The organism is Rhodococcus sp. P4_B6, from assembly GCF_056402215.1.
Map to the genome: position 1 here is coordinate 57129 of NZ_JBFUHV010000006.1, position 97051 is coordinate 154179.

General features: G+C 68.2%; 95 protein-coding genes (1 of these 95 running past the window's edge). 42 read left to right on the plus strand and 53 right to left on the minus strand.

Annotation, left to right across the window (positions count from 1 at the left end):
• Nucleotides 1–29, plus strand: the final stretch of a protein-coding gene (locus AC1DWT_RS04305) for a cytochrome P450 (protein ID WP_477919844.1). 1147 nt of this gene lie to the left of the window's left edge; 29 of the gene's 1176 nt are visible here — the last part of the coding sequence; the start codon falls outside the window, past its left edge; it ends in the stop codon at nucleotides 27–29.
• A 66-nt stretch (nucleotides 30–95) separates the two neighbouring features.
• Here the strand turns inward: AC1DWT_RS04305 and AC1DWT_RS04310 are convergent, their stop codons facing one another.
• A complete protein-coding gene (locus AC1DWT_RS04310) occupies nucleotides 96–977 on the minus strand; it encodes an aldo/keto reductase (protein ID WP_072939013.1) in 882 nt (293 codons plus the stop codon).
• Between the two features lie 66 nt (nucleotides 978–1043).
• On the opposite strand from AC1DWT_RS04310, the gene AC1DWT_RS04315 reads away from it, so the two are divergent.
• The gene (locus AC1DWT_RS04315) at nucleotides 1044–1856 is read left to right on the plus strand and encodes an HAD family hydrolase (RefSeq protein WP_072939011.1); all 813 of its coding nucleotides are present in this window, start codon (nucleotides 1044–1046) and stop codon (nucleotides 1854–1856) included.
• Between the two features lie 51 nt (nucleotides 1857–1907).
• On the opposite strand, the gene AC1DWT_RS04320 is transcribed toward AC1DWT_RS04315, so the two are convergent.
• The 5 genes from AC1DWT_RS04320 to fadD3 are packed head-to-tail and all read right to left on the minus strand — an operon-like array spanning nucleotide 1908 to nucleotide 7496.
• On the minus strand, nucleotides 1908–2957 hold the full coding sequence (locus AC1DWT_RS04320) for an acyl-CoA dehydrogenase family protein (protein WP_095863165.1): 1050 nt from the start codon (nucleotides 2955–2957) through the stop codon (nucleotides 1908–1910).
• Nucleotides 2954–3922, minus strand: coding sequence for an acyl-CoA dehydrogenase family protein (locus AC1DWT_RS04325; protein WP_095863166.1), 969 nt, complete (start codon nucleotides 3920–3922; stop codon nucleotides 2954–2956). Before AC1DWT_RS04325 ends, AC1DWT_RS04320 begins: the two co-directional genes overlap by 4 nt.
• Complete coding sequence (locus tag AC1DWT_RS04330) at nucleotides 3919–5079, minus strand: acyl-CoA dehydrogenase family protein (protein WP_095863167.1); 1161 nt, start codon at nucleotides 5077–5079, stop codon at nucleotides 3919–3921. The genes AC1DWT_RS04325 and AC1DWT_RS04330 overlap by 4 nt, the downstream gene beginning before the upstream one ends.
• On the minus strand, nucleotides 5080–5952 hold the full coding sequence (locus tag AC1DWT_RS04335; protein ID WP_072939001.1) for an enoyl-CoA hydratase: 873 nt from the start codon (nucleotides 5950–5952) through the stop codon (nucleotides 5080–5082). It lies immediately after the preceding gene.
• A complete protein-coding gene (gene fadD3 / locus AC1DWT_RS04340) occupies nucleotides 5949–7496 on the minus strand; it encodes a 3-[(3aS,4S,7aS)-7a-methyl-1,5-dioxo-octahydro-1H-inden-4-yl]propanoyl:CoA ligase (RefSeq protein ID WP_095863168.1) in 1548 nt (515 codons plus the stop codon). The genes AC1DWT_RS04335 and fadD3 overlap by 4 nt, the downstream gene beginning before the upstream one ends.
• Before the next feature lie 48 nt (nucleotides 7497–7544).
• Here fadD3 and AC1DWT_RS04345 point away from each other — a divergent pair, with 48 nt between their 5' ends.
• From AC1DWT_RS04345 to AC1DWT_RS04415, 15 genes are all read left to right on the plus strand, one after another.
• Nucleotides 7545–8765 carry an acyl-CoA dehydrogenase family protein gene (locus tag AC1DWT_RS04345; RefSeq protein ID WP_095863169.1) on the plus strand — a complete coding sequence of 407 codons (1221 nt, stop codon included), beginning with the start codon at nucleotides 7545–7547 and terminating at the stop codon, nucleotides 8763–8765.
• Nucleotides 8762–9565 (plus strand): SDR family oxidoreductase, encoded by an 804-nt coding sequence (locus AC1DWT_RS04350; RefSeq protein ID WP_095863170.1) that lies wholly within the window; start codon nucleotides 8762–8764, stop codon nucleotides 9563–9565. Before AC1DWT_RS04345 ends, AC1DWT_RS04350 begins: the two co-directional genes overlap by 4 nt.
• Nucleotides 9566–9656: 91 nt before the next feature.
• The gene (locus AC1DWT_RS04355) at nucleotides 9657–10268 is read left to right on the plus strand and encodes a TetR/AcrR family transcriptional regulator (RefSeq protein WP_072938993.1); all 612 of its coding nucleotides are present in this window, start codon (nucleotides 9657–9659) and stop codon (nucleotides 10266–10268) included.
• A 13-nt stretch (nucleotides 10269–10281) separates the two neighbouring features.
• The gene (locus AC1DWT_RS04360; RefSeq protein ID WP_072938991.1) at nucleotides 10282–11430 is read left to right on the plus strand and encodes an acetyl-CoA C-acetyltransferase; all 1149 of its coding nucleotides are present in this window, start codon (nucleotides 10282–10284) and stop codon (nucleotides 11428–11430) included.
• A 91-nt stretch (nucleotides 11431–11521) separates the two neighbouring features.
• Nucleotides 11522–11851, plus strand: coding sequence for a hydrogenase maturation nickel metallochaperone HypA/HybF (locus tag AC1DWT_RS04365; protein ID WP_072938989.1), 330 nt, complete (start codon nucleotides 11522–11524; stop codon nucleotides 11849–11851).
• A gap of 5 nt (nucleotides 11852–11856) precedes the next feature.
• Complete coding sequence (hypB, locus tag AC1DWT_RS04370) at nucleotides 11857–12651, plus strand: hydrogenase nickel incorporation protein HypB (RefSeq protein ID WP_095863171.1); 795 nt, start codon at nucleotides 11857–11859, stop codon at nucleotides 12649–12651.
• A gap of 160 nt (nucleotides 12652–12811) precedes the next feature.
• Nucleotides 12812–13867: an NADH-quinone oxidoreductase subunit B family protein gene (locus AC1DWT_RS04375; protein ID WP_095863172.1), complete on the plus strand. Its 1056-nt coding sequence runs from the start codon at nucleotides 12812–12814 to the stop codon at nucleotides 13865–13867.
• A gap of 57 nt (nucleotides 13868–13924) precedes the next feature.
• Nucleotides 13925–15718 (plus strand): nickel-dependent hydrogenase large subunit, encoded by a 1794-nt coding sequence (locus AC1DWT_RS04380; RefSeq protein ID WP_072938983.1) that lies wholly within the window; start codon nucleotides 13925–13927, stop codon nucleotides 15716–15718.
• Nucleotides 15719–15728: 10 nt separating this feature from the next.
• Nucleotides 15729–16685 (plus strand): NifU family protein, encoded by a 957-nt coding sequence (locus AC1DWT_RS04385; RefSeq protein ID WP_072938981.1) that lies wholly within the window; start codon nucleotides 15729–15731, stop codon nucleotides 16683–16685.
• Nucleotides 16685–17329, plus strand: a complete 645-nt coding sequence (locus AC1DWT_RS04390) for a DUF5947 family protein (RefSeq protein WP_072938979.1) — start codon at nucleotides 16685–16687, stop codon at nucleotides 17327–17329. Before AC1DWT_RS04385 ends, AC1DWT_RS04390 begins: the two co-directional genes overlap by 1 nt.
• Nucleotides 17326–17973: a DUF6084 family protein gene (locus AC1DWT_RS04395; RefSeq protein ID WP_095863173.1), complete on the plus strand. Its 648-nt coding sequence runs from the start codon at nucleotides 17326–17328 to the stop codon at nucleotides 17971–17973. The genes AC1DWT_RS04390 and AC1DWT_RS04395 overlap by 4 nt, the downstream gene beginning before the upstream one ends.
• A complete protein-coding gene (locus AC1DWT_RS04400; RefSeq protein WP_095863174.1) occupies nucleotides 17970–19394 on the plus strand; it encodes a hypothetical protein in 1425 nt (474 codons plus the stop codon). Before AC1DWT_RS04395 ends, AC1DWT_RS04400 begins: the two co-directional genes overlap by 4 nt.
• A complete protein-coding gene (locus tag AC1DWT_RS04405) occupies nucleotides 19391–19510 on the plus strand; it encodes a DUF6893 family small protein (RefSeq protein ID WP_371851542.1) in 120 nt (39 codons plus the stop codon). Before AC1DWT_RS04400 ends, AC1DWT_RS04405 begins: the two co-directional genes overlap by 4 nt.
• 6 nt (nucleotides 19511–19516) lie before the next feature.
• Nucleotides 19517–20023, plus strand: a complete 507-nt coding sequence (locus tag AC1DWT_RS04410; RefSeq protein WP_095863175.1) for a hydrogenase maturation protease — start codon at nucleotides 19517–19519, stop codon at nucleotides 20021–20023.
• Nucleotides 20024–20026: 3 nt separating this feature from the next.
• The gene (locus AC1DWT_RS04415) at nucleotides 20027–20281 is read left to right on the plus strand and encodes a HypC/HybG/HupF family hydrogenase formation chaperone (RefSeq protein WP_072938967.1); all 255 of its coding nucleotides are present in this window, start codon (nucleotides 20027–20029) and stop codon (nucleotides 20279–20281) included.
• Here the strand turns inward: AC1DWT_RS04415 and AC1DWT_RS04420 are convergent.
• Together AC1DWT_RS04420 and AC1DWT_RS04425 are read right to left on the minus strand one after the other, a co-directional pair.
• The gene (locus tag AC1DWT_RS04420; protein WP_072938965.1) at nucleotides 20278–21072 is read right to left on the minus strand and encodes a hypothetical protein; all 795 of its coding nucleotides are present in this window, start codon (nucleotides 21070–21072) and stop codon (nucleotides 20278–20280) included. The genes AC1DWT_RS04415 and AC1DWT_RS04420 overlap by 4 nt on opposite strands.
• Nucleotides 21073–21175: 103 nt before the next feature.
• On the minus strand, nucleotides 21176–22153 hold the full coding sequence (locus tag AC1DWT_RS04425; RefSeq protein WP_095863176.1) for an NAD-dependent epimerase/dehydratase family protein: 978 nt from the start codon (nucleotides 22151–22153) through the stop codon (nucleotides 21176–21178).
• 35 nt (nucleotides 22154–22188) lie between these two features.
• Here AC1DWT_RS04425 and AC1DWT_RS04430 point away from each other — a divergent pair, with 35 nt between their 5' ends.
• Nucleotides 22189–22836, plus strand: coding sequence for a ScbR family autoregulator-binding transcription factor (locus AC1DWT_RS04430; RefSeq protein WP_095863606.1), 648 nt, complete (start codon nucleotides 22189–22191; stop codon nucleotides 22834–22836).
• Here the strand turns inward: AC1DWT_RS04430 and AC1DWT_RS04435 are convergent.
• From AC1DWT_RS04435 to AC1DWT_RS04470, 8 genes are all read right to left on the minus strand, one after another.
• Nucleotides 22833–23783, minus strand: coding sequence for a ScbA/BarX family gamma-butyrolactone biosynthesis protein (locus AC1DWT_RS04435; RefSeq protein ID WP_095863177.1), 951 nt, complete (start codon nucleotides 23781–23783; stop codon nucleotides 22833–22835). The genes AC1DWT_RS04430 and AC1DWT_RS04435 overlap by 4 nt on opposite strands.
• A gap of 96 nt (nucleotides 23784–23879) precedes the next feature.
• Nucleotides 23880–24455, minus strand: coding sequence for a hemerythrin domain-containing protein (locus tag AC1DWT_RS04440; RefSeq protein ID WP_378673579.1), 576 nt, complete (start codon nucleotides 24453–24455; stop codon nucleotides 23880–23882).
• Between the two features lie 98 nt (nucleotides 24456–24553).
• Nucleotides 24554–25318 carry an HpcH/HpaI aldolase family protein gene (locus tag AC1DWT_RS04445; protein ID WP_095863179.1) on the minus strand — a complete coding sequence of 255 codons (765 nt, stop codon included), beginning with the start codon at nucleotides 25316–25318 and terminating at the stop codon, nucleotides 24554–24556.
• A gap of 14 nt (nucleotides 25319–25332) precedes the next feature.
• A complete protein-coding gene (locus AC1DWT_RS04450; protein WP_095863180.1) occupies nucleotides 25333–26289 on the minus strand; it encodes an aldo/keto reductase in 957 nt (318 codons plus the stop codon).
• A complete protein-coding gene (locus AC1DWT_RS04455) occupies nucleotides 26289–27146 on the minus strand; it encodes an ATP-binding cassette domain-containing protein (RefSeq protein WP_095863181.1) in 858 nt (285 codons plus the stop codon). The genes AC1DWT_RS04450 and AC1DWT_RS04455 overlap by 1 nt, the downstream gene beginning before the upstream one ends.
• Nucleotides 27143–27958: an ABC transporter ATP-binding protein gene (locus tag AC1DWT_RS04460; protein ID WP_095863182.1), complete on the minus strand. Its 816-nt coding sequence runs from the start codon at nucleotides 27956–27958 to the stop codon at nucleotides 27143–27145. Before AC1DWT_RS04460 ends, AC1DWT_RS04455 begins: the two co-directional genes overlap by 4 nt.
• Before the next feature lies 1 nt (nucleotide 27959).
• On the minus strand, nucleotides 27960–28904 hold the full coding sequence (locus AC1DWT_RS04465) for an ABC transporter permease (RefSeq protein WP_072938942.1): 945 nt from the start codon (nucleotides 28902–28904) through the stop codon (nucleotides 27960–27962).
• The gene (locus AC1DWT_RS04470; RefSeq protein WP_072938939.1) at nucleotides 28901–29836 is read right to left on the minus strand and encodes an ABC transporter permease; all 936 of its coding nucleotides are present in this window, start codon (nucleotides 29834–29836) and stop codon (nucleotides 28901–28903) included. The genes AC1DWT_RS04465 and AC1DWT_RS04470 overlap by 4 nt, the downstream gene beginning before the upstream one ends.
• 400 nt (nucleotides 29837–30236) lie before the next feature.
• On the opposite strand from AC1DWT_RS04470, the gene AC1DWT_RS04475 reads away from it, so the two are divergent.
• The 5 genes from AC1DWT_RS04475 to AC1DWT_RS04495 all read left to right on the plus strand — a co-directional run bounded on the left by AC1DWT_RS04475 (nucleotide 30237) and on the right by AC1DWT_RS04495 (nucleotide 36866).
• Complete coding sequence (locus AC1DWT_RS04475; RefSeq protein WP_072938936.1) at nucleotides 30237–31811, plus strand: ABC transporter substrate-binding protein; 1575 nt, start codon at nucleotides 30237–30239, stop codon at nucleotides 31809–31811.
• Complete coding sequence (locus AC1DWT_RS04480) at nucleotides 31804–33099, plus strand: sialidase family protein (RefSeq protein WP_257015752.1); 1296 nt, start codon at nucleotides 31804–31806, stop codon at nucleotides 33097–33099. The genes AC1DWT_RS04475 and AC1DWT_RS04480 overlap by 8 nt, the downstream gene beginning before the upstream one ends.
• On the plus strand, nucleotides 33096–33782 hold the full coding sequence (locus AC1DWT_RS04485) for an SDR family NAD(P)-dependent oxidoreductase (protein ID WP_072938933.1): 687 nt from the start codon (nucleotides 33096–33098) through the stop codon (nucleotides 33780–33782). The genes AC1DWT_RS04480 and AC1DWT_RS04485 overlap by 4 nt, the downstream gene beginning before the upstream one ends.
• A gap of 76 nt (nucleotides 33783–33858) precedes the next feature.
• On the plus strand, nucleotides 33859–36087 hold the full coding sequence (gene pdxA / locus AC1DWT_RS04490; RefSeq protein ID WP_095863185.1) for a 4-hydroxythreonine-4-phosphate dehydrogenase PdxA: 2229 nt from the start codon (nucleotides 33859–33861) through the stop codon (nucleotides 36085–36087).
• 11 nt (nucleotides 36088–36098) lie between these two features.
• Entirely contained in the window at nucleotides 36099–36866 is a 768-nt protein-coding gene (locus AC1DWT_RS04495) for a DeoR/GlpR family DNA-binding transcription regulator (RefSeq protein WP_072938927.1), read from the plus strand.
• 7 nt (nucleotides 36867–36873) lie between these two features.
• Here AC1DWT_RS04495 and AC1DWT_RS04500 read toward each other — a convergent pair whose 3' ends face one another.
• The 10 genes from AC1DWT_RS04500 to AC1DWT_RS04545 form a co-directional block, all read right to left on the minus strand.
• Complete coding sequence (locus tag AC1DWT_RS04500; protein WP_095863186.1) at nucleotides 36874–37374, minus strand: hypothetical protein; 501 nt, start codon at nucleotides 37372–37374, stop codon at nucleotides 36874–36876.
• A gap of 36 nt (nucleotides 37375–37410) precedes the next feature.
• Complete coding sequence (locus tag AC1DWT_RS04505) at nucleotides 37411–38202, minus strand: DUF6390 family protein (protein ID WP_477919887.1); 792 nt, start codon at nucleotides 38200–38202, stop codon at nucleotides 37411–37413.
• Nucleotides 38203–38209: 7 nt separating this feature from the next.
• Complete coding sequence (hypD, locus tag AC1DWT_RS04510; RefSeq protein WP_095863187.1) at nucleotides 38210–39337, minus strand: hydrogenase formation protein HypD; 1128 nt, start codon at nucleotides 39335–39337, stop codon at nucleotides 38210–38212.
• Between the two features lie 25 nt (nucleotides 39338–39362).
• Nucleotides 39363–39635, minus strand: a complete 273-nt coding sequence (locus tag AC1DWT_RS04515; protein WP_005244643.1) for a HypC/HybG/HupF family hydrogenase formation chaperone — start codon at nucleotides 39633–39635, stop codon at nucleotides 39363–39365.
• A 26-nt stretch (nucleotides 39636–39661) separates the two neighbouring features.
• The gene (hypE, locus tag AC1DWT_RS04520) at nucleotides 39662–40762 is read right to left on the minus strand and encodes a hydrogenase expression/formation protein HypE (protein WP_095863188.1); all 1101 of its coding nucleotides are present in this window, start codon (nucleotides 40760–40762) and stop codon (nucleotides 39662–39664) included.
• Nucleotides 40759–41451 (minus strand): D-sedoheptulose-7-phosphate isomerase, encoded by a 693-nt coding sequence (locus tag AC1DWT_RS04525; RefSeq protein ID WP_095863189.1) that lies wholly within the window; start codon nucleotides 41449–41451, stop codon nucleotides 40759–40761. The genes hypE and AC1DWT_RS04525 overlap by 4 nt, the downstream gene beginning before the upstream one ends.
• On the minus strand, nucleotides 41448–42197 hold the full coding sequence (locus AC1DWT_RS04530) for a hydrogenase assembly protein HupF (protein ID WP_095863190.1): 750 nt from the start codon (nucleotides 42195–42197) through the stop codon (nucleotides 41448–41450). Before AC1DWT_RS04530 ends, AC1DWT_RS04525 begins: the two co-directional genes overlap by 4 nt.
• Before the next feature lie 44 nt (nucleotides 42198–42241).
• Nucleotides 42242–44548, minus strand: a complete 2307-nt coding sequence (hypF, locus tag AC1DWT_RS04535; RefSeq protein ID WP_095863191.1) for a carbamoyltransferase HypF — start codon at nucleotides 44546–44548, stop codon at nucleotides 42242–42244.
• 64 nt (nucleotides 44549–44612) lie between these two features.
• Nucleotides 44613–45185 (minus strand): ATP-dependent Clp protease proteolytic subunit, encoded by a 573-nt coding sequence (locus AC1DWT_RS04540; RefSeq protein ID WP_095863192.1) that lies wholly within the window; start codon nucleotides 45183–45185, stop codon nucleotides 44613–44615.
• An 80-nt stretch (nucleotides 45186–45265) separates the two neighbouring features.
• Complete coding sequence (locus AC1DWT_RS04545) at nucleotides 45266–45535, minus strand: helix-turn-helix domain-containing protein (RefSeq protein WP_072938908.1); 270 nt, start codon at nucleotides 45533–45535, stop codon at nucleotides 45266–45268.
• Nucleotides 45536–45577: 42 nt separating this feature from the next.
• Between AC1DWT_RS04545 and lhgO the strand changes: the two genes are divergently transcribed.
• Complete coding sequence (lhgO, locus tag AC1DWT_RS04550; protein ID WP_072938905.1) at nucleotides 45578–46783, plus strand: L-2-hydroxyglutarate oxidase; 1206 nt, start codon at nucleotides 45578–45580, stop codon at nucleotides 46781–46783.
• Between the two features lie 4 nt (nucleotides 46784–46787).
• Here lhgO and AC1DWT_RS04555 read toward each other — a convergent pair whose 3' ends face one another.
• The 3 genes from AC1DWT_RS04555 to AC1DWT_RS04565 all read right to left on the minus strand — a co-directional run bounded on the left by AC1DWT_RS04555 (nucleotide 46788) and on the right by AC1DWT_RS04565 (nucleotide 50371).
• Nucleotides 46788–47384, minus strand: a complete 597-nt coding sequence (locus AC1DWT_RS04555) for an acyl-CoA-like ligand-binding transcription factor (RefSeq protein ID WP_072938902.1) — start codon at nucleotides 47382–47384, stop codon at nucleotides 46788–46790.
• Nucleotides 47374–48897 carry an MFS transporter gene (locus tag AC1DWT_RS04560; protein ID WP_095863193.1) on the minus strand — a complete coding sequence of 508 codons (1524 nt, stop codon included), beginning with the start codon at nucleotides 48895–48897 and terminating at the stop codon, nucleotides 47374–47376. Before AC1DWT_RS04560 ends, AC1DWT_RS04555 begins: the two co-directional genes overlap by 11 nt.
• 76 nt (nucleotides 48898–48973) lie before the next feature.
• Nucleotides 48974–50371 carry a cytochrome P450 gene (locus AC1DWT_RS04565; protein WP_095863194.1) on the minus strand — a complete coding sequence of 466 codons (1398 nt, stop codon included), beginning with the start codon at nucleotides 50369–50371 and terminating at the stop codon, nucleotides 48974–48976.
• Nucleotides 50372–50469: 98 nt separating this feature from the next.
• On the opposite strand from AC1DWT_RS04565, the gene AC1DWT_RS04570 reads away from it, so the two are divergent.
• Nucleotides 50470–51054, plus strand: coding sequence for a TetR/AcrR family transcriptional regulator (locus AC1DWT_RS04570; RefSeq protein WP_072938894.1), 585 nt, complete (start codon nucleotides 50470–50472; stop codon nucleotides 51052–51054).
• Between the two features lie 115 nt (nucleotides 51055–51169).
• Nucleotides 51170–51952 carry a class II aldolase/adducin family protein gene (locus AC1DWT_RS04575; protein ID WP_072938892.1) on the plus strand — a complete coding sequence of 261 codons (783 nt, stop codon included), beginning with the start codon at nucleotides 51170–51172 and terminating at the stop codon, nucleotides 51950–51952.
• Between the two features lie 28 nt (nucleotides 51953–51980).
• Here AC1DWT_RS04575 and AC1DWT_RS04580 read toward each other — a convergent pair whose 3' ends face one another.
• The 3 genes from AC1DWT_RS04580 to AC1DWT_RS04590 are packed head-to-tail and all read right to left on the minus strand — an operon-like array spanning nucleotide 51981 to nucleotide 55138.
• Nucleotides 51981–52940 (minus strand): C-terminal binding protein, encoded by a 960-nt coding sequence (locus AC1DWT_RS04580; protein WP_095863195.1) that lies wholly within the window; start codon nucleotides 52938–52940, stop codon nucleotides 51981–51983.
• Complete coding sequence (locus AC1DWT_RS04585; protein WP_095863196.1) at nucleotides 52937–53572, minus strand: TetR/AcrR family transcriptional regulator; 636 nt, start codon at nucleotides 53570–53572, stop codon at nucleotides 52937–52939. The genes AC1DWT_RS04580 and AC1DWT_RS04585 overlap by 4 nt, the downstream gene beginning before the upstream one ends.
• A 42-nt stretch (nucleotides 53573–53614) precedes the next feature.
• Nucleotides 53615–55138 (minus strand): sodium:solute symporter family protein, encoded by a 1524-nt coding sequence (locus AC1DWT_RS04590; RefSeq protein WP_095863197.1) that lies wholly within the window; start codon nucleotides 55136–55138, stop codon nucleotides 53615–53617.
• A gap of 203 nt (nucleotides 55139–55341) precedes the next feature.
• On the opposite strand from AC1DWT_RS04590, the gene AC1DWT_RS04595 reads away from it, so the two are divergent.
• Complete coding sequence (locus AC1DWT_RS04595; protein WP_477919862.1) at nucleotides 55342–56232, plus strand: LysR family transcriptional regulator; 891 nt, start codon at nucleotides 55342–55344, stop codon at nucleotides 56230–56232.
• A 7-nt stretch (nucleotides 56233–56239) separates the two neighbouring features.
• Here AC1DWT_RS04595 and AC1DWT_RS04600 read toward each other — a convergent pair whose 3' ends face one another.
• From AC1DWT_RS04600 to AC1DWT_RS04610, 3 genes are read right to left on the minus strand one after another with little or no spacing between them, the layout of a single operon-like run.
• Nucleotides 56240–56902 carry an IclR family transcriptional regulator gene (locus AC1DWT_RS04600; protein WP_072938882.1) on the minus strand — a complete coding sequence of 221 codons (663 nt, stop codon included), beginning with the start codon at nucleotides 56900–56902 and terminating at the stop codon, nucleotides 56240–56242.
• Between the two features lie 37 nt (nucleotides 56903–56939).
• A complete protein-coding gene (locus AC1DWT_RS04605) occupies nucleotides 56940–58088 on the minus strand; it encodes a CaiB/BaiF CoA transferase family protein (RefSeq protein ID WP_072938879.1) in 1149 nt (382 codons plus the stop codon).
• A gap of 12 nt (nucleotides 58089–58100) precedes the next feature.
• Complete coding sequence (locus tag AC1DWT_RS04610; protein WP_095863198.1) at nucleotides 58101–59252, minus strand: acyl-CoA dehydrogenase family protein; 1152 nt, start codon at nucleotides 59250–59252, stop codon at nucleotides 58101–58103.
• A gap of 291 nt (nucleotides 59253–59543) precedes the next feature.
• Between AC1DWT_RS04610 and AC1DWT_RS04615 the strand changes: the two genes are divergently transcribed.
• A complete protein-coding gene (locus AC1DWT_RS04615) occupies nucleotides 59544–59906 on the plus strand; it encodes a type II toxin-antitoxin system HicB family antitoxin (protein WP_095863199.1) in 363 nt (120 codons plus the stop codon).
• A gap of 333 nt (nucleotides 59907–60239) precedes the next feature.
• On the opposite strand, the gene cspE is transcribed toward AC1DWT_RS04615, so the two are convergent.
• Nucleotides 60240–60443 carry a transcription antiterminator/RNA stability regulator CspE gene (gene cspE, locus AC1DWT_RS04620; RefSeq protein ID WP_005244612.1) on the minus strand — a complete coding sequence of 68 codons (204 nt, stop codon included), beginning with the start codon at nucleotides 60441–60443 and terminating at the stop codon, nucleotides 60240–60242.
• A 230-nt stretch (nucleotides 60444–60673) separates the two neighbouring features.
• Here cspE and AC1DWT_RS04625 point away from each other — a divergent pair, with 230 nt between their 5' ends.
• Complete coding sequence (locus AC1DWT_RS04625; RefSeq protein ID WP_095863609.1) at nucleotides 60674–61507, plus strand: alpha/beta fold hydrolase; 834 nt, start codon at nucleotides 60674–60676, stop codon at nucleotides 61505–61507.
• A 21-nt stretch (nucleotides 61508–61528) separates the two neighbouring features.
• Here AC1DWT_RS04625 and hutG read toward each other — a convergent pair whose 3' ends face one another.
• The 4 genes from hutG to AC1DWT_RS04645 are packed head-to-tail and all read right to left on the minus strand — an operon-like array spanning nucleotide 61529 to nucleotide 66931.
• Nucleotides 61529–62491 (minus strand): formimidoylglutamase, encoded by a 963-nt coding sequence (gene hutG / locus AC1DWT_RS04630; RefSeq protein ID WP_072938871.1) that lies wholly within the window; start codon nucleotides 62489–62491, stop codon nucleotides 61529–61531.
• Nucleotides 62488–63711: an imidazolonepropionase gene (gene hutI / locus AC1DWT_RS04635; RefSeq protein WP_095863610.1), complete on the minus strand. Its 1224-nt coding sequence runs from the start codon at nucleotides 63709–63711 to the stop codon at nucleotides 62488–62490. The genes hutG and hutI overlap by 4 nt, the downstream gene beginning before the upstream one ends.
• 47 nt (nucleotides 63712–63758) lie before the next feature.
• Entirely contained in the window at nucleotides 63759–65435 is a 1677-nt protein-coding gene (gene hutU / locus AC1DWT_RS04640; protein ID WP_095863201.1) for a urocanate hydratase, read from the minus strand.
• Nucleotides 65436–65494: 59 nt separating this feature from the next.
• Nucleotides 65495–66931 (minus strand): purine-cytosine permease family protein, encoded by a 1437-nt coding sequence (locus AC1DWT_RS04645; protein ID WP_095863202.1) that lies wholly within the window; start codon nucleotides 66929–66931, stop codon nucleotides 65495–65497.
• 227 nt (nucleotides 66932–67158) lie between these two features.
• On the opposite strand from AC1DWT_RS04645, the gene AC1DWT_RS04650 reads away from it, so the two are divergent.
• Nucleotides 67159–71853 carry an NAD-glutamate dehydrogenase gene (locus AC1DWT_RS04650; RefSeq protein WP_477919868.1) on the plus strand — a complete coding sequence of 1565 codons (4695 nt, stop codon included), beginning with the start codon at nucleotides 67159–67161 and terminating at the stop codon, nucleotides 71851–71853.
• Nucleotides 71854–71953: 100 nt separating this feature from the next.
• Nucleotides 71954–72721: a histidine utilization repressor gene (gene hutC / locus AC1DWT_RS04655; RefSeq protein WP_072938860.1), complete on the plus strand. Its 768-nt coding sequence runs from the start codon at nucleotides 71954–71956 to the stop codon at nucleotides 72719–72721.
• On the opposite strand, the gene AC1DWT_RS04660 is transcribed toward hutC, so the two are convergent.
• Entirely contained in the window at nucleotides 72654–73292 is a 639-nt protein-coding gene (locus AC1DWT_RS04660; RefSeq protein WP_095863204.1) for a PadR family transcriptional regulator, read from the minus strand. The genes hutC and AC1DWT_RS04660 overlap by 68 nt on opposite strands.
• 137 nt (nucleotides 73293–73429) lie before the next feature.
• Between AC1DWT_RS04660 and AC1DWT_RS04665 the strand changes: the two genes are divergently transcribed.
• Together AC1DWT_RS04665 and AC1DWT_RS04670 are read left to right on the plus strand one after the other, a co-directional pair.
• On the plus strand, nucleotides 73430–74656 hold the full coding sequence (locus AC1DWT_RS04665; RefSeq protein WP_072938854.1) for a glycosyltransferase family 87 protein: 1227 nt from the start codon (nucleotides 73430–73432) through the stop codon (nucleotides 74654–74656).
• Between the two features lie 56 nt (nucleotides 74657–74712).
• Entirely contained in the window at nucleotides 74713–74991 is a 279-nt protein-coding gene (locus tag AC1DWT_RS04670) for a DUF2277 domain-containing protein (RefSeq protein WP_477919872.1), read from the plus strand.
• A gap of 83 nt (nucleotides 74992–75074) precedes the next feature.
• On the opposite strand, the gene ipdC is transcribed toward AC1DWT_RS04670, so the two are convergent.
• From ipdC to echA20, 4 genes are read right to left on the minus strand one after another with little or no spacing between them, the layout of a single operon-like run.
• On the minus strand, nucleotides 75075–76136 hold the full coding sequence (gene ipdC / locus AC1DWT_RS04675) for a (3aS,4S,5R,7aS)-5-hydroxy-7a-methyl-1-oxo-octahydro-1H-indene-4-carboxyl-CoA dehydrogenase (protein ID WP_095863205.1): 1062 nt from the start codon (nucleotides 76134–76136) through the stop codon (nucleotides 75075–75077).
• Nucleotides 76133–76894, minus strand: a complete 762-nt coding sequence (gene ipdB / locus AC1DWT_RS04680; RefSeq protein ID WP_072938846.1) for a cholesterol ring-cleaving hydrolase subunit IpdB — start codon at nucleotides 76892–76894, stop codon at nucleotides 76133–76135. Before ipdB ends, ipdC begins: the two co-directional genes overlap by 4 nt.
• Entirely contained in the window at nucleotides 76891–77784 is an 894-nt protein-coding gene (ipdA, locus tag AC1DWT_RS04685; RefSeq protein ID WP_072938843.1) for a cholesterol ring-cleaving hydrolase subunit IpdA, read from the minus strand. Before ipdA ends, ipdB begins: the two co-directional genes overlap by 4 nt.
• Nucleotides 77785–77789: 5 nt before the next feature.
• Nucleotides 77790–78566: a (7aS)-7a-methyl-1,5-dioxo-2,3,5,6,7,7a-hexahydro-1H-indene-carboxyl-CoA hydrolase gene (echA20, locus tag AC1DWT_RS04690; RefSeq protein WP_072938840.1), complete on the minus strand. Its 777-nt coding sequence runs from the start codon at nucleotides 78564–78566 to the stop codon at nucleotides 77790–77792.
• A gap of 61 nt (nucleotides 78567–78627) precedes the next feature.
• Between echA20 and AC1DWT_RS04695 the strand changes: the two genes are divergently transcribed.
• From AC1DWT_RS04695 to AC1DWT_RS04720, 6 genes are all read left to right on the plus strand, one after another.
• Nucleotides 78628–79434, plus strand: coding sequence for an SDR family oxidoreductase (locus tag AC1DWT_RS04695; RefSeq protein ID WP_072938838.1), 807 nt, complete (start codon nucleotides 78628–78630; stop codon nucleotides 79432–79434).
• Nucleotides 79431–80345, plus strand: coding sequence for an SDR family oxidoreductase (locus AC1DWT_RS04700; RefSeq protein WP_072938835.1), 915 nt, complete (start codon nucleotides 79431–79433; stop codon nucleotides 80343–80345). The genes AC1DWT_RS04695 and AC1DWT_RS04700 overlap by 4 nt, the downstream gene beginning before the upstream one ends.
• Before the next feature lie 201 nt (nucleotides 80346–80546).
• Entirely contained in the window at nucleotides 80547–81410 is an 864-nt protein-coding gene (locus AC1DWT_RS04705) for a TIGR03619 family F420-dependent LLM class oxidoreductase (RefSeq protein WP_095863206.1), read from the plus strand.
• Between the two features lie 90 nt (nucleotides 81411–81500).
• Complete coding sequence (locus tag AC1DWT_RS04710) at nucleotides 81501–82748, plus strand: glycosyltransferase family 4 protein (RefSeq protein ID WP_477919876.1); 1248 nt, start codon at nucleotides 81501–81503, stop codon at nucleotides 82746–82748.
• Nucleotides 82742–83482: a class I SAM-dependent methyltransferase gene (locus AC1DWT_RS04715; RefSeq protein ID WP_095863207.1), complete on the plus strand. Its 741-nt coding sequence runs from the start codon at nucleotides 82742–82744 to the stop codon at nucleotides 83480–83482. Before AC1DWT_RS04710 ends, AC1DWT_RS04715 begins: the two co-directional genes overlap by 7 nt.
• Complete coding sequence (locus tag AC1DWT_RS04720) at nucleotides 83479–84567, plus strand: prenyltransferase (protein ID WP_095863208.1); 1089 nt, start codon at nucleotides 83479–83481, stop codon at nucleotides 84565–84567. Before AC1DWT_RS04715 ends, AC1DWT_RS04720 begins: the two co-directional genes overlap by 4 nt.
• Here the strand turns inward: AC1DWT_RS04720 and AC1DWT_RS04725 are convergent.
• Genes AC1DWT_RS04725 through AC1DWT_RS04745 form a run of 5 tightly spaced genes read right to left on the minus strand, consistent with a single transcriptional unit; the run spans nucleotide 84543 to nucleotide 88739 of the window.
• Nucleotides 84543–85205 carry a class I SAM-dependent methyltransferase gene (locus AC1DWT_RS04725; protein ID WP_095863209.1) on the minus strand — a complete coding sequence of 221 codons (663 nt, stop codon included), beginning with the start codon at nucleotides 85203–85205 and terminating at the stop codon, nucleotides 84543–84545. The two genes, AC1DWT_RS04720 and AC1DWT_RS04725, sit on opposite strands and share 25 nt — an antisense overlap.
• A complete protein-coding gene (locus tag AC1DWT_RS04730) occupies nucleotides 85202–85594 on the minus strand; it encodes a carboxymuconolactone decarboxylase family protein (protein ID WP_072938824.1) in 393 nt (130 codons plus the stop codon). The genes AC1DWT_RS04725 and AC1DWT_RS04730 overlap by 4 nt, the downstream gene beginning before the upstream one ends.
• A complete protein-coding gene (locus AC1DWT_RS04735) occupies nucleotides 85591–86478 on the minus strand; it encodes an NAD(P)-dependent oxidoreductase (protein WP_477919878.1) in 888 nt (295 codons plus the stop codon). Before AC1DWT_RS04735 ends, AC1DWT_RS04730 begins: the two co-directional genes overlap by 4 nt.
• Complete coding sequence (locus tag AC1DWT_RS04740) at nucleotides 86475–87227, minus strand: SDR family oxidoreductase (RefSeq protein ID WP_477919879.1); 753 nt, start codon at nucleotides 87225–87227, stop codon at nucleotides 86475–86477. The genes AC1DWT_RS04735 and AC1DWT_RS04740 overlap by 4 nt, the downstream gene beginning before the upstream one ends.
• A 42-nt stretch (nucleotides 87228–87269) precedes the next feature.
• Nucleotides 87270–88739: an aldehyde dehydrogenase gene (locus AC1DWT_RS04745; RefSeq protein ID WP_477919880.1), complete on the minus strand. Its 1470-nt coding sequence runs from the start codon at nucleotides 88737–88739 to the stop codon at nucleotides 87270–87272.
• Between the two features lie 431 nt (nucleotides 88740–89170).
• Here AC1DWT_RS04745 and AC1DWT_RS04750 point away from each other — a divergent pair, with 431 nt between their 5' ends.
• Nucleotides 89171–90361, plus strand: a complete 1191-nt coding sequence (locus tag AC1DWT_RS04750) for a Fic family protein (RefSeq protein WP_095863210.1) — start codon at nucleotides 89171–89173, stop codon at nucleotides 90359–90361.
• Between the two features lie 11 nt (nucleotides 90362–90372).
• Here the strand turns inward: AC1DWT_RS04750 and AC1DWT_RS04755 are convergent, their stop codons facing one another.
• The 3 genes from AC1DWT_RS04755 to AC1DWT_RS04765 form a co-directional block, all read right to left on the minus strand.
• On the minus strand, nucleotides 90373–90828 hold the full coding sequence (locus AC1DWT_RS04755) for an OsmC family protein (protein ID WP_072938803.1): 456 nt from the start codon (nucleotides 90826–90828) through the stop codon (nucleotides 90373–90375).
• Nucleotides 90825–91667: a substrate-binding domain-containing protein gene (locus AC1DWT_RS04760; RefSeq protein WP_387488073.1), complete on the minus strand. Its 843-nt coding sequence runs from the start codon at nucleotides 91665–91667 to the stop codon at nucleotides 90825–90827. Before AC1DWT_RS04760 ends, AC1DWT_RS04755 begins: the two co-directional genes overlap by 4 nt.
• Nucleotides 91668–91781: 114 nt before the next feature.
• The gene (locus tag AC1DWT_RS04765; RefSeq protein ID WP_095863211.1) at nucleotides 91782–92762 is read right to left on the minus strand and encodes an SLAC1 family transporter; all 981 of its coding nucleotides are present in this window, start codon (nucleotides 92760–92762) and stop codon (nucleotides 91782–91784) included.
• Between the two features lie 124 nt (nucleotides 92763–92886).
• On the opposite strand from AC1DWT_RS04765, the gene AC1DWT_RS04770 reads away from it, so the two are divergent.
• Entirely contained in the window at nucleotides 92887–93456 is a 570-nt protein-coding gene (locus AC1DWT_RS04770; RefSeq protein ID WP_072938795.1) for a TetR/AcrR family transcriptional regulator, read from the plus strand.
• 188 nt (nucleotides 93457–93644) lie between these two features.
• Nucleotides 93645–96920 (plus strand): protein kinase domain-containing protein, encoded by a 3276-nt coding sequence (locus AC1DWT_RS04775; RefSeq protein WP_477919884.1) that lies wholly within the window; start codon nucleotides 93645–93647, stop codon nucleotides 96918–96920.
• The last annotated feature ends 131 nt before the right edge of the window (nucleotides 96921–97051 follow it).

Sequence of the window (97051 nt, forward strand, 5' to 3'; positions counted from 1 at the left end):
GGCTCGAGGAGATGCCGGTCAAGCTGTAGGCGCTTCGCGCCCGTGCGTGGTTGAGGAGTCTCTGGACTCGCTAACCGCGCACGGGCGCGAAGCGCCTATTCCGGGGCGCCGATGTTCAACTCGTCCGGGTGGGCTCCGACGCGGGCGCCGTCGTCCATCGTCTCGATCTCGCTGAGGTCCTGCTCGCTGAGTTCGAAATCGAACACGTCGATGTTCTCGCGGATCCGCGACTCGTGGACCGACTTGGGGATGACGATCAGCCCGCTCTGCAGATGCCAGCGGATCAGCACCTGGGCAGGGCTCTTACTGTGCCGGTCGCCGATGCGCGTGATGATCGGATCGGTGAGCAGGACGTTCGGCTTCGAGTCGTCGCCCCACCCCGAGTTGCTGGTGCCGCCGAGCGGGCTCCACGATTCGACGGCGATGCCGTGCTCGACCGCGTACGTCCGGATCTCCTGCTGGGCCAGATGCGGGTGCAACTCCACCTGGTCGACCGCCGGGACGACGCCGCCCCGGTCGATCAGCAACTGCAGGTGGCGCGGTTCGAAATTGCACACACCGATCGCCTTCGCGCGCCCGGACTCGGCGATCTTCTCCAGCGCGTCCCACGTGCGGAGGATGCGGTCGTCGTCCTGCAGCGGCCAATGGATCAGGTACAGGTCGACGTAGTCGACACCGAGACGTCCGAGGCTGGCGTCGAACGCTTTCAGCGCTGGCTCGTAGCCCTGGTCCGAGTTCCACAACTTGGTGGTGAGGAAGATGTCCTCGCGCGGGACTCCCGAGTTCGCGATGCCGCGGCCGACCCCCTCCTCGTTGCCGTACGCGGCGGCCGTGTCGATGTGCCGGTAGCCCGCCTCGTCCAGGGCGAACCCGACGGCGTGTTCGGTCTCGTCGTTGTCGGCCTGCCAGACCCCCAAGCCGAGCTGGGGGACGATGGTTCCGGAATTCAGCACGATGCTGGGTACTCGAGGACTCATGCTGTCCAGGCTATCGACTGCGATGGGGTCGTGAGGGGTACATGCGCCGCCTGGCATCATGCGGAGGTGACCCGAATTCGGCTATTGGCGACGGACCTCGACGGCACCCTGCTGCGATCGGACCGCACGATCTCCCCGCGCACCGCGCAGGCGATGGAGGATGCCCGACGGTCGGGGGTCGAGGTGGTGTGGGCCACGGCCCGCGCCCGGCATTCGGTGCACGAACTCGCGCAGTCGTGCGGATTCCGCGGCAAGGCGATCTGCGCGAACGGTGCGGTCGTCCTCGACCTGGCCGACGGCACCCCGGTGATCACGGCGACGACGACCATCGCGATGGCGTCGGCCGCCGCGGCAATGGACCGGGTGCGGACGCTGATGCCCGGTGTCGTATTCGCGAACATCGGCCCGACGCGCTTCGTCGCCGAACCGGCGTACGCGGCACTGTGCGAGTTCGCCGACCACCACCGGCATCCGCACGAGATGATGCTGTCGGAACTGCTGCCCGATATCGACGAGCCGATGGTGAAGATCGTCGCCCGGCACCCCGAGGTTCCCAGCGCGGACCTGTACCGCGCGGCGGTGGCCGCCGGCGTCGACGGCGTCGAACTGACGCACTCCGGTGCGCCGTACGTCGAGATGGCGGCGTCCGGTGTGTCCAAGGCGAGTGCGCTCGCCGAACTGTGCGCCGTCGACGGGATCTCGACGGACGAGGTCGCCGTCGCCGGGGACGCCATCAACGACGTCCCGATGCTGACATGGGCGGGCACGGCGCTGTGCCCGTCCAACGCGCTGCCCGAAGTTCTCGCCCTCGCCGACCACGTCCTGCCCAGCAACGACGAGGACGGGGTCGCCAGCTACCTGGAGGGGCTGCGCCCGTGAGTGGTTGACGAGTGCAGAGACTCGTGAACCACGCACGGGCGGCGGAGCCGCCTACAGTCCGGCGGCGGTAGCGAGCTCGGCGAGGTAGTCGCGCGGCTGCCCGAAGAGCTGTGCGCTCCCGTGCGCGCGTTTGAAGTACAACTGCGCGTCGTGCTCCCAGGTGATGGCGATGCCGCCGTGCAGCTGGATGGCCTCGGCCGCGACGTTCTGAAGCGCCTCCGAGCAGTACACCTTCGCGACGACGGCATCGTCGTGCGTCCCCGACAGCGCCGCCGCGTACGACATCGACCGGGCCGTCTCGACGAGCGCGTACATGTCGGCCATGCGGTGTTTCAGTGCCTGGAAGGATCCGATGGCGCGCCCGAACTGCTTGCGCGACTTCGCATATTCGACCGTCTGTTCCAGCGCCGCGGACGCCGCGCCGACCTGTTCCGCCGACAGCGCGACCAGCGCGACGGTGCGCAACTGGTCGACGAGGTCGGTGGGGGAGACGAGCCTTCGCGCCGCGACGCCGTCGAACACGACCTCCGACAGCGCGCGCGTCGGGTCCATCGCCGGGACGCGACGTTGGGTGACGCCGTCCGCCGCCGGGTCGACCTCGAACATGCCTTCGGATGTGAGGACCAGCAGCACGTCCGCGACGTCACCGCCGAGGACGTACGACGCCGTCCCCGACAGCGTCTCGCCCGACGCGGTGACGCCGAAACCGGACCACCCGTCCGGGCCCGCCCAGCACAGCGCGGCCACCGAGCCTGCCGAGATGCCGGGAAGCAGCCGGGCGCACGCGTCGTCGTCCCCCGACAACACCAGCGCCTGCGCGGCCAGCACCGCGCTGCCGAGCATCGGCGACGGCGTCAGCGTGCGGCCCAGCTCTTCCTGCACCACATGGACTTCCAGCAGCGATGCCCCGACGCCGTCGTACTTCTCCGGGATGGCGAGCGCGGCGACACCGATCTGCTCGCACAACTTGGACCACAGCGCGTCGTCGTAGCCGTGCCCGGTGGTGATCGCCCGGCGGACGGCGGCGGAGTCGGAGTGCTTGCCGAGCAGGTCCCGGACCGACGACCGGAGCGCGGCGCGTTCCTCGTTGTCGAAACTCATGATGCCTCCACGAGCGAATCGACGACACGACCGCGGTGGAAGTCCGGTGTGCCCCAAGCGGACACGAGCGCGCGGACCTTCGTCAGCCATAACGACAGATCGTGCTCCTGCGTGTACCCGATGGCGCCGTGCACCTGGAGCGCCACCCGCGCCGCCCGGTACGCGGCATCTCCGCACGCCACCTTCGCGGCCGACACGTCCCGGGAACTGTCTGCGGAGCCGTCCCGCACGGCCAGCGCCGCACCGTGCAGAAGCGGCCGCGACATCTCCAGCCCGACAGCCACTTCCGCCAGGTGATGTTTGATGGCCTGAAACTGTCCGATCGGCTTGCCGAACTGCTTGCGCTGCTTGGCGTAGTCGGTGGTGACGTCGAGCAGGGTCTGGCCGAGTCCCTGCAGTTGGGCCGCGGTCGCGAGGGCGCCGAGGTCGAACGCGGGCCCGAAGTCCACGTCACCGAGGGTCTCGCCGGCGGTCAGCGGGAACAGCCGCCGAGACTGATCCACCGAGTTCTGCACCGCACCGGCCTGTCCGAGAGACAGGGTGGCACCGTCGACGAGCAGGACCAGATCGGCCGAGTCCGCGTCCACCGCGAACGGCACGTGCGGGCCGGCGGCGACTGTGGCGAGCAAACCGGAAGCCAACGCCGACAGCCGGTCCGATGACACCTGCGCGAGCAGGGCCGGCGCGACGGCGACGGTCTCGGCCACCGGGCCGGGGACCGCGTGGCGTCCGAGTTGTTCGACGGCCACCACGAGGTCGACGGCGTCGGCGCCGAGGCCGTCGTGTTCCTCGGACACCAGCAATCCGTTCACGCCCGTCTCGGCGAGGCGCTGCCACACCTTCAGACCGGGGCCGGTGTCGCCGGTGTTCCACGACCGGATCACCGCCGGCATGTCGGCCTTCGACAGCAGTGCGTCGATGCTGGACGCGAAGTCCTGATGGGAGGAGTCGAGTGTGAATCTCATCGATCCGCCTTCGGTAGGCCGAGCAGGCGCTCGGCGATCACGTTCTTCTGAATCTCGTTGGTGCCGGCGTAGATCGGGCCGGAAAGGGAGAACAGGTAGCCGTCCGTCCAGTTGTCGGCGAGCTCCGCCGAGGCGCCCTGCAGCTCGAGCGCAGTCTCGTGCGTGGTGATGTCCCACTCCGACCAGAACACCTTGTTGATCGACGACTCGGCCCCGAGTTGGCCGCCGTCCGCGAGCCGGGTGACGGTGCCGAATGTATTCAGCTGGTACGCGCGGGCACCGATCCAGGCGTCGGCGACCCGGTCGCGCAGCGCGGTGTCGTCGGTGCGTCCGGAGGTCTCGAACAGCGCGATCAGCCGGTCCACCGTGGCAAGGAACCGTCCCGGGCTGCGCAGCGACAGCCCACGTTCGTTGGACGCGGTGCTCATCGCGACCCGCCAGCCCTCGTTCACACCGCCGATCACTCCCGACTCGCCGGGGTTCGCGGCGTCGTCCGGCACGAAGACGTCCTCGAGGAAGATCTCCGCGAACCCGGGTTCGCCGTCCAGCTGATCGATCGGGCGGACGGTGACACCCTGTGACCGCAGGTCGAACATGAAGTACGTGATGCCCTTGTGCCGCTGGGCGTCCGGGTCGGACCGGAACAGCCCGAAACCCCAGTCAGCAAAGCTCGCGCGGGAGCTCCACGTCTTCTGCCCGTTCAGCACCCAGCCGCCGTCGACACGGCGGGCGGTGGAGCGGAGCGACGCGAGATCACTGCCCGACTCCGGTTCCGACCAGGCCTGCGCCCAGATGTCGTCGGCGCGGGCCATCCTCGGCATGATGCGGGCCAGCTGCTCGGCGTTCGCGTGCTCGAACAGCGTCGGGGCGAGCAGGAAGATGCCGTTCTGGCTGACGCGTCCGGGTGCACCGGAGCGGTAGTACTCCTCCTCGAACACCACCCATTCCAGCAGCGACGCGTCGCGTCCGCCCAGTTCCTCCGGCCACGACACCACGGACAGCCGGGCGTCGGCGAGAGTGCGTTCCCACTCGCGGTGCGCCTCGAAACCCTCCGCGGTGTCCATCGACGGTAGCGGCTCGGCGGGAACGTTGTCGCGCAGAAAGGTTCGCACCTCCTCGCGGAAGGCGACGGTGGCGTCGTCGAACTCGAGATCCACTTACTTGGCTCCTTCGTTCGAGTTGCGGGCGCTGGCGGCCATCGACTTGGCGTCCATGCCGCCGAGCGGATCGGTGTCGATCTCCGCATTGTGCGCGTGCGCGAAGTGGTGGAGGCCGAAGACGGAGTCCATGCCGTTCCGCATGCCCATCTGGTCTTCGCACTGGTTGACGGCCTTCTTGGTGAGCGCGAGACCGAACCGGGGCATCGCGGCGATGCGGCCGGCGATCGCCAGGGTCTCCGTCTCGAGGTCCTCGCGCGGCACGACGCGGTTGACCATGCCCACCTCGTACGCGCGCTGCGCGGTGAACCGGTCGCCGGTGAAGAGGATCTCCTTCGCGAACCGCGGTCCCAGCATCCACGGGTGCGCGAAGTACTCGACCCCGGGAATGCCCATACGTACGACCGGATCGGAGAAGAAGGCGTCGTCCGACGCGACGATCAGGTCGCACACCCACGCCAGCATCAGACCGCCGGCGATGCAGGCGCCCTGGATCATCGCGATGGTCGGCTTCGGGATCTCGCGCCAGCGACGGCACATCCCGAGATACACCTCCATCTCGCGGGCGTAGCGCTGGTCGCCGCCGGGCTTGTCGACGTGGTCCCACCACATCACGGCCTTGTTGTCGTAATGGACGTGATGGTCGCGGCCCGGGGTGCCGATGTCGTGCCCGGCGCTGAAGTGCTTGCCGTTGCCTGCGAGGACGATCACCTTCACGTCGTCGTCCTCGACGGCCCGCTCGAACGCGGCGTCGAGCGCGTACGTCATCACCGAGTTCTGGGCGTTGCGGTAATCGGGGCGGTTGAGCGTCACGAATGCGACACCGTCGCGCACGTCGTAGGTGACGACGTCACCCTCGTCCGGAACCGTCATTTCTTCTCCTCACGCAGAACGTTTTTCATGACCTTCCCGGAGGGGTTCCGGGGGAGGGAGTCGACGAAGCGCACCGAGCGGGGCACCTTGAAGTTGGCGAGGCGCTCCTTGCAGAACGCGATCACGTCGGCCTCGGCGAGCGCGGTACCCGCCTTCGCCACGACGAACGCGCGCCCGACCTCGCCCATCCGCTGGTCGGAAACACCGATGACGGCAGACTCCGCGACACCGTCGAGCCTGGCAAGGGCGTTCTCCACCTCAGCGGGATACACATTGAACCCGCCGGAGATGTACATGTCCTTGAGACGGTCGGTGATGTCGACGTATCCGCGGTCGTCGAGGGTGCCGACATCGCCGGTGTGCAGCCAGCCGTCCGCGTCGATGGTCTTGGCGGTGGCCTCCGGGTCGTCGAGGTAACCGAGCATCACGTTCTCACCGCGCACCAGGATCTCGCCGTGATCGCCGATCCGAACCTCCATCCCGGGGATCGCGCGACCGGACGTGGTCGAGACGGTCACCGGGTCGTCGTCGGTCCGGCACATCGTGACCACCACGGCCTCGGTCTGGCCGTAGGCGGTGAGGACGGCGTCGAAGCTGAGTTCCGACTGCATGCGTTCCACCAGGGCGACGGGCACCGCGGCCGCGCCGGTGATCGCGACCCGCAGGCTGGACAGGTCGTACTTCGGGCGGTCGGGGTGGTCGAGGATCGACTGGAAGATCGTGGGGGCGCCGGGCAGCACCGTGATCTGCTCGTCGTGCACGGTCGCCATCACCTTGGGGACGTCGAACACGGCCATCGGCACGACGGTGACCCCGTTCAGCAGGCATACCAGGAACCCGGCCTTGTAGCCGAAGGTGTGGAAGAACGGGTTGATGATGAGGTAGTTGTCGTCCGACGTCACCTCCGCGCACTCACCCCACGCCCGGGCGATCCCCACCGACTGCCGGTGCGCGCTCATCACCCCCTTGCTCCGGCCCGTGGTGCCCGACGTGAACATGACATCGGAGACGTCGTCGGGGGAGACGCCGACCGCGCGGGCGTCGGCCTCGGCGCGGGTGTCCTCGTCGGCGAGGGCGAGGAAGTCGTCGAAGTCGACGACACCCGGGGTCGGGGCGTCGCCGCCGTCGACGGGCACGCGGACGACCGTCGGCAGGTCGAGGGTGCTCGACTCGTTGCGCAGCGACGCGTACCGGTCGGTGCCGAGGAAGTTGCCCGCGACGACGAGTGCGGTCGTCTTGGTGCGCTCGAGGATGTCGAGGGTCTCCGGTGCGGTGTACCGGGTGTTGATCGGGACGAGCGTCGCGCCGGCGTAGTGGATGCCGAGCGCGGCGACCACCCAGTGATACGTGTTGGGCGACCACACCGCGACGTGGTCGCCGGGCCGCACGTCCTGCGAGCAGAGTGCGGCGGCGAAATCGCGGACACGGTCGTGCAGTTGTGTGAAGGTCAGACGGACGTCGCCGTCGGACACCGCCGGAAGCTCGCCGTATGCACGCGCGGCGTGGATGACGGCGGACGGGATGGTTCTCGGATGTTCGGTCACTGGGCTCCCTACCTACCTAGCAAGTGCTTGGTAGGTTATCTTACAGACGTGGACCAGAGCGAGAGCCCGGACGGGCTGATCACCGACGACGACTTCGCCGAGAGCGTCAGAACGTGGCTGAAAAACAATCTGACCGGCGACTTCGCCCGGCTGAAGGGCAAGGGCGGCCCCGGTAGCGAGCACGAGTTCTTCGAGGAACGGCTCGCCTGGGACCGGCACCTGGCGGCCGCCGGATGGACGTGCCTCGGCTGGCCGAAGGAATACGGCGGGCGCGGAGCGACGCTGGCTCAGCAGGTCGTGTTCCACGAGGAATACGCGAAGGCAGGGGCACCGGCACGCGTCAGTCACGTCGGCGAGGAATTGCTCGGACCGACGCTCATCGCGTTCGGCACCGAGGAGCAGAAACGACGCTTCCTGCCGGGGATCAACACCGTCACCGAACTGTGGGCGCAGGGCTACTCCGAGCCCGGTGCCGGCTCCGACCTCGCCAACGTCGCGACCACCGCACGACTCGACGGCGACAAGTGGGTGATCAACGGCCAGAAGGTGTGGACGTCGCTCGCGCACGTCGCGCAGTGGGCGTTCGTGCTGTGCCGCACGGAACCCGGGTCGAAGCGGCACCAGGGGCTGAGCTTCCTGCTCGTGCCTCTGGACCAGCCCGGCGTCACCGTCCGGCCCATCCAGCAACTCACCGGCACGTCCGAGTTCAACGAGGTGTTCTTCGACGACGCCGTCACCGACGCCGATCTGGTGGTCGGGGAACCCGGCGACGGCTGGCGGGTCGCGATGGGGCTGCTCACCTTCGAACGCGGCGTGTCCACGCTCGGGCAGCAGATCGGATTCGCCCGCGAACTGCAGGGCGTCGTCGACCTCGCGAAAACCACCGGCGCAGCGTCCGACCCGAACATTCGCGAGAAGATCGCCCGCGCCTGGGTGGGGCTGCGCGTGATGCGCGCCCACGCCCTGCGGACCCTCGAGGCCGTCGACGCCGGAACGTCCGGGCCCGAGGCGTCCGTCGCGAAACTGCTGTGGGCCAACTGGCACCGCGACCTCGGACAGCTGGCGATGGAGGTGCAGGGTGCGTCGTCGCTCCTCGCCCCCGTCGACCCGACGTCCGACATCACCGATCCCGAACATCTCGAACTCGGCGAATGGCAGCGGCTGTTCCTGTTCACCCGCGCCGACACCATCTATGGCGGATCCAACGAGATCCAGCGCAACATCATCTCCGAGCGCGTGCTCGGACTCCCCCGAGAGGCACGACCGTGACAAAACCCGCACCGCTCGCCACCGCACCCGTCGAGACGCCGGGCCACGACCTGCTGAAAGGAAAGAAGGTCGTCGTCACCGCCGCCGCGGGCACCGGCATCGGCTACGCGTCCGCGCGACGTGCCCTGCTCGAGGGCGCCGACGTGCTGGTGTCCGACTGGCACGAACGACGGCTCCGCGAGACCCAGGAGAAGCTCGCCGCCGAGTTTCCCGGGCAGGCCGTCGAGGCGCTGACGTGCGACGTGTCGAGTACCGAACAGGTGGACGCCCTGATTTCCGGGGCGGCCGACGCCCTCGGCCGGATCGACGTCCTCGTCAACAACGCCGGACTCGGCGGTGAGACGCCGCTCGTCGACATGACCGACGAGGAGTGGGACCGCGTCCTCGACATCACCCTGAACGGCACGTTCCGCGCCACCCGCGCGGCGCTGCGCTACTTCAAGGGCGTCGAGCACAACGGAGTGCTCGTCAACAACGCGTCCGTCCTCGGCTGGCGGGCGCAGCACTCGCAGGCCCACTACGCGGCGGCGAAGGCCGGCGTCATGGCGCTCACCCGTTGCAGCGCGATCGAGGCCGCCGAATACGGGGTCCGGATCAACGCCGTCGCACCGTCCATCGCCCGGCACGCCTTCCTCGCCAAGGTCACCAGCGAGGAACTCCTCGACAAACTGGCATCCGACGAGGCCTTCGGCCGCGCCGCCGAGGTGTGGGAAATCGCCGCCACCATCGCCATGCTCGCCAGCGACTACACCACCTACCTCACCGGCGAGGTCGTGTCGATCTCGTCGCAGAGGGCGTAGCCGCCCCGTGCGCCTTTTTGGTAGCTCCGACAACCAGAAAGGCGCACGGGGCCGGAGTACCTAGCAAGCGCTTGGTTGATAGGATGTGACGATGACTCCACCCCTCGACGACACGACCGGCAAGACCGGACGCAGGGCCGAACTCCTCGACATCGCGGCCACCCTCTTCGCCGAACGCGGCCTGCGGGCCACCACCGTGCGCGACATCGCCGACGCCGCGGGCATCCTGTCGGGCAGCCTGTACCACCACTTCGACTCCAAGGAGTCGATGGTCGACGAAATCCTACGGGGCTTCCTCGACGACCTGTTCGGCAAGTACCGCGAGATCGTCGCATCCGGACTCGACAGTCGCGCGACCCTCGAAGCGCTGGTCACTACGTCCTACGAGGCGATCGACGCGTCGCATTCGGCGGTCGCGATCTACCAGGACGAGGTGAAGCATCTCGTCGCCAACGAGCGCTTCACGTACCTGTCCGAACTGAACACCGAATTCCGCGACCTGTGGATGGGTGTGCTCGAGGCGGGGGTGAAGGACGGCAGCTTCCGGGCCGACATCGACGTCGAACTCGCCTTCCGTTTCCTCCGCGACACCGCCTGGGTCGCCGTCCGCTGGTACCGGCCCGGCGGTTCCGTCACGGTCGACACCGTGGCCAAGCAATACCTCTCGATCGTCCTGGACGGACTCGCGAGTCCCCAACACTGACTAGGAGTTTCACATGACCGAGGCCTACATCGTCGACGCCGTTCGCACCCCGATCGGCAAGAAGAACGGTGGCCTGTCCGGCGTGCATCCCGCCGACCTGGGTGCGCACGTCATCAAGGCCGTCGTCGAGCGCACGGGCATCGACCCGGCCGGTGTCGACGACGTCGTCTTCGGTTGTGTCGACGCGATCGGCGGACAGGCAGGCAACATCGCCCGCACCGCGTGGCTCGCCGCCGGCTACCCGGAAGAGGTCCCGGGGGTCACGGTCGACCGGCAGTGCGGGTCGAGCCAGCAGGCCGTCCACTTCGGTGCGCAGGCGATCCTCAGCGGCACCGCCGACCTGATCGTCGCGGGCGGTGTGCAGAACATGAGCCAGATCCCGATCGCGTCGGCGATGGTGGTCGGGCAGCAGTACGGATTCGACACCCCGTTCGGCGGATCGACGGGCTGGGCCGAGCGCTACGGCGACCAGGAGGTGTCGCAGTTCCACGGCGCCGAACTGATCGCGGACAAGTGGGACATAAGCCGCGAGGCACTCGAACGCTGGGCGCTGCAGAGCCACGAGCGGGCGCGGACCGCCATCGCCGAGGGTCGCTTCGACCGCGAGATCGTGCCGGTGGGCGACTTCACCACCGACGAGGGTCCGCGCGAGACCAGCCTCGAGAAGATGGCCGCCCTGAAGACCCTCACCGACGGCGGACGTCTCACGGCCGCGGTCGCGAGCCAGATCTCCGACGGTGCGAGCGCGGTGCTGCTGGCCTCACCGGAAGCGGTCGAGCGGTACGGCCTGACGCCCCGCGCCCGCATCCACCACCTCAGCGCCCGCGGCGCCGACCCGATCTTCATGCTCAGCGCGCCGATCCCCGCGACCCGCTACGCGCTGGAGAAGACCGGCCTGAGCATCGACGACATCGACCTGGTCGAGATCAACGAGGCCTTCGCGCCGGTGGTCCTCGCGTGGCTCGCGGAGATCGGCGCCGACCCGGCGAAGGTCAACGTCAACGGCGGCGCGATCGCCCTCGGCCACCCACTCGGCGCGACCGGCACCAAGCTGATGGCGACGCTCCTCAACGAACTCGAACGCACCGGCGGCCGCTACGGTCTGCAGACCATCTGCGAAGGCGGCGGCACCGCGAACGTCACCATCATCGAACGCCTGTGAGTACTTCTTAACCGCCGGCGGTTAACAAGTACTCACGGGTGCGAAGCGCTACGCTCGAACAGGATAGTGACGAGTCCTGAACGGGGCCGTGATGCACGAATTGGCAATCACCCAGAGCGTCGTCGACGCCGTCTGCGAGACCGCTGCGGGACGGACGGTCCACAGCGTGCGGGTGCAGGTGGGGGCGCTGACTGCGGTAGTCGCCGATTCGATGCAGTTCTGTTTCGAACTGGTCACCGAAGGGACCGTCGCGCACGGTGCCCGTCTCGACATCGACCACACGCCGGGCGGTGCGCACTGCCGTGAATGCGGCGACGACTTCGTGCTCACGGACCTGGTGTTGCTGTGCCCGTGCGGAAGTGCGGACGTAGAGGTCACGTCGGGTCGGGAACTACGAATCCTCTCGATGGAAGTGAGCTGACGCAAATGTGTGCCACCTGTGGATGCGGAGACGAGACGGGGACCAGGATCACGGTGCCCCACGAGCACCCCCACGACCACGAGCACCCGCACGACCACGCACACGAGCACACCCACGAACACCCCCACGACGAGCACCCACACACTCACGAACACGCGACCGAGACGGTCACCCTCGAACAGAAGGTGCTGGCGAAGAACGACCTCACGGCCGAGCGCAACCGGGGCTGGCTGGCGGGGCGCGGGGTACTCGCCCTCAACGTGATGAGTTCGCCCGGGTCCGGGAAGACGACGCTGCTCGAACGCACCATCGCCGACATCGGTGGGCAGCGTCGGGTCTCGGTGGTGGAGGGCGACCAGGAGACGATGCTCGACGCCAACCGCATCAAGGCGACGGGATGTGCTGTGGTGCAGGTGAACACGGGCGCCGGGTGTCATCTCGACGCCGAGATGATGCGGGACGCGCTGACCGCCCTGGACCCCGAGCCGAATTCGCTGCTGTTCATCGAGAACGTGGGGAATCTCGTCTGTCCGGCACTGTTCGATCTCGGTGAGAAGAGCCGGGTGGTGGTGATCTCGGTGACCGAGGGGACGGACAAGCCGCTGAAGTATCCGCACATGTTCGCGGCGGCGAACCTGGTGATCGTGAACAAGGCGGACCTGTTGCCGTACGTGGACTTCGACGTCGACCTCTGCACGAAGTACGCCCGGTCGGTGAACCCGGACCTGCAGATGATCACATTGTCGGCGACGACCGGTCAGGGCATTCGGCAGTGGTACGACTGGATCGCGAAGAAATGAAGCCACTACACGACGGGGCCGGACGACGCGGCGCGACGCGCCGGGGACCGTTGACATCCGCTCGGCGGCGGAGCTAAATAAATATCAGCGCCACGCAGGTGGGCCGACGGTCGACTCCGGTGGCGACAGGAGTTGTGTTCACTCCGGAAAGCGACCTGATATGCCGACACAGGAAGCAATCAACGCCGAGGACACCCTGATTCACGTGCTGTGGATCAATGCGGGACTCAGTTGCGACGGCGATTCGGTGGCCTTGACGGCTGCGACGCAGCCCAGTGTCGAGGAGATTGCCCTGGGGGCCCTGCCGGGCCTGCCCAAAGTGGCCGTGCACTGGCCGCTGATCGACTTCGACAACGGTCCGGAGGGCGGCGCCAACGACTTCCTGGAATGGTTCTGGAAGGCGGACCGCGGCGAACTCGAACCCTTCGTGCTGGTGGTGGAGGGTTCCATCCCGAACGAGCAACTTCACGACGAGGGTTACTGGTGCGGCTTCGGCAACAATCCCGAGACCGGTCAGCCGGTGACGACGAGTGAGTGGCTCGATCGTCTGGCTCCGAAGGCGACGGCGATCGTCGCGGCGGGCACGTGCGCGACGTACGGCGGCATCCACGCGATGGCGGGCAACCCGACCGGGGCGATGGGTGTTCCCGATTATCTCGGCTGGGACTGGAAGTCGAAGGCGGGCATTCCGATCGTCTGCGTTCCCGGTTGCCCGATCCAGCCGGACAATCTGTCGGAGACGTTGACGTATCTCCTCTACATGGCCACCGAGCAGGCGCCCATGATTCCGCTCGACGACGCGCTGCGTCCGCAATGGCTGTTCGGCGCCACGGTGCACGAGGGCTGCGACCGCGCCGGCTACTACGAGCAGGGTGATTTCGCCACCGAGTACGGCTCACCGAAGTGCATCGTGAAGCTGGGGTGCTGGGGTCCTGTCGTCAAGTGCAACGTCCCGAAGCGGGGCTGGATCAACGGTGTGGGTGGGTGCCCGAATGTGGGTGGTATCTGCATCGGGTGCACGATGCCGGGCTTCCCGGACAAGTTCATGCCGTTCATGGACGAACCGCCGGGCGGCAAACTCTCCACCACGGCGTCCGGACTGTACGGATCCGCCATTCGCAGTTTGCGCAGGATCACCAAGAACACGTTGGACAAAGAGCCGCACTGGCGCAGTCGCGGTACGAAACTGACCACGGGCGCGACACGCACCTGGTAGTCCCGCTCGGGGTCTCGGGCGGTGGTCCGCCGGCCTCGAACACTGAGAGGTACGTCGATGACAACGATCATTCCGGAACCTTCGCACAAGTCGGAATCCGACGGCCTGGTCGAGATGGCGTGGGATCCGATCACGCGCATCGTGGGTAGCCTGGGCATCTATACGAAGATCGACTTCAAGCAGAAGGAAGTCGTAGAGTGCCACAGCACTTCGTCGATCTTCCGCGGCTATTCGATTTTCATGAAGGGTAAGGACCCCCGCGACGCCCACTTCATCACGAGCCGGATCTGCGGCATCTGCGGTGACAACCACGCGACGTGTTCGTGCTACACCCAGAACATGGCCTACGGTGTGAAGCCTCCGAACATCGGCGAGTGGATCGTCAACCTCGGCGAGGCCGCGGAATACATGTTCGATCACAACATCTTTCAGGAGAACCTCGTCGGTGTGGACTTCTGCGAGAAGATGGTCTCCGAGACGAATCCGGGGGTGCTGGCGCAGGCCGAGAAGACCGAGGCGCCGCACGCCGGGGAGCACGGCTACAAGACCATCGCCGACATCATGCGGTCGCTGAACCCGTTCACCGGTGAGTTCTACCGGGAGGCGTTGCAGGTCAGCCGGTGGACCCGAGAGATGTTCTGTCTCATGGAGGGTCGGCACGTGCACCCGTCCACCCTGTACCCGGGTGGTGTGGGAACGGTCGCAACGATTCAGCTGATGACCGACTACACGACGCGTCTGATGCGCTACGTGGAGTTCATGAAGAAGGTCGTCCCCATGCACGACGACCTGTTCGACTTCTTCTACGAGGCGATGCCCGGCTACGAGAAGGTCGGCCTGCGCCGGACCCTCCTCGGCTGCTGGGGGTCGTTCCAGGATCCCGCGGTGTGCAACTTCTCCTACAAGGACATGGAGAAGTGGGGTCGGGCGATGTTCGTGACGCCCGGCGTCGTGGTGGACGGAAAACTGGTCACGACGTCGCTCGTCGACATCAACCTCGGTATCCGAATCCTTTTGGGCAGTTCGTATTACGACGACTGGACCGACCAGGAGATGTTCGTGAGGAACGATCCGCTCGGGAACCAGGTCGACCGCAGGCATCCGTGGAACCAGCACACCAACCCGCACCCGCAGAAACGCGACATGGAGGACAAGTACAGCTGGGTGATGTCGCCGCGGTGGTTCGACGGCACCGACCACCTCGCGCTGGACACCGGCGGCGGACCACTGGCCCGGCTCTGGAGTACCGCCCTCGCGGGCCTCGTCGACATCGGGTACGTGCAGTCGACCGGTCACAGCGTGAAGATCAACCTGCCGAAGACCGCGCTGAAGGGCCCGGTCGAGTTCGAATGGAAGATCCCGCAGTACGGCAGCAACACGATCGAGCGGGACCGGGCGCGGACCTACTTCCAGGCCTACGCGGCGGCGTGCGCGCTGCACTTCGCGGAGCAGGCGCTCGCCGAGATCCGGGCCGGGCACACGAAGACCTGGGAGAAGTTCGACGTCCCCGACGAGGGGATCGGCTGCGGCTTCACGGAGGCGGTGCGCGGAGTCCTGTCGCACCACATGGTGATTCGCGACGGCAAGATCGCGAACTATCACCCGTATCCGCCGACGCCGTGGAACGCCAACCCCCGCGACAGCTTCGGTACACCGGGGCCGTACGAGGACGCGGTGCAGGGCCAGCCGATCTTCGAGGAGAACGACCGGGAGCACTTCAAGGGCATCGACATCATGCGGACCGTCCGCAGTTTCGACCCCTGCCTGCCGTGCGGTGTGCACATGTATCTCGGTGAGGGAAAGACGCTGGAGAAGCTGCATTCGCCCACCCAGTCCGTGACCGGCGAGTGACGGGGTACGCATGGAGAGTGGCGGATCGGAGACGTGGGGGAGTGACGAAGTAGCAGACGACCCCGATCGGTGGCGGACAGCCGGCGAACGGATCGACAGCCTGTTGGACGCGAGTTCGACAGGTGGCTCGGTGGCCCGCGAGCGCGCCGAGCAATTGGTCCGGGAGGTGGTCGAACTCTACGGCGCCGGGTTGCAGCGTGTCCTCGACATCATCGGTGACCGCGACGACGACCTCGTAGAACGTCTCGCCGCCGACGAACTCGTGGCCAGCCTGCTCCTCGTGAACGGACTCCATCCGCACGATGTCGAGACGAGGGTTGCCTCCGCACTCGACAGCGTGCGCCCCTACCTGGGCTCCCACGGCGGTGACGTGGAATTGCTCGGCGTGGTGGACGGTGTGGTGCGGTTGCGGCTGACCGGCAGTTGTCAGAGCTGCCCGTCGTCTGCGGTGACGTTGGAACTCGCCGTCAAGGACGCCGTGCTGGCGGCCGCGCCGGAGACCGTGGACATCGAGGTGGTGGGCGCCACCCCGGCCGCCGGTTCCGGGCTGATCGCCGCGGAATCGCTGTTCTCCCATGTTCATCCGAACGGATTGGACGGGTCGAGCGGCACCGGGACGTGGGTGTCGGTGCCCGAACTCGAGGAACTGACACCCGGGGAGGTGGCCGGGTTCTCCGTCGCCGGGCTGCCGATCCTGGTGTGCCGGATCGGGGAGCAGTTGTTCGCCTACCGCGACCGGTGCGCCGCCTGCACCCACTCGCTGGCCGGGGCCACGCTGCAACGGAAGGCGGGAGGGCAGGTGGGGGACGCGGTGCTGCGCTGCCCGTCGTGCCGGGCGCATTTCGACCCGCGTCGCGCGGGCCTGCGCCTGGACGGCGACGCGGACGCCGAAACGCTCTCGCCGCTCCCGGTCCTCGTGCGCGACGGCGTCGTCTCCGTGGCCGTGCCCGCCGCGGAGGTGGCGTGATGAGCCCGTCGGGGAACGGGCTGCGCATCCTGCAGCGCATCGCGTCCGAGCGGCCCAAACCGGTGGTCGGGGAACGGTGCGACATGTGCGCCGTGCCGATCGCCGACGCCCACCAGCACGTCGTGAACGTGCAGGACCGGCAACTGATGTGCGTGTGCCGCGGGTGCTACCTGCTGTTCACCGACGAAAACGCCGAACTGCGCTTCCGGGCCGTGCCGGAACGCTACCTGTCGTTTCCGAACTTCGAACTCGCCCCCGGTCGCTGGGACGAACTGGAGATCCCCGTCGGGCTCGCGTTCGTGTTCCGGAATTCGCTGCTGGCCAAGACCGTCGCGTTCTATCCCGGTCCGGCGGGCGCGACCGAATCGGAACTGCCCCTCGACGCCTGGGACGGTGTGCTCGCGGTGAACCCCGCGCTCGGCCGGCTGTCCGCCGACACGGAAGCCCTGTTGCTGCGGGTCCCCGAACACGGCGAGGGCGACCCCGAGTGCTACCTCGTACCCATCGACGCCTGCTACCAGTTGGTGGGGCAGTTGCGGCAGGTGTGGCGGGGATTCGACGGCGGCCAGGACGCACGGCGGGTCATCGACACGTTCTTCGACGACGTGCGGGCGCGCAGTCGCGTCGCGAAGGAGCCGACGTGACCGAGTTGACGTTCCGTGTGGCGGACGTGTTTCCGGAACCGTTCGCGGTTGCGCCGAATCTGACTGCGCGGGTGGAGGTGACGGAGTCCAGCGATGCTGTCGTGCATGCGATGGCCGTCCGCTGCCAGGTCCGCATCGACCCGCAACGCCGCCGGTACACGGACGGCGAGGCGGAGGGCCTCCTCGATCTGTTCGGGCCCCGCGAGCGGTGGACGGCCACGCTCAAACCCTTCCAGTGGATGCAGACCAGCACCGTGGCCCAGGGGTTCACCGGGTCCAGTGTGGTGGAGTTGCCGCTGCCGTGCACGTACGACTTCGAGGTGACAGCCTCGAAGTACCTGCACGCCCTGGATGAGGCCGGGTCGACGGTGCCGCTGGTGTTCCTGTTCAGCGGAACGGTCTTCACGCGCGGGGTCGCCGGGTTCGGCGTGGAACGGATCCCGTGGGACCGCGAATCGACGTACGACTTGCCGGTGGCGGTGTGGCGCGAACTCGTCCAGGCGCACTACCCGAATACGGGCTGGGTGCGCCTCGACCACGACACGCTGGCGGCACTGGCGAAATACAAGGCGGCGCACGGACTGCTCGGACTGGATGTCGCCATCGCAAACCTGCTGCAGGGAGCCGGGGAGGTGATCGCATGATCTCCCCGGCGTCCCTGCAGCGAGTACGGGCCGTGGCCGACGCGGTCCTCTACGAGGGCTACCTGCTGTATCCGTATCGTGCGAGTTCGTCGAAGAACCAATCCCGGTGGCAGTTCGGCGTCCTCGGACCGCCGGGTGCGGCGGAATCGGGAGTCGGCGAGGAACCGCGCCTGTCCTGTCAGACGCTGATGCGCCCCCGTCCGGGTCAGCGGTCCGGAGTGTCGGTGACCGTCCGGTTCCTGCAACTGCAGGTGCGTGAGGTGGAGAAGGCCGCGGGGTCCGGGTTCGAGCCGGTCGGGGAACTCACCGTCGCCGGCCGCAGCTGGCTGTCGTGGGACGAGGCGGTGGAACGCGAGATCGACCTGGGCGCGGTGTTCCCGGCCGAGGAGCTCGAGGACTGCCGGCTCGACGTGGACGTCGAGGGGGGAGTGGACGTCGAGGAGTTGCGCGAGGACGACGGCACCCTCGCCGGGCGCGTGGTGCGGACCAGGTGGCCGCTGCGCGCCGTCGTCCGCGTCGGCAGCGACCGGCACGACGGACTGGACCTACTGCGGGTGTCGATCGAGAACGTGAAGATCGACGCGATCGGCACGTGGTCGAAGGATTCGGCCATCAGGCACTCGCTGATCGGGGCGCACCTGATGTTGGCTGCGGAGGACGCCGAGTTCGTCTCGCTGCTCGAGCCGCCCGACGACGCCGCGCCGCTCGCGTCGACCTGCCATCAGGAACGCTGCTACCCCGTGCTGGCCGGGCTGCCGGGGGAGACGGACCTCGTCCTGGTGTCGCCGATCATCCTGTACGACCACCCGGAGGTGGCCGAGCAGAGCGACGGCGCCCTGTTCGACGCCACCGAGATCGATGAGATCCTCACCCTGCGGGTCATGACGCTCACCGAGGAGGAGAAGCGTCAGGCGCGCGCCACCGACCCGCTCGCCGCCCAGATCATCGACCGCTGCGAGCAGATGTCGCCGGCGACGCTCGCCCAGATGCACGGCGTCCTGCGAAACCCGCATTTCCCGAGCCCCGACATCCCGGAGCAAGGTAACGCCGAGCGCGGCCTCCCCGACATGGGTCTCGTCCCGGAACTGACCGACGACGTGCCGTGGTGGGATCCGGACGCCGACACCGCCGTGCGCCCCGACATCGACGGTGTGATCGTCAACGGCGTCCGGGTGGCGAAGGGCACCGTCGTGCGGATCCATCCGTCGCGCCGCGCCGACGCCCAGGACCTGTTCTTCGCGGGACAGCTCGCTCGGGTGGTGACCGTGCACGCCGACGTCGACGGTGGCACCCACGTCGGCGTCGTGCTGATGGACGATCCCGCCTCCGAGTTGCACGAGTGGTACGGCAGGTATCTGTACTTCGCCCCGGACGAGGTGGAGCCCGTATCGGCAGACACCGGAAAGGAAGAACAGTCATGAAGATTCTCGGAGAGGCCACCACCGCCGCGCTGGCGTTGCTGGCGGTCGCCGGTGTGGCGGTCGCCGTCTTCTCGCTTCCCGACATCAAGCGGTACCTGCGTATGCGCAAGATGTGAGGCCACGTGACGGACAGGCGGGTGCTGGTTGCCGGTGTGGGCAACATCTTCTTCGGCGACGACGGATTCGGTCCCGAGGTGCTGCGTGGTGTCGCGACGAGGTCGCTGCCGCCGGGAGTCCGGGCCGTCGATTTCGGCATCCGTGGAACACATCTGGCGTACGAACTGCTCGACGGGTGGGGTGCACTCCTGCTGGTCGACGCCGTTCCCGATCGAGGTGAGCCGGGGGCATTGAGGGCGTTCGAGGTGGGACCCGATTCGGTGCCCGCGGCGCCGCTCGACGCGCACAGCATGGATCCGGGGGCGGTGTTCGCCAGTCTCCGCGCGCTTGGCGGAACCCTGCCGCGCGCCGTGGTCCTCGGCTGCCAGGTGGACAACACCGACGAGGGAATCGGGCTGTCACCGCGCGTCGCCGCCGCCGTCGCACCGGCCGTCGACACGGTCTTCGAAATCGTGGACCAACTGCTGGCGGCCCACGCAGCGACGCTGCAACCGGAGAAGACGGAGGGCTGAATCGTGTGTCTCGGAATTCCCGGCCGGGTGGTGCGCATGCTGGAGGGCTACGGCAACCAACTCGCGCTCGTCGACGTCGTCGGCGAACAGCGCAAGGTGAACGTCGGCATGCTGCCCGAGGACGTCAGCCTGGAACCGGGCGACTGGATCGTCATCCACATGGGATTCGCGATGGAGAAGGTGGACGAGGCAGGCGCCGAAAAGGCGATGGCGGGGCTGGAGATGATGGGACGCTCGCGGACGGCGGACGAAGACTAGCTCTGCGTTCCGGCGTGGCGGGGGTCCGGCGGTCCGGCGACGAAGTCGCGCGCCCGATTCCAGCGGGCGTGGTAACGCTCCCCGAACCGTGCCTGGGAGCGTGCCAGCCGGCGCGGTCGGGTGCCGTAGCGGCGCACTGCCCACCAGGAATCGGGTTTGGCCAGGCGAATCGCGCCGACGATCGCGACGGGCTGGAACACGATCCCCACGATCCCCGTGACGAACTTGCCCTTGAGCAGGCAGATCAACGAGATGCCGAGTGAGATGAGCAGATAGCCGATCGACGTCCACCACTGGGCGGTGCCGATCTGCCCGCTCACGAGTTCGGCGCCCCCGATCATCAGACCGGTGATCATGAGCGCGCAGAAGATCGCGTCCACCGACTTTCGTCCGGACGTGCTCCAGTACACGTCGTCGAGGTGTACCCACAGAGCGAACTCGTCGAAAGTCAGTGCGAGACCGACCCCGAACAGCGCGGCGAAGACGTTGAGCGCCGTGCCCTCCGGGGTGGTCGCGATCAGTGCTAGCCCCGCCAGCGTCATGAACAGGATCCCGAAAACCTGGTGGTGCAGGTGCACCCCGCCGACGGTGATGTCACCGATCAGACCGCCCCCCGAGTCCGCGGCGTCGTCCGTGGGCTCCGCTCCCGTTTGCGAGCGAATACGGCGGGTGATGATCCGGGTGACCACGAACGTCACCAGAACCGCGATGAACAGCCACATCACGGGATACAGGACCACTATCCGGCTGTCGCCTTCGGTGTCCACGACGATTTCGGCGAGAAGGGCCATCTCGACACTCCGTCAGGTGGGGGAAATCGATCTCTATCCGGGTATACACCCCGACCGCGGACCGCAAACGACGTTCCGCCCACCGACTTCCTGCCGGACCTCGTCACGCCGGGAGACCGGCCAAAGGGCGGTGGCCGAAGGTCGTGCCGGTGGCGGTCAGCAGGCGGGTGGGGTCGTACCAGTGGTCGCGGCCGATCAGATCGAGGTGCCGTTCGGTGAGGCCGTGCCGGGTTCCGGCGGTGACGGCGTCGTCGAAGGTGAGTGAGCTGCCCGGCAGTCGGAGGCGGCCGGAGTCCGCGAGTGCCCGGCCGAGTTCGCGGGCGGTGACAGGGTCGGGATGGCAGGCGTGGAAGACGTCGCCGGAATGTGCCGGGGCCTGCGCGGCGAGGGTCGCGAGAATCCGGGCGAGGTCGGTCACCGCGACGACCGAGATCCGGGACCGCCCCTCGTCCACCCAGGCGCCCAGCGTCTCGAGGATCCGGATGAATCCGGGGACGAACCAGCGGTCGCCGGGCCCGTGGACGAATCCCGGCCGGACGACGCAGCCGCCCGATGCGAGGACGCGGTGTTCGGCGGTCAGCCTGCTCGCGCTCAGCGCCGAAACGGGTGCGGGCGTGGTGTCGAACTCACCGATACCGCTGTGCGGTCCGGCACCGTACACGCCGATGCTGCTGACGTAGAGCACCCGGCGGATACCGTTCCGCGCCGCGGCGGCAAGGAGATTCTCGGTGCCGTCGACGTTCACCGCGATGCAGTGCGCCGCGTCGCTGCCGGTGTAGGAGGCGGTGTGGATCACGACGTCGGCGCCGGTGAGCGCCCTGCGGAGGCTCACCGGATCGGTCAGATCCGCCTGCGCGGACGGCACGCCCGGAATGTCCTGGTCCGACGGTCTGCGCGCGACCGCGGTGCACGCAATCCCGGCCGATACGAGGGCCCGCACGGTGGCGGACCCGATGAAGCCCGTCGCTCCCACGACCGCGACACGTACCGGCGCGGAGGGTGTTCGACCACGCTCGCTCGCGGTCGACGCTGGTACCGTCTCTCCGGGCAATGGGCGCGTGTTCCGTGCTTTCATCGTCATCGTTCTTCTCTCGTGCGGCAGGGAAAGGTGTGAACGTGGTTCAGCAGGCGCGTGCTGCGGCGACTCGACAGCAGATCGTCCGCGGGGCGGCGGAGATGTTCGAGAAGTCGGGTTTCGAAGGAGCCAGACTCGGCAACATCGTCGAGAACGCCGGAATCACGAAGGGGGCCTTGTACTTCCATTTCCGTTCGAAAGAGGATCTGGCGCGTTTCATCATCGGTGAGCAACACCGGATCTCCATCGCGTCGGTCGAGGCGATCGGCCGTGAGCAGGTGTCGGCGATCGAGCAGATCGTGATGCTGTGCCACGAAATGGCCCGGCAGATCGTGAACGACCCGATTGTGCGAGCCGGTATCCGGATCACCCTCGAACTCAGTGCCGACGACCAGGGCCCCGCGGATCCCTATCTCGACTGGATCAACAGTTGCGAGATGCTCGCCACTCGGGCCGTCGAGCAGGGGGATCTCCGCGCGGACATCGACCCGCCGAGGCTGGCGCGGTTCGTCATCGGCGCCTTCACCGGCGTCCAGACCGTCTCCCAGGTGTTGACGCAGCGCACGGACCTCGAGCAACGCGTCGACGACATGTGGGGGTTCCTGCTCCCCGGGATCATGCCCGCGACCCGGCATCAGGACATCGCCCGTATCCGCCGGGCCCGCTGGGTACCGGACGACGCCGACTAGCCGCCCGCACATGCGCTCACCGCGGTAGGTGCGAGCGCCCCGGTTCCGCGCACGACCGCCACACCGCCCTGCCGTATCGACCCGCTGATGGACAACGCGCCGTCGTCCATTACGTCCAGCCGGATCGTGGTCCGTTCGTCGAGTTCGGCGAAACGGTGGAACGTGGCGCCCAGGGACGCGAGGTGCGCGTCCGGCAGGCCGAGTCGGGCGCAGGCCGCCTGCCGCATCGCCTCGAGCAGCAGCATTCCGGGAATGTGATCGCACGGATGGTCGAACAGCACGGGGTGCGTGTGGTCGATCCGCAACTCCCACTCGTTCTCGGAGCGTCGCGGGCCGAGGACCACGTGCGCGTCGTCGACGTGACCGACCAGCGCAGCCGGGGCGGGAGTCGGGCACCACGGCGCGTCGATCGCCCGCGGGCCGCGCTCACCCCACCGGGCGCGTGAGTATGCGGCCGGAGGGAAAACTACCGCGTGACCCGTCGCGGAGCCGGCATCCTGTCCGGCGATCCGGAACCGCAGGTCGACGTGGAACGCGGACAGCGCCCCGCCGCGGTACACGTGCTGGGACACGGTGACCTCGACGACCACATCCGCGGCCGCCGCACCCACCGCGAGCGCGCCGGGTACCGCATGCACCTCGAGGTGCTGCATGACGAACCGGTTCGGCAGGGGGACGGAGAAGCGGGTGTGTCCCAGGTAGATGGCGGTCTGCCGGAGCGTTTCCGCCAGCAGCATGGTGTCGTAGTGCCCGTCTCGGGCGCGGTAGAAGCCGTGCAGGCGGGGCCACTGCGCGGCGACGACGAACCGATCCGGCGCAGGCAGCGAGACGCAGTCGGTGAGGAAGACCTCGGCCACGGATTGGCGGTGCACGTACCTGCGGGGCACGGTCCGCTCGAACGACATCGGAGGAAGGGCATCGGGTACCGGACGGGAAATTCGCGCCACAACCCCATCTCCCCACAGAACCGGTCGGCCCGATGCCGCGGACCGCCCGAACTATAGAACACAGACCGCGCGGTCTGTGATGTGGGGAGTGCGTTGCTACCGGCCCTTCAAGCTGCCGATTCGAAGCGATCCGGGGTTGTCGTCCTCGTCGAGGTCCTCTTCGATCTCGCGGACGTACTCCTTCGGGTCCTTGTCCGAGGTGTCCACCTCCGACACGGTGCGGTGAACGAGGAAGTATTCGGCGAACCGCCGCCCGAGCGACTCGCGAAGATCATCCGGTGCGGTCCGGAAATCGGCCAGGCCCTCCCGTTCCTCCTCGGCCATGTGTTCGTCGTTGGCCCGGCGCGTCCGGCCGACTGCCGCCCACCACTCCTCGGAGAGGACGGGGTTCCCCGCCGCCGCCCGGACGCCGTCGCGGATGTCGTTGTGGTCCCCGATCGCGTCGAGGGTCTCGGCTTCCGCCTCCGCGTCCTCGCCGACACGAAGGAGTTGGGGATAGAAGATTTCCTCTTCCGCTGCAGCGTGCAGATCCAGGCGTTTCGCCAACGGCGTCCACACCGCCTCCACGGCCGTGATCTCCACCCGGCGCCGGGACTTCAATTCGTCCAGTGCGGCGAACTGCCGCCGGAACCACTCGTGGTCGTCGAAAATCAACTCGATGATGTCGGGCATGATTCGATCCATCTTTGCATCAGTCAGGCGGCTTCGCCGCCCGTGCGCCTTTTTGGTAGCGCGAACAACCAAAAAGGCGCACGGGCGCGGAGCGCCTGTCAGTCCCCGGTCGCGGCTTTGAGATGCGCGGCGGAGGCCGCCTTGAGATGGGTGAGATCCGACGCGACGGTCGCGAACGTGTATCCCTCCGCGAGTCGGCGGGCTGCTACCGACCCGTCGGGGGTGTGGATGCCCGCCGCGATGCCCGCCGCTGCGGCGGCCTCCCGGACCCGGGTCACGGCCGCCTCGAACTCGTCGTCGACGCTCGGATCGTTCGGGTGCGCGCCACCCACGGCGAGGCGCAGGTCGGACGGCCCCACGTAGACGCCGTCGAGTCCGGGGACGGCGCAGATCTCCTCCACGTTCGCCAGCCCCTGCGGGGTTTCGATCATCACGACGACGACCGTGTCGCGGTTGGCATCCGACGGGGTCGGGCCGATCCGCAGTTGCGAGCGCATCGGCCCGTACGAGCGCACGCCGGCGGGCGGGTAGGTTGCGGCAGCAACGGCGCGGGCAGCTTCCTCTGCCGTGTTCACCAGCGGAACGATCACTCCCGCCGCGCCGGCGTCGAGTGCCCGGCCGATCGGTGTTGGGTCGTTCGACTCGACCCGGATCATGCCGACCGTGGAACCGGAGGCATCGATGGCGGTGAGCCCCGCGACCATGCCGGAGTATCCGATCAGGCCGTGCTGGAGGTCGAGGGCGATGTAGTCCCAGCCGACGTGGGCGAGCCACTCCGTCGACACCGGGCTGTCGATCACGGACCAATAGCCGACGATCCGTTCCCGGCCGCGGAGTCGGGCGGCGAATTCCTGGGCGCTCATGAGGGCGATTTCTCCTAGCGGTTGTAGTTGGGCATGGGTCCGCGCAGGGCGCTGCCCACTTCGTCGCACGCGTCGATCAGTTCGTCGTCGAGTGTGCCCTTCGCGACAGCGGCGATGTTCGACTGCAGGTGCGCGACCTTGGATCCCCCGAGGAGGATCGGCCCCGCCGCCGGCTTGGACACCAGCCAGCGCAGAGCGAGTTCGGTGAGCGGGATCCCGGCCTTGTCGGCGATCACGGACAACTGGGTGATCGCATCGAAGATCGCGGTGTTCCAGTACCGCTCCTTGTACATCTGTGCCAACCGCGAATCACCGAAGCGGCCATCGGCCGGCTTCGTGTCGTACGAGTGCCGTCCGGTGAGGAGACCGCCGCCGAGCGGGTTGTAGACCATCGTGATCAGTCCGGTGACTGCGGCGAATTCGACGTACTCCTCCTCGATCCGCCGGGCCAGCAGGTTGTAGAGCTGCTGGGCGACGATCGGGCGGGGTGCGCCGACGGCGTCGGCGGTGTGGTTCAGTTCGGCGATCTGCCAGGCCGCGAAGTTGGAGACACCGAGGGCGCGGATCTTGCCCTCCGACACGAGTTCGGCGACGGTGGAGAGGGTGTCGGCGAGGGGTGTGGCCCGGTCGGGCTGATGGAGATAGAACAGATCGACGTAGTCGGTGTCCAGTCTCTTCAGGCTCGCCTCGACGCTCGCCCGGAGGCCCGCGGGGGACAGCGGTGAGTGGTCGCCCGCGTCGGGGTGCGGCATTCCCGCCTTGGTGGCGAGGGTGATTCGGTCGCGGCGCGTGCCGAGCAGTCGGGCGAGGAGGCGTTCGGACTCTCCGCCGGCGTAGCCGTTGGCGGTGTCGATGTGGGTGATGCCGGCGTCGAGCGCGGCGTCGACCATCGCGGCGGCACCGTCGAAGTCGACGGTGTCGCCGAACGTCATCGTGCCGAGAACGAGTGAGGTCAGGTCGAGTTCGGGCATCAAGCTACTCCTCGGGATGCGGTGCGGGAAACGTCGGCCGCGCCGGGTGAACGCGAGACGAGGTGGCGGGGTTTGATCCCGACCATGGTGGTGGGGTCGAGCGCGGCGGCGCGCAGGGCCTGGGTGTACGGCTTGGCGGGACGTTCGAGAACGTCGGTGGTGGAACCGCTTTCGACCACCTGTCCGCGGGACATGACGATCACGGTGTCGCTGATCTCGCGGACGACGCCGAGGTTGTGGGAGATGAAGACGTAGGTCAGGCCGGTGTCGTGCTGGATCTCGCGGAGCAGATCGAGCACCTGAGCCTGCACCGACACGTCCAGTGCGCTGGTGGCCTCGTCGCACACGAGGAGTTCCGGTCCGCTCGCCAGGGCCCGGGCAATGCCGATGCGTTGCCGCTGACCTCCCGAGAATTCGGCGGGGCGGCGATGAAGCGCCGTGGCGGGCAGGCCGACGCGGTCGATCAGCTCCGCGGCTCTGCGCGCCCGCTCGGACTTGCTCCGGACGCCCTGCAGGCGGAGCGGTTCGCCGACGATGTCGACGGCCGTCAGGTGCGGGTCCAGTGAGCCGTACGGGTCCTGGAACACCATCTGCACGCGAGACCGAAAGGGCCGCAGCGCCTTCTCCGACAGCTGCGCGATGTCGGCACCGTCGACGAGGATCCGGCCGGAGGTGGGGGTGAGCAGCCGGACGATCGATTTCGCGATAGTCGATTTCCCGCACCCCGACTCACCGACGACGGCGAGGGTCGCGCCCTTGTCCACCGAGAAGCTGACGGTGTCGACGGCGCGGAACACACCGTCGGGGACCGGGTATTCGACGACGAGGTCCTCGACGGACAGCAGAGGGGCATTCATGTCGACGCTCCTACGGTCGTGGTGAAGTCGCCGAGCCGCGGCACGGCGTCGAGCAGTTTCTTGGTGTAGGCGCTGCGAGGATGGAGAACGAGATCCTCGGCTCCGCCGTTCTCGACGAACCGGCCGTCCTTCATGACGTAGATCCGGTCCGACATCAAGCGGGCGACGCCGAGATCGTGAGTGATGACGAGCATTCCGACGCCGGTGCGCTCCTGGAGTTCGAGCAGCAGGTCGAGGATGCTCGCCTGCACGGTCACGTCGAGGGCGCTGGTGGGTTCGTCGGCGACGATCAGTTCGGGACCCGACGCGAGCGAGCAGGCGATCAGCACACGCTGCAGCATTCCACCGGACAACTGGTGCGGATACTTCCCGAGTTGTCCCGCCGGATTCTGGATCCGTACCTGCTCGAGCAGTTCCACGGCCCGCGCGGTTTCCTTCGACCTTCCGGTGATGCCGCTGTGGCGCACCGCCTCCCGCAGCTGGGATCCGACGGTGTGCACCGGGCTCAGCGCCGTCATCGGGTCCTGCGGGATCAGGGCGATGTGCCGGCCCCGGACCTTCGCGAGCGCCTTCGGCTTCCCGAGGATGTCGCAGTCCTTGAACCGCACCGCGCCGGAGAGGACGGCGAGGTCGTCGGGCAGCAGACCGAGGAGGCCCATCGCCGTGGTCGATTTTCCCGACCCCGATTCGCCGATGATCGTCACCGTTTCGCCGGCGTCGATGCTGAACGACACGCCGTCCACTGCGCGGATGACGCCCCGGGCGGTGATGAGTTCGATCTGCAGTTCGTCGACTCGCAGCAGATTCGTCATGTCACGCAATTCCCTTCCACGCCCGGAGTCGCTGTAGTACACCCGGTTGCAGTCGCAGCGACTTCGGCCGATCCCGGAGCCCGTCGCCGAGCAGGTTGACACCGACGACGAGCAGCACGATGACGAGGCCGGGGAGGGTCACCAGCCACCACGAGGTGGTGATGTAGTCCTGCCCGTCGGAGATGATCCGGCCCCAGGTGGCGAATGGACGTTGCGGTCCGGCACCGAGGTAGCTCAGCGCGCTCTCGAGGAGCACGGCCTGCGCGAGCAGCAGCAGCACGACGAGGGACGCCTGCTTGATGATGTTGGGGACGATGTGGCGGAGCAGGATGGCGGTGCGTCCGAGTCCGAGCACGCGGGACGCCGCGATATACGGTTTCTCGCGTTCGACGAGGACGAGTGAACGGGTCAGCCGGGCGATCTCCGGCCACTGGGCAATGGCGATGACGAACGTGATGACCGGGATCGACGGGCCGAACAGGGCGACGACGAGCAGCAGCATCATGAGGAGCGGCAGCGACAGCTGGGCTTCGAGGAGACGGCTGACAACGGTATCGGCCCAGCCGCCGAGGTAGCCGGCGAGTGCGCCGAGGCACAGGCCGATCAGTCCGGACACGACCACCGCGAGAATTCCGACGGTGAGCGATACCTGCCCGCCGTAGAGGACGCGGGAGAGGAGGTCGCGGCCGAGTTGGTCGGTGCCGAACAGGTGCCCGGGTGTCAGCGGTGGCAGCCGGCGCTGGGCGAGGTCGGTGGCGTCCGGAGACGGCAGGGGCAGTAATTGTGCGCAGGCGACCGGCAGAATGACGGCCAGGGCGCAGATGCTGCCGATCCAGATCTTCACCCGGCTGTCGCGAGCGACTCGGGTGGCACCGGCCCGGGCGATGTCGCGGCGGGTGACCGTGGACGGGCGCGCATGCGCCGGGGGATCGACGATGGTGGTCATTTACTCGTTCCCTTTCCGAGTCGGACGCGCGGGTCGAGGAGCGGATAGCAGAGGTCGACGAGAAGCTGGACGAGAACGGCGAGTACTGCGGTCACCAGGACGGTGGCCTGGATGAGGGGGTAGTCCCTCGTCTCGAGTGCCCGTACGACCAGCGATCCGACGCCGGGCCACGCGAAGACGACCTCGACCACGACGACACCGTTGAGCATGGATGCGAACCGGGTGCCGAGCGCGGTCAGCACGGGGATCGCGGAGTTCCGCAGCGCGTACCGCCAGATGAGCTCCCGCTCCGGGACACCCCGCGAGCGGGCCACCGTCATGTACGGCGAGGAGAACGCGCCGACCATCTCGCGGCGGACCATGCGGGAGATCAGGGCAATCTGCAGGACGGCCACGGTCACGGTGGGCAACACCAGGCTGGACCAGGTCGTGAATCCGGCCGCGGGAAAAATCGGGATCAGGACCGCGAACACGGTGATGAGCATCAGCCCGGTCCAGAAGTCGGGCATGGACTGGCCGGCGATCGTGACGACGTTGGCACCGAGTTCGCGCCTCGTGTCGGCGCGGCGCGCCATCCACACGCCCAGCGGGATGGCCACCAGCGTGGTGAGCACGATCGCCGCGACGGACAGGGTGATCGTGTATGGCAGCCGGGCGAGGACGACGTCGAAGGCGGGTGCCTGGAACGAGTACGAGGTGCCGAGATCGAGGTGGAGAAGGCCGCGGAGATACAGCAGGTACTGGGTGAACACGGACTGGTCGAGGCCCATGTCCGCCCTGATCCGGGCGAGGTCCTCGGTGCTGGCCAGCGGCCCGGCCATCGAGTAGGCGGGATCGCCGGGCGCCATCCGGATGAGGACGAACACGGTGGTCAGCGTCAGGAAGACGGCCAGCGCGCTCTGTCCGAGTCGTTTGACGACGTAGCGGGGCATGGCCGCCGTCAGCACCCTCGGGGCGCGGGAGGTCCGGGTCCGGCGGGGAGCCGATGATGCCGAGCCCGGGGGCTGGGCTGCAAGCGCCGTGTCGGCGGCGTGCTGCGTCATGAGGTCACCGGCCGTTCGGGGTCTGCGTGAGGGGTCATCGTCGACCTTTCGATAACGCCGGCGATGGAGGAGTCGACACCGCGGCGTGTCGGGTACAGCAGCTTCGTTTGTAACTCAGCTCACAATCGCACTAATGCGCGTTGTGCGCAAGTCCCGCTCGCCATCTTGCGCATCTCAAGCAACTCTGAGTAGAGTTTGGATGTGCCGGCGATCACATCGCCTGGTGGGCAACCGCCTCGCGCCGTGCCTGATCGCTGCGCCCCACACCCATAGTCCCGAGAGGTCGACGATGACCAATTCTCTTTTCGAACAGCGTTTTTCGAGGAGAACGCTGCTCAGGTCGGGTCTCCTGCTCGGCGCCGGCCTCACGCTCGGTTCCGCAGCGGGCTGCGCGACGCCGACCGGAACACCCGGACCGAGGACCGTGAGCCTGGCCCTGAACCGATCGCTCGTGAGCCTCGACAACAAGCTGAACCAGTTCGATGCGGCACTGACGGTGCAGCGGGGGGTGCGGCAGGCCCTCACCGAAATCGACCGCGACCTGCGGCCCCGGCTCGTTCTGGCCGACCGGTTCGAACTCGTCGCACCCACCCAGTGGTACGTGCACCTGCGGCCCGGCATCCGCTATTCGGACGGAACGCCGGTGCGGGTGCAGGACGTCGCGACGGCCCTGCAGATGTACAGCCAGGTCGACGGATCCTTCGTCGGCGGATTCTTTCCCGAGTGGCCCACGGTCGACCAGATCGACGACACCAGCTTCACCCTCAACACCGAACGTCCCGTCCCCGTGCTCGACTACCTCATGTCGAACATTCTCGTCACCCCGGCGGCCGCGAACCTTCCCGAGGAACTGCAGTCCGGTGTGGGAACCGGACCGTATGTCGTGACCGAAAGCGACCGCGGCACCGGCAACTACACACTGGTGCGCAACGAGAACTACTGGGGAACGCCGGCGCAGATCGAATCGGTGCGTGTCCGCTTCGTCCCGGACGAGTCGAACCGCGTCGTGACGTTGCGGAGTGGCGAGGTCGACGTCATCGACTCCATCACCCCGGACGCGGCGGACCAGCTCGCCGGACTGTCGGGTGTCTCGATCGACCGGATCGACGGCGTGCGACTGAATCAACTCTTCTTCAATTTCCGGAAGCCGCAGGGGCATCCGCTGGCCGACGCGCGGGTGCGCAGGGCCCTGACCTACGCGATCGACGGGCGAGCCCTCGTCGACCAGGTTCTCCAGGGCTCCGCCACCCAGTCGCGCGGGGTCATTCCCCTCACCCTCGACGGCGCTGTCGAGACCGGCGAATACAGCTACGACCCGGCGCGTGCCCGCGGCGAACTCGACGCCCTCGGGGTCCGCGACCTGGAGCTGAAGATCATCTGGGAGACAGGCGAGTTCGCCGCCGACACCGACATCATGGAATCGGTGCTGCAGATGCTGTCCGCGGTCGGTGTGCGAACCACCCTGCAGCAGTTCGAACCCGGCGGCGACATCTCGCAGTGGCGTCAGGGCAAGGCCGGCGACTGGGACGTCCTCGGCAACGGCTTCCCGAGCCCGACCGGTCTGGCCCTGACCATCATGCAGGGCATGTACGCCGGCACCGCGGAGAAGGAAGCGACCCGGGACACCTACCACGGGTATATCTTTCCCGAGATCACCCAGACCATCACCCAGGCCTCCGAGGAGGCCGACGCCACCCGGCGCGGCGAACTTCTCGCGGATGCGCAACGCCGGATCTGGGACACGTGCCCGTGTCTGTGGTCGTTCGTCCCGAAAGCGGTCCTCGCGCGCCGCTCGCGGATCGACGGTGTCGCGTTGCGGCCCACGAATTCCTACGACCTGAGTGTCGCGGCGCTGCATGCCTAGACGTGACGCGACCGCCGCCGTCGACAACCCGCCCGCCACCATCCACGCACTGGAGACGCAGATGACCACACCGAGTCCCGCAACCGATACCCGGCTCACCGACGGCGTCCTACGTGACGTCGCCGAGGCGGGTCGACGCGACGCTCTGCTCCCCGCGCCGCAGGTGCAGAATCACGCGGCCAATCTCACGGTCCTGCCCGACGGGTCCCTCGGGTGCGTGTGGTTCGCAGGCACCCAGGAGGGTGTGCCGGACATCAGCGTCTGGTTCTCCCGGCTCGCCCCGGGCGTGGGCGTGTGGTCCGGGCCGGTGCAGCTGTCCGATGATCCGACGCGGTCGGAGCAGAATCCCGTTCTGCACGTGACGAAGACGGGCGCCGTGTGGTTGCTGTGGACGTCCCAGCACGCCGGCAACCAGGACACGGCGCGGGTCATGCGGCGCATCTCCGCCGACGGCGGCCGGACGTGGGGCGAGGCGCACATCCTGCTGCCGGAGACCGACGCCGGCGGCGTGTTCGTGCGGCAACCGGTCATCGCACTCCCCACCGGGCGGCTCCTGCTGCCCGTGTTCCACTGCGTCCGCATCGAGGGCCGCAAATGGGTGGGCGATCGCGACTACAGCAGCGTGATGATCTCCGACGACGGCGAGTCCTGGCGGGAGGTGGTCGTGCCGGGCAGCGTCGGCTGTGTGCACATGAACATCGGACGCCTCTCCAACGGCACCCTCGTCGCCCTCTACCGCAGCCGCTGGGCGGACTCGATCTACCGCAGCGTCTCGACGGACGACGGCGACACCTGGACCGAGCCGGAGGCCACCGAACTGCCCAACAATAATTCGTCCATCCAGTTCGTCGTGCTGTCCGACGACCGGCTCGCCCTGGTGTTCAACGAGTCCAGCGCCGTGAACGCCACCGCGCGGCGGACGTCCCTGTACGACGAGATCGACGACGACGGACTCGCCGACGCACCGCCCGCGGCGGCGGACGCGGAACCGGAACCACTCGACGACGGCGACAGCCGCAGCGCGTTCTGGGGTGCCCCCCGCGCGCCGATGACGCTGGCGATGTCCGAGGACGGTGGCCGGACGTGGCCGCATCGCCGCGACATCGAGGTCGGCGACGGCTACTGCCTGTCCAACAACTCCCGCGACGGCCTGAACCGTGAGTACTCGTACCCCAGCATCACCGCCGGGAACGACGGTCACCTGCACGTGGCGTTCACCCGGTTCCGTCAGGCGATCGAGTACGTCGAACTCGAGGCGGGCTGGATTGCCGACGGGGGCCGGTCGTGACGGGGGATGCGAAGCGGGCGGTCGTGACCGGGGTCAGCTCCGGCATCGGCGCCGCCACCGCCCGCCGGCTTCTGGACGACGGGTGGTCGGTCACCGGATTCAGCAGGCGGGATCCCGGCATCGATCACGATCGGTTCGCCCGGGTTGCCGTCGATCTCGGTGATCTCGACGCGTTGTCCGCGGAGGCGACGGCGGTCGGTCCGGTGGACGCCGTCATCCATGCGGCCGGACTGCAGTCCTCGGCGCCCCTGGGAAAACTCCGGGTGGAGGACGGCCTGGACATGTGGCGTATCCACGTCGCGGCCGCCGAGGTCCTCGTCAACGGGCTCGTGCCGTCGATGCGCGACGGTGGCCGGGTGGTCCTGGTCGGGAGCCGCACGATGTCCGGGGCGGCGGGCAAGAGTCAGTACGCCGCCACCAAGTCGGCCCTCGTGGGGATGTCGCGGTCCTGGGCCGCCGAGTTGGTGCACCGGGCGATCACGGTCAACGTGGTCGCGCCGGGGCCGACGGACACCCCGATGCTGAACGATCCGGCACGCACGTCGACGCCCCCGAAGCTTCCGCCGCTCGGCCGTTTCATCGCGCCGGAGGAGGTGGCGGGGCTGATCGGCTTCCTCGTCGGACCGCTCGGCGGGAGCATCACGGGTCAGGCGATCGTGCAGTGCGCGGGGGCTTCACTGTGAACATGCTGCGCGCAACGCGCATAACTGCTAGCATTCGATGCACGGAACGCGCACATAATCGGGCAAAGGCGGCGTCATGAGACCGAACTCGATCGGACCGGATCCGGCCGTCGCGGTCTTCGCCGACGACCTGTCCGGTGCGGCGGAAGTGGCGAGCGCCTTTCTCGACCGGAGTGCGCCCCTGTCGCTTCTTCTCGGCGCCGGCGAGGCGCACGCGGCGGGCGGAGTCGTCATCGCGGATCTCGACACCCGGTCGATGAGCGCCGAGGGTGCGGCCCGGACGATGCGCCGTGCCCTCGACGGCGTTCCGTCCGGCACGCTCGTGGTGAAGAAGATCGACTCACTTCTGCGCGGGAACATCGGGGCCGAGGTGGGAATTCTCGCCGACAGCGGTCCGGTGGTTTTCGCGGCGGGCCTGCCCGCACTCGACCGGACCGTGCGCGGCGGCGTCGTGCACGTCGGTTCGACGCCACTCCATGCCGCCGGCGTCTGGTCGGCGGAACCCACCCCGCCGCCGGAATCGGTGGCCGCACTCTTCCCGGGCCGTCCCACGCGGTGCGTGCCCCGCGGTCCCGGCGTCGGCCAGGCGCTGGCCCGCGCGGCGTCCGACGGCGCCATCGCGATCTGCGACGTCGAGACCGAGACCGACCTCGACTCGATCGTCCTGGCCTGCCGCACCATTCCCGGAGTGCGACTGGCCGGGACGTCCGCCCTCGCCGCGGCCGTGGCGCGCACCCTGCCCCGACGCGACGTCACCGCTCCCGCGGTCACGCCCGCGGACTCCGTCCTGACCGTCGTCGGAACGGCGGAACCCATTGCTGTGCAACAGGTTGCATCACTCGTCGCCGACGGTGCCCGGCACATCCCCGTCGGCGCCCGCAACCTTCTCCTCGGCGACGTCGACACCGGGCCCCTGAGCCGCGCACTCGACAGCGGTCACGCAGTCCTGACGGTCACCGGAGACGTCGACCCGTCGAACGCGCGGACGCTGTCGGCGGCGCTCGGCCGACTGGTCGCCGCCCTGCAGAACGGCCACCGCTCCGATCTTGTGCTCACCGGCGGGGAGACGGCGCGGGCCATCGTCGACGCGCTGGGCATCACGTCACTCCGGCCGGTCCACGAGGTGCACCACGGCGCCGTCGCCTCCGTCGCATCCGACGGCCGTCGCGTCGTCACCAAGCCCGGCAGTTTCGGCGACTCGACCAGTCTCTCCGCGATCGCGGCCTACCTGTGCGGCCATGAGCCGCCCACCCACACTCCCACACAGCGAGGACCTCACATGAGCGCGTCAACCGATACCGCGAACCTGCCCATCGTCGCCGTCACCATGGGCGACGGCGCCGGAATCGGCCCCGAGGTGATCGTCCCCGCCCTGCTGGACGAGGCCACCCTGTCCTGGTGCAAGCCCGTCGTCATCGGCGACGCGAAGCGGCTGCGTCTCGCGGCGAACGTGCTCGGCATCGACGTCGACATCGTGACCGTCGAATCGATCGCCGACGCGCAGTCGGTGCCCGGGCGCGTCAACGTCATCGATCTCGACCTCCTGCCCGAAGACCTGGCGTGGGGCGAACTGTCCCCGGTCGCCGGTCACGCCGCGTACGAGTACATCCGCGTCGCCAGCGAACTCGCGGTGCGCGGGGAGGTGCAGGCCATCTGCACGGCCCCGCTCAACAAGGAGGCTCTGCACGCCGCAGGCCACATCTTCCCGGGGCACACCGAACTCCTCGCGCACCTCACCGGCACCGAGGAGGTGTCCATGATGCTGTCGACGCCGAAGCTGAAGGTGATCCACGTGACCACCCACATCGGCCTGCTCGACGCCGTCGCGAAGATCGAACCCGGACTCGTCGAGCGGACGATCCGGCGTGGGCACGAGGCGCTCGTGCGCTCCGGAATCCCGGAACCGAAGATCGGGGTGTGCGGCATCAACCCGCACGCCGGCGAGCACGGGCTGTTCGGCTACGGGGAGGAGGAGCAGAAGATCATTCCCGCGGTCGAGCTGCTGAAGGCGGACGGCATCGACGTCCACGGACCCCTGCCTGCCGACACCGCATTCTTCCTCGCGGGACGCGGCGACTACGACCTGATCGTGGCGATGTACCACGATCAGGGGCACGGGCCGGTGAAGGTCCTCGGCATCGAGGCGGGTGTCAACATCACGGTCGGGCTGCCCGTCATCCGGACGTCCGTCGACCACGGCACCGCCTTCGACATCGCAGGCAAGGGTATTGCGGAGGCCGGTAGTATGGTCGAAGCTCTTCGTCAGGCTGCCGAATTGGCAACCAGCACAGCGGTTGTGAAGTAGGGGGACGAAACATGGCGGTTCGCGAGTCGGAAGCACGCCGATCCGAGATCGTGCGGCTGGCCCGGTCGAGCGGGCTGGCCAGCGTCGACGACCTGTCGGCACAGTTCGGTGTCACCGCCTCCACCATCCGGCGGGACCTGAGCCAGCTCACTTCCCAGGGGCTGATCGCCCGCACCTACGGTGGCGCCATCGCGCTCGACCCCCAGCAGGAATCGTCACTCCGCCAGCGCGCTCTCGAGGGTTTCGACGCGAAGCGCGCTATCGCGGAATGGTCCGCCAGCCAGGTCCGGCCGGGCGAGACCATCCTGCTCGACGCGGGCACCACGGTGGGTGCGATGGGGGAGTTTCTGCGCGACATCGAAGACATCACGGTCATCGCGGCCGGTCTGACCGCCCTCGAATCGCTCGCCGACGCCGACTCCGTGCGCGTCGAGTGCATCGGGGGAACACTCCGCCATCTCAGTCAGGGGTTCGTCGGACCGCTGGCGGAGGCCACCCTCCAACGTGTCACGTTCGATCGCGCGTTCCTCGGGGCGGATGCCGTCACCGCGGATCTGGGCATCTGCGAAGCCGAACTGGAGCAGACGCGCCTCAAGGAAATCATGATCGCCCGCGCGGACGAGGTGTACGTGCTGGCGCACGCGGCAAAACTCGGGCAGCGCCCGTTCCATGCGTGGGCGCCGATCCCACCCGGAACCACCATCGTCACCGACGACTCCGCAGACATCGGGGAGACGGCGTCCTTCGAAGCCGCAGGGATGCGTGTCGTGCGCGTCTGACGCCGGTTTACCGCTTGTCCTTCTTCGCTTGTTTCCGTGCGCCCGCGGCGATGGTGGAGGCTTCGAATTTCTTGCGGCCGGACGATTTCCGGGTGGCGTCGACGCGGGCCTTGCCGGACGAGCCGACCTTGCCGTCACTGTCGCCGAGTTCGCTGAAGGAGGGGGAGTCGCTGCGGGCACGGGCGAGTCGTTCGTCCTTCAAGTCCTGAGCGCTGGCGCGTGCCGCCGTCGCCAACTGGCGGCTCACCCGGCTGAGTGCTGCCTCGAAGACTTCGGCCTTGTCGGCGTTGCGGACGTTGGCCGCCTTACCGGCCGCACGCGCTCCCTTGTCCTCGACCTTCGCTGCGCCTTCCTGGCGGTACAGCTTGACGTGCTTGTTGCGGGCGCGGCGAACGCGGGTGTGCAGCTTGATCAGCTTGTCCTCGTCCAAGCCGGCCATCTGCGCCTTCTTGGTCTCGCGAATCAGCACGAACTCGTCCTCGGACAGGGAATTCAGAATCTTCTTCATGTCGGCTCCGATCCGGCCACAGGCCGTGAGTTGTAGTCATGGTAACCGGGAAACGTTCCGGTCGGTCCGTTTCGGTAAAGTGGTGGTCACCTCCCGATCGAGTCGTCGATTGGTCTGTGCAAGTTGCCATTCCGTCTGCCGGGCCAACCGCTCGACCTGGTCCGGGTCGAGGCGGTCGCACACGAAATCCCAGTGCACCGCCACCCGGTCGCCCACGGCGAGATCGTGCACGAAAGTTCCCTCGGGCACGCGGTAGTCGGCCGGGTCGTCCTGCTCGGGGCCGAGCGACAGCCGGGTTCCGTCCCACGACAGGCGGCGCGACCGGACGAGCGCACGATCGGCGTCGACCCCCACCACCTCACCCCAGCGGATGCGGCAGGAGTCGAGAACCTGCAGTGGCTGCGGCATTCCGGTGTCCAGCAGCCGCGACCACGGGTACACCCCGAACACGTGAAAGTTGTGGGTCGGCGCCGCCTCCCCGAGCAGGTCCGCGGTGAGGTGCTTCCAGTAGTGACCGGCCTGCGACGCGAGGCGGGACAGCAGGGCGGAGCCGAACTCGGCCCGGTCGATGTGGTCGGAGAGTTCGTCCGCGATCCAGTACCCCCGGACAACCCTCTCGTCCAATGGGTCCGCGATTCCGGCGAGCCGGGCGATCACCTCCTGGTACGGCCACGCGCCGCTGAACTGCCTCGCCATCGCCACCACATCGGTCTCCGGCGTGCCGCCGCACGCGACGGCCTGCAGTCGCTCCGAGCCGGGAGGACCGCAGTACCCCAGGGCATTCGGGGCGTGCGCGTACTGCGCGAACACGCGGTGCCCGGGAGGGATCACCTGGTCAGCCTCGCTGACCGAGCAATTGCGCCGTCTCGCGGTGGAGCCGGCCGAAGTTGTAGTACGCGGCGCACGCACCCTCGGGGGAGACCATGCACGTGCCGATCGGAGTCTCCGGGGTGCACGCCGTCCCGAACACCTTGCATTCCCAGGGTTTGATGACGCCCTTGAGGACCTCGCCGCACTGGCAGGCCTTCGGATCAGCCACCCGCACACCCGGCATCGAGAACTTCTCCTCGGCGTCGAACTCGGCGTAGTTCCGGTGGACCTTGAGCGCGCTCTGCGAGATGAAACCGAGTCCGCGCCATTCGAAGTGCGGGCGCAGTTCGAACGTCTCGGCCATCAGCTTCAGTGCCTGCACGTTGCCCTCCGCGCGCACCACCCGCTTGTACTGGTTCTCGATCTCACAGCGGCCCTCGCGAATCTGCTGGAGCAGCATGTGCACCGACGCGAGGATGTCGAGAGGCTCGAAGCCCGCGACCACCATCGGTTTCCCGTACACCTCGGACACGAACCGGTACGGCCGCAGCCCCACCACGGTGGACACGTGGCCCGGGCCGAGGAAACCCGACAACCGCAGGTCGGGGGATTCGAGGATGGCCTTGATCGGCGGAACGATCGTGACGTGGTTGCAGAACACGCTGAAGTTCTGCACGCCCAGCGCCCGCGCGCGCACCAGGGTCACCGCGGTGGACGGCGCGGTGGTCTCGAACCCGACGGCGAAGAACACCACCTGGTGGTCGGGGTTGTCGAGGGCCACCTTCAGCGCGTCCAGCGGCGAATACACGAAGCGGACGTCCGCGCCGCGGGCCTTCGCCTCGATGAGGTTTCCCTTGGATCCGGGCACCCGCATCATGTCGCCGAACGTCGTGAAGATGACGCCGGGTTGCTCGGCCAGCCACATGGCGTCGTCGACGCGGCCCATCGGGATGACGCACACCGGGCATCCGGGGCCGTGCACCAACTCCACGGACTCCGGAAGCAGGTGCTCGATGCCGTGCCGGTAGATGGTGTGGGTGTGCCCGCCGCACACCTCCATGAACTTGAACTCGTCACCGCGGGCCAGTTCGGTGATGGATTTGACCAGGGCGCGCGCCGCCGCCGGGTCCCGGAATTCGTCGACGAACTTCATCCCTGTTACCTCGTTCTTGCTGTAGTCACGCGATTTCGGACGAGTTGAACGCGTCGATCTCGTTCACGTAGTCGGCGCCCATCTTCTGCACCTGATCCAGCGTCAGCTGCGCCTCGATCTCGTCGATCTTCGCCATCGCGAAGCCGACGTGCACGAGCACCCAGTCACCGACGACGAGACCCTCTTCGGCGAGCAGTCGCACACTGATCGTTCTCTGGACGCCGTTCACGTCCACCTTGGCCAGATGCTGTTCGGCGTCGACGATGTCGACCACCTGACCGGGTATCCCCAGACACATCGTGGTTCTCCTTCTCGGGCTGTTCTTCAGCAGATTCGGGGGAGCGGGTCACCGACGAGCATGTCGACGATCCGGCTGCCGCCGAACGAGGTTCGCAGTGCGACGATGCCCGGCGGTTCGGCCAGGATCTCGCCCACCGCGGTCGCGTCAGCTCCCCGCGGGTGGGCTCGCAGCGCCGCGACGGCCGCGTCCGCCTCCTCCGCCGCGACGATGGCGACGAACTTGCCCTCGTTCGCGACGTACAGCGGGTCGATGCCGAGCATGTCGCAGGCACCGAGCACCTGAGGCTCGATGGGCAGCGACTGCTCATCGATGATCACGGCGAGCTGGCAGGCATGGGCCAGTTCGTTGCACACGGTGCCGACGCCGCCACGGGTGGCGTCCCGCATCCACCGCGTCGACGGGGCCGCCTCCAGCAGCGTCTCCACCAGGGAATTGACGGGGGCCGTGTCGGAGGCGATGTCGGCCTCGATGGCCAGGTCGCCGCGGGCGAGCATCACGGCCATCCCGTGTGCGCCGATCGTGCCCGACAGCAGCACCTTGTCGCCCGCGCGCACGAGGTCGGGCGACAGCCGCCTGCCCTCCGGGATGACACCGACGCCGGCGGTGGAGATGTAGACCCCGTCAGCGGCGCCCTTGCCGACGACCTTGGTGTCGCCGGTGACGATCTGCACTCCCGACAGGACAGCCGCCTCGCTCATGTCGGCGACGATCTCCCGCAGTTCGGCGATCGGGAAACCCTCCTCGATGACGAACGCCGCCGACAACCACTTGGGGCGCGCACCGGACACGGCGAGATCGTTGACGGTCCCGTGCACCGCGAGATGCCCGATGGAACCGCCGGGAAACCGCAGCGGCTGAACCACGTACGAGTCGGTGGAGAACGCGAGCCGCTCACCCGACGGCATGGTGAGCGCGGCCGCGTCACCGAGTTGCTCGAGTTCCTCGTTGCGGAACGCCTCCACGAACACCGCGTCGACGAGCGCGGCCGACGACTTTCCGCCCGCACCGTGAGCGAGTGTCACCACCTCGTCGAGCAGCCGGGGCCTGCGCTGCCGGAACTTGTCGATCCGCTCCAGCACCCGGTCTTCGCGTTCCGCCGACGTGGCCGGTTCAGTTGTGCTCATGAAGCCTCCACGGAGTTGGGAGCGGGCCGCGTCATGTGTTCCTGGGCCACCGACCACAGCCGGTACCCGAGCATCGCGTGGCTCTCCTGAATCCGGTGGATGCTCTGCGAATGGACGGTGTAGCAGAAATCGAGTTCGCCTGCGGACGCCATCGCCGCCATCCGGCCGCCCTCGTGCCCGGCGAACCCGATGGTCAACAGCCCCCGCTGCTTCGCCTCGGTGAGCGCGGTCATCAGGTCGTCCGAGTTCCCCGACGTCGACAGCGCGATCGCGACGTCGCGGTCCCGGGCGTGGGCGATGATCTGCCGTTTGAAGATCAGATCGAAGCCCACGTCGTTGCCGAGCGCCGTCACCACGGCCTGATCGGCGGCGAGCGACCAGGCCGCCACCGGGCGTCCGCGGGCGGGACGGCTGAACAGCGACGCCAGCGTGGCGGCGTCGGTGGAACTGCCGCCGTTGCCGAACGTGTAGAGGCGGCCGCCGCGGCGGAACCGGTCGGCCATGTCGATCCCGGCCGCGGTCAGGCCTTCCCCGTATTCGTCGAGGGACGCCTTCTGCAGACGCGCGCTCTCGGCGGCCTTCCCGCAGGCGGAGGCGGCGAGGTCGTCGAGGAGGCTCTGGGCGTCGGTTTCCTCCGAGTCGATGAACGGGTAGAGGAAGCTGGTGCTCTCCGAGTCGTGGGTGGTCATCGGTTCGCCTCCGGACTCGTGTCGTCGAGTCGCGTGATCGCCGCGCCCGCGTGCACCAGGACGAGGTCGTTGGGCCGGACGTCGCCGAGGACGCTGACGTCCACCCATTCCTCGCCGGCGGCCGTGCGGACCAGGGCGGGGCCGAGGGGTTCGGCGGGCTCGATCACCACTTCACCGAGACGGCCCTCGTCGCTGCACGTGACGCAGACCGTCTCGTCGCACTCCTCGGCGTCAGGCTTCAGCAGTCCCGAGTGCTCGAAGCAGACGTGCGTGAGTTCCCACAGCAGGTGGTACATGAGGACGAACCGTCCGGTGGCGGGGACCATCGGGTCGTCCGAGTCGACCCAGAGGATGTGGTTCGCCGCGCCGGCCGGTGGCCGCGGGCCCGCCCCGATCCACATCGTCGTCGCCCCCCACGCCGGTGCGCGGCGCATGGCGTCGACCACGGCGGGTTCGTTCGCCGACGCCACCGCCAGCAGGATGTCGCCGGGCCTGCTCGCCACCCGGGCCTGCGCCACCGGATCGGGTTCGACGAGGGCCACCGACGGCAGCGCCCGTTTGCCCATGATCACGGGATGGACGAATTCGACGGCGACGTGATGGGCGTGCGGTTCCCACTGCGGTGAGATCACCCAGAGCGTCGCCCCGTCATGGAATTTGCGGGCGAGCGACAACGCCGCGGCGGCGAGATCCGCGGACAGGTCCGTGTCGACGAGGTGCCCGCCCGCCTCTGCGGTGGTGGTCATTCACTAGCTCCCGTCCCGGGCCGTCCGGTCGGGGGCTGCCGACGTCACGGTCCGCGCATGGTTGCCGCGGCACCGATCACCGCCTGGCCGAGGGAGAGTCCTCCGTCGTTGGGAGGCACCCGGTGGTGGGTGAGGACTCGATAACCGCTGCTCTCCCAGTGTGCTCTCACCAGTGCGAGGAATAAACGGTTTTGAAAGACTCCTCCGGTCAGCCCGATCGTCGACGCACCGGTCGCGGTGGCGGCCCGGTCGACGAGGTCCGCCGTCGCGCCCGCGAGGGCATGGTGGAAGCCGAGCGCGAGCGCCGCGGGCGGGGTTCCGTCGCGCAGACTTGTGACGATGCCGGACACCAGAAGAGGCAGAGTGAGCTGGTCGTTCTCCACCTGCATGGTGAGGGGCGCGGGGCGCGGGGCGGTCCGGGCGAGGGCCTCGAGTTCGATGGCCGCCTGCGCCTCGTACGTGACCCGGTGCCGGACCCCGAGCAGCGACGCGACGCCGTCGAACAGGCGGCCCGCGCTCGTCGTCCTGATGCATCCGACACCCGAGACGAGTTGCGATTCCACGGCCGCGCGTTCCGCGGCGGGGATCGCCGCCACGCAGGGCAGTCCGCCGACGTCGGTGATGCCGCACTCGTGCAGCAGCGCCAGTGCCACCCGCACCGGATTCCGGACGGCCGCGTCGCCACCCGGCAGTGAGAACGGCTGCACGTGTCCGACCCGCCGCGAGTCGAGGATGTCCGGGCCGACGAGGAGGAGTTCGCCGCCCCACACGGTGGTGTCGCAGCCGTACCCGGTCCCGTCGAACGCGACACCGAGCACCGTCGTCCCGACCAACCCGTGTTCGGCCATCAGCGACGCGACGTGCGCGTGGTGGTGCTGCACGGTGAGCAGCGGGACGCCGGTGCTGTCGCTGTAGCGCCGGGCCCAGTGGTGCGTCGAATAGCCGGGGTGCCGGTCGGCGACCACGGCCTCCGGGGTGATCCCGTGCAGCTGCGTCAACTGCCGCACCGATGTCTCGAAGGCGCGCTGACTCTCCAGGCTGCCCATGTCTCCGAGGTGCGCCGAACAGAACGCGTAGTCCTGCCGGGTCAGGCAGAAGGTGTTCTTGATCTCCGCGCCCACCGCCAGGATCTCCGGGCCCTGCGCGGGCAGCACCACCGGCAGCGGCGCGAACCCGCGCGAGCGCCGGATCGGCAGCACCGCCGCGTCCGCCACCGCCAGCACGGAATCCTCACAGGGCACCGCGATCCGGCGGTCGTGCATCAGGAACACGTCGGCGATGTCCCGCAACCGGGTACGGGCGTCGTCGTTGTCGAAACACAGCGGTTCGCCGCTGAGGTTGCCGGACGTCATGACCAGCACCCGCGGTGGGTCGACGTCGCTGCCGGGGGTCCGGGTGAAGAGCAGGTGATGCAGGGGGGTGTACGGCAGCATCACGCCGAGGTCGTCGATCCCGGGCGCGATTCCGTCGGCAATCGTGGCAGTATTCCGCTTGTGCAGCAACAGGATCGGCCGGGCCGCGTGCCGCAGCAGCGCGCTCTCGGGTTCGGAGATCTCGCACAGTTCGGCGGCGACGGACAGGTCTGCCGTCATCACCGCGAACGGCTTGTCCGGGCGGTGCTTGCGTGCCCGGAGGGTCGCCACGGCGGACGCGTCGGCGGCGTCGCACACGAGGTGGAACCCGCCGAGGCCCTTGACCGCCACGATCCGGCCGCCCCGCAACGCCCCCTGCACCGCGGTGATCACGGCATCGTCCCCGTCCACCCGGCGACCGTCGATCTCGGCGAACAGGTGCGGACCGCAGTCGGGGCAGCACACCGGTTGCGCGTGGAACCGGCGATCGGCAGGGTCGCGGTACTCGGCCAGGCACGCCGCGCACAGCGGGAACTCGGCCATCGTGGTGTTCGGCCGGTCGTAGGGCAGGTCGGTGATCACCGTGAACCGCGGCCCGCAGTTGGTGCAATTGACGAACGGGTGCCGATACCGGCGGTCGTGCGGATCGGCCAGTTCGCGAAGGCAATCCGCGCACGTCGCTACGTCCGGCGACACCAGCGTCCGTGCGCCGGGGACGTGCCGGCTGTCGATGATCCGGAACGACTCGTCCCCGCGCACCGGCACGGGCTGGACCGTCGCGTCCACGATCACGGCCATCGGCGGCGCGTCCGTGCGGAGCCGCCGCACGAACTCCGACACCGACGCGGACTTGCCCTCGATCTCGATGAACACGCTGACGTCGTCGTTGCCGCAGTGGCCGTGCAACCCCAGGTCACCGGCCAGTCGCGCGACGAACGGGCGGAAACCGACCCCCTGCACGACCCCGTGGACCGTGATGCGCGATCGTTCGACCGTCATCCTCGGATGATTCCCCCGCCGAGGTGCGGGGCGCAAGAGCCGCGCCCGCGGTCCGCCTGCCGGATCACTCGCCTTCGACGGTGCGCGCACCGGTGATCGTGTCGATCAGCCCGTAGTCGCGGGCCTCGTCGGCGGTGAGGATCCGGTGGTCCCGCATGTCTGCGATCACCGTGTCGACGGGACGCCGGCAGGAGTCGGCGATCCGCTGCTGGAGTCTGCGCAGCTGTTGCTCGTGCTGTTCCGCGGCGATGGCGACGTCCGACGCCGGACCGGTGCAGGACGTCCGCGGTTCGAGGAGGTGGAACGTGGCGTGCGCCGCCGCCGTCCGGCGGTCGGCAGGCGCGAGGAGAGCGATCGCCGTTCCGCGGACGTCGCCGCGGCAGTGCACGTGCAGCCGGACGCCCATCAGGTCCAGGGTGTCGAGGAGCGTGGCGGCCGCGTCGACGTCGGCGTCGACGCCGTGCAGCCACAACTGGACCTCGTCGTCGCCGGACGCGTCGAGCAGCGCCAGCGACGCCGCCGCGCGGTTCGTGGCTTCCGCGTCGAGCCGGCCGGTGAGCGAGACGATCCGTTTGTCGAACAGGCGCTCGGCCAGCCAGTCGGGACCACCGGTAGCGCCGACGGACGTGACGGGCATCGGTGCCGACGGTAACCGGGGGTCCGGCTGCCAGGGCGTGTGAAAAGGCGGGACCGACGGTGGGGTGGGTGGTGGCCAGATCATGGTGACTCCCGGTGCGGTGAGATCGTCCAGTCGACCGTCCCGCCCACGGCCTCGGCATACCGTTCGAGTGTCGACAGGCGGGGATCGACGTCGCCGCGTTCGAGCCGTGCCACGGCCGACTGCGACGTGCCCATGTGGGCGGCGATCTCCGTCTGCGTCAGACCCCGCTCGCGGCGGGTGGTGACGAGTTCGTCCAGCAGCGCTCGACGCCGATCGGACAGGTTCCCCAGTCCGGGAAAAGACGTGCGTCGAGGGGTGGTCGACATACCATCGATGGTATCTCGAAAACGGTATACGGAGGGGTGCTCATGGCGAAGGTTCGTGCGGCCGTCATCGGCGGCGGCATCATCGGTCTTGCGGTCGCCCGGGAACTTCTGCACCGGATGGACGCCGTCGAGGTGACGCTGTTCGAGAAGGAAACTCGGGTCGCGGCCCACCAGACCGGGCACAACAGCGGCGTCGTCCACGCCGGTCTGTACTACCCGCCGGGCAGCCTCAAGGCGCGCCTGTGCCGCCGCGGCGTCACCCTCCTGCAGCAGTACGCGCAGGACAAGGGTGTGGCCTACGAGGAGTGCGGCAAAGTGGTGGTCGCCCACGACGCGTCCGAAGTGGGCCGGATGGACGCCATCTTCGACCGGGCGGTGGCCAACGGGGTTCCCGGTATCCGCAAGATCGCGGGGGCGGAGATCCCCGAGATCGAACCGCACGCCCGCGGGGTCGCCGCCGTGCACTCGCCGCACACCGCGATCATCGACTACGTGGCGATCGCGGAGGCCCTCGCCGCGGACATCGCCGCGGCGGGGGGACGCGTGCTGCTCGGCCGGGAGGTCGTGGGTCTGGACAGCCGGGCGTCGGAAACGGTGGTCACCACCGGGCACGGCAGTGAGGTCTTCGACCTGGTGGTCACGTGCGCCGGACTGCAGTCCGACCGGGTGGCGCTGCTGTCGGGTGAACCGCGAACCCCCCGGGTGGTGCCGTTCTTCGGCGACTACTTCCTGCTCGAGCCGGAGCGGTCCTCACTCGTGAAGGGGCTGATCTACCCGGTCCCGGATCCTCGGTACCCGTTCCTCGGTGTCCACCTCACCAAGCGGATCGACGGGCGAATCATGCTCGGGCCGAACGCTTTTCTCTCCCTCGGGCGGGAGGCGTACGACCGTCGGGGGTGGTCGGCATCGGACGTGGTGTCCGCGGTCGGGTTTCCCGGATTCTGGCGGTTCGCCGCGCACAACACCGCGGCGGCGGTCCGCGAGGCCCGCACCGTCCTCAGTACGGGCCAGTTCGTGAAGGAGGCGCAGAAGTATGTGCCCGACCTGCGCCGCTCCGACGTCACCCGCGGCCCCCGGGGCATTCGCGCCCAGGCGATGAACGCCGACGGCAGCCTCGAGGACGACTTCGTCATCACCGGGGGGCACCGCGTGATCCACGTCCGGAACGCGCCCTCCCCGGGTGCGACGTCGTCGCTCGCCATCGCCGAACACGTCGTGACGGAAGTTCTCGAACGCACGACCACGTGACGGTCTACGACGTGGTGTCCCGCCCGAGCGGCAGCCCGTCCTCGAGGAATTCCAGTGCGCGCAGGGCGAGCGGCAGATTCCCCGGCAGCAGATCGACCACACCGAGGACGACGCCGACGATGGCCCCGGCGAGCGCGCGGACCTCGAAGTCGTCGGCGGTGCGCCCGACCCTGCGCGCCGTGACGCCCGCGATCATGTCGATGCTGCGCACCATCTCCTGCATGATGGCCCCGCGCAGTTCCGGGACCGAATACATCAGTTCCTGACGCGTCCGCTCGAACTCCATGTCCGCCTCGGACAGACCGGCGAACACGGACTCGGCGGCCTTCCGGAACGCGGTGATCAGCGGGACGTCCGGCGGTTGCGCCTCGATGGCCTCGATCATGGGCGGATCGAGATCGTCGGCGAGGACCAGTTGTTCCTTGGTAGGGAAGTAGCGGAAGAACGTGCTCGGCGACACGTCCGCGGCCTCCGCGATCTGCTCGATCGTGGTGTCGGCGTAGCCCTGTTCGTGGAACAGCCGAAACGCCTCGGCGCGGATGGTCAGCCGGGTGCGCGCCTTCTTCCGCTCCCGGAGGCCTGGTCGGGCATCAGTGGACATGTACCGATTCTGACTCATCCTGCGCAGGGGCCGGGGTATCGCGGGGCGTGAAACGCGCTGCGAGCACGACCGCGACGGCGCAGATTCCCGCGCAGATCCACAGCATGAGGCTCATCCCGGAGACGAACGACGCCTGGACGTGCGCGAGCATCGACGGGTCGCCGGTTGCCTTGGCCACCGCGACGCCGGCGTTGACGCCGTCGCGGACCGGATTCACGTCCAGTTCGCCCAGTTCGGACCGGTACCGGGTGGCGAGGACGGTGCCGAGCACCGCGACCCCGATCGTGCCGCCCGCCTGTCGCAGCGCCTGGATCAGTGCCGAGCCGGAACCGGAACGTTCGGCGGACAACGCCCCCAGGGCGGCTCCCATCGCAGCGGGCATCACAAAACCCATTCCCGCGCCGACGAGCGCGATCCACGTCGCGGTGAACCAGTACGCGGAATCGACGGACGTCAGGGCGCCGGTCGCGAGACCTGCGGTGAGCAGTGCGAACCCGATGACGATGACCGGCCGGGCGCCTGCCCGCCGAAGTAGTTGGTCGCAGAGCCGGGTGCCGACCAGCAGTCCGCCGATCAACGGCAGCAGGCGGAGTCCGCTGCCCAGCGCGTCCACCCCGAGCACGGCCTGAAAGTACTGCGGCACCGTGAAGAACAGCCCGAACATCCCGAAGTTGACGAGCGTCGTGAAGATCGTGCCCCAGCGGAATCCGGGGCTGGCGAACAACGACGTGTCGATCAGCGGATGCCGTGACCGCCGTTCCCACATCGCGAACAGCCCGAGCACGACCACGGACGCCGCGATCGACGTCAAGGCCAGTGCGTCGCCCCAGCCGTCCTGGCCAGCCTTGATGAAACCATAAGTGAGGCTGAGCAATCCGAGCGACGACAGCACGGCGCCGAGGTAGTCGGTGGTCGACCGCTCCTCGCTACGCGATTCCGGCACCAGGGTTGCGACGGCGATCGCGCCGACGACGACCAGGGGCACGTTGATCAGGAACACCGATCCCCACCAGAAGTGCCCGAGCAGCCAGCCGCCGAGGATCGGACCGAGGGGCAGTCCGATCGCGGTGGACGTCACCCAGATGGTCAGTGCCCGCGACCGTTCGTCGGCGTCGGGGAACAGGACGGGCAGCACCGCCATCGACAGCGGCATCATCACCGCGGCTCCCAGCCCCAGCAAAGTGCGTCCGGCGATCAGCTGACCCGACGTGCTCGCGTAGCTGCAGAGCAGCGACGCGGCACCGAACAGGACGAGTGCGCCGAGCAGCAGTTTCTTGCGGCCGTACCGGTCGCCGAGTGCCCCGGCAGGCAGGAGAGCCGCGGCGAGGACCAGCGTGTATGCGGAACTGAACCACTGCAATTGCGAGTTGTCCGCTCCGAGATCGACCGCCAGCGTGGGCAGCGCCACCGTCAGGACCGTGATGTCGAGACCGATGGTCAGCATGGCCACGGACAGGGCGCCGAGCGCCCACCAGCGGCGCGGGGTGACTTCGATGACCGTCGTTTCACTCATGACAGCTCCACTCGAAAGGAAGTTACTATATTTTGATAGTAACTCTCACTTTGTGGCTGTCAAGGGGCGGCAGTGCTCAGCGTCGGCGTAACTGCAGCGTGAATCCCTCCGGCATGAGGGTGAGCCGCTCGGCGACCTTCAGGCGGTAGCCGGGGTCGCCCACGATGTCGTACCGGCGCAGGATCGTGCCGAGAACCAGCACCGCCTCGTGGAGGGCGAACTGCCGTCCGATGCAGGCGCGCTCGCCGGTCCCGAACGGCTTGTACACGTGCGCGGGACGGGACCGGATGCGCTCGGGCAGGAAATGGTCGGGGTCGAACGCCTCCGGGTCGTCACCCCACGCGGGGTCGCGGTGCAGCGCGGGTATGAGGACGAGGACCCAGTCGCCGACCTTCATCGGGTACTTGCCGACGAGGGTCGTGTCGACCGTCGCCTCCCGGCCGTACGCGGGCGCCGTCGGCCACAGCCGCAACGATTCGTCCAGCACCCGGCGCACGTAGCGGAGCTTGGCGACCTGCTCGAACGCGGGTTCCTCGTCGCCCCACACCGCATCGACCTCCGCCTGAGCCTTCGCGAGGACGTCGGGATGCCGCGACAGGTAGTACAGGGCGAAGGACAGTGCACCGGAGGTCGTTTCGTGTCCGGCGACCAGGAACGTCACCACCTGGTGGCGGATGTTCAACTCGTCGATCCGGTGGGGGTCGTTCTCCCGGGCCGCCCGCAGCATGAGTTCGAGCAGGTCCTCGGGGCCGGCCTCGGCGCTGTCGCGGCGGGCGCGGATCACCTCGTCGACGACCTCGGCCATGTGTTCCAGGTTGGCGACGTTGCGGCGATCCGACCGCCGGACCAGCAGGCGTCCGAGCGCCGTCGACTTCACGAACGTGGTGCGCTGCGAATGGCTGAGCGCGCCGACCATTGCCTGCACGAATGGGTGCGGGCGCTCGCGTCGGAAGGAATCGAAGGAATAGCTGAACCCCGTCCGGCCGATGGTCTCGAGCGTCAGCTTCGTCATGTCGGACGACACGTCGACGGGGGAGTCGCCCACGCGCTCGTCCCAGTGCTCCGTCAGTTCGCCGGCAACGTCGAGCATCGTGCGGTGATACGAGCGCATCGCGGATTTCGTGAACGCCGGTGCGAGGAGGTTGTGTGCCTTGCCCCAGTTCGGCTCGTGGTTGTACGCGGTGAACAACCCGTCGCCGCCGACCTCACGCAGCGACGCGACGCCGGGTGCCAGGTGCTTCGCGAACCGGGATTCGTCGGAGAGTTCCGCGACCATGTCGGCGCCGGAGGCGAACACGAACCGGTTGCCGAGAATGTCGCGTTCGAAGATGGGCCCGAGTTTTCTGCCGATCTCCATCGAATTCTGCACGGGAGTGCGGATGCTGATCCCGAACACGTCGCCGAAGACGGGAAGCCGCCATCGGGGATGCGGAATCGTCGCCTCCGCTGTGCTGTGCAGTGATCCGACGCTCATTGTCGACCCCCGTGTCGATGTGGCCCGCGTTACTGAATTGATGTCTAGTACGCAAGGTACGCCTTACTGAACCGGTGTCAAGCAGTACGGTGGCTGGCATGACCAGCGCCCGCCGTCGACTCGCCCCGGAGCAGCGGCGCGCGCAGTTGCTCGACATCGGCGCGCGGTTGTTCGCGGACCGCCCCTACGAGGATGTCTGGATCGAGGAGGTCGCGGAACTCGCCGAGGTGTCGCGCGGATTGATGTACCACTACTTCCCGACGAAGCGGGATTTCTTCGCCGCGATCGTCGAACGCGAATCCGAACGACTCCTCGACGTGACGGCCCCCGACTCCACACTCCCCGTCGAGGAACAGGTCGCGGCCGGACTCGACGCGTACTTCGAGCACGTCGCGAGCCACCGGCACGGAGTCCGGGCCATCAACCGCGGCGCGCTGTCGGCCGACGCCGACATCCGGGCCATCGTCGACCGGGAACTCGACGCGCAGCAGCGCCGCATCGTCGACGCGCTCGATCCGCCCGCCGGCGAGCGCGAACTCGTCGGCGTCGCCGTGCGCGGCTGGATCGCCTTCGTCCGCGCCGTCTGCATGGACTGGCTCGACCACCCCTCGATCGCCGAGAGCGAGCTACGGGAACTCTGCCTCCGCTCGCTGCGGGGCATGCTGAGTGGACGGCTCGACTGAGCCGCTCGTCTCGACGACGTCAACATGTCGATCACGTGTAGCCAAACACTGGCACTTAAATAAATCAGTTGATATATTTAAGCCGAAATCCGTTCCGTGATCAAGGAGATCCCGCATGAGTGCACCCACCGTTACGTCGCAGGGCCGAACGAATCCGGTGAAGACCGAGACGGAACTGCGTCGTGAACTCGCGGCGGTGTACCGACTGCTCGCGCATTTCAAGATGACCGACCTGATCTTCACGCACGTCTCGGTCCGGCTGCCCGGGCCCGAACATCACTTCCTCATCAACCCGTACGGCCTGCTCTTCGAGGAGATCACCGCCTCCAACCTGGTGAAGATCGGACTCGACGGCGAACTCGTCGAACCGTCCGAATATCACGTCAACCCTGCGGGATTCGTGATCCACGGCGCGATCCACGAGGCCCGGACGGACGCGCAGTGCGTGCTGCACACCCACACGAAGGCCGGGTGCGCGGTGGCCGCGCAGGAGCAGGGCCTGCTGCCGCTGAACCAGATCTCGATGGAGTTCTACAACCGGGTCGGCTACCACGACTACGAGGGCATCGCCCTCAACACGGCCGAGCGGGTGCGGTTGGTCGAGGACCTGCGCGATCACCCCGCGATGATCCTGCGCAATCACGGACTGCTCACCGTCGGCGAGTCCGCCGCCGAGGCGTTTCTGCGAATGTTTTACCTGGAGAAGGCGTGTGACATCCAGATCGCCGCCCAGGCATCGGGCGACCTGCGCGTTCCATCGCCCGAGATCGCCGAGCATACGGCGCGGCAGTTCGCCGGCGAGGCCACCGACGACTTCGCCGACGACCAGGCCTACGAGATGGCGTGGGCGGCGCTGCTGCGGATGCTGGACCGGACCGCCCCCGAGTACAAGGACTGAACAGCGCCACAAGGACTGACAGGGGCAATCACATCCCCGGTGAGGCAACGACTCCCACCGGGGATGCGCCCGTCAGGACCGCGGCGACGTTGCGCGCCGACTGCTCCGCCAGCGTGCGCGCGACCTGCGGCGAGTACCACGCGGCGTGCGGGGTGATCACGAGGTTGGGGATGTGCAAGATCGGATCATCCTGTGCGGGAGGTTCGTTCGGAAGGACGTCGACGGCAGCACCGGCCAGGTGCCCGCTGCGCAGTGTGGCTCCGAGCGCGTCGTGGTCGACGAGTCCGCCGCGGGAGACGTTCACCAGATACCCGCCGCGCCGCATCGTCGCCAGCGCACGCTCGTCGATCAGCCCCTGCGTCTCGGGGGTCAGGGGAACGTGCAGACTCAATACGTCGGAGCGGCGCAGTAGTTCCTCGAACCCGACCACCTCGATGCCGTCGGCCGCCAGTTCCGCGGTGCGGTCGCTCAGCCCGCGACCGCTGACGAGCACGGTCATCCCCACCGTCCGGGCCCGCACCGCGAGCGCGCCGGCGATCCGGCCGAAGCCGTAGAGGCCCAGCACGGTTCCCGCGATGCGCCGCGGTGGTGCGGCCGTGACGTCCCACCCGCCGGCGCGTACGGAGCCGTCGAGGGTGTGGGTGGATCGGATCAGTCCGAGGGCGAGCGCGAACGCGTGGTCCGCGACCTCCTCGGTGCAGTAGTCCACTGCCCGCGTGACCCACAGGCCGCGTTCGTGCGCCGCCGACACCGGCAGGTGGTCGTACCCGGCGGAGGTGGCCGACAGTAGTCGCAGGTCCGGGAGTGCCGACAGGTGACGCGGCTCGAGTCCGGTGTTTTCCGGACCCACCAGCAGGGCGACGACACCCGGTCCGGACGGGAACTCGGACTGATGAATCACCTCCGCGGAAATACCCGCGGCGGCAAGAGAATCGGACAGCACTTCGGCCGGGATGAAGCCGTCGAGGACGACGACACGGTCGGTCATGTGCCCACCGCTCCCGCTTCTTCGGTGGTGCGTCGCACGGCGGCGTCGACGCAGCGCGCGGCCGCGTCCCCGGTGCTGATCGCTTCCATCACAACGGGATCCAGGATGGCCTGCAGTGCAAGCCCGTCGGTCAGCGCCACCAGTGCGACGGTGACGGCGTCCGCGTCGAGGTCGGCGGAGACGATGCCCTCCCGCTGTGCGGCGACGACCGCCTCGCGCACGACGCCGCGCCAGCGGGCGAGGAAGCCCGCGATCTCACCGCGGGCCGTGTCCTCGGCCGCCCCCTCCGCATAGAAGAACAGGAAGACGCGGGTCATCGCGAGTCGGCGTTCGTCGAGCGGCAGGATGCTGGCGGTGATGTTCCGCAGCTTCTCGATCGGACCGGCGCCCTCCTCCTCGAGGATCGCCCGGTACAGGTCGCCCTGGATGTCGCCGGCCCGGCGAAGCGCCCCGAGGAGCAGTTCGTGCCGGGACCCGAAGTAGTGGTTCAACACTCCGGTCGACCATCCGCTCTCCTCCGCCACCGCCCGCGTGGTGACGGCGGAGATTCCTTCCCTGGCGATCAACGCGAGAACGGCGTCGGCGAGCGTTTGTCTCCGCTCGTCGTGGTCGACGATCTTCGGCACGATCATTCCTCCCGCTCGTGCGCACTCACCCTCGTGCGCCGGTGTCCCTCAGGCTATCGGTGTCGATGTGCTCGCACCGCTCGGTGTCGATGTGCTCGCACCGCTCGGTGCCGGGACCGGAACCGGCTCTTCCTCGTCCTTTCCCGACACTCGCGCGTTCCACACCGACATCACGTTCGCCGGGGTGGGCTCGGTGAACAGGCTGGTCGCGACGAATACCACCAGGGCGCTGACGAGTCCCACGTACACCGGTTCGTTCGCCATGACGTCGCCGACGACGAACATCGTGGCGATGGTCGCGAGGGTGCCCACCGCCATGGCCGCCATCGCGGCCGTTCCCGTGGCGCGCTTCCAGACCAGTCCGCCGAGGATGGGGACGAGGAGTCCGCCGACCAGGATGTCGTAGGCGATCGTCAGCGCGGAGACGATGTCGTTGATGAGCGCGGCGATCACGATGCTGACGAGGCCGATCACGATCACGTAGAGACGGTTGCCGCGCACGTCGGCTTCCGGGTCGGACGTGTCCAGTTCGGGCCGGGTACGGCCGAAGATCTGGGCGACCAGCGGAAGGACGTCCTGCCGGGCGACCGTGGCGGTCGCGATCAGCGCGCCGGACGCGGTCGACATCATCGCGGCCACCGCGGCGGCGAGGACGATGCCGCTGAGGCCGACTGGCAGGACGTGGACTGCGACGTCGGCGTACACGTCGTCGGACGAACCGATGTCGGGCATGAGGGCGGATGCGGCCAGACCGATCAGCGCGCCCGCGACGCCGTACAGCAGGCAGTAGATGCCGGCGGTGACGCCGCCCCACCGTGCGACCTCGGGCGACTTCGCGGTGAACACGCGCTGCCAGATGTCCTGACCGATGAGGATGCCGAGGGTGTAGACGACGAAGAACGTGATGATGGTGCCGGTGCCGATGGTGCCGAGCCCGAGTGCCTGTTCGCCCACGCGCTCCTTGATGCCGGCGTACCCGCCCGCCTTGCTCCACGTGAACGGCAGCAGCAGGACGAAGACGCCGATGGTCTTGATGACGAACTGGACGACGTCGGTGAGCGTGATCGACCACATGCCCCCCATCGCGGAGTAGGCCACGACGATGAGGCCGCCGAGGACCACCGACAGCGTCCGGTCGAAGCCGAACAGCACGTTGAAGATGGTGGCGTAGGCAATCGTGGACGTGACGGTCAGCATGAGCGTGTACGCCATCATCACGAGACCGGACGCGCCGGTGGCGTCGATGCCGTACCGGAGTTTCAGCATCCCGGAGACGGTGTAGACCTTCAGGCGCTGGATTCGCGCCGCGAAGAGCAGGCTGAGCAGCAGCACGCCGGCGGCGATCGACACGACCAGCCACATTCCGGAGATGCCGTACTTGTAGCCGAGGCCGACGCCGCCGACGGTGGAGGCGCCGCCGATGACGACCGCCGCCATCGTGCTGGTGTAGAGGAATCCGCCGAGGCGGCGGCCTGCGACGAGGTATTCGCTGGAGTTGCTCGCCCGGCGTTTGCCCCACCAGCCGAACGCGAGCATCGCGCCCAGGTAGATCAGGATGATGGTGATGTCCATGGTGCGTCCTTCACGTGTCCTAGCGGATCGGTGATGACGGGCGCGGGTCCCGTCGGTGCCGGTCTCGTCAGACCGTTGCCCTAGACGGTAGGAGAACATTGACGTGAAATAAATCACTTGATACAAATAATCACTTCAGAAAATCGTGAAGTAATGGTGCGAGCCAGCTCACACCCTGTTTTCGACCCTCCCGGAGGAGCACGATGCGCAGCTCGCTGCCCGATCTGAAGCTCCTCCAGATCTTCGCGGCCGTCGTCCGGCACCAGGGGTTCGCACCCGCGCAGCAAGAACTCGGTCTGTCCGCGTCGGCGATCAGCACGTACATGAGTCAGCTCGAACGCCACCTCGGCATCGTGCTGTGCCACCGCGGCCGCGGCGGATTCGGTCTGACCAGCAAGGGCGAGCTCTACCACAAGGAATGCCTCCGCATCCTCGGGGAGCTCGAAGGCTTCGAACGCTACGGCGCCGCGCTGCAGGGAGAACTCCGGGGCACCCTCACCATCGGGGTTCTCGATTCCACCGTCACCGACGCCACCCTGCCGCTCGCCGACGTGATCGGCGTGTTCAGCAAGGACCATCCCGCCGTCTACCTCGACCTCAAGATCCAGACGCCGCACGAACTGCAGGTCGGGGTGCTCGACGATCGGATCGACGTCGCGGTCGGCGCGTTCGCGTCACCGATGAACGGCCTCGTCTCCCAGGCGCTGCACCGGGAACAGCATTGGCTGTACTGCAGCGACAAGCATCCGCTGTTCGGCAGGAAGCGGGTGCCGCCCGAGGTCATCATGCAACAGCGGATGGTGACCCGCGGCTACTGGTCCGAGCAGGAACTCGCCCGCCAGGGATTCCCGCAGCCCTCGGCGACGGTGGAGAACATGGAGGCGCAACTCATCCTCGTGCTGTCCGGCGCCTACATCGGATACCTGCCCGAGCACTACGCGGAGTACTGGGTCGACCGGAACCGGCTGCGCCCGATCCTGCCCGCGTCGTTCGGCTATCAGGCGCCGTTCTCGCTGATCTACCGGCGCGGCCGGGCCCGCGAACCGATGGTCCTCACGTTCCGCGAGTTCGTCCGGACCAGCATGGACAGCTGACCGTCGCTCACTCGGTGGGGGAGCCAAGTTCCGCCGACAGCGCACGGCAATGTTCGACCAGGACGAGACCGTGCTGTGCGCACAGCGCGTCGTCGAGGCGGAACGACGGCCCGATGACGCTGAGCGCGCCCACGATCCGCCCCACCGCGTCGTAGATGGGGGCCGCCACACCCGTCGACTGGTCCTCGATGGTGTCGTGGGCGATCGCGTATCCCTCGCTCTGGAGGTCGCCCCGCAGCGCGGCGCCGACGGCCGTGCCCTCGAGCGGCACCGTCTGCCCGACCCAGCCCATGTGCCGGATGGCGTGGGTGCCCTCGATCTGCGCGAGATACAGGGCGGTGCCCTTCGGGCCGTGGGTCGACAGGTACGTGGATTCGCGGGTTCCCTCCGCGATCGCGACCATCGCGGGCCGGGCCCGGGACAGCAGCTGGTTGTCGCTGATCGCCCGGGCGCCGATCTGGAGAAGTCGCGGTCCGGCCCGGTAGACGTTGTCGTCGCCGCGGACCAGGAACTCGCTCTGCTCCATGCTGCGGATCAGGCGCAGCGCGGTACTCGTGGCGAGGCCGGCGGCCTTCGCGGCGTCGCCGAGCGTCAGCCCGCCCTGCTCGGTGATCGCGCCGAGCAGTTCGAAGGTGCGGCTCGCGCTGCGGGTCACATCTCCGGGGGCCATGGGTTCTCTCCTGACGGTCGCGGGTGTCGGCGTGAATCTACCGTGACGCGATCTCGGACAGCAGGGGCTGCCGGTGTTCGTCGAGCAGCGGGCTGCGGCGGACCCCGGGGCGTGCGCTGTCGCCGAACACGACCGGCTGCCGCACGTAGTCGATGGTTCCCGCGACGGGATGCTCGAACGATTCGACGAGTCCTCGGTGCCTGCTCTGCTCGGACGACAACGCCTGTTCGACGTTCCAGATCTCGGAGCCCGCCAGTCCGGCCGCGCCGAGGATCGCGACCACCTCGGCGACCGTCTTGTCCTTCGCCCAGATCTCGATCTCGGTGCGCAGGGCGGGTTCGTGATCGGTGCGGGAGGTGTCGTCCGCGAAACGGTTGTCGCCGAGAAGATCTGCGCGATCCATGGTGTGCGCGAGCTTCTCGAACCCGGACTGGCTGGCGACGGCGAGGACGAACAGGCCGTCCGACGCCCGGTACGTGTCGAACGGGGTGGACACGGGATGGCGATTTCCCACGCCTGCCGGCGCGACCCCGGATGCCTGCAACTGGCTGTGCGCGGTGGGGAGCATGGCCAGCATGCTGTCGAACATGGCGACGTCGAGGTGTTGCCCCACACCCGATTCCCGGGTGCCGACCAGGGCGGAGCTGATGCCCCACGCCGCGAACAGACCCGCGACGAGGTCGCCGAACGACTCGCCGAGCCGGGTCGGCCCGGATTCGGGGGAACCGGTGATGCTCATGATCCCCGACATCGCCTGCACGACGAGGTCGTAGGCGGCCGCGCCCGCGAGCGGCCCGTCCTGCCCGAAACCGGAGATGGACGCGTACACCAGCCGGGGGTTGCGGGCGTGGACGGTGTCGTAGTCGATGCCGAGCCGGGTGGTCACGCCGGGCCGGAAGTTCTCGACGAGGACGTCTGCCGTGTCGAGGAGGTCGAGCAGGACGGCGCGATCCGCTTCGTCCTTGAGATTGAGTGCCAGTGAGCGCTTTCCACGGTTCAGCACGTTGAAATAGATGCTCTCGCCGTCGCGGAACGGGCCGAGGTGCCGCGAGTCCTCGCCGGCGGCGGGCTCGATCTTGACGACGTCGGCGCCGGCGTCCGCGAGCAGCGCCGTGCAGTACGGCCCGGCCAGAACACGGGAGAGATCGACGACGCGGATGCCGTCGAGGGGAGGCAGGGTAGGCATAACGAGCCCTTCTCAGAATTCGGTCGAGCGCGGCGACGGCGCGTTGGAGGCGATGGTGAGCAGCTGGATCTGCGAGGTGCCCTCGAAGATCCGGAGGATCCGGCAGTCGCGGTAGAGGCGTTCGATCTCGGATTCGCGCATGAACCCGGCGCCGCCGTGAATCTGCACGGTCTGGTCGACGATCGAGAAGCAGGCCTCCGTCGCCACGTACTTCGACACCGAAGCGGCGCGGCGCAGGTCCGCTCCGGCGTCCTTCACGTCCGCCGCCCAGTCTGCGGTGACCCGGGAGGCGACGAGTTGTGCGTCGCACGCACCCAGCAGCAACTGGATCGCCTGGAATTCGGCGATGGGGTGTCCGAACTGTTTGCGCTCGGCCGCGTAGGACCGGCCCAGTTCCCAAGCACGCAGCGCGATTCCGTTCGCCATCGCGGCCACGTCGATGCGGGCGCGGTTGAGGGCGGCGAGTGCGATGTTGCCGCCGCGCCCCTCCGTTCCCACCACCGCGTCGTGGGGCAGCACCACGTCGTCGAGGTACACGGTGTAGGTGGGCGCCGATCGGATGCCCAGCTTGTCCTGCGGCTCCGAGTAACTCACGCCGGGAGTGCCCTGGGGGAGGACGAACGCGGTGATGCCACGGAAGCCGGCGGACGGATCGGTCTTGGCGAAGAGGACGACCAGGTCGGCCTCCTTGGCGTTGGAGATGTACGTCTTCGACCCCGACAGGTGCCACCCGTCGTCCTCGCGCCGCGCCGTCGTGCGCATCGACGCGATGTCGGAGCCGGCGTCCGGTTCGGTGAGGGCGAACCCGGCGAGCAGTTCCCCGGACGCGAGGCGGGGCAGCCACCGGTGCTTCTGCTCCTCGGTGCCGCCGACAAGGATCGGCTCGAGCCCCAGGTAGTGCGCGGTGTAGATCGAGGCGAGGGCGGCGTCGGTGCGGGCCACCTCCTCGATGGCGATCAGCTGCGTCTTGGTGGACATGCCCAGTCCGCCGAATTCCTCGGGCACCGAGATCCCCATGAGGTCCTGTTCGCCCAGTCGCTTCACCAGTTCCGCCGGGAACTCCCGCGTCTCGTCCCGGAAGGCCGCGCCGGGGTGGATCTCACGGTTGGCGAAGGCGCGCACTGCGCCGCGGAACTCGGCGGCATCGAGCAGCTGATCGGTCACGGGAACTCCTGTCGGAAGATCGAAATTGCCATCTAGTGAAATAGCAATGCCACTTGGTGGCATACCGACTATGAAGGAGTACGCCGAATTTGTCCAGGGGATGCCGATGCGATCGGCGACCGCGAATGCTGCCGGCTGTCCTTCTTCGGGTTCATCTCGATGAAGTAGTATCGCGGGTGATATCACCTTGGCCTGTCGAAGCAGGCGAAGCTGGTCGCGAGGATGAGGGCGAGTCCTATCGGGTCGGCCAAGTCGTCATCGCCTTCGGCAGGCTTACGAAGGAGGCTGACAATGGCTGACGCAACGCACTACACCTATCGGGTGACCTGGTCGGAAGACGACGGCGAGTTCGTCGGGGCCGTCGCCGAATTCCCATCGTTGTCATGGCTGGCGGAAACGCAGGCCGAGGCACTCGACGGTGTCATCGGTGTCGTCCGCGACGTCCTCGAGGACATGGCGGTGACCGGCGAGCAACCACCAGTGCCGATCGCTGATCGTCCCTACAGCGGCAAGTTCATGGTGCGAACCTCGCCGCAGGTACACCGGAGCCTGGCGATCGAGGCGGAAGAGCAGGGCGTGTCGCTCAACATGCTGATCAACCAGAAGATCACAGCTCCTGCTGTGCCCCAGTCGACAGCCGTCGGCGCCGCCTGAAGAGAGGTCGCCGTGGCAAAGTCATAGAACTTCAACAGTTCTGCACTGCAGGAATTTTCACTCAAGCCGTGGATTCGGTGGGGGCATCTGGGCGCGGACCCGGACGCGACACGGGAGCAGTCGGCGGCCCAGTTCGACGAGAAGGCGGTCCGGGGTTCCTGACCGACAGGATCTCCCCCAACACCGACGGGAGTTACACCGGGGCCGTCTACGTGGGCGGCAGCCAGGTGGGAAGTTTCGGCCTCTCGAGATAGCTGTCCCGGGGCCTGCTACGACAACGAGGCCGCACCTCTCGGGTGCGACCTCGTCGTCACAGTGTCATCGGGGCGTCGGTCAGACGGCCCGCACGTTCTGGGCCTGCGGGCCCTTCTGGCCCTGTCCGACCTCGAACTCCACCCGCTGGTTCTCCTCCAGCGACTTGTAGCCGCTGCCCGAGATCTCGGAGTAGTGAACGAACACGTCCGCGCTACCGTCGTCCGGCGCGATGAATCCGAAGCCCTTCTCGCTGTTGAACCACTTCACAACACCCTGCGCCATACCGTTCACTCCCTGAGTTGCCGCCCGGGATCTCACATCGAGATCCCGTTCGCGTAAATCTCATCCTGTCATCTAGCCGCGCGTGCTTCCAGTGGTAGGCCCACGAATCCTCCGGATCCGAGGCTCCGGGGAGGTCATGGGCGAGAAATTTCCCCCACGGAACCGATGATTCTGCCCGTCGGGGGCGGTCCTACCTGCGACCGATGATCACCTGCAACGAGGAGAACCCGATGAATTCCGCATCGACCGCCACCACCCACGCCCGGACCCTCGACGTTCCCGGTGCCAGGCTGTACTACGAGGTACGGGGCTCGGGTCCCGTCGTGGTGCTCGTCGGCGCCCCGATGGACGCCGACTCCTTCGCGCCCGCGGCCGATCTGCTGGCCGCCGGATACACCGTGCTCACGACGGACCCGCGGGGCATCCGCCGCAGCCCGGTCGACGACCGCGACCGCGATTCCACCCCGGAGATGCGCGCCGACGACCTCGCCCGGTTGCTGATGCACCTCGACGCAGGCCCCGCCGTGGTGTTCGGTTCCAGCGGCGGCGCCGTCAGCGCGCTCGCGCTCGTGCAGGCGCATCCCGACCTGGTGCACACCGTGGTGGCTCACGAGCCGCCGCTGGACGAACTGCTCGACGACCGCGAGCACCTGCGCGTGAAGACCGACGAGATCATCGACGCCCACCTCGGCGGGGACGTCGCAGGGGCGTGGAGGAAGTTCCTGGACCTGGCGAACATCCACCTGCCCGAGGAGGTGTTCCAGCAGATGGTCGGGGATGAGCGGGACGAGCAGACCGAGGCCGACGAGTACTTCCAACACGCGCACATGCTGCGCCCGACCACCCGCTGGTGCCCGGACGTCGCCGCGCTGCGCTCGGCGTCCACCCGCGTCGTGGTCGGGATCGGCGAGGAGTCGGGAGGTCAACTCTGCGACCGGACGTCGCGGGCGCTCGCCGCCGAACTGGGCGTCGAGCCCACACTGTTCCCGGGTGATCACATCGGCTTCGCCCACGACCCGGCCGCGTTCGTCACCCGCCTGCGCGCAGTGCTGCGGGAGGGCTGAGCGCAGGCTCCCCGGGCGATCTCAGCCCACGATCGGAATGCGCTTCGTGGCGATCCGGTGGATGAATCGGGCGGCGGTGCGGGCGGTGCGGTTGTCGATGTCGAACGATGGATTGAGCTCGGCGACATCGACAACCGCGAGCTTTCCGCTGGCGGCGACCGCGTCGCACACGAATTGAATCGTCTCCGCGGGCACGCCGTACGCTGCGGGAGCGCTCACTCCCGGCGCGACCGCGGCGGGGAGGACGTCGAGGTCGATGGTGAGGTAGACGAGATCGACGTCCGACAGGAACTCGCTGACGAACACGGCCACCCGGTGCCGGTCGGAGACCGAGCACTCGTCGTCCAGGAGGTACCGGACGTCGTACCCGCGTGCGGTGTCGAACAGCGCGGTGGTGTTGCTGGGCTGGCTGATGCCGAGCACGGAGTACTGCAGGGTGGTGCCCGCCGCGTGTTCCCGTTCGAGGATCTGCCGGAACGGTGTGCCCGAACTCGGCACCGGATCGGACCGCAGGTCGAAGTGCGCGTCCAGGTTCAGGATCCCGACCCGTTTGCGCGGGGTCCGGACCGCCGCCTGCGCCAGACCGAGGTACGTCCCGAACGCCACCTCGTGGCCGCCGCCGAGGACCACCGGGAACTGGCCGGCGTCGAGCGTCGCGGCAACCACCGCGCCCAGCGCCTCCTGCCCGGCTTCGAGGCGATTGTCGGTGACCGCGACGGTGCCGGCGTCATACGCGCGGAGCGGCTCGGCGAGCGCCATAGACGACAGCGCGCTCCGCAGCGCGTCCGGACCGCGGGACGCCCCGCGGCGCCCCTTGTTCCGTTCCACGCCCTCGTCGCTGGAGAATCCGATGAACACGCAGGCGCCCGGCTCGGCGCCGTCCCGGAGCGGGGTCACCGCCTGGTGCCAGCGGAGGTGGTGACTCGACGTGCCGTCCATCCTGCCGACCCAAGGGGGTGGCGGTATCAACAGGTTCTCCATCATCGCAATGCCCTCGCTTTCTCGTGACCGACGTGCGCGGACCAGGCGAGTTCGCCGCCCCGCCACACATCGCTGACCAGGGGGACGCCGGGCCGGTAGGCCAGGTGCAGGTACGACGGCGCGTCGAGGGAGAGGGCATCGGCCCGCGCTCCGGGACGCAGGACCCCGACGTCGGCGCGTTGCAGCGCGCGGGCGCCGCCCGCCGTCGCCGCCCAGATCGCTTCGTCCGGGGTCATGTGCATGTCCCGCACCGCGATCGCGATGCAGAACGGCAGGCTGGTGGTGTAGCTGGTGCCGGGGTTGCAGTCCGCGCCCAGCGCGACCGTGACCCCGGCGTCGAGCAGGGCCCGGGCATCGGGGTACTTGTTGCGGGTCGAGAAATCCGCGCCGGGCAGGAGGGTCGCCACCGTCGAACTCTGCGCCAGCGCGTCGATGTCGGCCTGCGTGGTGTAGCAGACGTGGTCGACGGACGCGGCGCCGAGTTCGACGGCGAGCTGGACTCCGGGCCCCTCGCGGAGCTGGTTGCCGTGGACGCGGGGGATCAGCCCCTTCGCCATTCCGGCGGTGAGCACGGCGTGCGCCTGATCGCGGTCGAACGCGCCGGTCTCGCAGAACACGTCGATCCATTTCGCCTGCGGTGCACAGGCATCGATCATCTCCGAGCACACCATGGCGACGTAGTCGTCGGCGCGGCCCGCGTATTCCGGCGGCGGAACGTGAGCGGCGAGCAACGTCACCTCGTCGGTGAGGGACGCCGCAATCCGCGTGCTGCGCAGTTCGTGCGCGACCGTCTGCCCGTAGCCGGTCTTGCACTCCACCGTGGTGCTGCCCGACCGCAGCGACTCGTCCAGCAGTCGCCGCGTGTTCGCCTGCAGTTCTTCGTCGGTGGCGTTCCGCGTCGCCTCGATCGTGTTGCGGATGCCACCTGCCGCGTACGGCTGCCCGGCCATGCGGGCGGCGAATTCCTCCGCGCGTTCCCCGCCGAACACCAGGTGCGAGTGGCTTTCGACGAAGCCCGGCAGCACCGCCCGGCCGTCGAGGTCGTGCCCGACGTCCGCGGCGGGCGCCGCGTCGGTGCTGCCGACCCAGGCCACCACGCCGCCGTCGAAGACGACGGCGGCGTCGCGGATCAGCCCGAGCGGACCTTCCCCCACTGTCGGGTCGTTGGTCACCAGGGTGCCGATGCCAGTCAGCGCTGTGGAGCGGGAGGTGTTCGCTGTCACTGCTGTTCCTTCCAGTGGTTCGAAGATACGGTCGCTCGGGCGGATGGTCATCCCTCGGACATCGGCACGCGGACGCCGCGCTCGCGGGCGACGTCGGCGGCGTGGTCGTAGCCGGCGTCGACGTGCCGGATGACGCCCATGCCGGGGTCGTTGGTCAGGACCCGCTCCAACTTCTCCGCGGCCAGGTCGGTGCCGTCCGCGATGCACACCTGACCGGCGTGGATGGACCGGCCCATGCCGACCCCGCCGCCCTGGTGGATGGACACCCACGACGCGCCCGACGCGGTGTTGACGAGCGCGTTGAGCAGCGGCCAGTCGGCGATCGCGTCGGAGCCGTCGAGCATCGACTCGGTCTCACGGTACGGCGACGCGACCGATCCGGAATCGAGGTGGTCGCGACCGATGGCGACGGGCGCCGACAGCTCACCGGACGCCACCATCTCGTTGAACTTCAGGCCGGCCTTGTGCCGTTCGCCGTAGCCGAGCCAGCAGATCCGGGCCGGCAGACCCTCGAACGCCACCTTTTCGCCTGCCATCGTGATCCACCGCTTGAGGTGCTCGTTCTCGGGGAACAGTTCGAGGATCGCCTTGTCGGTGGCCTCGATGTCCTTCGGGTCGCCCGACAGCGCGGCCCAGCGGAACGGGCCGAGGCCCTCCTCGAACAGCGGACGGATGTAGGCGGGCACGAATCCGGGAAAGTCGAATGCGCGGGAGTAGCCGGCCTTGCGGGCCTCGTCACGGATGGAGTTGCCGTAGTCGAACACCTCGGCGCCCTTGTCGAGGAAGCCGACCATCGCGGCGACGTGGCGGGCCATCGACGCGCGGGAGTCCTCGGTGAACTTCACCGGGTCCTTGTCGGCCATCGCCTTCATGTCGGCGAAGTCGATGCCGAGCGGCAGGTATGACAGCGGGTCGTGTGCCGACGTCTGGTCGGTGACGATGTCGATGGGGGCGTTCATGGCCAGCAGTTCGGGGAAGATCTCGGCGGCGTTGCCCTCGAGCCCGATGGACAGCGGACGCTTCGCGTCGCGGGCCTCGATCGCCAGACGCAGGGCGTCGTGGATGTCGGTGGCCTTGGTGTCGAGGTACTTGTGCGCGATCCGGCGGTCGATGCGGGTGACGTCGCAGTCGACGCAGATCGCGACGCCGTCGTTCATCGTCACGGCGAGGGGCTGGGCGCCGCCCATGCCGCCGAGGCCCGCGGTCAGGGTGATGGTGCCGGCGAGCGAGCCGCCAAAGCGCTTCCGGCCGACCGCGCCGAACGTCTCGTACGTGCCCTGCAGGATGCCCTGCGTGCCGATGTAGATCCACGACCCGGCCGTCATCTGCCCGTACATGATCAGTCCGAGGGCGTCGAGCTTGCGGAACTCCTCCCAGTTGGCCCAGTCGCCCACCAGGTTCGAGTTCGCGAGCAGGACGCGGGGCGCCCACTCGCTGGTGCGGAACACACCGACCGGCTTGCCGGACTGCACCAGCATCGTCTCGTCCGACTTCAGGGTCTTCAGCGTGCGGACCATCGCGTCGAACGCTTCCCAGCTGCGCGCGGCCTTGCCGGTGCCGCCGTAGACGACGAGCGAGTCGGGGTGCTCGGCGACCTCGGGGTCGAGGTTGTTCATCAGCATGCGCAGGGCGCCTTCTTGCTGCCAGCCGAGGGTCGTCAGTTCGGTGCCGCGGGGCGCCGACACGTGGCGGGGTCCGGAAACCGGAGGCGTCGTGGTGGTCATGTCGTGTACTCCTTGATGGTCGAACGAGAGAGGTGGAAGAGTTTGGGGGTCAGCGTGATTCACTGTCGTGTGTCAGCCATGGCGGTGTGTTCCGGGTAGATCATGGCCGGGGGCGGGTTGCTGCTGCGCCGTGCGAGCGGGTAGTAGATCGCGGCGGTGAAGACGATGCCGACGATCCAGGAGATGTCCGCGCCGCCCAGCATGTCCGTCACCGGGCCGGTGTAGAGCTTCTGCGCGAGGAACGGGATCTGCGCGACGACGCCGATGGCGTAGCAGCTCATCGCGGTCTTGTTCCAGCGGCCGTAGCGGCCCGCCGGGTCGTACAGGGCCGGGATGTCCACGCGCTCCTTGGAGATGAGGTAGTAGTCGATCAGGTTGATGGCGCTCCAGGGCGTGAAGACCATCAGCAGCACGAGGACGAAGTTCTTGAAGTTGTTGAGGAAGTCGGCGCTGGCACCGATCGCGATCAGCATCGACACCGCGACGAACCCGATGATGTACAGGGTGCGGGCCCGGGACGAGATGCGCGACTGCCCGTTGAACGCGGTCACGGTGGTCAGGATCGACATGAATCCGCCGTACGCGTTGAGGCAGTTGACGGTGAGCTTCCCGACCAGGATCACCAGGTAGATCATCAGGGCGATGACGGCGGGTCCGGCGAGTTCGCCGATGAAGCCGACCTGGTCGCTGAGGAACGCGTCGCCGGCGACGGCGGCGACGAGCGCGCCCAGCGTCATCGACCACTGCGAGCCGATCACGCTGCCCGCGAACGTCGACCAGAAGGTCTTCCGCTCGCTCGTCGAGCGCGGCAGGTAGCGGGAGTAGTCCGCGACGTACGGTCCGAACGTCAACTGCCAGCCGGCTCCGAGCGAGATCGCGAGGAGGAACGTGACGATGTCGAAGCCCTTGATCCCGACGAACGCGGCCACGTCGTACTCGGCGAACAAGCGGATCAGCAGGTAGGTGAAGCCGATGATGCCGACGACGGTCGCGACCTTGCCGACCACGTGGATGAGCTTGTACCCGGTCACCGCCACGAACGCGGTCATCGCGCCGAAGATGAGGATGCCGACGGTGGCGTTGTCGATGTGGAGGATCTCGTTCACGGCCTGACCGGCGAGGACGCTGCCGGTCGCGGCGAAGCCGAGATACATCAGGACGACCAGGACGAGCGGGAGCACGGCGCCGAGGACGCCGAACTGGGCCCGGCTCGAGATCATCTGCGGCAGGCCGAGGCGCGGTCCCTGAGCGGAGTGCAGGGCCATGACGGCACCGCCGAAGACGTTGCCGATCAGCAGGCCCACGATTGCCCACAGCGCGTCCGCGCCGAAGACGACCGCGAGTGCGCCGTCGACGATCGCGGTGATCTGCATATTGGCGCCGAACCAGAGCGTGAACTGGCTGCGCGGAGATCCGTGGCGCTCGTCGTCCGGGACGACGTCGATGGTGCGACGCTCCGGCGCGAGGCTGATCTCGGGAGGTCCCTCGTGTGTCATAGGCCTGTTCTCTCTGTGACGAGTCCGGCAGCTTCTGGTCGGTCCCGGGTGCTCTGTCCCATGTCCTGAATCCAGTGTGCTCTGACTCACGTTTTTTATCGCCTTAGATGTATAGTCCTGTATAGACAACCCCCTGTCAAGCGTTCTCCAAGGACCCAGCCGAGAAGCGTGCCGGCCCGCCACTGCACCAGCCGGGAGTCCCGATGCTCCCGACGGAAGGTACTGACATGAGACTAATTTCGACGTCCTCACATCCGCTCGAGCGCGATGAGCAGCTGTTTTCCGATCACGAGGCGCGCGAGCGCTTCCTCGACCTCTACCTCCGCACCGCAGGTCACCCCTACGCCGACAACGCGGATCCCGAGGCACGTGATCGGATCGCGAACACACATCTCGAGACGGGGCGGCACCGGATCCCCGGGACCGCGGTCGTGCGCGGAGTCGACGCCGCGGACCCCAGCGGGATCGGACCCGCCGTGCAGATCGTCACCGACGACATGGCGCTGCTCGTCGAATCGGTACTCCTCACCGCGGGCAGGGTCGGCGCCCCCATCGAGGAGGCACTGCACCCGGTCGTCGCCGCCCGCCGCACGGAGTCGGGCACCCTCACCGACGTGCGTCCGGCCACCGAACCGGGGACGGCGGAGTCCTGGATCCACGTGGGACTTCGCTCCGACACCGGCGAGACGGTCGTCGCCGCACTCGTCGAATCCCTGACCGCCGTCCTCGCCGACGTGCGCCGGGTCAACACGGACCTGGCGCGCATGCGCGAACTCCAGACCCAGGTGTCCGGGCAACTCGACGCGCAGGCAGGCCAGGACGCGCTGTCCGAAGAACTCCGCGAGGCCGCCGACTTCCTGCGCTGGTGCGAAGCGGGCAACTTCACCGTCCTCGGATACGCGCGGTACGACGCCGACGGCGCACCCCGGGAAGGTCTCGGTGTTCTCCACGACCGGGAGGGCGACCGTGCACCGGCCACCGATGCCGGTCCCGTCCTCGCGATCGGGCAGGCGGCGCTTCCGGTGTCCGTGCACCGTTCGTCGTATCCGTCCTTCGTCGGTGTCCGGGCCGCAGGGGAGGAGCACCGCTTCGTCGGCGTGTTCACGCCCGCGGGCAGGCACGAGAACGTCCTGGACATCCCGGGTGCGGGCCGCCGGGTGCGGGCCCTGCTCGACCGCGCCGGCTTCGACATCGATTCCTTCTCCGGACAGGCCGTGCTGCAGGTCGTGCAGGCGCTGCCGCTGACCGAGTTGTTCGCAGCGAGCCCGGACTCGCTGCATTCGGCCCTCACCGAGGTCGCCGGCATCACCGCGCGCGAACACATCCACCTCTTCCTGCGCACGGACGTCCCCGGCGACAGCATGTCGGCGTTGGTGTTCATCCCTCGCGACCGGTACAACACGCGGACGCGCCTGGTGGCCCAGCAGGTCCTCCTGGACGAGTTGAACGGCACCGCCGTCGAATACACCACGAACGTGTCCGAGTACCCGCTGGCGATGGTGCATTTCACGATGCGCGTTCCTTCGGACACCGAGGTGACGGACACGCGGCGACTGGACATTCAGCGCCGGATCGCCCGGGCCTGCCGGACCTGGGAAGACCGATTCCGCACGGGCGGCGACGACGAACTCGGCGCCGCGTTCGAACGCGAACTCCTCGCGCACTATTCGGAGAACTTCCCCGCGGTGTACAAGCACGACTTCGACGCCCGGCGCGCCCGGACCGACGTCGCGGTGTTCGAGACACTGACGGACGGCGCGATCGAGACGCGACTCGACACGCAGGCCGCCGACTGGCGTTTCACCTTCTTCGTCGGCGGCGCCCCCGCCTCGCTCAGCGACGTGCTGCCGATCCTGCAGAGCATGGGCGTCGCGGTCCTCGACGAGCGCCCGTACATGGTCGCGAACAGCCGCGGAACCGTGTGCTGGATGTACGAATTCGGGATTCGCCACACAGCGGCCGGGCCGGTGGACGACGCACTGCCGCACCGCTTCACGGAGACGTTCGCCGCGGCCTGGGAATCCCGTGCGGAGACCGACAGTTTCAACGAACTCGTACTCCGGGCGGGCCTGGATTGGCGGGAGGTGGAGGTGCTGCGGGCGTACGCGCGTTACCTCCGGCAGGGCGGGTTCCCGTACAGCCAGAACCACATCGCGACGGTCCTCGGGGATCACCCGGAGATCTCGCAGGCGCTGATCCGGTTGTTCGCCGCGAGGTTCGATCCGGACGCCGCGGAGGAGTCCGGCGAACTGGTCGGCTCGCTGGAAACGGCGATCGGCGACGTGCTCGGCCTCGACGCCGACCGCATCCTGCGTGCCTACCTCAACGTGGTCCTCGCGACCCTGCGCACCAACCGCTACGTTCGTACGGGCCGGGAACGGGAGGTCCTGTCGTTCAAATTCGATCCGCAGCGGATCCCCGAATTGCCGCAGCCGCGGCCCCGCTTCGAGATCTACGTGTACTCACCGTGGGTCGAGGGTGTGCACATGCGGTTCGGCGCCGTCGCGCGAGGCGGCCTGCGGTGGTCCGACCGCAAGGAGGATTTCCGCACCGAGGTGCTCGGCCTGGTGAAGGCGCAGGCAGTCAAGAACTCGGTGATCGTGCCCGTCGGCGCGAAGGGCGGGTTCGTCGTCACGCGCCCACCGGAACCCACCGGCGACCCGGCGCGCGATCGGGACGCGCAGCGCGCCGAGGGTGTGCGCTGCTACCGCAGCTTCATCAGCGGACTACTCGACGTCACCGACAACGTGGACCTCGCGAGCGGCGCCGTCATTCCGGCGCCGCGGGTGGTGCGGCACGACGGAGACGACACCTACCTCGTCGTCGCCGCGGACAAGGGCACCGCGACGTTCTCCGACATCGCGAACGACGTTGCGGCGCAGTACGGGTTCTGGCTCGGTGACGCATTCGCGTCCGGCGGATCCGTCGGCTACGACCACAAGGCGCTCGGCATCACCGCCCGCGGCGCGTGGGAGAGCGTGAAACGGCACTTCCGGGAGATGGGGGTCGACACCCAGTCGGAGGAGTTCACCGCCGTCGGGATCGGCGACATGAGCGGCGACGTGTTCGGCAACGGAATGCTGGCCAGCCCGCACATCCGGCTCGTCGCCGCATTCGACCATCGGCACGTGTTCCTCGACCCGAACCCCGACGCGGCCACCTCCTTCGCGGAACGGGAACGCCTGTTCGCGATGCCGCGGTCGTCGTGGGCGGACTATGCGCCCGACCTGATCAGCGCGGGCGGCGGTGTGTGGGAACGGTCGAGGAAGAGCGTTCCGGTCAGCGAGGAGGCGCGGCGCGCGCTCGGGCTGGCGCCCGGGACCACCGAACTGTCGCCACCCGACCTGGTTCGAGCGATCCTGCGGGCACCGGTGGACCTGCTGTGGAACGGCGGGATCGGGACGTACGTGAAGGCGGGCGCCGAAACCCACCTCGACGTGGGGGACAAGGGCAACGACGGCGTGCGGGTGGACGGCGCCGACGTCCGGGCGCGGGTGATCGGTGAGGGCGGCAACCTCGGCCTCACCCAGTTGGGGCGCATCGAATTCTCCCGCAACGGCGGGCGGATCAACACGGACGCTCTCGACAACTCGGCGGGCGTGGACTGCTCCGACCACGAGGTCAACATCAAGGTCCTGCTCGACGCCCTGGTCAGCGGCGGCCGTCTCGCCGCCGAGGACCGCGCGGGTCTGCTCGCCGAGATGTCCGGGGAGGTGTCGCGTCTCGTGCTGTCCGACAATGTCGCCCAGAACGACGTGCTGGGCACGAGCCGGGCCGACGCCGCTGCGTCCCTCGCGGTGCACGGACGGCTCATCGGCCACCTGGAGGGCCGCTACGGTCTGGACCGCGCCATCGAGGTGCTGCCGTCCCGGAAGGAGATCGCCGCCCGGGAACGCGCGGAGGCGGGACTCACCTCGCCGGAACTCGCGACGCTCATGGCGCACGTCAAACTGGCGCTGAAATCGGACCTGCTCGCCGGCGACCTGCCCGACAGTCCGGCGTTCGCGGACGCCCTCGCCGGGTACTTCCCGCGCAGACTCCGGGAGTCGTTCGGCGACGCCATCGGCGAACACCCGCTGCGCCGGGAGATCGTCGCGACGGTCCTCACCAACGACGTCGTCGACAACGGCGGCATCACGTACGCCTTCCGGCTGGGGGAGGAGGCCGGTGCGAGCGGCGCCGACGCCGTGCGCGCGTTCGCGGTGGTCTCGGAGGTGTTCGACCTGCCGTCGCTGCGCCGCGACATCCGGGACGCCGACCTCGACGCCGCGCTCTCGGACGAGTTGACGCTGTTCACCCGGCGGCTGCTCGACCGGGCGTCGCGGTGGATGCTCACCCGCAGGCCCCAGCCGCTGGCGGTCGGGGCGGAGATCAGCCGATTCCGTGACCGGGTCGCGGACCTGACACCGCACGTCGCGGGCTGGCTGTGCGGCGAGGACGCGGAGAGTCTCCGCAGCCGCACGGCGGCGCTGGTGGCCCGCGGTGTCCCCGCCGACCTGGCCGGGCGCGTCCAACTGCTGCTCGACCGGTTCGCGCTGCTCGACATCGTCGAGATCGCCGACATCACCCAACGCGACCCCCGCGAGGTGGCCGAGGTGTACTACCGGCTCGGCGAGTGCCTCGGCCTGGTTCACCTCCTGGTCGGGGTCTCGCAGCTGGGACGGGGTACGCGGTGGAACGCGCTGGCCCGGTTGTCCTTGCGCGACGAGTTGTACGACACGGTGCGGGCCCTGTGCCTCGACGTGATCGCGGGCAGCGAAGTCGCGGACACGGCGGAACAGAAGATCGGGGAGTGGGAGGACCGCAACGCCGCCCGGCTGGCGCGGGCCCGCCACACGCTCGACGCCGTCACGGAATCGGGTGAGCACGACCTGGCCGCCCTGTCCGTCGCGACCAGGCAACTCCGCAGCATGGTGAGGTGACGTCGGGCGCACCGCGCGATTGCGGCTTACCCGTGCAGTCGGCCGATAGACTGCAGACGGCCGACTGCACGGGAAGTTCGTCGGTGCCGCAGAGGAATGGGTGTCAGTGGTAGAGATCGCAGTAGTCGACGCGGAGCTTGCTGCGTTGTACAACGGACCGGGGACGGAGTCGGCCCCGGCGTACGAACGCGTCAAGCACCTGATCGTGTCGCAGATCAACGCCGGCCGCTGGCAGGAGGGCGATCAGCTGCCCTCGGAGAATCAGCTCGTCGGCGCTCTGGGGCTGTCCCGCATGACCATCAACCGCGCGCTGCGCGAACTCAGCGCCGAGGGCCTCGTGGTGCGCCTGATGGGGGTGGGCACGTTCGTGGCGGCCACGAAGACGGCGTCGCCGCTGTTCGAGGTCAAGAACATCGCGGACGAGATCCAGCAACGCGGACACCGCCACCGGACCGAAGTGGTGTACGTGCGTGAGGAAGACGCCGATCCGGCCAACGCCTTCATCCGGGATTCGATCCGCGGCAAGGTGTTCCACTCCCTGATGATCCACTACGAGGACGACACACCGATCCAGCTCGAAGACCGGTTCGTCAATCCCGCCGAGGCGCCCGGCTATCTCGATCAGGACTTCACCCAGCAGACGCCCAATCACTATCTGAGCGTGGAAGCCCCGCTCACGAGGGGTGAGCACGTCGTCGAGGCGATCCTCGGATCGCCCGAGGAATGCCGGCTCCTCCACATCGAGCGTTCCGAACCCTGCCTGCTGATCCGACGCCGCACCTGGTCGTCCCGAGGACTCGTCAGCGCCGCGCGTCTCGTGCACCCCGGTTCGCGGAACCGGCTCGAAGGGACGTTCGGGACGGGCTGATCGGTTCGGGCCACGCGAGGTGTCCGTCGCGGATGCCGGCGATCGTCGACGCGATCCAGTCCAGTTCCGCTCGTGCGGCATGGAGTGCGTAGTCCGCCTCGACGACGAACAGGGCGGGCACATCGTCGCCGAGCGCGCGGGTGAGCTTGGTGTGGTCGGATTCGATTCTCGCGGTGAGTCGTTGGGCGCGTTCGGTGAGTGCGTCGACGGCGCCGTCGCGTCCCAGCGCGCCGAGGTAGCTGATCGCGGCGAAGAACGGTGAGAATTCCCGTGCGGCGCTGCGGATCTGGATGTCCAGTCGGCTCACCAATTCCGCGCGCCCGGCGTCGGTGAGGGCGTAGACGGTGCGGACGGGCCGACCCTCCCGCTGCGCACGTTCGTGTTCCTCGATCCAGCCCGCCGCCGCGAGGGCGGCGATCACGTTGTTCAGTGAACCGCGGTTGAGCGGCCACTGACCGTCCTCGCTGCGCTCACGCAGCGTGACCTCCACCTGGTAGGGGTGCATCGGCGATTCGAGGAGCAGGCCCAGCACCGGCAGAACGAGCGGATTGTCGAGGACGCGTCCGGGCATGATCGAAATATACCAGTCTAAATAAACTAGGACGAAGCACGCGGTTCGGGCGCCACGACCTCGCCTTTGTCACGATTGGGTCACGGCCCGCTACGGTGGACCGTTGACCACGACGCCGATCATGAAAGAACAAATTCTTGTTACAGAGTGAATCGAAGTTCAGGGATTATCGCCTCCATGCCGTCGCGCTCCTCGTGGGCGTCCTCTCCGTGGGGGTGGTGGCCTACCGAGAGTTCGATGCGGCAACGGGCTACCTGATGGACCTCTCCGTGTTCCGCGACGCCGGCCACGCCTTCGTCGGCGGGCTGCCGCTCTACTCCGCGGACTTCCCGAGCAGTTCCGGGTTCAGGTTCATCTACGCACCCTTCGCGGCGATCCTTTTCGCGCCGATGGCCGAGATCGACCCCGCGGTCCTGCAGGCGCTGTGGTGCGCCCTCAACCTCGGGCTCGTGTGGTGGATGGTCAAGGTGGCGCTGTCGAAACTCGACGTCGGCCGCCCCGAACTTCTCGCTCTGCTGTCGATGGGCCCGGTACTGCTCCTCGAACCGATGCGCTCGAACTTCGACTTCGGTCAGATCAACATCATCCTGATGGCGCTCGTGGTCGCCGACTGCACCGGAGTAATCCCGAAGAGGTTCCGCGGAATCGCGATCGGCCTCGCCGCCGCAATCAAGATCACCCCCGCAGCCTTCCTGCTCGTCCTGCTCGTCCGCCGCGACTTCCGCTCGATCGGACGGTCGCTCGCCACGATCCTCGTCACCGTCGGACTCGGTTTCTGGCTGCTGCCGCAGTCGTCGGTGTGGTTCTGGACCACCGAATTCTTCGCCACCGGCCGTGCGGGCGCGCCCGACTTCTTCCGCAACCAGGCCGTCACCGGCGTCATCGCCCGGCTCGGGGCGGAGGGCAGGCTCGCCAGCGTCCTCTGGGTGCTCAGCGCGGCCGTCATCGTCTCCGCCGCCGCATGGTCGGCGTACCGGTTCACCCGGTCGGGTGAACACCTGATCGCGCTGTCTGTCGTGGCCCTGGCATCGCTGCTCGCGGCGCCGTTCGCCGTCACTCACCACTGGGCGTACAGCATCCTGCTCATTCCGATCCTGATCGCACCGCAGTACCGCAGCTGGCGGCCGGTGGTCGGCGCCGCGACGCTGATCTTCCTGATCGGCCCCAACTTCGTGCTGCAGTCGTCCTCGTCCGGCTGGGTGGAGGCCGCCGTCCGCGAGGTGATCGGCAGCTCGCAGTGCCTCGTCGCCCTCGTCTTGCTCGGCGCCGCGGTCGTGGCCGCGCGGTCCCGCACCCCGCTCCCGGACGTCGAGACCGACGCGGTGCCCGCCGACGAAGGCGCTCTGGAGCCCGCCCGCAGCTGACAACCCGCTTTCCGCCGGGCCGCGCGGAGGACCGGGCGGCGCTATCGTCGAGTCATGTGCGGAATTTCACCGAGCTGCGCGGACTCGAACCGGCGGCCACCGCGGAGGAGATCGAGGCGGCGGCGCGTCAATATGTCCGGAAGGTCAGCGGAATCCAGAAGCTCTCCGACGCCAACCGTGAACCGTTCGAGGAGGCGGTTGCCGTCGTCACCGAGGCCACCACGAAGCTCCTCGCGGCACTGCCGGCGCGCAAGCAGCCCCCGCAGACCGTGCCCCCGCTGCGACGGCCGGAGGTCCGGGCGCGCATCGCGGCGAAGGCCGCGTCCTCCAGCTGAGCGCGGCGAAGGCCGCCACTTCCTAGCCGGACGAACGGGACGCTCGTTGCGTCAGATCCAACGAGCGTCCCGTTCGTCCGGTCTCAGGCGCGCAGGGCGCCGAGTGCGTCGATGCGTTTGATCGCGTCGGCGACGATGCCGTCGATGAGGTCCTTGCACGTGGGCAGGTCGTCGAGCAGTCCGACGACCTGACCGGAGGCGAGGACGCCGGCGTGGGTGTTGCCGTCGACGAGCCCGGCCTTGAGCAGCATCGGGGTGTTGGCGGCCATGATGATCTGCTGCCAGGTGCGGTCGCCGGACTTCTTCATGGCGAGACCGTCCTTGACGAGCGTCGACCATTTCATGCCGGTCATGGCCTTGAATTTCGACGCGTTGCGGGCGGCGGCGACCAGCCCGCGCACATTGCCGGAGTGTTCGAGGCTGTCGACGAGTTCGGTGTTGAGGACCCGGTGGGGCATGCCGTCGACCTTGCGGGAGACCGTGGTGTCCTGCAGTCCGCGGGCGAGGTATTCCTGTTTGACGGAGTCGGGGACCGTCGATTCCTGGGTGAGCAGGAAGCGGGTGCCCATCGCGACGCCGGCGGCGCCGTACGCGAGGGCGGCGGCGAGCCCGCGGCCGTCGTAGAAGCCGCCCGCCGCGACGACGGGGATGTCGACGGCGTCGAGCACCGACGGCAGCAGCAGGGTGGTGGCGACGGGGCCGGTGTGACCGCCGCCCTCGCCGCCCTGCACGATCACCGCGTCGGCGCCCCACGACGCCACCTTCTTGGCGTGTTTCGCGGCGCCGATCGACGGAATGACCACCACCCCTGCGGCTTTCAGCTTCGCGATCAGTTCCTGCTTGGGGGCGAGCGCGAACGATGCGACGCGCACGTTCTCCCGGATGAGCAGGTCGATGCGTTGCGGGGCGTCGGTGGCGTCGGCGCGGATGTTCACCCCGAACGGCTTGTCGGTGAGCGTCTTCGTCTTCGTGATCGCCGCTTCGAGTTCGTCGTAGGTCATCGTGGCCGACGCGAGGATGCCGAGACCGCCGGCGTTGGCGGTGCCCGCGACGAGGCGCGGTCCCGCGACCCAGCCCATTCCGGTCTGCACGATCGGGTGCTGCACACCGACCAGGTCGGTCAGTGCGGTGCGGAGCGTGCTCATACCGACACCTCCCGGTCGCGCAGGGTGCGGGGGTCGAGGACCTCGCGGATCAGCCGCAGTTCTTCCTCGGTGGGTTCGCGGGTCACGCCGGCGTCGGCCAGCCCTGCCACCTCGAACGAGGTGTTCTCGGCGACCTGTTCGGCGGTGACGCCGGGGTGCAGCGACAGCGCCCGGAAGGTGTGTCCGGGTCCGCCGAAGTCGAACACCCCGAGGTTGGTCACCACCCGGTGCAGGTGGTGGAACCGGTAGGCCGGATTGTCGGGGTCGATCCGGTCGTAGCCGACGCCGGAGACGATGTCGACGGTGTCGCAGAACACCCGCGACGTGTGCTTGCCCACCCAGTAGCTGGTGGGGTGGTTGATCGTGTTGCCGGGCGCGCCGCGGACGCCGAACATCTGCCGGGTCGGCTGCTGCAGCGGGCCGAACGCCGAGAGGTTCTGGTTGCCGTGCCGGTCGATCTGGTTGGCGCCCATCACCACGTGGCGGCGACCGGACGCGACGACGTCGAACACCTTCCGGAACGGCATCCAGCCCTCGACCGGTGCCTTCGCGCCGACGGCGGGGGTGTCGGCGAAGATCAGTGCTTCGCCGTCGGTGATGAGCAGGTCGGGTTCGGTGGTCAGTCGCGCGAGCCGGGCACCGATCAGCGGCAGCGTCGCCATCGGGCTGGCCATGATCTCGCCTGCGCCGGAGAAGATCTCGGCGCACGCGATCGCGCAGTATTCGGCGCGGGTGACGCCGGTGGTGGTCTCGGTCATGCCTGGGACTCCTCTGCAAATCGCTTCACGGCCGCCTGGTAGTCGTCCTCGCTGCCGGACAGGTAGGTGTCGACGAACTGCTGCCATCCCTCGGGGGTCTTCGCCGCTTCGGCGTAGTGGCGCTGGAACTTCTCGTCGCGGCCGTAGCTGTCGCCTGCAAGGGTGAAGTGGGCGCCGTTCGGTGCCTCGACGACGCCGTCGACCATCATGCGGTTGAGGATCAGGTTCTGCAGCGGAACGGTTTTCACCAGCTCCTCGGTCTCCACCACGCGTTCGACGGAGACGAACCGCTTCTCGGCGGCCGCGCAGTACAGGTCGTCGAAATAGGGGTCGACGCCGGTGTAGGCGGCGTTGCCGTGCTTGTCGCCCAGGTTCAGATGCACCAGTGCCGCATCGAGATTCAGGGCCGGCATCGCGATCAGCGTCTCCGACCGGCCGGACGCGTCGGGGTAGGGGGAGGTGACGGTGCGCAGTTCGTCGCCCCAGAAGTTCCGGACGTCGGAGCCGAGCCCGGCACGGATCGGCAGGAACGGCAACCGGGCGGCGGCGGCCTCGAGTCCGCACTTGACCATGCCCTCGTCCATTTCGCGGACCTCGATCTCGCCGCCGGTGCGCGCCTTCGCGAACCACGGGTCGTAGAACGGGGCCGAATCGAGGGACACGAAACCGTAGTACGCCTTCTTCACCTTGCCCGCCGAGCAGAGCAACCCCAGGTCGGGGCCGCCGTAGGTGACGACGGTGAGGTCGGTGACGTCCGAGCGCAGCAGCGCCCGGACCAGCGCCATCGGCTTCCGGCGCGAACCCCAGCCGCCGAGGCCGATGGTCATTCCGCTCCGCAGTTCCCCGACCGCGTCGTCGAGCGACATCCTCTTGTCGCGCTTGCTCGCCATCGATGTCAGCCTTTCCTGTTGTTCGAGTTGGACCGGGGCTTGCCGGTTTCGACGAACTCGTCGCGGTGCTCGTCCGCGACGCCCGCCAGGTTGAGTTCGAAGGTGTAGCCCTGCTCGAGGCGGTAACTGGTCTTCACGTCGACGGGGTCGATGCCGTTGATCGCCTCCTTGGCGCAGCGGATGACCCGGGTGTCCTTGGCCGCGATCTTGGCGGCGATGTCGCGGGCGGTGTCGTCGAGTTTCTCGCGCGGCACCACCTCGTACACCGACCCGAAATGCTGGAGTTGCTGGGCGGTGACGTTCTGCGCCGTGTAGTACAGGGTGCGCATCATGTGCTGCGGGACGAGCCGGGCGAGATGGGTGGCGGCGCCGAGCGCCCCGCGGTCGACCTCGGGGAGACCGAAGACGGCGTCGTCGGATGCCACGATCACGTCGGCGTTGCCGACCAGCCCGATGCCGCCGCCGACGCAGAACCCGTTGACCGCGACCACCACGGGCACGGCGCAGTCGTAGACGGCGGCGAACGCGGCCGCGCAGCCCCGGTTGGCGTCGACCAGCGCGCCGTACCCCTCGGTGGCCTGCATTTCCTTGATGTCGACGCCGGCGTTGAACCCGCGTCCCTCGGCTCGCAGGATCACCACGTGGGTGTCCGGGTTCCGGCCCGCGTCGAGCACGGCGTCGGCCAACTCGAACCAGCCCCGGGAGGGGATGGCATTCACGGGCGGGTAGTCGACGGTGACCGTGGTGATGCCCCCCGGATCTGTCTCGCTCCGAATTCCCACTGTTTTCTCCTCGTCAGATCCGCACTTCACGCACCAAGCAATTGCTTGGTAGGGTAGCACGATGGAAACAGGTTCCAACATGACCGGAAGTGTCGTGCTCGTGACCGGCGGAGTTCGCGGGGTGGGCGCGGGCATCAGCCGCACCTTCCTGCGGGCGGGTGCGACGGTGGTCGCCTGCGCTCGCCGACCGGGCGACGACCCCGTGGAGGTGGACGGACGCGCCGCCGAATTCCTGCCGTGCGACATCCGCGACCCGGAGCAGGTGCAGGGCCTCGTCGACCGGATCGTCGAGCGCCACGGCCGCCTCGACGTCCTGGTCAACAATGCCGGCGGGGCGCCGTTCGCCCTCGCGGCGGACGCGAGCCCGAAGTTTCACTCGAAGATCGTCGAGCTGAACCTCCTTGCCCCGCTGCTCGTCTCGCAGGTCGCGAATGCTCAGATGCAGACCCAGGATTCGGGTGGCGCGATCGTCAACATCTCCAGCGTCAGCGGGTCGCGGCCCTCGCCCGGCACCGCGGCGTACGGGGCGGCGAAGGCCGGGGTCGACAGCCTGACCACCAGCCTGGCGGTGGAGTGGGCGCCGAAGGTGCGGGTCAACTCGGTGGTCGTCGGCCTGGTCCGCACCGAACTCGCGCACCTGCACTACGGGGACGAGGCGGGGATCGCGGCGGTCGGGAACACGGTCCCGCTGGGCCGGATGGCCTGCCCCGAGGACGTCGGCAACTGCGCGGTGTTCCTGGCTTCACCGTTGGCGGCGTACGTCAGCGGTTCGACACTGACCGTCCACGGCGGCGGGGAACGTCCCGCCTTCCTGGCGGCAGCAACAGCATCTACATCAGCTACAGCATCTACAGAGGAGAAGGCATGAGTGGAGTGGTCGACGGTCGCGTCGTCATCGTGACGGGCGCCGGGCGCGGAATCGGACGCGCCCATGCGCTGGCGTTCGCCGCCGAGGGGGCGAAGGTCGTGGTCAACGACATCGGGGCCGGACTCGACGGTTCCGCGACCGGGGAGAGTCCCGCCGAGCAGGTGGTCGCGGAGATCGTGGCCGCGGGCGGCGAGGCCGTCGTCAACGGCGACGACGTCGCGGACTGGGCCGGGGCCGAGAACCTGATCCGGACGGCGATCGACACGTACGGGCGGCTCGACGTGCTGGTCAACAACGCCGGATTCCTGCGCGACCGCATGCTCGTCGGGATGAGCGAGCAGGAGTGGGACGCCGTCGTGCGGGTGCATCTCAAGGGGCATTTCGCGACGCTGCGGCACGCCGCCGCGTACTGGCGGGCCGAGGCCAAGGCGGGCAATCCGGTGGACGCCCGGATCGTCAACACCAGTTCCGGTGCCGGACTGCAGGGCTCGATCGGGCAGGGCAACTATGCCGCCGCGAAGGCGGGGATCGCGGAGCTGACCATCCAGGCGGCCGCGGAGTTGAAGAACTACGGCGTCACCGTCAACGCGATCGCGCCCGCCGCCCGAACCCGGATGACGGTCGGCGCGGGCGGCGCGATGGCCGAGGCGATGGCCGCGCCCGAGGAGGGGTTCGACGCGATGGCGCCGGAGAACATCTCCCCGCTCGTCGTGTGGCTGGGCAGTGTGGACTCGAAGGACGTGAGTGGGCGGGTGTTCGAGGTCGAGGGAGGCAAGATCACCGTCGCCGAGGGCTGGCGGCACGGCCCGGCCCAGGACAAGGGCGCGCGCTGGGAGCCGAAGGAGATCGGGCCCGTCGTCGCGGACCTGCTCGCGAAGGCGGAGGACCCGGTCCCGGTCTACGGCGCCTGAGCAGGTGAGTGGCGATGTGTGCTGGGGGACGCATTGCCACTCACCTGGGCGGGACGAACGGGACGCCCGTTGCCTCAGATCGAACGAGCGTCCCGTTCGTCCGGCCGCGCGGAGAACTGGAGAGTTGTTTGGACACATTGATAAACAGGTGTCCAGAAGTTACCGTGCATGAAGGAAAAGGCTCTCGGCCAAGGAGAATTCGTGAAATTCGGCATAACGTTGTTTACGAGTGACCGCGGGATCGAGCCGGCCTCGGCCGCGAGGGGTGCAGAGGCCACCGGATTCGACTCGTTCTACGTGCCCGAGCACACACACATTCCGGTGAAACGCGATGCGGCGCATCCTCAGACGGGAGACGCGTCGCTGCCCGACGACCGGTACATGCGCACCCTCGACCCGTGGGTGGCCCTCGCCACGGCGGCTGCGGTCACGGAGCGGATCGAACTGGGCACGTCGGTGGCGCTGCCCGTCGAGCACGATCCGATCACGCTGGCCAAGACGATCGCCTCGCTCGACCACCTCAGCGGCGGGCGGGTGATCCTCGGCGTGGGGTACGGGTGGAATCTGGACGAGCTCACCGACCACAACGTCCCGCCGGGCCGGCGGCGGACGATGCTGCGGGAGTACCTCGGGGCGATGCGTGCGTTGTGGACGCAGGACGAGGCGTCCTACGACGGCGAGTTCGTGAGCTTCGGTCCGAGCTGGGCGTGGCCCAAGCCGGTGCGGGTGCCTCCGGTGGTCGTCGGCGCCGCCGGCAACGACAAGAACTTCAAGTGGATCGTGAAATCCGCCGACGGCTGGATGACCACCCCGATCGAGCAGGACATCGACGACCGCGTCGCCGCGCTGCGACGGATGTGGCGGGAGGCCGGCAGGGACGGCGAACCGCGGATCGTCGTGCTCGACGGCAAACCGGACGTCGACAAGTTGCGCCGGTGGAAGGACCTCGGCGTCACCGAGGTCGTGTACGGGGTGCCCGACCGCAGCGAGGAGGAGGTCCTCGCCTACCTCGGACGCCTGGCGGGAAAACTCGAGGGATTGCGCGAGTCGACCGCGGTGGGGTGAGTGAGTGCGGTTGGATGGAACGAGGACACACCCCGAGTAGGAACGTGTTCTAGTATTGCTTGCCAGTTGCTCGAGGAGAGGCCGAAGTCCGTGCGCATCGCACTCTTGTCGTACCGAAGCAAGCCCCACTGCGGTGGGCAGGGTGTGTACGTCCGCCATCTCAGCCGTGAGCTGGTCGAACTCGGCCATCAGGTGGAGGTGTTCTCGGGCCAGCCGTACCCGGACGTCGACCCCCGGGTGACGCTGACGAAGGTCCCCAGCCTCGACCTGTACCGCGAGCCGGATCCGTTCAGAACGCCGCATCCGCGCGAGTTCCGCGACGCCGTCGACGTGCTCGAGGTCGCGACCATGTGGACGGCCGGTTTCCCGGAGCCGCTCACGTTCAGCCTCCGCGCCGCGCGACTGCTGAAGGAGCGGGCCGGCGAGTTCGACGTGGTGCACGACAACCAGTGCCTCGGCTACGGGCTGCTGCAACTCCGGAAGGCCGGGCTCCCCGTCGTCGCCACCATCCATCACCCGATCACCCGCGACCGCGAACTGGATCTCGCGTCGGCGAAGTGGTGGCGCAAGGTGACGGTCCGCCGCTGGTACGGATTCCTGCGCATGCAGAAACGGGTGGCGCGCGCCATCCCCGCGCTGCTGACGGTGTCGCAGTCGTCCGCCGACGACATCGGCGCCGCGTTCGACGTTCCCGCCGCGAACCTGCGGACCGTCCCGCTGGGGGTGGACACCGAGGTCTTCCGGCCCCCGTCCGCCGCGCGGGTGCCGGGCCGCATCGTGTGCGTCGCCAGCGCCGACATGCCACTCAAGGGGGTGTCGACGCTCCTCGAAGCGGTCGCGAAGGTGCACACCGAGCGCGCCGTCGAACTGGTGCTGGTCACCAAGCTGGCACCCGGCGGAGTCACGGAGAAGCTCATCGAGGAATTGGCCATCGGTGACGTCGTCCGGACGGTGTCGGGCATCGACGACGCCGAACTGGCCGCGCTGCTGGCGTCCGCCGACGTCGCGTGCGTGCCGTCGCTGTACGAAGGCTTCTCGCTGCCTGCCGTCGAGGCGATGGCGTGCGGTACCCCACTGGTCGCGAGCCGCGCAGGCGCCATTCCCGAGGTGGTGGGAACGGATGAGGAGGCGGGTGTGCTCGTGACGCCCGGCGACCCGCAGGAACTCGCGGACGTGCTGGGTGCGTTGCTCGACGATCCGCAGCGCCGCGCCCGGCTCGGCGACGGGGGCCGCCGTCGCGTCCTCGAGCGCTACAGCTGGGCCGCCGTGGCCGCGAGAACCGCGCAGACCTACGTCGAAGCGATAGCGCAGACCCGTGAAGGAGGCCGACCGTGCTGACCGTGGACTTCGACCGGCTGGGTGTGAAGCCCGGCGACAAGGTGATCGACATCGGGGCGGGTGCCGGACGGCACTCGTTCGAGCTGTATCGACGCGGCGCCGACGTCATCGCCTTCGACCAGAACGCCGACGAACTCGCGGACGTCGAGAAGATGTTCGTGGCGATGGCCGAGGTCGGTGAGGTCCCGGCGGGCGCGTCGGCTCGGGTGGAGGTCGGCGACGCGCTGAACCTCCCGTACGAGGATGCGACGTTCGACGTCGTCCTCATCTCCGAGGTCCTCGAACACGTGCCCCGCGACGGCCGTGCCATCGCCGAACTGACCCGCATCCTGAAGCCGGGTGGTGTTGCGGCGGTGACGGTTCCGCGGTGGCTGCCGGAGAAGATCTGCTGGGCGCTGTCCGACGCGTACCACGAGGTGGAGGGTGGGCACGTCCGCATCTACCGCGCCGACGAACTGGCGGAGAAGCTCACCGCCGCCGGGCTGGAGGTGCGGGGCCGGGACCACGCGCATGCCCTGCATTCCCCGTACTGGTGGCTCAAGTGTGCGGTCGGGGTGGAGAACAACGACAATCCCCTCGCGAGGGCGTACCACCAGGTTCTGGTGTGGGACATGATGAAAGCGCCCTGGCTCACCCGGACCGCCGAGAAGGTCCTCAACCCGGTGGTCGGCAAGAGCGTCGTGTTCTACCTCGAGAAGCCGAGGGAACCGAGCGTGGTGAAGGCGCCGCGGTGAGAGCCGCCGGCGTCCCGTCGGTGCCGAACGTGCTGTCGGAGAGCCAGGTCCGGCTGACGGCACGGTCGATCGCGGCAGCGCAGGAGTCGTCGGGGGCGCTGCCGTGGTTTGCCGGTGGGCACACCGACCCGTGGGATCACGTCGAATCCGCCATGGCGCTCACCGCGGCCGGCCTGATCGAGGAGGCGGAGGGCGCGTACGAGTGGTCGCGGCGGACGCAACGCCCGGACGGGTCGTGGCCCATGAAGTTCCGCGACGGAACCGTGGAGAATCACGATTCCGACAGCAACTTCTGCGCGTACCTCGCGGTGGGGGTGTGGCACCACTACCTGATCACCGGTGACCGCAATTTCGTCGACACCCTGTGGCCGTCGGTGCAGGGCGGTCTCGATCTCGTCGTCGACATGCAGTCGTCGAGCGGCGAAATCTGGTGGGCCCGCGGTCAGAACGGTCAGGACTGCCCCGAGGCGCTGCTGACGGGGAACTCCAGCATTCATCACAGCCTGCACTGCGGGCTGCTCCTCGCCCGGCTGGTCGACGACCCGCAGCCGGAATGGGAGTTCGCGAAATACACGCTGGGCCATGCGATCAGGCAGCACCCGGAGTCGTTCGCGATCAAGGACGAGTACTCCATGGACTGGTACTACCCGATCCTCGGGGGCGCCGTCCGCGGTGAGGCCGCGTCGGATCGCATCGATTCGCGGTGGGACGACTTCGTGGTCGAGGGACTCGGCATCCGCTGCGTGGACCACCGGCCGTGGGTGACCGGCGCCGAAACGTGCGAACTGGTGCTGGCGCTCGACGCGATGGGGGAGCACGCCCGCGCGCTCGCGCAATTCACCGCCATGCAGCACCTGCGGGATCCGGACGGCTCGTACTGGACCGGCCTCGTCTACAGCGACGGCAAGCGGTGGCCGGTCGAGCAGACCACGTGGACGGGCGGGGCGATGATCCTCGCTGCGGACGCGTTGTCCCGCACCACGCCCGGACACGGAATCTTCCGGGACGCGGCGCTGCCCGTGGGACTACCGATCGGTCTCGACCGCTGCGGCGACTACTGTCACGCCAGCGGTTCGCCGGTCTGACCGCCCACCCGCTCGAGAACGCGCAGCGACCCGGTGACGGACGTCTCCTTGAATTGCCCTGTCGCCAGGGCACGTTCGTAGATCTCGAACGGCGGCCGACCACCGTCCGCGGGGTCCGGAAACACGTCGTGGATCACCAGGGCGCTGCCCACGTTCACCCACGGCGCCCACCCCTCGAGATCCGCCGACGCCGCCTCCGACGTGTGGCCGCCGTCGATGAACACGAAGTCGACGGGGGTGCGCCAGAACGTCGCCACCGTCGACGACCGGCCCAGCACCGCCACCACGTACTCCTCGAGCCCCGAATCCGCCATCGTGTGCCGGAACCGGCCGACTGTGTCGAGCAGACCGGTGTGCGGGTCGACGAACGCCGGTTCGTGATACTCCCAGCCCGGCTGGTGCTCCTCGGAACCGTGATGGTGATCGACGGTGACGACGCGGGCGCCGCGCGCCCTGGCCGCCGCCCCGAGGTAGATCGTGGAGCGGCCGCAGTACGTGCCGATCTCGACGCCCAGCCCACCGGGAGTCAGGTACTGCATCGCGGCCTCGTGCAGGGCCGTCCCCTCGTCCTCCGGCATGAAGCCGGGGACGGAGTCGGCGAGTCGAAGTAGCTCTGGTGTCAGATGTTCGGTGCTCATGTGGCCTCTGCGTCCGGGGCGGCCGCTCTGGCCGCTTTCTTCCGCTTGTGTAGCACCCCGCCGATCATCGCGTCGAGTTTCGTCCCCAACGGCCAGCCCACGTAGTGGCACAGGAACAGGGCGATCTCCCGGAGTTGGTCCTCGTCCAGCTCCTCGTTGTGCAGGGCCGCCCCCACCTGGATCTCGGCGACGTCGACGAGCCCCTGCGCGGTGAGCGCGCCGAGGAGGAGAAGCCGGCGGTCGCGGATGCTCAGCCCGGGCCGCGACCAGATGTCGGCGAACAGGTGGTCGGCGGTCACGGCGAAATGCGCGCCGGGCCCGTCCTGCATCTCGAACCCGTAGACCTGCTCCATCATGGCCAGGCCACGGGTGCGGGTGTCGTCGGTCATGGTTGCTCCTCCTTGTCCACGATCTTGTCCACGGTGCTGTCGACGCCGAGTCCCGGACCGAGACCCGAGAGCGCGAGCCGGGCGAGCGGCAGCGCGACGTCGAGTCGTTCGGCGAGCCCGATCGCCAGCGACAGGTCCTTCTCCCCGAGGTCCCGGACGTGGGACATGATCGGGTACCAGTTGTCGTTCTCGTCGAGAGCGTCGGTGGTGTCGCGGAGCATGATCGCGCCGGCGCCACCGGTGATCGCGTCGGTGTGCCGCACCACCGTTCCGAGTTCGGTGATGTCGAGACCGGCGGCCTCGGCGAGCCGCTGCGCCTCGGCGGCGGCGGTGAACGAGACGAAGTGCAACAGGTTGCGGGCCAGCTTCATCCGGGTGCCCGCGCCCACGTCGCCGGCGTGCACGACCAGTTCGGCCCAGTGCCCGAACGGCTCCCGCACCTTCTCGAACGCGTCTTCGCTCGCTCCGACCATCACAGCCAGCTTCCCCTTGTACGCGCCGGGTGCGCCGCCGCTGACTGGCGCGTCGATCAGATCGACGCCGTGCGCGCGGCAACGGTCGGCCAACTCGACGGCGGTGACGTCGCTGATGGTGGAGTGCACCGCCACGACGGTGCCCGGCCGCGCGGCCTCGAGGATCTGGGTGACCACTGCGCGCACCTGCTCGTCGTTGAGCACGGTCACGGAGATGACGTCCGCGTTCTCTGCCACCTCCCGCGGACTCGACGTCACCTTCGCGCCCGCCTTGCCGAACGGTTCCAGCGCCTCCGGCCGGGTGTCGCACACGATGAGTCCGCCGGGCCGGGCCAGCAGCCGCTTGGCCATGGGCGCACCCATGTTGCCGAGGCCGATGTAGCCGACGGACACCTGCTCGGTCGTGGTCATGATCGGAAGATCTGTCCGCCATCGACGTTGAAGATCTGCCCGGTGATCCAGCTCGCCTCGTCGGACAACAGGAACAGGCAGGCGCCGACGAGGTCGTCGGGGGTGCCCATCCGCTTCAGTGGCAATGTCTTGACCATGTCTGCCACCATATTTCCCGGTGTCACGGTGCGGGTGGCTTCGGTATCGATCGGTCCGGGCGCGATGGCGTTGACCCGGATGTTCATGCCGCCCACCTCGTGGGCCAACTGCTGGGTGAGTCCGTTGATCCCGACTTTCGCGAGCCCGTAGAAGCCGGAGTACAGCCACGCCGCCGTCGACGACTGATTGACGATGGAGCCGCCCCCGCGCTCGTTCATCGCCGGCCACACGGCCCGCGTCACGTTGAGGGCGCCGTCGAAGTTCACGGCCATGAACTTCTTGTAGTAGTCCCACGGCACGGTGATCAGCAGGTCGAGTTTCATGCCGCCGTAGATCGCGGCGTTGTTCACCAGATGATCGATGCCGCCGAACTTCTCGACGGTGAACGCCGCGAGTTCCTGCGCCGATGCTTCGTCGGCGACGTCGACGTCCTTGAACACCGCGGTCCCGCCGTCGGCGGCGATCTGCTTGGCCACCGTCTCGCCGAGTTCCGCGTTGAGGTCGGCCACCACCACGTTGGCGCCCTCGCGGGCAAGGGCACGCGCGTACCCCTCGCCGATGCCCTGTGCGGCGCCGGTGACGATGGCCGTCTTACCGTCGAAACGTCCCATATCGATTGACTCCCTGCATTATCGGGCCGGCTCGCCGGCGTATTATCGGGCCGGCTCCGCGACCAGCTTGGTTTCCAGGTATTCCTCGAAACCGGCCACACCCATCTCGCGGCCGATTCCGGACTGCTTGTAACCGCCGAACGGGGCGTCGGCGGAATACCAGACGCCGCCGTTGACGCTGAGCGTGCCCGTGCGCACGCCGTCGACCACGCGCTGCACCCGTGCGGGATCCGTGCCCCACACCGATCCGGACAACCCGTAGGGCGAATCGTTGGCGATGCTGATCGCGTCCTCGTCGCCGTCGTGCGGAATGATCACCAGCACCGGTCCGAAGATCTCTTCCCGGGCCACCCGCGCGGTGTTGTCGAGGCCGCTGATCAAGGTGGGTTCGACGAAGAACCCGCGGTCCCGATCGGCCGGGCGGCCGCCACCGACCACGATCGTGCCGCCCTCCTCCCGGGCGAGTCGCAGGTACTCCTCGACCCGGGCACGTTGCCGGGCGGAAATGAGCGGCCCGCAGATGGTGCCGGGTTTCGCAGGATCGCCTGCGCTCAGTCCGCCGAGTGTGCGGGCCGTCGCCTCGACTGCCTGGTCGTACTTCTCGCGGGGCACGAGCAGCCGGGTGGTGATGGCGCAACCCTGTCCCGCGTGGGTGGAGACGGTGAACGCGGCGACCCCGCACGCCCCGGCGAGGTCGGCGTCGTCGAGCACGATGAACGCGGATTTGCCGCCGAGTTCGAGGAACACCTTCTTCAACGATTCGGACGCCGCCGCCATGACGGCTTTCCCCGTGGTGCTCGAACCGGTGAACGACACGAGGTCGACGCGGGGGTCGGTGGACAGCTGCGCGCCGAGAGCATGGTCGCTCGACGTGACGATGTTGACGACACCGGCCGGAAGATCGGTCTCCTCCGCGATGAGGTGCCCGACGAGGGCGGCGCACCAGGGAGTGTCGGGTGCGGGTTTGAGCACCACCGTGTTGCCGGCCGCCAGCGCGGGGCCGATCTTGGCGAAGTTGATCTGGTGCGGGAAGTTCCACGGTGTGATGGCCCCGACCACCCCGACGGCCTCCTTGAGGACACGTCGGCGGGTCCTGATGCCCATCGGTTCGGCGACGCCCAGATCCTGCTCCCAGGAATAGCTTTCGGCGAGGTCTGCGAAGTAGCCGAGGTCGGCGACCGGGCCCTCGAGCTGCGGTCCGCTGGTGAGGAAGGCGGGGGCGCCGACCTCCGCGATGGTGAGGTCGCGCAGTTCCTCGATGTGGGATTGCAGTACGTCGCGCAGCTGTCGCAGGCAGCGGGCGCGGAAGCCGTGGTCGCGGGACCACGTGGTGTGGTCGAAGGCTCGCCGGGCCGCGGCGATCGCGGCGTCCATGTCGAAGTCGGTTGCGTCGGCGGCCCGTCCCAGCACTTCCTCGGTGGCCGGGTTGATCACCTCGAACGTGCCGCCGGAACCGGGAATCAGTTTGCCGTCGATCAGGAGAGCAGAGCTGTCGGTGGGGCGCAGAGTCATCGATTTTCGCTTCCGAGTCGGGTAAGTGTCACAGCGATCTCTGAAAACTGGACATGTGTCTGGACTATAGTTTGAACAACTGGATGCCGCAATGACGAGTTCCCGGAGGTGCGAGGACGGCGCGCGCGAAAAGGCGACTGGAAGGGTGGGGAGCCGGCGACCTCGCCACAGGCATCGCCGGGCGAATCTTCGCCGGATCAGGTTGCTTCGTCGGTAGATTCGACCGACCGACTCCGACACTGCTGGCCTACCGCGGCCACGCGACAGAGCCGCCGTGGTCGCTCGACGAACTGGCGGAGCTGGTGGGTGCGGCATCACCCGGCTTACGAGGATGCTCGATATACCAACGATGTCTATAACTACGTTTGAGGTGCTAAAAGTAAGTTAAGGTAGCCGTTATCTTACGTTCGTCCTCGAACGAGGAGATTGTTGTGATCTGGCCGCCGCATCGAAGAGAGTCTCGAGAGTGGAACCCGCGTCATCGGCAGGGTTCGCGCGCCGACCGCACTCTGGAGTCGGTCGACGTTTCGATTCCGCCGATGATCGGTTCCCTCCACTGCGACCTGGTCGGTGCTGTCGCTCGCGTGCACGAGGAGGCGGTCATCTCCGTTGCCCGCCTCGAAGCTGGTTTCGGCGAGCACCTGGTGCCGCTGTCGGATTTTCTGCTGCGCAGCGAGTCGGTGGCGTCGTCGAAGATCGAGCACATCGATGCGGGCTGGCGGGCGTTCGGCAAGGCGCTGGCCGGCGGTAAGGCGAATGAGGAGGCCAAGTCTCAGCTCGCCGCGGTCAAGGCATTGATTGTGATGGTCGACGCCGCCGGCGGTGGCCCGATCACGCTCGAGACTCTGCTGAGTGCGCACCGGCTGTTGATGGCACCGGACTACTACACCGCCCGCGACTCCGGCAAGGTCCGCGACGTGCAGCACTGGGTCGGTGGCAGCGATTACACCCCGATCGACGCGCTTTACGTGCCGCCGCCGCCGGAACTGGTTGACGATCTGATGGCCGATCTAGTGGAATTCGCGAAGCGCACCGATCTGCCGATTCTCGCGCAAGCGGCGATCGCGCACGCCCAGTTCGAGTCCATCCATCCGTTCATCGACGGCAACGGCCGCATCGGCCGAGCCCTGATCAGCGCGATTCTTCGACGCCGCGGCCTGACGCGCCGCGTCACTGTCCCGTTGGCGCCGGTGATGCTCGCGGACACGCGCCACTACTACGACCAGCTGACCCGCTACCGTGCGGGTGACGCCGACGAGTTCGTCGAGTACGTCGCCCGCGCGGCGATCGTCTCCAGCGAGGCCGCTCAGGACTCTGCCCGCGCCCTGGCCGAACTCCCCAGCTATTGGCGGGATATCGCGCGGCCGCGCAGCAATTCCGCCGACGAGAAGATCATCGACGCCCTCCTGGACATGCCGATCTTCAGCGCCGACACCGCCCAGCGGATCACCGGCACCACCGATGCCAGCACGTACCGCGCCTTGGGCCGGCTCACCGCGGCCGGGGTGCTCGAGGTGCTGTCCGAGAGCAAGCGCAACCAGATCTGGGCCGCCACCGGTGTGCTCGCCGAACTCGACGCCCTGACCACCACGATCGGCAGACGCACCACCGAGCACCCGTAACCGACGGGCAGTCACACGCCCGCGGTCGCCGGTGCGCGGACCGACACCTCTTCCGTGACGGCGGCTGCGGCGTCGATCAGCGCCTGTCCGGGTCGGCGAGTCGCGAGGTCGGGAAGCGCGGCGCGCAAGCGATCCGCGTGTGCCGCGTTCGCCACTTCCCAGTCCAGCCGGATCAGTTCGATGACGGCGCCGTCGTCGGTGCCCATGACGCGATCGACGTTCAAGGTCGCGGACACGGTGAGCGCGGCGGACTCGGCGATCGCAACCTCGCCGAGGAGCCGCAGCACCACGAGGGAGGCGGCCGCGATGCCGGCGAGCATGTGTTCCACCGGGTTTGCGCCGGAATCGTGCCCGCCGTACTGCTGGGTTTCGTCGATCGTCAACTCGTGCCTGCGCGCGGTGACCGTCGTGCCGTGGGTCCCGGGCAGCGCGTGCACGACCAGTTGCTCACGTCGAGAAGTAGTCATCGAACCGCCTCATAGAAGTCTGCGGCGGTGTTCCCGCCTGTATTCAACACGTCTGCAAGCCATTCGATCGCATCCGCACCGGCAGCTCGGACGTCACGTGGATCGGGACCGTACTGAGGGGACAGGTAGTCCGCCAGCAAGCGCTGCGCATCTGTCCCGCTGTCGTCGTGGAGCAGCGACGCCACGGCGTCGAGCGCCACAGGATCTCTGCTCCTGACCTTGGCGATCGCCGCCGTCTGTGCGGCGACGACCTTTCGTACCGACGGATGGTCGATTCCGATCTTGTCCACGTCGACTGCGACACCTGCGGTGGGGAACCTCAGGGCGACGCCGAAGAACAACGATTCGGCGAGCCCGAGCCGTGACAGGGTGCCGGGAGCGAACGCGGAGCCCAGAACCGCGGCGTCGGCTTCTCCGGATCTCAGTGCCTCCAGTCGCTGCCGATCGCCTGCGCTTCCTGCGGGGAAGCGCAGCATCGACGGGGTGCCGTGGCCTGCCCAGCGATAACTCAGCATCCGCTGGGTGAATGCGCACACGATCGATCCCTCCGGGTGGCCGGCCACGACGGTCGGCCCGGCTGATCGTGTGTCACCCTTTCGCGTCCAGATCCAGAACAGCGGGTGGAGGGTGTGGACGAGCGCAACTTTCCAACGACGTTGCCCCCGAAGGGTTTCGACCAGAGATCCGCCGAGCCCCGCAGACAGGGCGGCCTCCGGATGGTCTGGGCCGGACACCGCTTTCACGTCGATGCCCAGACGGTCGTAGTAGCCCGCTCGCGCGGCGATCTCGTGGCACACCAGTTCGTGGACATTGTGATCGCGATACCCCAGCAGAATCATTCCCGTTCCTTACTCGGCGAGTTCGGTCAGCCGCTGTGTTCATTATGCTGAAGCCGATACGATATTTGGAACACGCCGAACATATGATCCGCGCCGGAATCTGTCAAGCACCCCTCATCGAATCTTCTGAGCGCTCTTGTAGGTCAACAGGATCGATTTCGTCGCGATCGTCACCACGAGGAGAGTCGCGGCGCCGAGCAGTCCGGCCGTGAGGGGCTGCCAGGCACGTGGCTGTACGAGGTGAAGCCACGTGATGGTGAGGGCGACGACACTCGCCACCGGAAAGGTGAACGACCAGAAGCCGTGCGAGAACGTCAGGGCGCGGTAGCGCGTCAGCAAGGGCGCCTGGACCATGACCATGAACGCCGTGACGGCGGTGAGCGCCACGAACAGGGCGTCGGGTCGCCCGTTCGAGATGGTCAGCCATGCTGCCGAGCCGACTGCCGGCGGAGCGATCATGATCGCGAGTGTCGGGGTCAGGGGCGCGGGCATGGTGGGGCGCAGCGCGAGTCTGAGGAACAAGAACACGGAAATGATCACCCAGAAGAACAGGCCGACCGCGAAGCTTCCGACGGCGAGCCAGTCGAGACCGATTTGGGCTGCGGCAAGCGCACCGACGAGGCCGGCTGCGCTGAGGGGGAGGTAGTAGCCGCCGTGCACGGATTCGAGCGCCATCTCTCCGCTCATCCAGAAGCTCAACATCCATGCGCCGAATACCGCCCCGGCCGTGATGGCGAGCAGGGTCAGAGCCGTGCCGGCGATCGGAAATGTGCGGTGCAGGTTTGCTCCGAGCAGCATCGCCGAGATCGGAAGTAGCGCCGCGAGTGGGCCGTGGACGAAGTGTGTGAGCTGTTGCGAAATCCCGTGGTCCGCGCGCCTGGCGCGATGCGTGTGTGCGGTGGCGGTCCAGATCCAGGCGAGCGCTGCGAGCAGCCAGAACGCCTGGGTCAGCGCGAACGGAGTGCCGAGCGCGGTCGTGGCGACCGACCAGGCCTGGGCCAGTCCGGCGAGACCCAGAGGGATCGCGAACAGGTTCAACGGTCGGTGGGCGCGGACGCGTGACTCACGGGCAGTGCTCGGGCGGTGATTGGACAAGGAAAATGCCTTCCTTCTCGAAACGGCGTACTCCGTTATTGACCTAGAGGTCTAATATGGGCGAGGGTCACCGTATTGCTATTTGACCTTGAGGTCAAATAGCGATCGCGAGTAACCTACTTCGGTGGCTAGACCGAGGCTGTTCGAGACGGATGCGGCGATCGACAAGGCGATGGACCTGTTCTGGCTTCAGGGGTACGCCGCGACGACGCCCCAGGAACTCGCCGGTCAGATGGGGATCGGCAAGGGCAGCCTGTACAACACATTCGGGAGCAAGCACGACTTGTTCCTGCGAGCGCTTCGGCGTTACACCGCGATGCGGCTCGAATACCTCGCCGATCTGTTCGCCGCGCCCGGCCCGGTCGGGCCCCGCCTCGAGACGGCGATGGCGGTACTCGCCGGGGTCGGCGAGCACCGGCGTGGGTGCGTCATGGTCAATGCCGCGGCCGAGCTCGGCACCGTCGACGACGAGGTGAACCGCATCGCGGACGAGCTGTTCGCCCGGATCGAAGGCATCTTCAGGGACGCGATCGAGCAGGGGCAGCAGTCCGGGGAGTTCGGAGCGGACCGGCCTGCCGACATTGCGGCGCGTCAATTGCTCGCGTCGGTGATCGGACTCAGCGTGCTCGTGAAATCAGGTGGCCGACCCGAGGCGTGTGCGACCGTCGTCGCGGGGTGCGTCGGCGGACTGTGATCTGCGCAAGACCGGGGTGTCCGGAACTCGAGTCGGCGACGTTCAGATGCTCCCGCGCGCAGGGTCTGCGGCTATATCCTGGAATGCACGCTACCGAGGGCTGAGGAGCCCACGATTGTTCTTGCACTGGTCGTGCCGTCGGGACCGGTGTTCGGGACCATGAGCCGACGGGGTGAGTAGACCGTCCGATGGGTGAAGCCGATCCGCTCGACACGCAGCGGCACGTCGTCCCCGTCGTGGCTTCGGAGCTGAGTGCGGCGGGTTTCGACGACGCCCGGGAGATCGGGCGCGGCGGCTTCGGGGTGGTGTACCGCTGCATTCAGGCGGACCTGGATCGCACGGTCGCGGTGAAGGTGCTCACCGTCGATCTCGACGAGGAGAACCGGGCCCGGTTCTTCCGGGAGCAGAGGGCGATGGGCCGGCTGACCGGGCACCCGAACATCGTCGGCGTATTGCAGGTCGGCGCCACCGACAGCGGCCTTCCCTACATTGTGATGCCGTATCACCCGCAGGACTCGCTGGAGGTCCGGGTTCGTCGGGACGGCCCTCTCGAACTGGACAGAGTATTGCGGCTGGGGGTGAAGATGGCGGGTGCGGTCGAGACCGCGCATCGGCTCGGGATCCTGCACCGGGACGTGAAACCCGCCAATATTCTGCTCACCGATTACGGCGAGCCGGCGCTGACCGATTTCGGCATCGCGCACATCTCCGGCGGTTTCGAGACCGCGACCGGTGTCGTCACCGGGTCGCCGGCCTATACGGCACCGGAGGTCCTCGAGGGCGATCCGCCGAGCCCGGCCGCGGACGTCTACGGTCTCGGGGCCACGCTGTTCAGCGCTCTCACCGGTCATGCCGCGTTCGAACGCGGCAGTGGGGAACAGGTGGTCGCGCAGTTCCTGAGGATCACCACGCAACCCGTGCCCGACCTGCGGGAGCACGGGATCCCCGACGACGTGGCCGACGCGATCGCGCGCGCGATGTCCCGTACTCCCGGCGAACGTCCGGCGACGGCGGCAGATTTCGGAGAGGAACTGCGCCGGATCCAAGTCGATCACGGTCTTCCGGTCGACGACATGGCCCTCCGCATGGAATCCGACGCGCACGGGAACGACGGACAGCCGGTGTCCGGCCGGTTTCGATCCACGGGCACTACCGGTACGTCCGCGCGGAGTGGCGGGCGGAACCTCCCCCTGGAACTCACCAGTTTCGTCGGCCGCCGGAACGAGCTCACCGAGGCCAGGAATCTGCTCGCGGGGTCGCGGTTGGTGACGTTGACCGGGATCGGAGGGGTCGGCAAGACGCGGCTGGCGATGCGGGTCGCCGCGGCGGTGCAACGGGACTACGGCGATGGCGTGCGGCTGGTCGAGTTGGGCGAGGTGCGTGAGGAGTCTTCGCTGGTCGACGCGGTGGCCGCGGCGGTGGGGGTGCGGGATCATTCGGCGCGGCCGCTACGCGAGGTGTTGATCGAGTTCCTCGCTTCCAGGGAACTGCTGCTGGTCCTCGACAACTGTGAGCACCTGGTGGACGCCGTGGCGGAGCTGGCCGAGACGCTGTTGCGGGTGTGCCCGGCGCTGCGGATCCTGGCCACCAGCCGCGAACCCCTGGTCATCGGTGGGGAAGCGGTGTTGCGGGTGCCGCCGCTGGCCGTGCCGGAGCTTGACCGGAAACCGTCCCTGCGGAGTGTGCGCAGATACGAGGCGGTGTCGTTGTTCGTCGAACGTGCCGCGGCCGCGGTTCCCGGGTTCGAGCTGACGGAGGACAACGCGGCGGCGGTGGCGGGGATCTGTAATCGCCTCGACGGGTTGCCGTTGCCGATCGAATTGGCCGCGGCCCGGTTGCGGGCGATGTCGCCCGAGCAGATCCTGCACCGTCTGACCGACCGCTATTCCCTGCTGTCGCGCGGCAGCAGGGGTGCGCCGACGCGGCAGCAGACGCTGCGGTTGTCCATGGACTGGAGTTTCGAATTATGCACCGCCGGTGAGCAATTGGTGTGGGGACGGCTGTCGGTCTTCGCGGGGAGCTTCGAACTCGATGCCGCCGAGCAGGTGTGTGGCGACGGACTGGGCCCGGACGAATTGCTCGACACGCTGACCTCCCTGGTGGAGAAGTCGATCCTGATCCGGGAGGGGCACGGGTCGGTGGTGCGGTTCCGGATGCTCGAGACCCTCCGCGAGTACGGTTGCGAGAAGCTCGAGCAGACCGGCGAGACCGTGACTTTGCGTCGTCGTCACCGGGATTGGTACGAGACGCTGGCGCTCGAGGCGGAGTCCGAGTGGATCAGCGCCCACCAGTTGGACTGGATCCGCAGGTTGAAGCGCGAGCAACCGAACCTGCGGGAGGCCCTCGAATTCGGTGCCGACGACGATCCCGCCGCAGCACTGCGCACCGCATCCGCACTGTTCCTGTTCTGGGGCTCCCAGGGTCTGTACGGCGAGGGGCGGCGCTGGTTCGCGCAGTTGCTCGCCCGGCAGAGTGGTCCGCCGACAGTCGAGTGGGTCAAGGCACTCCAGCGTGCCGGCATGATGGCCAATGTGCAGGGTGACCTGCAGGCGGGGGCGGCACTCGTGGCGGAGGCGCGGACTCTCTCCGCGCACACGAGCGATCCCATGATGCGCTCTCTCGTTGCCTATGCCGAGGGCATGCTGGCCCTCTACAGCGGTGAACTGGAATCTGCGTCCTCGCACCTGGAAACGGCGCTCGCGGAGTTCGCCGAACGCGGCGATCGCACGCTCGAAGTCGCCGTCCTGTACCCGTTGGGGCTGGCGTACGGGCTCCGCGACTTGACGGACCCGGCGATCGAATACCTCGAGCGTGTTCTCGCGATCACGGAACACCACGGCGAGAAGATGTATCGGTCGCATTCGCTGTGGGCCTTGGGGATTGCCGTGTGGCGACAGGGCGACGACGATCGCGCGGTCCGGGTGCTCGAGCAGTCGCTGGAGCTGACCCGGCAGGTGCACGGCCCACGCGTCGCCGCGTCGGGGCTCGAGGCACTCGCCTGGATCGCCTGCGGGCTCCGCGACGAACCGAGGGCCGCGGTGCTGCTCGGAGCAGCGGAAGGGTTGGCGCGATCGGTGGGAAGCGCTGCGGTGATCTATTCCGATTTGCTTGTCTACCATGAAGAATGCAAACAAAAGAGCCGGAAGGCACTCGGAGGCAAGGTGTTCGACGCTGCCCACCGCAGAGGTGAGCAGCTCGGCTTCGATGCGGCCATCGCCTACGCCCTGCATGAACAGCCGGCCGGCACGTCCGCGCACGGCACCGGCCCGTCGACGCGTCTGACCAAGAGGGAGCGTCAAGTCGCCGACCTCATCGCCGAAGGGCTGACCAATCAGGCCATCGCCGACCGCCTGGTGCTCTCTCCGCCCACAGCTCAGGGGCATGTGGAGCACATCTTGGCGAATCTGTTCTTCACCTCGCGAGCACAGGTCGCGGCCTGGGACGTGGAGCAGACCGGCGGCTGAACGCACGCACGTCCGTTCTAGACGACCGGATGCAAATCGGTGGTCGGCAAACGTGTATCTCGCGCGTCGCAACTCGTCGCGGCGAGGTCCGGCAGCGGTGCCGTCCTGGGGCCGCGTCGCGCACTCTGCAG

Bases quoted from the DNA above. Each gene is read 5' to 3' on its own strand.
- AC1DWT_RS04310 (WP_072939013.1), bottom strand. From the start codon at position 977: ATGAGTCCTCGAGTACCCAGCATCGTGCTGAATTCCGGAACCATCGTC.
- AC1DWT_RS04320 (WP_095863165.1), bottom strand. From the start codon at position 2,957: ATGAGTTTCGACAACGAGGAACGCGCCGCGCTCCGGTCGTCGGTCCGG.
- AC1DWT_RS04325 (WP_095863166.1), bottom strand. From the start codon at position 3,922: ATGAGATTCACACTCGACTCCTCCCATCAGGACTTCGCGTCCAGCATC.
- AC1DWT_RS04335 (WP_072939001.1), bottom strand. From the start codon at position 5,952: ATGACGGTTCCGGACGAGGGTGACGTCGTCACCTACGACGTGCGCGAC.
- AC1DWT_RS04355 (WP_072938993.1), top strand. From the start codon at position 9,657: ATGACTCCACCCCTCGACGACACGACCGGCAAGACCGGACGCAGGGCC.
- AC1DWT_RS04360 (WP_072938991.1), top strand. From the start codon at position 10,282: ATGACCGAGGCCTACATCGTCGACGCCGTTCGCACCCCGATCGGCAAG.
- AC1DWT_RS04365 (WP_072938989.1), top strand. From the start codon at position 11,522: ATGCACGAATTGGCAATCACCCAGAGCGTCGTCGACGCCGTCTGCGAG.
- hypB (WP_095863171.1), top strand. From the start codon at position 11,857: ATGTGTGCCACCTGTGGATGCGGAGACGAGACGGGGACCAGGATCACG.
- AC1DWT_RS04375 (WP_095863172.1), top strand. From the start codon at position 12,812: ATGCCGACACAGGAAGCAATCAACGCCGAGGACACCCTGATTCACGTG.
- AC1DWT_RS04380 (WP_072938983.1), top strand. From the start codon at position 13,925: ATGACAACGATCATTCCGGAACCTTCGCACAAGTCGGAATCCGACGGC.
- AC1DWT_RS04385 (WP_072938981.1), top strand. From the start codon at position 15,729: ATGGAGAGTGGCGGATCGGAGACGTGGGGGAGTGACGAAGTAGCAGAC.
- AC1DWT_RS04390 (WP_072938979.1), top strand. From the start codon at position 16,685: ATGAGCCCGTCGGGGAACGGGCTGCGCATCCTGCAGCGCATCGCGTCC.
- AC1DWT_RS04400 (WP_095863174.1), top strand. From the start codon at position 17,970: ATGATCTCCCCGGCGTCCCTGCAGCGAGTACGGGCCGTGGCCGACGCG.
- AC1DWT_RS04405 (WP_371851542.1), top strand. From the start codon at position 19,391: ATGAAGATTCTCGGAGAGGCCACCACCGCCGCGCTGGCGTTGCTGGCG.
- AC1DWT_RS04420 (WP_072938965.1), bottom strand. From the start codon at position 21,072: ATGGCCCTTCTCGCCGAAATCGTCGTGGACACCGAAGGCGACAGCCGG.
- AC1DWT_RS04425 (WP_095863176.1), bottom strand. From the start codon at position 22,153: ATGACGATGAAAGCACGGAACACGCGCCCATTGCCCGGAGAGACGGTA.
- AC1DWT_RS04440 (WP_378673579.1), bottom strand. From the start codon at position 24,455: ATGCCCGACATCATCGAGTTGATTTTCGACGACCACGAGTGGTTCCGG.
- AC1DWT_RS04445 (WP_095863179.1), bottom strand. From the start codon at position 25,318: ATGAGCGCCCAGGAATTCGCCGCCCGACTCCGCGGCCGGGAACGGATC.
- AC1DWT_RS04450 (WP_095863180.1), bottom strand. From the start codon at position 26,289: ATGCCCGAACTCGACCTGACCTCACTCGTTCTCGGCACGATGACGTTC.
- AC1DWT_RS04455 (WP_095863181.1), bottom strand. From the start codon at position 27,146: ATGAATGCCCCTCTGCTGTCCGTCGAGGACCTCGTCGTCGAATACCCG.
- AC1DWT_RS04460 (WP_095863182.1), bottom strand. From the start codon at position 27,958: ATGACGAATCTGCTGCGAGTCGACGAACTGCAGATCGAACTCATCACC.
- AC1DWT_RS04465 (WP_072938942.1), bottom strand. From the start codon at position 28,904: ATGACCACCATCGTCGATCCCCCGGCGCATGCGCGCCCGTCCACGGTC.
- AC1DWT_RS04470 (WP_072938939.1), bottom strand. From the start codon at position 29,836: ATGCCCCGCTACGTCGTCAAACGACTCGGACAGAGCGCGCTGGCCGTC.
- AC1DWT_RS04475 (WP_072938936.1), top strand. From the start codon at position 30,237: ATGACCAATTCTCTTTTCGAACAGCGTTTTTCGAGGAGAACGCTGCTC.
- AC1DWT_RS04480 (WP_257015752.1), top strand. From the start codon at position 31,804: ATGCCTAGACGTGACGCGACCGCCGCCGTCGACAACCCGCCCGCCACC.
- pdxA (WP_095863185.1), top strand. From the start codon at position 33,859: ATGAGACCGAACTCGATCGGACCGGATCCGGCCGTCGCGGTCTTCGCC.
- AC1DWT_RS04495 (WP_072938927.1), top strand. From the start codon at position 36,099: ATGGCGGTTCGCGAGTCGGAAGCACGCCGATCCGAGATCGTGCGGCTG.
- AC1DWT_RS04500 (WP_095863186.1), bottom strand. From the start codon at position 37,374: ATGAAGAAGATTCTGAATTCCCTGTCCGAGGACGAGTTCGTGCTGATT.
- hypD (WP_095863187.1), bottom strand. From the start codon at position 39,337: ATGAAGTTCGTCGACGAATTCCGGGACCCGGCGGCGGCGCGCGCCCTG.
- AC1DWT_RS04515 (WP_005244643.1), bottom strand. From the start codon at position 39,635: ATGTGTCTGGGGATACCCGGTCAGGTGGTCGACATCGTCGACGCCGAA.
- hypE (WP_095863188.1), bottom strand. From the start codon at position 40,762: ATGAGCACAACTGAACCGGCCACGTCGGCGGAACGCGAAGACCGGGTG.
- AC1DWT_RS04525 (WP_095863189.1), bottom strand. From the start codon at position 41,451: ATGACCACCCACGACTCGGAGAGCACCAGCTTCCTCTACCCGTTCATC.
- AC1DWT_RS04530 (WP_095863190.1), bottom strand. From the start codon at position 42,197: ATGACCACCACCGCAGAGGCGGGCGGGCACCTCGTCGACACGGACCTG.
- hypF (WP_095863191.1), bottom strand. From the start codon at position 44,548: ATGACGGTCGAACGATCGCGCATCACGGTCCACGGGGTCGTGCAGGGG.
- AC1DWT_RS04540 (WP_095863192.1), bottom strand. From the start codon at position 45,185: ATGCCCGTCACGTCCGTCGGCGCTACCGGTGGTCCCGACTGGCTGGCC.
- AC1DWT_RS04545 (WP_072938908.1), bottom strand. From the start codon at position 45,535: ATGTCGACCACCCCTCGACGCACGTCTTTTCCCGGACTGGGGAACCTG.
- lhgO (WP_072938905.1), top strand. From the start codon at position 45,578: ATGGCGAAGGTTCGTGCGGCCGTCATCGGCGGCGGCATCATCGGTCTT.
- AC1DWT_RS04555 (WP_072938902.1), bottom strand. From the start codon at position 47,384: ATGTCCACTGATGCCCGACCAGGCCTCCGGGAGCGGAAGAAGGCGCGC.
- AC1DWT_RS04560 (WP_095863193.1), bottom strand. From the start codon at position 48,897: ATGAGTGAAACGACGGTCATCGAAGTCACCCCGCGCCGCTGGTGGGCG.
- AC1DWT_RS04565 (WP_095863194.1), bottom strand. From the start codon at position 50,371: ATGAGCGTCGGATCACTGCACAGCACAGCGGAGGCGACGATTCCGCAT.
- AC1DWT_RS04570 (WP_072938894.1), top strand. From the start codon at position 50,470: ATGACCAGCGCCCGCCGTCGACTCGCCCCGGAGCAGCGGCGCGCGCAG.
- AC1DWT_RS04575 (WP_072938892.1), top strand. From the start codon at position 51,170: ATGAGTGCACCCACCGTTACGTCGCAGGGCCGAACGAATCCGGTGAAG.
- AC1DWT_RS04580 (WP_095863195.1), bottom strand. From the start codon at position 52,940: ATGACCGACCGTGTCGTCGTCCTCGACGGCTTCATCCCGGCCGAAGTG.
- AC1DWT_RS04585 (WP_095863196.1), bottom strand. From the start codon at position 53,572: ATGATCGTGCCGAAGATCGTCGACCACGACGAGCGGAGACAAACGCTC.
- AC1DWT_RS04590 (WP_095863197.1), bottom strand. From the start codon at position 55,138: ATGGACATCACCATCATCCTGATCTACCTGGGCGCGATGCTCGCGTTC.
- AC1DWT_RS04595 (WP_477919862.1), top strand. From the start codon at position 55,342: ATGCGCAGCTCGCTGCCCGATCTGAAGCTCCTCCAGATCTTCGCGGCC.
- AC1DWT_RS04600 (WP_072938882.1), bottom strand. From the start codon at position 56,902: ATGGCCCCCGGAGATGTGACCCGCAGCGCGAGCCGCACCTTCGAACTG.
- AC1DWT_RS04605 (WP_072938879.1), bottom strand. From the start codon at position 58,088: ATGCCTACCCTGCCTCCCCTCGACGGCATCCGCGTCGTCGATCTCTCC.
- AC1DWT_RS04615 (WP_095863199.1), top strand. From the start codon at position 59,544: ATGGCTGACGCAACGCACTACACCTATCGGGTGACCTGGTCGGAAGAC.
- cspE (WP_005244612.1), bottom strand. From the start codon at position 60,443: ATGGCGCAGGGTGTTGTGAAGTGGTTCAACAGCGAGAAGGGCTTCGGA.
- AC1DWT_RS04625 (WP_095863609.1), top strand. From the start codon at position 60,674: ATGAATTCCGCATCGACCGCCACCACCCACGCCCGGACCCTCGACGTT.
- hutG (WP_072938871.1), bottom strand. From the start codon at position 62,491: ATGATGGAGAACCTGTTGATACCGCCACCCCCTTGGGTCGGCAGGATG.
- hutU (WP_095863201.1), bottom strand. From the start codon at position 65,435: ATGACCACCACGACGCCTCCGGTTTCCGGACCCCGCCACGTGTCGGCG.
- AC1DWT_RS04645 (WP_095863202.1), bottom strand. From the start codon at position 66,931: ATGACACACGAGGGACCTCCCGAGATCAGCCTCGCGCCGGAGCGTCGC.
- AC1DWT_RS04650 (WP_477919868.1), top strand. From the start codon at position 67,159: ATGAGACTAATTTCGACGTCCTCACATCCGCTCGAGCGCGATGAGCAG.
- AC1DWT_RS04660 (WP_095863204.1), bottom strand. From the start codon at position 73,292: ATGCCCGGACGCGTCCTCGACAATCCGCTCGTTCTGCCGGTGCTGGGC.
- ipdC (WP_095863205.1), bottom strand. From the start codon at position 76,136: ATGAGCACGCTCCGCACCGCACTGACCGACCTGGTCGGTGTGCAGCAC.
- ipdB (WP_072938846.1), bottom strand. From the start codon at position 76,894: ATGACCGAGACCACCACCGGCGTCACCCGCGCCGAATACTGCGCGATC.
- ipdA (WP_072938843.1), bottom strand. From the start codon at position 77,784: ATGGCGAGCAAGCGCGACAAGAGGATGTCGCTCGACGACGCGGTCGGG.
- AC1DWT_RS04695 (WP_072938838.1), top strand. From the start codon at position 78,628: ATGGAAACAGGTTCCAACATGACCGGAAGTGTCGTGCTCGTGACCGGC.
- AC1DWT_RS04700 (WP_072938835.1), top strand. From the start codon at position 79,431: ATGAGTGGAGTGGTCGACGGTCGCGTCGTCATCGTGACGGGCGCCGGG.
- AC1DWT_RS04725 (WP_095863209.1), bottom strand. From the start codon at position 85,205: ATGAGCACCGAACATCTGACACCAGAGCTACTTCGACTCGCCGACTCC.
- AC1DWT_RS04730 (WP_072938824.1), bottom strand. From the start codon at position 85,594: ATGACCGACGACACCCGCACCCGTGGCCTGGCCATGATGGAGCAGGTC.
- AC1DWT_RS04735 (WP_477919878.1), bottom strand. From the start codon at position 86,478: ATGACCACGACCGAGCAGGTGTCCGTCGGCTACATCGGCCTCGGCAAC.
- AC1DWT_RS04740 (WP_477919879.1), bottom strand. From the start codon at position 87,227: ATGGGACGTTTCGACGGTAAGACGGCCATCGTCACCGGCGCCGCACAG.
- AC1DWT_RS04745 (WP_477919880.1), bottom strand. From the start codon at position 88,739: ATGACTCTGCGCCCCACCGACAGCTCTGCTCTCCTGATCGACGGCAAA.
- AC1DWT_RS04755 (WP_072938803.1), bottom strand. From the start codon at position 90,828: ATGACTACTTCTCGACGTGAGCAACTGGTCGTGCACGCGCTGCCCGGG.
- AC1DWT_RS04760 (WP_387488073.1), bottom strand. From the start codon at position 91,667: ATGATTCTGCTGGGGTATCGCGATCACAATGTCCACGAACTGGTGTGC.
- AC1DWT_RS04775 (WP_477919884.1), top strand. From the start codon at position 93,645: ATGGGTGAAGCCGATCCGCTCGACACGCAGCGGCACGTCGTCCCCGTC.